The following is a 115,343-nucleotide window of genomic DNA, read 5'->3' on the forward strand; positions in this document are numbered from 1 at the left end:
ATCGCCTACTTTCTACTTCGATTGCTAAATTATTTCGTGAAGAAATAGAAGTGCGCGAGCTAATTAAACTACAGCGTATTTATGAGTTGCTGGAAGAGGCTACTGATAAATGCGAGGACGTAGCTAATTTGGTTGAAGGTATCGTACTTGAGAACTCTTAATTGTTGTATTTTTAAGGTAGATTAATTTGCTAGCGCTTGAAGTTGCATTTTGGGTTGTAGTGCTACTGGTGTTATTAGCGCTCCTATTTGATTTCATGAATGGTTTTCATGATGCAGCCAATTCAATTGCAACGGTTGTTTCTACTGGAGTTTTAAAACCACATCAAGCAGTTATCTTTGCCGCTTTTTTTAATTTTCTTGCGATTGCCATTTTTCATCTCAGTGTTGCCGCTACCGTTGGCAAGGGCATTGTCGACCCGAATACGATTGATTTGCATGTCATCTTTGGCGCTTTGGTAGGGGCTATTACTTGGAATGTAATTACTTGGTATTACGGAATACCTTCGAGTTCTTCGCATGCCTTGATTGGTGGTTTGGTGGGCGCCACTATACCAAAAGCAGGGTTTGCTGGACTTGTCTGGAGTGGTATTTTGAAAACGGTCGCTTTTATCGTTATCTCACCATTGCTTGGATTCTTATTTGGCTCCCTAATGATGTTAGTGGTATTTTGGCTTTGCCGGGGCCAAACGCCTTCGCGAACTGATCGTTGGTTTAGACGCTTACAACTTATTTCTGCTGGCGCTTATAGTTTGGGGCACGGCGGCAATGACTCGCAAAAAACCATTGGAATTATTTGGCTCATGTTGATTATTACAGGGTATATCGACGCTGCTGCCACTGCGCCCCCATATTGGGTTATCTTGACGTGTTATTTTGCAATTGCTTTCGGCACCATGTTTGGTGGATGGCGAATAGTGCGCACGATGGGTCAAAAGCTAACTAAATTAAAGCCAGTAGGAGGGTTTTGCGCTGAAACAGGGGGTGCAATCACCTTATTTTTAGCTAGCAGCTTTGGCATACCAGTCTCTACTACCCATACTATTGCTGGGGCTATTGTAGGGGTAGGGTCTACCCAAAGGGCTAGTGCAGTACGCTGGGGGATCGCTAGCAATATTATATGGGCTTGGATATTTACAATTCCTGCTACTGCTATCATGGCAGCCCTCGTGTATTACCTTAGCTTGTTATTGTTTTAATTGATTATCTGGAGAATCCTTTGGCTGTTACCGTAGAAGTAGTTCAAGAGGCATTAAAGCAAGTTATTGACCCTAATACAAAAATTGATTTGCTTGCCGGAAAATGCATTCGTAATTTGCAGGTTGCTGCAGGCGATGTGAGTTTTGACATTGTCTTGGCTTATCCAGCTAAAAGCCAGTTTGATTTGATTCGTGGCTTGGCGATGAGTGCTGTAAGTGCAATACCTGGTGTGACTAAAGTCAACATCACCATTGCCAGTAATATTGTCGCCCATGCTGTACAGCGAGGGGTCAAATTATTGCCTGGTGTCAAAAATATTATTGCAATTGCCAGTGGTAAAGGTGGTGTTGGAAAATCGACTACCGCAGTCAATCTTGCTTTAGCATTAGCAGCCGAGGGTGCTCAAGTGGGGATTTTAGATGCTGATATATATGGCCCAAGTCAGCCCATGTTGTTAGGTATTCAAGGACGCCCTGAATCACTTGAGGCTAACACTATTGAGCCCATGATGGGGCACGGAATTCAGGCTAGTTCAATCGGTTTTTTAATTGATGCAGATAATCCCATGGTCTGGCGTGGCCCGATGGTCACTTCTGCGCTTGAGCAATTGTTAAATCAAACGCGTTGGCGTGATCTCGATTATTTAATCGTCGATATGCCACCCGGTACTGGCGACATTCAGCTCACACTAGCGCAGAAAGTTCCGGTTACTGGTGCTGTCATTATTACCACCCCACAAGACATCGCCTTATTAGATGCGCGCAAGGGTCTCAAGATGTTTGAAAAAGTCAGCATTCCCATTGTTGGGGTGATTGAAAATATGAGTACCTATATTTGCCCTAAGTGTGGCAATGAGGAACACGTTTTTGGTACTGGCGGCGGGCAGAAAATGTGCAGTGACTATAAGGTCGATTTTCTCGGCGCCTTACCTTTGAATCTATCTATTCGTGAAGACGCCGATGCTGGCATGCCAACCGTGATCGCTAATCCAGATGGGCCAATTAGCGCAATTTATAAAAATATGGCTCGTCAAATTGCCATTCGGGTGGGAACATTGGCGAAAGATATGAGCAGTAAGTTCCCCAATATTGTGGTGCAAAATACTTGAAGCGCTCAAGCTAAATCAATCAGCCGCCACTAAATTGTAAAAAACGTTTAGCGGCGGTAGTTTGGGGGTTATTGAAGAATTCCTTCGGAGTGCCACACTCAACAATACTGCCAGCATCCATAAAAATAATGTAATTAGCTAAACGTTTCACTTGGGCTAGCTGATGAGAAGAAAAAATCACCCCGGTGTTTTCTTGTGCGAGAGTCCGAATTAATGCTTCAACTTGTTCGGTGGCGTTAGGATCTAAATTTGCTGTGGGCTCATCAAGTAAAACTAATTGTGGTTTGAGTAAGCGCGCTCGCCCAATACACAGTTTTTGCCGCTCACCAGCCGATAACTTCTTGGCTGGGGCTAGTGCTAAATGAGCCAAGCCAATTTCCCGCAACATAACATCTACAGCACCTGGAGCAGGAGGGTAAGGCGAATCGCTCACTAAATTTAAATTAGCCCGTACGGACGCCTTAATCATTGGCGTATGGTGCAATACCAGCGCGCTTCGTAATGCGCCACTGGGATGTTGTAATGGCATGGTGATATTTCCTTGTTGGGGCTGCACAATGCCATGCAAAGCTTTTAATAAAGAGGTTTTACCAGCGCCATTTGCGCCAATACAAGCGACTACTCCTGTTGCGGGAACATCAGCACTGAGAATATCTAAAATAATTCTATTATCTAAAACCAGTTGCAGCTTACGGATTGCAATCATCTGCTTATCCATAGCGTTGTTCCGCATTATGGCGAATCAGATAGGTAATCAGATTGGCGCCAATTACTAAAGACATGAGTATTAATCCCAAGGCTAGGGCTAGCGGTAAATCACCTTTACTCGTCTCGAGGGCAATCGCAGTTGTCATGGTACGGGTATGGTGATCGATGTTACCGCCAACGATCATGACTGCGCCAATTTCAGAAATGGCGCGTGCTAAACCGGCTAATAAAACAATTGATAAGGAAAAACGGCAATCCCAGATAAGCCATTTAAGGCGCGGTAACCAAGCTAGTTGCAAGGATAAAAACGACTCTCGATGGTAGTTCCAGGCATCTTCAATAAGCTGACGACTTAAGGCGGCAATTAAAGGTGTCGTTAAGCAAAATTGTGCAAGAATCATGCCTTTGACAGTAAACAACCAACCCCAATTACCAATCGGCCCAGTGCGCGATAAGAGCAAATAAACTACCACTCCAACAACAACAGTGGGCACGCCCATCAAGCTATTTAAGACGACGATCAAAAAACGCCGCCCTGTAAATGATTCCGTTGCAAGCAGGGCGCCTATAGGTAGGCCCACTATGCAACCAAGGAAGAGTGCACTGAGGCTCACCTGCAAAGAGACCAGCACAATACCCAGAATGCCGCTATTGGGCTGGCCGAGAAGAAGTAGGGCATCGTTAATGGCTGAAAGCATGAAGTGGAATAAGGGCTAAAGGATCCAAATGGTAAGTTACGCAAGAAACGCTCAGGTATTGATTCTAGCAAGTTAGCTTTCATCTTATTTATAGACGCCTCCCTTGGCCATCGCAATTAATAGAAGCAGTGGCAAAATGGGGCATTCAAATATTGGGAATATTAATTTCAACATGGCTGAAGTCATCTGTCTTTGCAATGGGGTATGGGATGAAGATTTACGCGAATACCTCGATGCGCATCCGATTGCCTCGATTGAGGAGCTGCGCGAGCAGGCCTCGATTTGTAATAAATGCTTGCAATGCGAAGATTTAGTTGCCAGTGAAATTTATGCGGCACGCATCCGTCGCCAAAATGCAGTGGGGCCGACTTGAAGGGTCAGCGCCTGCGGGTGATTACCATGAATATGCATAAGGGGCTCTCGGCCTTGCATCTGCACCCAACGATTTATGGCTTGCGCCAAAAAATGCGTCACCAACATGCTGACCTCATTTTTCTCCAAGAATTACAACAAGAGCATCGTGGTAGAGCAAAACGGTATGGATGGTGGCCACATAATGAATTAACCCATTATTTATCAGCTGGGTTTTGGCGCCATTGGCATTATGGGAAAAATGTTGAATATCAGCACGGGCACCATGGCAATGCTATTTTCTCGCAACATGCTTTACAAAAAGGCCTTAATTACGATATCTCTGCATATCGTTTCGAGCGGCGGGGCTTACTACATAGCCAAATTCAACTTACTGAAAATGGCCCAGTAATTCATTGTTTTTGCGTTCACTTAGCTTTATTTCAAAGTGGACGCGAGCGTCAATTAGTTGAAATTATTGCGCATATTAAGCAATTAACTGCCGGCGGGCCAACTATCGTGGCTGGTGATTTCAACGATTGGCGTAACCGTCTAAGTGAGCCAATGCGCGCCGCGGGCTTTAGCGAAGTATTTGAGGAGTTAACTGGAGTTCCAGCAAAAACCTTTCCAAGCATAAAACCCATTTTACCGATGGATCGAATTTATGTTCGTGGGCTGAAAATTCATTCGGCGGCCTTGTTGCACGATTGGGAAAAATTATCGGACCATTTAGGGATTACGACTGAATTGGAATTGACATGATTTATTTTTATAAACTGCTACAGAATATATATGGTGATACCTTTCTTTTAGGCGATTACTTTCTTTTTTTTACCACCTTACATTTTATTGCAGTTGCCTGTATTGGGCTGCATTTAATTTGGGTGCGACGCACTGTTAGCGTCGCTTTAGCTTGGCTTGGCGTGGTGCTTATTTTTCCTTTCTTGGGTTTAATTGCCTATTTCCTGATCGGTGGTAAATCGATTGGGCGCGCCTTAATGGACAAGGCCGAGAACCTTAAAGATGCACTCCAGCAGCAATTAAATGCCGCATTTAGTTTTTATCAGGCTGACCAAGATCAATTACCTTTTGAGGAAAAAGCTATCAGTCGTTTGGCCGCATCCCACTTTGGCTCCCCTGTCGTTGCAGGTAACCGAATTGATTTATTGACTGATTCGCTAACTATTTTGTCTCACTTTATTGCTGATATTGAAGCGGCAAAAAAATCTTTGCACTTAGAGTTTTATATATGGGCCATTGGCGGTGATGCCGATAAGGTAGCTGAAGCACTGATTAGGGCTGCAAAACGGGGGATCGATTGTAAGGTGCTACTGGATTCATTAGGGAGCAAAGATTGGCTTAATTCAGCTTGGCCTGAGCGCTTAAGGGATGCGGGAGTCGAATTAATTGCCGCTTTACCAATTCATTTTGGCAACTTTCAATTTCGACGAGTTGACTTACGTTTGCATCGTAAAATTTTTGTGATCGATGAAGTCATTGTTTGGACGGGAAGTATGAATCTAGTTGATCCACGCACTTTTAAACAAGATGCGAACGTAGGGGAATGGGTTGATGCGATGTTACGGGTACAGGGCCCCGTTGTTTCTGAATTTGAAACTACTTTCCAAATAGATTGGAGTGTTTGTAACCCTCGAGTGACGCAATTTTATCCCCGGTCATTTCAACAGCAGATTTTGCCAGGCACTATTTTGGCGCAAAAATTATCGACGGGACCGATTGCGCGCGATGATATTTTGTATCAATTCATCCTCTCGGCCTTAATTGATGCGCGCGAAAGTTTAATCATTACCACTCCTTATTTTGGTGCGGATGATGGCTTAATGCAGGCTTTAATGGCTTCAGCCCATCGTGGCGTTGATGTCACTTTAATTGTGCCTAGGAAGAATGATTCCAAATTAGTGGCACTTAGTAGTCGTAGTTATTATGAAGAGTTAATGGCGGCGGGAGTGCGCATTGCTGAATTTAATGGCGGCTTGTTACATACCAAGAGTTTACTCATCGATCGGCGCATAGCCATGTTTGGCTCGGTTAATTTTGATATGCGTAGTCTGCATCTTAATTTTGAAATTAGTTTACTGGTATATAACACTGAATTTTGTCAGCGCCTTAATGCCCTCTTGCAAACGTATATTCAAAAATCGAGTTTTGTTGATCCAGTGGCTTGGGCTAAACGCAGTCGCCTACAAAGGCTGAAAGAAAATGCAGCATATTTAATTTCACCGCTACTCTAAGCAGAGTGAGGTTTAAAAATTAAATTGTGCCTGCTTGGCGTAGTGTACTAATTTCATTCTCCGACAAGCCTAATTCTTCTAAGATAGCGGTGGTATGTTCTCCTACACTGGGTATGGGACCCATGCGGTATTCATAGGCATCATTAATACCGGGGGGAATGAGCGCTGGCATCGTACCGCTCGCACTTTCTACTTCGGCCCAGCGTTGCCGAGCGGCTAGTTGTTGGTGTTGCCACAAGCCAGCCATATCATTCAATTGCGCATTGGCTATTTGAGCCTGATCAAGCCTAGCAATGACTTGTTGGCTATTAAGCGGGCGAAAGGTATCTAAAATAATTTGCTTAAGGGCGGCACGATTCTCATTACGCAGGGCATTACTATTAAAGCGAGGATCAATAGCTAGTGCTTCATTCAGAAGAACCTGACGGCAAAATTGCAACCATTCCCGCTCATTTTGTAGGCCTAGCATCACCGTCTTACCATCCCCCGCCAGAAAAGGTCCATACGGATATATAGTGGCATGCGAGGCACCATTGCGTGAAGGAGGATCCGTATTATCCATCGCGTAATACAGCGGGAAACTCATCCATTCACTTAAACATTCCAGCATCGAAATATCAATACAAGAGCCAAGACCCGTTTTCTCACGAAGTAGCAGCGCAGCCAATATATTTGAGTAGGCATACATACCTGCAGCAATATCACCTATCGAGTTTCCCGCCTTACTGGGTTCATCTGGTGTACCGGTAACCGATAAAAACCCAGCTTCGCTTTGAATTAATAGGTCGTAGGCTTTCTTATCGCGATAGGGGCCGTCATTGCCATAACCAGAAACATCGCAATAAATTAAGCGTGGATTGACTTTTTGCAAATGATCGGCACTCAGGCCCATACGGCTAGCGGCCCCAGGCGCTAAGTTTTGTACGAAGATGTCAGCCGTTTGTAGTAGCTTATGCAAAATTTCTAAGGCAGCCGCTTGTTTTAAATCAAGCGTTAAGCTTTCTTTGGAACGATTAACCCAAACAAAATGGGATGACATGCCTTTAGCGCGGGTGTCGTATGCACGTGCAAAGTCGCCTAAACCAGGGCGCTCAATCTTAATGACGCGGGCCCCTAAGTCGGCCAACTGGCGAGTACAAAAGGGCGCTGCAATCACATGCTCTAAGGCTATCACCGTGATGCCATCAAGGGGTCGTTGGGCCACCTGGGTTTGCTGGGGCTTGGCTTGAGTGGAAGACATTAGAAGGAGCGGGGTAAACCGAGAACATGCTCAGCAATGTAAGCGTAAATTAAGTTGGTTGAAATGGGGGCTACTTGATACAGACGGGTTTCACGAAATTTACGTTCAATATCGTATTCACTGGCGAAGCCAAAGCCACCAAAGGTTTGTATACACATATTGGCTGCTTCCCATGAGGCTTTTGCAGCTAAATATTTCGCCATATTCGCTTCGGCACCACATGCAGCGCTAGCGTCAAATAGGTTACAGGCTTTGAAGCGCATTAAATTGGCGGCTTCAGTTTCAATATAACTTTCAGCGAGAGGAAATTGAATGCCCTGATTTTTACCAATGGGGCGATCAAAGACGATACGTTCATTGGCATAGCGACGTGCGCGGTCAATAAACCAGTACGCATCGCCGATGCACTCAGCGGCAATTAAGGCGCGCTCTGCATTTAGCCCATCGAGAATATATTTAAAGCCTTGCCCTTCAGTGCCAATTAAATTTTCCGCAGGAATTGCGAGGTTGTCAAAAAATACTTCATTAGTTTCATGATTGACCATGTTATTAATTGGGCGCACTTCCATGCCCTGACCGATTGCATTGGCCAAGTTCACAATAAAAATGGACATGCCCTCCGATTTCTTTTTTACTTCTGCTAAGGGGGTGGTACGCGCTAATAAAATCATTAAGTCGGAATGTTGAATGCGCGAAATCCAGACCTTTTGACCATGAATAAAATACTGATCCCCTTTTTTCACTGCCATGGTTTTTAGTTTTGTCGTATCGGTGCCAGTACTCGGTTCAGTAACTGCCATACTTTGCAAGCGCCATTCGCCGGCGGCAATTTTGGGTAAGTAAAGCTGTTTTTGTGCTTCTGAGCCATGCCTCAGTAAGGTTCCCATGTTGTACATTTGTCCATGGCAGGATCCAGCATTGCCCCCAGAAAAATTAATCTCTTCCATAATGACCGATGCTTCTGCCAAGCCTAGACCAGAGCCACCATATTCCTCAGGAATGAGGGCGGATAGCCAGCCTGCTTCAGTCAGGGTTTTGACGAAGGCCTCTGGATAGGCGCGCTGATGATCAATCGCCTGCCAATAAGCCGAATCAAATTGCCCACAAATTGCCCTGAGGGCTTCACGTATAGCTTGATATTGGTCGGGCTGGGGAATAGTGGGGTTCATGGTTTAAGACGTTTAGTTTGAGACGCAATTAAAATAGACGGATTAATCTTTTGATGCCTCTAGCATAATCGAATTGCTTATGGAGTAGTCATCAATCAGGGGGTAGGCAATGCGGCAAATTCTTGCAGGGATTAAGGTGTTGGAGTTAGGGCAATTAATTGCTGGCCCTTTTGCTGCCAAAACTTTAGCTGATTTTGGCGCTGAGATCATCAAAGTTGAGGCTCCCGGCGAGGGCGATCCTTTGCGTAAATGGCGCATGTTGCATGAAGGAACTTCTGTTTGGTGGCAAGCGCAGTCGCGCAATAAAGAATCGGTCTGTCTTGATTTACGCGTTCCTGAGGGGCAAGCAATTGCCCGCAGTTTAGCTGTAGAGGCTGATATCTTAGTTGAAAATTTTCGCCCCGGTACCCTGGAAAAATGGGGCTTAGGTTGGGACGATTTACATCGCCTTAATCCGCGCTTAATTATGTTGCGCATTTCTGGCTTTGGTCAAGATGGACCTCGGCGCGATGAACCTGGCTTTGCAGCAATTGGCGAGGCCATGGCTGGACTGCGTTATATCACTGGTGAGCCTGAGGGTGTACCTGTACGCGCTGGCATTTCTTTGGGCGATACGATTGCAGGCCTGCATGGAGCATTAGGTGTTTTATTGGCCCTGTATGAGCGCGATGCGCGTGGTGGTGAAGGGCAAATGATTGATGTTGCCCTGTACGAAGCGGTTTTCAACTTAACTGAAAGTTTGTTACCTGAATATTCGGTATTTGGCACTATTCGGCAACCGGCAGGGGGTGCCCTACCTGGCATTGCGCCCTCGAACGCCTATCCTTGCGCCGATGGCCAATATATTTTGATAGCAGGCAATGGTGATTCGATTTTTAAGCGTTTAATGAATTTAATTGGCCGCGCTGATTTGGCTGAAGACCCAGCCTTGGCTCGCAACGATGGGCGCGCTAAAAGAGCAGTTGAGATTGATACCGCGATTGGCGAGTGGACCTGCCAATTTCAGTTAGAGGACTTGTTAGAGCGCTTATTACATGCCGCAGTGCCCGCAGGGCGGATTTATACCGCGCAGGATATTGCTACCGACCCGCATTATGCTGCCCGTGGGGCAATTGCTACAGTAAAGTCTGCCGACGGTTTGTCGGTAGCGATGCCAGCCATCTTCCCGAAGCTATCTCATAACCCTGGTGCAATTCGTCAACGTGCACCAACCCTTGGCGAGCACACCGATGCGGTGTTATTAGCAGCAGGTTTAACTGCGGCACAAATTATCTCCTTACGTGCAGCTGGGGTCATTGCTTAATGGCAGAAATACTGCAGCAATTATTGCAATGGGCGCAGTTACCTAGCGTGGGCTTAAGCACTTTATTTATTACCGCCTTTGCTTCGGCAACTCTGATTCCGCTGGGCTCTGAGCCCATTTTATTTGGATACATTAGTTTGCGACCCGATATGTATTGGGCTGCGATTGGGGTCGCGACATTGGGCAATACCTTAGGTGGTATGTTCGACTGGTGGATGGGTTTAATTGCCCGCAATGCTTATGAATCATTAAAGGGCCCAACCCATTACCGCATTGGCAAGTGGTTTGAACGCAGTGGGCCAAAATTATTATTATTGGCGTGGGTACCCATCATTGGCGACCCCCTCTGTGTGGTTGCAGGCTGGATGCGCTTAGCTTGGCTACCTTGCCTAATTTATATGGCAATTGGAAAACTATTACGTTTTATAATGATGACTTGGTTATTAACTGAAATCCCAATGCAGTATTGGCATCAATTGGCCGAATGGTTGCATTTACCAGTTTTGCATTAAGCTTAGAGCCACCTAAACAGCGCAATATTTTTGCTGAATGTCATCATTATCAAGTAAACGTTGCGCAGTATCTTCAAATACAATTTCGCCTTGATCAATAATATAGGCTCGATCAGAAATAGACAGGGCTTGTTGTACATTTTGCTCAACCAATAAAATAGTGATACCTTGACTGCGCATGCGAGCAAATAATTCAAACATTTCATCGACTAAAACTGGCATGATGCCTTCAGACGGCTCATCAAGCAAAATCATTTTTGGCTTACCAATCATGGCTCGGGCGATAGCGAGCATTTGTTGTTCACCCCCAGAGAGTGAGCTACCATCTTGATGCAGGCGCTCCTTTAAACGTGGGAAGGTTTCTGCTATTTCATCAACTAAGGCATGCAAATCGCCGCGCGATTTTTTGGCAATAACACCTAACTCAAGATTTTCTTTTACTGTTAAGCCCGGCACAATACGTCGATCTTCAGGAACGTAAGCTAAGCCAAGGTGGTAACGCAGGTGGGCGGGTTGCTCGAGAAACGATTTTCCATCAAATAGGGCAGTGCCACTGCGCTTTTCAACTAAACCCATTAAGGTACGCAGAGTAGTCGTTTTTCCAGCGCCATTGCGTCCCATAAGGGTCACAATTTCGCCGCGATGAATTTCTAAATTCAGGCCCTGAATGACGTGGCTTTGGTCATACCAGGCGTTGAGCTTTTCAACTTTTAACATCATCAACCCTGACCTAAATAAACACGTCGAACTTCAGCATTACTCTGAATTTCATCAGGACTGCCTTCAGCCAAAAATTCACCATGGTGTAAAACAATAATACGTTGGCAAAGACCCATAATTAACTTCATTTTGTGCTCAACTAAAATGACGGTACGCTCAGTAGCGAGGGTACGAATTAAATCCATCATTACTAGTGTTTCTTCAGGTGACATGCCTGCAGTAGGCTCATCTAATAATAATAAGCTGGGGTTACAGGCTAGGGCCATGGCTATTTCCAGGGCACGTTGTTGGCCATGGGCTAAATCACCAGCTTTCCGATCGCGTAATTTTTCTAAATTCACGCGTTGCAGTAATTCATTCGCGATGATGATGGGGTCGGGATAGCTCTGTGCATTTTTCAAGAAATTAAAACGAGACACCTCCATTTGGGCGGCAACCCGCACATTTTCGTGCACGCTAAGTTTTTTAAAAACATTAGTAATTTGAAAGCTTTTCGAAATTCCTTGGCGCGGAAACTCATATTGCGGTTGCCCAGTGAGATTAACGCCATTAAAGATGATCTCGCCGCTAGACGGAGGAAATGCGCCGCTGAGAAGATTAAAAAAAGTACTTTTACCAGCGCCATTAGGGCCAATAATCGCCGTTAATGAGCCCGCTGCAAAACTCGCTGAAACATCATTAAGTGCCCGAAACTTACCAAAGTACATGGTGAGGTTGCGCGCCTCAAGAATAGGGGGAGTTGGCGAGAGACTCATTTTGAATTTTTTGAAAGCGGTAATTTATGCAAAATGCTGCCCCAAATTCCTTGCGGAAAAAAGAGTACAAAAAACATAAAGATAAGACCAACAACTAACATCCAATGCGTGGTGAAATTAGTGATAACGTCCTCAAGGTAGAGCATGACTGCTGCGCCAATAAAGGGCCCAAAGAAGGTACCCATCCCCCCTAAAATACTCATCATCACCGCTTGGCCCGATTGCAAATAATGTAAGGAGTCGATTGGTACAATCGACAGATGCAAGGCTCGCAATGACCCGGCTAAACCACAAATTCCCGCAGATAAAATAAAGACTAGTAGCTTGGTACGCGCAACATTAAAGCCGCAAGCAGCAGCCCGTTTTTCATTTTCGCGAATCGCCTCCATGACTGCGCCTAGTGGTGAATTTAAAATACGCGATACAAACCAAATAGCCGCCAGTGCAAAAATAAAAATAAAATAGTATTTAGTGATTGGATTAAGCAGATCTACAGTGAAACCGAAGAAAGAAAATGAATCTACTTTTACACCCCGTAAACCATTTTCGCCGCCCGTCAGGCTTTCAGCCTTATAAAAAATATAATAAATAATTTGACCCAAGGCAAGCGTGACCATTGAAAAATAAATGCCGCGCGTGCGGATCGCTAAAAAGCCCATCACCAAGCCACCAAGCGCAGCCCCAAGCACTCCAATAACAATTGCCAAACCCCATGGTAATGAGAAATGAACCATGCTAATACCCGTAAGGTAACCGCCCATACCTAAAAATGCACCATGGCCAAAAGACAGTAGGCCCATATAGCCAAACAATAAATTAAAGCCCATAGCAAATAAACCAAATACCAAAATATTGATTGCCAGTGCTTCATAGGGCATAACGAAGGGTAGAATCAATAAGGCAATAGCGACTGAAATTACGCGATGACGAGCAATAGCTTGAGTTATTTTCGCGAGATTAGTTTGGGTTGATGGCATGGTGAATTTGATTTAACCCATTAATCCGGCTTTACCGAACAGACCTTGTGGGCGAATAATTAGCACTACTGCCATCAAGACAAAAATGGAAAGTTCGGCCAAATCGGGCGCAAATAGTGAAGTCATACTGTACACAATGCCCACTAGTAAGCCGGCAACCACGGCGCCAACGGGTGAACCCATACCACCTACAACTGTCACCACAAAAGACTCGGCCAAAATAGGAATACCCATTTCAGGATTAACCGAACGAGTAGGCGAGGCTAAGATCCCCGAGAGGCCTGCAATAGCTGTACCAACTGCAAATACTAACAACCAAACCGTGGCAATATCAACACCCAATACCTTAAGGATTTCTTGATCACGTGAACCTGCTTTAATAATTAAGCCATAGCGGGTTTTTTGAATAAATAACCAGATGCATAAAATAATGACTGCGGTAGCCAAGATTAAAAAAAGTCGGTATTTGGGAAAGTAACCAAAGCCCACATTTACTGAGCCGCTAAGACCCTCGGGGGTAATTGACGGCATACCCTCAATACCAAAAATAATCCGAGTCAATTCAATTAAGACATACGAGAGACCAAAGGTGAGTAGCAGAGGGTAATCAATGCCACGACCATACATGGGGCGCACCAAAAAGCGCTCGGTGATTAAGCCCATTACACCAGTAATAAGTGGGACTACCAGCAAACTAAACCAAAAGCTGCCTGTAAGGCCCAAAAAATAAACCCCTAAAAATGCACCGACCATAAAAAAAGCACCGTGAGCAAAATTCACGACGGTTAGCATGCCAAAAATTAAGCACAGACCAAGCGCAAGCAAAGCATAAATACTACCCAAGGCAATCCCCGTCAACAATTGCATGCAGAGTAGGTCGAGGGTTAATCCAGTCATGACGTTTGACATTAAAAAACCGATACCCAATTCAAGCTTTGAGGGTATCGGCCTTTCATTGGCTGCAGTTTTGTACTTAGGCTTTAAATCCTAACTCAGCACAGCTACGCATATTTTCTTCCGAGACTGGATCAATCTGCAAAATATTAAAGACGTCGTACTTATCTTTCATATTTTTTGATTTTGAGTCGATTAGAATAACCGACTGTACTGCCTGATGATCGCACTTGCGGTAATACTCTGGTCCTTTGTACCAATCATATTTTAATTGTTCAAGCGCTGTAATCACTTTTGCGGTATCGGTAGACTTCGCATTTTTAATGGCTTGTAAGATACTACGAATTCCTGAATATCCTAGAGCGCCATAGTCGGAAGGAACTGCTCCACCATAGGCTTTACGAAAACGATCGTTAAATATCTTGGCGCTGGGAATACGATCTTCCAGACCCCAGTAATAAGAAGTGCCGCCCATGATGCCTTCAAAGGCCTCTGGGCCTCCTGCTTGCCGCGCCGTGTAGAGCAGCACTGGGGTAACAATTTTCATGCTGTTCTTTAGACCAAAGTCGGTGCATTGCTTAGCGGAGTTAACTAGATCACGACCAAAGTTACATAACACCAAAATATCAGGATTTAAGGCTTTAATCCGTGGTAAGAAAGCGGAGTAATCTGCTGCGCCAAGGGGGTGCCGAATATCAGCCAAGGTAGTTGCCCCCATCTTTTTACCCGCCCGTTCAAAAGCACGCACCATTTCGTGACCATAGGCATAGTCAGCAGTGAGAAAAACAATTTTTTTACCAAAGCGAGGAATCGCATAGCGGGCTACAGCGCCTGCAGTCATGGTGGGATTTAATGCTTCATGAAAGGTATAGATGCTCCAATCTTTTACTTCATTAATTGCATCAGACTGACTAATCGAGTTAAAAATGACTTTACGCTCTTTACAAACTGCATTAATTGAGAGCTGAGTAGCGGCAGATAAGGAGCCCACCACATAATCGACTTTATCTTTTTCAATTAACTCAAGAGTGCGAGTAGCAGCTTCACCAGGATTTAATTTGTCATCGCGAACCAATAATTCCGCTTTGCGACCATTAAAGCCGCCAGCCTCATTAAATTCTTTAATCGCTAACTCGGCAGCTCGAGCTTGATCTTGCGCTTCTGCAGAAAAGGGTCCGGTTAAGGGGGTTGGAAAACCAATCTTAATTGGTGCTGCCTGTGCTTTGGCAATATTGAACCAAAATGGTGTCGAGGCAACAGCTGCGCCACCGATTAGCAGTTTGCGACGCTGGGGATTTGTGCTTGGTTTGCGGCTCATGGTGTCTCCTTCATAAAAACGTTTTATATTGAAATGAATAACTATTTTTTAAATCTTAACTGAATGCTGGAATTCTTGTGGTACAGCCTTACCTGCTGCTAATAATTGACTAATATCAACTGCGGTTTCAGACATCACTGTAATAGCATTGCGTTTTACGGCAGTAGCCGATAGTTCTGCTGAATTTCCTTGCTTGCCTTGAGACTGCATATACCGCCCAAGGTACTGCGCCCGCTTTACTACTTGTTGGCCCAGTGTAAGGCGGGAATTTTCATAGGCCAGCAAGGCTTGCGGGGTAGCCCCAAAGCTGGCAATACAACTGGTGATGACACGCGCTTCATCCCCGGCTTTGGTAACCCCCATACCGACATGTGGGCGACCAACAAAGGCCGCATCACCCATCAAGGCAACGCGATTAAAAGCAATTTGCTGCGAATAGACGTCATAAATAGCTTGCAAAAAAGGTTGCGGGGTTTTTTCGGTTACTTCGGCAAATTGTGGTGCCAAAATCGCCCGCGCGGTTTCCCGCATATGCGCTATGTGGCGCCAGGCAACTTTAGCCGGAGGAATGCCCAAGGGATAGGTTATGCCATCAGTATCGGTGAGTAATTCAGTAAGCTCACTAGTCGAGTCAGCGGGTCGATACCAGACAAAGTTATAACGGCGCTTACCAGCACGCGTGTCGTTACCTGATCCTGCTACTGGATAGCCGAGCATTTGCTCGCCACTCGGTAAGCAAAATCCGAAGTAATTGAAAAGACTTGTACGGGTGTAATTTGATAACACGCTTTCATCGCAAACCCCGCGCCAAGCAATGTAACCAGCATATTCGGGCTGCACCATGGGCGCAAGTTGGGCCCGCACTCCCGAGCGAATTCCATCAGAAGCAATTAAGAGTTCAGCCTGGTATTCACTTTTATCTTCACAAGTAATTTTTACAGCACTAGCGGTTTGACTCAGGCAAATTATTGTTTTGCCTTGTAAATATCGCTCAGGTGGAAATTGATTTTTCAGTAGGTGGTAAAGCCTACTCCACGAAGTTAAGACTTGCGGTAATAGCATCTCGTCGAGACAGTGCCCATCTTCGGCTAAAGTCACCCTTTTATTAACCTGAACGCCGAGTGATTCATTCACTGGCACGCCTGCAATGATGAGTGCTTCTGCCAGCGCATCATGGGTAACAATCCCCGCGCCACGTCCATCTAGCGAGCCTAAGGCCTTTTCTAAAATAACTACATCATGACCTTGGCGAAGTAGCATATTGGCGACAAACAGACCGCCTAGAGAGCCGCCTGCGACGATTATTTTTGCCATTGACGGGTTAGCCTTGCGCATCTAAAGCGGCTTTTTCAGCAGCTGGATAATTCAGTTCAATGACAATACCATTAGGGTCATCAAGAAAAATTTGGTGCAACTTTAAGACAGGCACAGTTCGTTCGCGATAGGGTACTGCCAGGGTTTTTAATTTTTTCAGCATAGCGCCTAAGCCAGCAGCTAAAAAAGCAATATGATCAATGGCCCCTGAGCCTTGTAAAGAGGTAAAGTCACGCTCACCTAAATATTTTTTTAAGCCCTCTGGATCATTTTTATCGATCGCGATAAGGTGCAGAACTGCATTGTTGTAATCATTATCTGCACCGCTATATAGCCACACACCGGGAAAAGGAAAATCAGGGCGCGGGCCTTTTTTTAAATCTAAAACTTGGGAATAAAAAGCCACCGTTTTTTCAATTTCTAAACTACGAATAGAGAAATGATTCAAAATTAATTGCGCCATCATGACCTCGCTGAAGATGTAAATAGATTTTGGGCAGACAAAAGATAGGAATAAATTCGATCTTTAATAATTGCCTCATCGGTCTGTGGCGACGTGGGGCTGTAAATCGCCTGGCCATAGATCCACCGCCGAATACCAATGTAAAAAATACCGCCGTGCAAGCCCATTAGCAACTCGAGTTCACGGTTACTTGGTTTAGCGCGGGTATTACGGTGGCAATATTTTCGTGTTTCACGAATAAGGCGAGGAATTAAGCGCGAGCGTAAGGATTCAAAAAAGCGATCACTAATGGCGTGGTCGCTTAAGCCCGAATAAATGAGAATGCGCACAAAGTCGTAAGTGAGCACACTAGCGGTGTAATCGAGATAGAAGGCATTTAACTTGGCCTCGGGTAGTTGTGTTTTATCATCTAGTAGATCTTCCCACTCGGTTTTCCAACGCCGCTCAAAAACCTCTTGATAGACTTTTTTAATCAGTGCATCTTTGGTGGGAAAGTAATGATATAGAAGGGTGTGGGTAATACCCAGTTCATCTGTAAGGTTACGTAATTGCCCATCCATCCCATAGCGAGCAAAAAATTGGATTGCCCCATCAATAATTTGTTTATGACGATCAACCGTGCTCATCCGTCGCCGCAGGGCAGGTGGCTTATCTAAAACTCCGCTAGTGATGAATTCCATGCCTTTAAGGGTTTATCCTCATTTAGTCTTATTGACCAAAGGTTCAATAATGGTTCATTGTTGACCACTTGGTTGATAAGACTCTATTCGTATAAACCCGAGGAGATTGAATGGAACTCAATGGCGAGCAGTTTATTGCTGCTTCTGTGCCCGTTGTTTGGCGGGGCTTAAATGACATTGCAGTGCTGGGAAAGGCAATTCCGGGTTGTGAATCCATTGAGCGAATTTCGCCTGAAGAAGTTCACGCTAAGGTGATGTTTAAGATTGGCCCCGTGCGTGCTCGGTTCGCTGGCAAGCTGTTGCTTTCTGAAGTAGTTGAAGAAAAATCGTGTGCACTGGCTTTTGAAGGCTCGGGTGGAGCCGCTGGCTTTGCCAAAGGACGCTCGCGCGTTGAATTAAGTAATGCTGAAGGAGGTACCTTAGTGAGCTTTACTACCGAGGCCTCAATTGGCGGTAAGTTAGGGCAAATTGGCGGGCGCTTAATTAGTGCTTCAGCAAAAAAAATTGCAGATGATTTTTTTCAAGCTTTTGCTAAAGAATTAAATCCCCTTGCTAATGAAATTACCGATGGGGGCGTAGCGTGAAAGCAGCAGCGTTTGATTATATTAAGGCGCAATCTGTTCCCGAGGTATTGGCCTTAATGAGCGAGCATGGTGATGATGCCCGTTTAATGGCTGGTGGCCAAACATTATTGGCTACCTTGAATATGCGCTTATCAGAGCCCCAGTTATTGATTGACATTACAGAACTGACTGAACTAAAAGGCATTGAAATAATTGGCGAGCATTTGTGGGTTGGCGCTTTAGTTACGCATACTGAAATTGAAAACGCCGCCCTAGTAAAAAAATATGCGCCGATTTTATGCGCAGCAGCTCCGCATATTGCCCATCGGGCTATTCGTAATTTAGGTACTTGGGGCGGCTCATTAGTGTATGGTGATCCAGCAGCCGAGTGGCCTGCTTGCAGTATTGCCGTGAATGCAACCATGGTAGTGCGAGGCCTGCAGGGCGAGCGCCGCATTCTAGCAAGCGATTTTTTTGTCGATTTATATACCACCGCCTTGGCGCCTGATGAAATCTTAATGGGCACTGAAATTCCGCTGGCAAATGCGAAACAGGTTTTCTCTTTTCAAGAATTAGCGCGACGGCATGGCGATTATGCTGTGGCAGGCTTAGCTGCGGTAGCAAAAAAAACAGGCCAAGTTTTTAGCGACTGCCATTTTGTTTTTTTCTCCGTAGCGACAACGCCGGTAGCTGCGGTGCAAGCGCAAAGCCTAGTTAATGGCCAAGCGGTGAACGCCGAATTAATTGCAGCAGCAGTTGCAGCAGCGCGTGCGGAGATTGAAACCATGGAAGATATTACCAATAGCGCCGCAGCCAAAAGTCATTTAGTCGGTGTGCTACTTGAGCGGGCTTTAAAAAAAATGTTAGCTGAGTAAAGATGCGCAGCTTGCACTTGAGCTAATTAAGGAAAAGAAGAATGAATCCAAAAATTCCGATTGAAATGATAGTGAATGGAAATAGGGTCCAGGCTGAAATTGAACCACGCCGTCATTTGGTTGATTTCTTAAGGGAAGATTTAGGCTTAAAGGGCCCCCATTTGGGTTGCGAGCAAGGTGCCTGTGGCGCATGTACGGTTCGGGTCAACGGCCAAATTGTGCGTGGTTGCTTGTATTTAGCAGTGCAAGCCAATGGCAAAGTGGTGGATACCGTAGAGGGCTTAACTGCACAAGGCGCATTAACTGAGTTACAAGACGCTTTTATGCGGCGCAATGCCATGCAATGCGGGTTTTGCTCGTCTGGCATGTTGCTGGCGGCAGCGGAATTGATTGAACAGCAACCACAAGCAACCCGCGCCGAAGTGCGCGAATGGATTTCTGGTAATTACTGTCGTTGTACTGGCTACCATTCGATTGTGGATGCCATTATGGATGTACTGGAGGCGCAGCGTGAACAAACCGAATGATCTGGCGGGATTAGTACTCGATCCTGTTACTGCCGACCAACGCTACATTGGCGAGAGTGAACCACGCCATAGTGCCAAACGCTTATTAGAAGGCCAAGGCACCTATGTTGATGATCTACAGTTTCCGCGCATGGGTCATGTGGTGTATTGGCGTTCACCAGTAGCACATATGCGCATTATTCAAATCCATTCTGCCGCAGCACGCAATCTGCCTGGCGTTTTAGCCGTCGTTGATGGCGTGCAAATGGCGACCATTTGCAAACCTTGGGTAGCCACTTTAAGTCATTTAGCAGGGATGAAGTCGGCCCCACAACATGCTTTAGCGATTGAGCGCGCATGCTGGCAAGGCGAGCCCGTAGTAGCAGTGGTCGCAGAGTCTCGTGCGCAAGCCGAAGATGCTTTACAACTGATTGAGGTGGAGTGGGAGGAGTTACCCGCTGTGGTCTCGATGTTGACAGCTTTAGATCCTGAAACACCCTTGATTCATCCTGAGCTAGGCGATAACTTGTGTTTTACCCGCAGTTTAAATGTGGGTGAGGTCGACGCACAATTTGCCGCTGCAGATGTCATTGCTGAAGCTACCTTTGGTTTTGGTCGCCACACTGGTGTAACCCTTGAGCCTCGTTGTCAAATTGCCGATTACAACCCAGGCGATCACCGCTTAACGGTTTATCACTCGCAACAAGCGCCGCATATGATGCAAGATTTATATTGTCGTCAATTTGGTTTGGCTGAATCCGATGTACATGTCATTTGTAAAGATGTTGGTGGTTCATTTGGGATTAAAGTCCACGCTTATCCCGATGATTTCGCAACAGTTGGCTTAGCTATTTTATTAGGGCGCCCGATTAAGTTTGTGGCTGATCGCTTAGAATCGTTTACCAGTGATATTCATGCCCGTGAACATCAAGTTAAAGGTCGCATTGCTGCTACTAAGCAGGGCGATATTTTGGCTTTCGAAATTGACGACTTAACGGCCATTGGCCCCTATTCAATGTTTCCTAGAACCAGTGCAATTGAGGGCAATCAAGTAGTGAATTTAGTGGGCGGCCCCTATAAGCATCAACACTATCGGGCGCAACTGAATGTCGTATTTCAAAACAAAACCCCCACGTGTCAATACCGTGGCGTTGGTCATCCCATCGCTTGCGCTGTCACTGAAGCTTTGGTTGATTTAGCGGCTGAAAAATTACAGATGGATCCGTTGGTTTTTCGCCAGCGTAATGTGATTCCCGATGATGCCTATCCATGCTCGGGGGCCTCGGGAATTAAATTCGAAATTCTCTCGCATGAACAGTGTTTGCGCACCATTGAAAAAATGATGAATTACACAGAATTACGCCAAGAGCAGGCCACACTCCGAAAAAAAGGAATTTATCGCGGCATTGGTTTTGCCGCCTTAATTGAATTAACGAACCCGAGCGCCGCATTTTATGGGGTTGGTGGTGCCCGCATTGCGTCGCAAGATGGTGCCACAGCTAGACTCGACCCATCGGGTGTGGTGAGCATCATGGTAGGTGTTGGTGAACAGGGGCAGGGCACCGAAGGTATTTATGCCCAAATTGCCGCTGATGCCGTGGGAGTGCCGATTGCTGATGTGCGGATTATTACTGGTGACACCGCCGTCACACCCTATGGGGGTGGCACTTGGGCATCTCGCGGTGCGGGTATTGGTGGTGAAGCAGTATTGTTAGCAGCTCAGGCTTTGCAAGAAAATATTTTACGATTAGCCGGTGCTATTTTGCAGCGCGATACCGCCGAATTGCTGGTGCGGCGTAGTCAAATAATTGATAAAGCCACTGGCCAAGCAGTGCTGCCGTTTTCAGAAATAGGGCGTATTGGTTACTTCCGAACCGATACCTTACCAAATGATTTTAAAGTGGACCTCATGGTGACTCGTCATTATGCGCAACGTGATTATCCCTTTATTTTTACGAATGGTGTACAAGCTTCTTACGTTGAAGTAGATCTCGATACTGGATTTGTTACTTTACTAAAGCATTGGGCAGTTGAAGATTGTGGTCGAGTATTAAATCCAATGTTAGTTGATGAGCAAGTGCGCGGGGCTATTGTGCAAGGAATTGGCGGCGCACTCTATGAGGAGTGTCTTTATGATGACAGCGGCTTGTTGCGTAATGGCAATATGGCTGATTATTTAGTCCCGATGGCCAATGAAATGCCCGATATTGAAGTGGCACATGTCCAAACCCCGACTGCCTCTTCTCAATTAGGCGCTAAAGGTGCGGGTGAAGCGGGCACTGCTGGCGCGCCCGCGGCAGTGATGAATGCCATTAATGATGCCTTAATGCCATTTAAAGTTAAGGTATTTGAGCAGCCCATTACCTCGGAAAAAATTCTGCATGCATTAGGAAAAATATAAGTTTTTTAAGTCCTGTACCATTGCTTATCTTTATATTTAATTGCGAGAATAATGATGTCTTTTTTAAGCGGAAAAATTGCTTTAGTAACTGGCTCAACTAGTGGCATTGGATTAGCTATTGCGAAAGCCTTGGCACAGCAAGGCGTTCACGTCATGATGAATGGTTTTGGTGAAAAAGAAGCTGCGCTTGCCGAGGTTAAGGCTCATGGGGTAGATGTAGATTATCACGGTGCTGATATGAGTAAGCCTAAAGAAATCGAAGACTTGATTCTGACAGTTGAGAAACGTTTTGGTGCGCTTGATATCTTAGTCAATAATGCTGGCATCCAGCATGTCGATAAAATTGAAGATTTTCCGGTGGAAAAGTGGGAAGCGGTGATTGCGATCAACCTTAGTTCAGCGTTTTATGCGAGCCACTATGCTTTACCGGCAATGAAAAAACGCAACTGGGGTCGGATTATTAATATTGCTTCAGTCCACGGCTTAGTAGGCTCAGCAGAAAAGTCAGCTTATGTTGCTGCTAAGCATGGAATCATTGGCCTAACAAAAGTAACTGCCTTAGAAAATGCGCGCACTGGCATTACTTGTAATGCAATTTGCCCGGGCTGGGTGCTCACACCCTTGGTACAAAAGCAGGTTGATGCGCGCGCTGAACGTGAACATATTTCAAATGAAGCCGCCAAAATTGCCTTGGTTTCGGAGAAGCAGCCTTCAGGAGAGTTTGTCAAGCCAGAGCAGCTGGGTGCGCTAGCTGTCTTTCTCTGTGGGCCAGATGCTTCTGAAGTGAGGGGTGCCGCTTGGAATATGGATGGCGGATGGGTAGCGCAATAAAACTATGGTTGCTGAGGCGCCGAATGAAGTCGATCTACTTTCCCTGCCATCAGTAACTGGCTAGGCAGTTTTCGTCCAATCAAGGTTTGCAAATCATTCGAGCATTCCAACAGAAGATCTAAATTCATATTGGTATCGTAGCCCATTAAATCAAACATATGCACTAATTCTTCGGTGCAAATATTGCCAGTTGCACCTGGTGCGTAAGGACAACCGCCCAAGCCACCGAGGGAGGAATCAAAGCGCACAATGCCGGCCTCTACTGCTGCCAAGGCATTAGCCAGCCCCATGCCGCGGGTATTGTGAAAGTGTAAGGTCCACTGGATATGCGGATATTTATCTTGGACCGCGTAGCAAACGGCTTTGACTTGCGCCGGATTCGCCATCCCAGTGGTATCGCATATCGTTAGGCCGCGTACCCCTAAGTTAGCGAAGTAATCTACCCAATGCATCAGGTCTTTAAGGCTAATTGCGCCAGCAATAGGGCAACCAAAGCTAGTGGATAAAGAAACGTTACTCGCAATACCTGCTTGATTAGCAAATGCAATGACCGCATGTAGGGCTGCAGCCGAATCGCTACGGCTCATGCGCAAATTGGCTTGGTTATGCGCTTCGCTTGCGGACATTACTAAATTAAACTCATCAACATGAACGGCCCCAGCTCTTTGGGCGCCTTTTAAATTTGGAATGAGGGCGGTGTACTCAATTCCTGGATTACGTTTGATGCCTTGCATCACTTGTTCGGCATCTGCCAACATCGGAATCGCTTTGGGGCTAGTAAATGAGGTCACTTCAATTTTCGCGTAACCGGCATTACTGAGGCGATTAATAAGCTGGATTTTTTCAGCCGTTGGCACAAACTGAGACTCAGCTTGAAAGCCATCACGCGTCACAACTTCCTGGATAAACAGGCGTTTAGGAGTCATTTTCAAGAGGAACAATGAAGGTTAGAAAGGTCTAAGTATCTATTTTAATTAAGAATAGCGGATTTCTGTAGTTTTCGTGCCGCGGAAGATATTCTCTGAATCGTTTATAGTTACTGCGAATCAAACCGATTGTTTATAAACAGGAGAATTTTAGATGGCTTCAATTCTGACTTCATTAGGGCGTACGGTATTAGCCGGCTTCATCCTTTTGCTGATTATCATTTTTGCATTAGGCGGCTTTGCTGGTAATAGCTGGACCTTGTTTACTTTTCGATGGTTGCATGTCACTTCAGGGGTCATGTGGATTGGCTTGCTGTGGTACTTTAATTTTGTCCAAATTCCGTCAATGCCTAAAATTCCGGATGAGCAAAAGCCCGCAATTAGCAAAGTCATTGCCCCAGTCGCTTTATTTTGGTTTCGCTGGGCTGCTTTAGCAACGGTGGTAACAGGCTTATTAGTCGCGTTGATTAGTGGTTACGCTCATCAAGCATTTACCTTGCAACCTGCTTTCCGTGCAATTGGTTTAGGTATGTGGATTGCCTTAATTATGGCCTTTAATGTTTGGTTCATCATTTGGCCCAATCAAAAACGGGCACTGGGCATTGTGACCGTTGAACCTGATGTCAAGGCAAAATCGGCACGCGTTGCGATGTTAACTTCACGTATTAATACCGTACTATCAATTCCAATGTTATTTTTGATGAGTGCGCAGTCACATAACCAAGGTTGGTTTATCGCCATCATTTCCTAAGTTTTAAGTCTTTAAAGATTTAATTGCTAAAAAACCCACCGCAGCAATCTGTCGGTGGGTTTTTTATTGCTTGGCTCACTAAATTAAAACAGGTGGGAGTAATTTAGCTAAGGCGGCACGCTCGGTAGTTGCTGTACCAACTAAGGCAAAGCCCAGTAGCTTACCAGTGCCACTTTTAAAGCACGCCTTCATACCACCTTCTTGAGCAGTTGATTCCCACATACCCACCGCATCTTTAGCAGGTGGAGAGACCACGATTGGCATAGCCGGTGTTTTTACCATCACTGGCATTGCGGGGTATAGCACGGTTACCTCTTCGCCGAGTAAGTTTGGGGCTAAGGCCCGTGCAGCTTGCATGAGAGGCATGACATACGGCAGTACTAAACCATCAACTTCGGCGCAATCACCCAGCGCATAAACTTGAGGTGCAGAGGTTTCGAGCCGACGATTAACCTGAATGCCCTGGTTAGTGTTGAGGCCAGCTAACTTTGCCAAAGTCGTACGGGGCCGCAAACCAACCGCCGATAGCACTACATCACTCACTAGTTGAACCCCATTTTTTAGTTGAATCAGCAGGGCATCTTGATGATGGGTAATGGTTTCAATCGTTGTTTCAAAATGCCAGCTTACGCCAGCATTGGCTAGCTCTCTTTTTAGCTCAGCAGCAGCACTGGGCGGTAGCAGGCGCCCCAGTGGTTGGTTAGCTAAATCAATTATATCTACGGTGTATCCTCCAGCAATTAAATCATTAGCAAATTCAGTACCAATTAAACCCGCGCCTAAAATTGCAATGCGTTTTTTATTGGTAATGCGCTCACGGAAAGAGCGGTATTCTTCTAAGTCATTCACTGAGATAACTTGATCTGCAGCATCACCCTGCAAGGGCAAACGAATTTGATCGGCACCTAAAGCTAAAACTAATTTTGTGTAGCTAATATTGCCCTGAGCACTGGTAATAATTTGGTTTTTGATGTCGATTGCGGTGACTTCAGTTTGCGCCAAAATAGTGATGCCTAATTGCGCTGCCATGTCCTCGCGTGAGCCAGTAATTAATTGCATGGGCTCTTTTCTCCCGGCAATAGCAGTCGAGAGCATCGGCTTCGAATAAAAGTAAGCCGGCTCACGGGTAATTAGGGTGACGGGTATTTCTTGATTTAATTTGCGAATTTCCCGAATGACGGTGTAACCCGCTAAACCACTTCCAATGATGACTATCGGTGCCTCAAGCTTAACCAATTTGGACCATTTCAAAATCGGATTTTGCCACGCCACAATCGGGGCATGCCCAGCTATCGGGCACATCAGCCCAAACAGTACCAGGGGGAAGCCCATCTTCGGGCAAGCCTAAGGCTTCATCATAAATAAAGCCACAAACGATACATTGCCACATTTTCATAGTAAAACCTTTCAAGATTTAATGGTTAAACGCAGCAGCTTTAAGCCGCTTGAGGAGAATATAAATGCGCTGCTAAACCATTGGGGGTGGGCTCACCAATTTTATGCAAGGTATTAACATCGGTATGGTGAAATGGTTCAGTTTGACCTTTAATTATGAGAATGGTATCGAGTTGATATGACCAGGTGCCATCAGCATTAAAACTAACTTCAATATGGTACTCAGTGGTTCTAAAGGCATATTCAAGAAACGGATTAGACGAAATACCTGAAGTAGGATCATTTTGATAGGCGCTTAATTTAAATTGATCTACCTGAGGGTCTACGGTATTCGAGGCCATGGCAATTTGACCGCGCGGGATTGTCAAGGTTTGCATCACTAACTGGGTTTTGGGATCCCACAACCAGTACCCAACTTGATCGTGATACATCTTGATATTGTCGGGCTTGGTAATAAAGGTGTGATAACGCAAACCATATAGCAGTTGGGGGCCATTGGTTTGAGGGTCGATAGGCTGTAGTTCGATATGCTCTACATAGGCTTGTTGCTTAGGGCCTGCTGCTTTGGGTTTTACATCCAGCCCCTTAGTGCCCTCCCATATTCCAGCAAGGCGGGTAAGCGGGCCGAGGTTTTTCAGCGTATCTACACTAACGTCGCTAGGCTCGGTATAAATATCGGAGGGAAACTGTGCCATGACGATTCTTTCAAAGAGTATGATGATTCTACGAATTGTATTTGATGAGGAGATTTAAATGGTTCAACGTATATCCCAAGTAGTGCTTTCAGGCTTTATCGCTGCTGCAGTAGCTATGCCTTCAGCAACTGTCTTTGCTCAGGCCGCTGCACCAGCAGCGCCGGTTGCTCCTGCTGCAGCGCCCGCGCCAAGCGCCGCGCCAATGGCTAGCCCGAACACGCCTTCTGCTGCTGCGCCAGAAAAAAGTGCCAAGCAAGCGAAGAAAGATAAAAAAGCCAAGAAAAAGGCTGACAAGAAAGCTAAGAAAAAAACCCCAAAGGCTAGCCAGTCGAATTCTGCTACGTAATCTACGCGATAGTTGTTCACAAGGCTTTTAGTAATTAGCAACTGACTTCATCGTGCAAGGATTACTCGGCTACGCGAGCGCCTTCAATCTGATGGCGCTTCATAGCCTCAGCAACAAAGCCCGATGATTTCAGATTAGTAATGATGGCGCTTAAATAGCTCGTAATTTCTGCGCTATTGGCGCGTTCTTTTGGGGTGCCAATGGCCTGATTGATGACCATGAAGCGACCTGGCAATAAACGGACATTGGTATAGCGCTTCGCGTCAACCTCGAGTTGTTGCTTCACGCCGGCAGCAACATTCCCTTTACCACTCATAAATTCTGCGACCACTGCAGGTGAGCTTGCTACTCGTATGAGGCTCGCTTGTTTTATTTCACGCGTAAGAAAGAGATCGTAGGCGCTGCCTTTGCCAACCACAATTTCATTTCCAGGACGGTCGACCTCATCGTTTTTTTGGAATGGGGAATTGCTCTTCACTAAATAAGCCCCTTCGATTTGAATATAGGGAGGGGTATAGCTAATATCAGCACCGCGCACTGGATCAATCGCGACAAAAATGAGATCAAGGCTACCATTTTTCATCGCTTCAACGGTAGCGCCAGCACTTTTAAATAGCTGAAAATCAATTGCTACGCCCGCTTGTTTGCCAATAGCATTCGCAATATCAACCGATACGCCTTTTGGCGCCCCTGTGCCAAGCTCTTGGGAGGCTAAAACAGGGTTGCCTAAATTGATGCCAACCCGTAATTTACCCGTGGGTGCAAAGGTTTGAATGAGGGTAGGAGAAAGTGGCATATTGGTAGGAGGGTTAGTTTGACTAATGGCGGCAGTATAAAAAAAGCCGATTACGCAAAAACAGCACAATCGCAGCACTTGCTGCAGCAATGCTGAGTGCCAAGCCAGAGGCCTAAGAAATTTCATTTTATCCAATCGTGTCTGCATCGGTCAAAATTCATGATAGTGGATATCATATGGACTTGATAATTGGTATTTCACCTGAGGAACTAGTAGACGGATGCGGCAACTGAATTTATTAGTGGCAGAAGCTCAAGCTTTAGGCGCAAATGCTGCCGAAATAGCAATCGATCCAGCAGTGGGCGAGGTTGCACGTATTCTACAAATTTGTAATGCTTGCCGTTATTGTGAGGGGTTTTGTGCGGTCTTCCCAGCGATGACGCGGCGCCTCACATTTAGCCCGAGTGATATTCATTATTTAGCCAACTTATGCCATAACTGTGGCGCCTGTTTACATGCTTGCCAATATGCACCACCCCATGAGTTTGGCGTCAATGTGCCGCAGTCTATGGCCGTAGTGAGAAAGGAAACTTATATTGAATATGCTTGGCCACGAGCACTTGGAGCCCTATATCGTAAAAACGGTATTACTTTAGTCCTGGCAAGCTCGCTTGCGCTCATTTTTTTCTTGATATTAACGCTAGCATTAAATGGTAGTTTAATGAGCCCCAGTGTAAATGGAAACTTTTACGCTGTCTTTTCGCACAACACGCTAGCTTATCTATTTAGCGCTACCTTCTTATTCGCCGTGCTTGCTTTAGGTATTGGGGTAAGGAATTTCTGGCAGAATATTTCTCCTGGTGGCATGGGTTCGACCAGCTTAGTGGCAAGCGCAGAAGCGGCGCATGATGCCCTTACCTTAAAGTACCTTGGCGGTGGCCATGGCGAAGGCTGCAATAATGCGGACGATGGTTTTTCCTTATGGCGTAAACGTTTTCATCATTACACCTTTTATGGTTTTGGTTTATGCTTTGCTGCCACTAGTGTGGCCACGCTATACCACTATGTATTTGGCTGGCAGGCACCCTATGCAATTTTGAGTCTGCCAGTTATCTTAGGAACGGTAGGCGGAGTAGGTTTAGTCATCGGCCCGCTAGGTTTGTTGTATTTAAATTTCACCCGCGCAGAGCAACATGGCGATGCATCACAAAAGCCAATGGATCGCGGCTTTATTTTGCTATTGTTGCTCATTAGTATTTCTGGATTACTATTGTTAGCGTATCGCGAGACTGCGGCCATGGCAATTTTATTAGCAGTACATCTCGGCTTTGTCATGGCATTTTTTCTCACCATGCCCTATAGCAAATTTGCCCATGGAGTTTATCGGGTAGCTGCCTTGTTGAAAAATTCTATTGAAAAACGTCAAGCTAATAATTTGATGTTAGGTTCCGAATGAGTAATCTCATTTCTTATGTCCGCGCGGTCCGCGTTTTGACTTTGCCGAGGTTGCTGAGATTTTATAAGTGAGCACACCAGCAATCTGGGACGCAATTATTATTGGCGGTGGCGCTGCAGGACTATTTTGTGCTGGCCTAGCAGGTCAACGTGGTAAAAAAATTCTGGTGTTGGATCATGCTGAAGTATTGGGTGAAAAAATCCGTATTAGTGGTGGTGGACGCTGTAATTTTACGAATACCGATTCCAGTCCACAACAATTTTTATCTCTTAATCCGCATTTTATGAAAAGTGCCCTAGCGCGTTATCCCGCTAGGGCATTTATTGATTTAGTAAGAGCTTATGGGATTAGTTTTCACGAAAAACATGCAGGACAATTATTTTGTAATAACTCGGCCAAAGAAATAATAGACTTACTTTTTCAGGAATGCGCTAAAGGCCAAGTACAAATTCGGCATCCAGTAAGCGTTAGTGCGATTGAGTCGACATCATCACACTGGGCAGTAATGACTGCACAGGGCATCCACAACACCCATGCAGTAGTTCTTGCTACCGGTGGCTTACCCGTTCCCGCAATAGGTGCCAGCAGTTTTGCTTTAGATCTTGCTAGGCAATTTAATATTGACGTGATTACACCACGTGCGGCATTAGTGCCACTGTCGTTTACAGCAAAGGCATTTGCTCAACTCGATTCTTTAGCAGGCATCAGCTTGCCAGTAGCTATTCGCTCAGGGATAAAAGGACAGCAGTATGGAGCCAGCGTATTTCACGAGGATTTATTATTAACCCATAAGGGTCTTTCGGGCCCTGGTGTATTGCAGGCAAGTAGTTATTGGGAAGAGGGCGAGCCAATTGAAATTGATTGGCTGAGTAATAAAGCGGGTATGCCTGGCGCAACATTATTTGATGAAATTTTTTCTGCCAACGTAAACCGTCTTAAAACTACTGAACATATTTTGGCGAGTGTGATGCCCCTGCGATTAGCAAAAATGTTTGCTGAGCAAGCGGGTTTATTGAGCAAGAAATGGGCTGAAGTTGGCAAGATTGAGCAGCAGGCATTAAAAGCCAGTCTCACCCAATGGCGGGTTAAGCCGGCTGGTACCTTAGGCTGGAATAAGGCTGAAGTGATGCGTGGCGGGGTAAATACCGACGCTTTAAATGGCCAGACCATGATGGCGCGGAATCATCCTGGCCTCTACTTTATTGGTGAATGCGTTGATGTGACAGGGCATTTAGGGGGCCATAATTTCCAATGGGCCTGGTCCAGCGCCTATGTTTGTGCTTATTCCCTTTAGGGCGCATGCGCTAGATTATTAGAGAATTTATTGCATTGCAATAAATTAAGCTTAAATAGCCATAGAAACAGGTTAGAATGCTGACAGATTAATGGCGTATTCCCAGCTGGCTAGTTGCCCGCTTTACGTTTTGCGGCATTAACTTTCTTTTATTTCTTTTAGGGGTTATCTTGAAAAAATCATTACTATTTGCAGCAATGCTTGCAACCGTTACTGCAACTGCAATTGCTCAACCAGCTAAACCAGCTAAACCAGCCATGATGCCAATCGAAGCTGGTGTAGTTGTTATTACTGCCACGGTTGATTCAGTGGATATGAAAGCACGCACCGTCATGTTTAAAGACGATAAAGGCAATATGGTAGGAATGCGCGTTTCTAAAGACGTTAATAACTTAGGCAAAGTTAAAAAGGGCGATATTTTTGTAGTTGAGCATGCTGAAGCTGTTGCCGTAGGCTTAACAGCAGCAGGTAAAGATGCAAAACCTGGCGTTTCAGGCGTTCGCTCTGTACAAATTGCCGGTAAAGGTGGTGCTAAGCCATTTACCGATATTACCGACACCGTTTTTGCAACTGTCAAAATTACTGCAATTGATGCCGCTTCACGCGTTGTCACCTTCACCCTGCCAAGCGGTGAGAAGCAAAAAGTAAAAGTGGACAAAGCTGTACTTGGTCTTGAGAAATTTAAAGTTGGTGATGATGTGATGGTTGAGTATGCTGATGAAACAGTCATTACTTTTGTTACACCTCCAGCAGCTCCAGCAGCAGCACCTGCAAAGAAGTAAACTAGCTTGCGGTTATGCCGCTTTAGCCTGATAAACCCATCAGAGTGATCTGGTGGGTTTTTTTAATTGATTAATAAAGATGTTAAAAAGAATAAAGCCTTTTTTCTTGCGCGTAACGCAGCTAGTGAGCAGAAGCTGGTTTGGCGGTATGCTAACTCGTTTCATGCAGCGCTGCTTCGTGGGTCGCTGGCGCTGGCTTAGTATCGGCTTGATCACCTGCATGGTGATTACGCTCTTGTGGTTTCTAGTACGTACGGTTTTCGGTTTAAATACGCCCGATTTCCGTACTGCTTTAATTGAGGAGGGCCCTCTGGTTGCTTCAATTAATGCCAGTGGTATTTTAAATCCAGTAAAACAAGTTACGGTAGGATCACAAGTAACTGGTATGGTAAAAGAATTATTAGTCGATTTTAATTCGCCAGTAAAGCAGGGGCAAGTGATTGCTTTAATTGATCCACGCGATTTTCAAGCTAAATATGATCAAGCCTTAGCTAATTACACCTTAGCACAGAAAAATCATCAATTTAACCTTAAGTTAATTAAACAGGGTTTTATTTCCCCACAAGCCCTAGTGCAAACCGAAGCGGCTTATAAAACAACTGAGGCGGCTTTACGATCAGCAAAAAAATCACTTGACGATACAGTTATTCGAGCACCTGTCGATGGCGTAGTTGTGAAGCGGAGCGTGGAAGTTGGGCAAACCGTGGCGGCTAGTTTACAAACTCCTGAGATTTTTATTATTGCTAAAAATTTAGCTGAGATGCAAGTCGATACTGCAATAGATGAAGCCGACGTAGGTCGTTTAAGCGAGGGACTGAATGCCAGTTTTACCGTCGATGCATTTCCTGGCCGTATCTTCAAGTCTAAGATTACACAAATTCGTAAAGCACCAACAACCATTCAAAATGTGGTGACTTATACGGTGATATTGTCAGCCGATAATCCCGATTTCAAGCTCTTGCCGGGGATGACAGCGAACGTAAAAATTGTGATCGATAAACGCGAAAAGGTTTTAAAGGTACCTAACGCGGCTTTGCGTTTTCGTATGCCGGCTGCTGGCGAAGTACAGTTGAGTACATCACCATCCAGTGCGGGGCCACCTGTTAGCGCTTCTCGTAAAGGCGGCGGTGGCGCTGGCGGTGCGGGTAATCGCGGCGTACCGACGATCCGCCGTATTTGGCTCTTAGAATCTGAAGGTCTTCGTTCTAAGGCAGTGCAGCGCATGATTAAGACCGGCTTAAGCGATGGTAATTTCACCGAAATTTTGCCCGATGATGACACAAAATTACCGCCCCTTAAAGTAGGTGAGGAAGTGATTATTGGCATACAGTCGCCGGATAGTAAATCTTCTGGCGCTGCCAGTAGCAGCCCAAGTCGGCCGGCTGGCCCACGCATGTTTTAAAAACACAATTAAATGACGTGTTGATTCATACTAAAAATTTAAGCAAAACATATGGCATGGGCGATCAAATCGTCCACGCCTTAGATCATGTATCACTGGATATTGATGAGCAAGATTTTGTGGCGATAGTGGGCGCATCGGGGTCTGGCAAATCTACTTTTATGAATTTGATTGGCTGCCTTGATCAAGCAACAAGTGGTTCTTATCATTTGGCTGGAGAGAATGTCGAAGTAATGGATACGGATGCTTTAGCAGATATTCGTAGCCGCAGAATTGGTTTTGTATTTCAACAATTTAATTTGTTACCGCGAACCTCGGCCCTCGATAATGTGGCACTGCCCTTACTGTATGCGCGTAATGGCCCACTAGCCCATTTAGATCAGCAAGCGCGCATCGCTCATGCTCGCGTACGTTTAGAGCAAGTGGGGCTGGGCAAGCGTTTGACCCATACACCCGCTGAGTTATCGGGTGGCCAACAACAACGTGTTGCGATCGCGCGAGCCTTAGTAAATGATCCCCTTTTAATCTTGGCCGATGAGCCTACTGGCGCTTTAGATTCTAAAACTTCAGTTGAGGTATTAGAATTATTGACCCGTCTAAATCAGCAAGGTATGACGGTGATAGTGGTAACCCATTCCTTAGAGGTTGCTGCTTATGCCAAAAGACAAATAACTTTTCGTGATGGTCAAATCGTTGATATTCAAGTGAACTAGCGTAATGCAACTAGATCTTAAAACCAATTTATCGATTGCCTTATTAGCGTTACGAATTAATAAATTGCGCTCGATATTAACGATGCTGGGCATCATCATTGGTGTGGCGGCGGTGATTACGATGGTGGCCGTAGGCAGCGGCGCTCAGGCTCGCGTGAAAGAACAAATATCCAGTCTTGGCTCTAATTTAATGATATTAATTCCTGGTACCTTATTGCAATCGGGGGTGCGTCTAGGCGCAGGTAATGCACAAAGCTTAACCGAAGAAGACGCTATTGCGATTGTGCGCGAGGTACCCGAGGTTGCCATTGCCGCTCCAACTTCACGGGGCGCTGGACAAATCGTGACTGGTAATAATAATTGGGGTACCACTATCTATGGCGTCAAAAATGATTACTTTGATGCGCGTGAGTGGACTTTAGCTAAAGGTCGATTTTTTGATGCTGGCGAATTACAAGGTGCAAGTAAAGTGGTGATTTTAGGGCAAACGGTTGCGCGTGAATTATTCGAAGAGGTTGATCCGCTTGATCAAATGGTGCGCATTAAAGGCATTCCATTTTTAGTGATTGGTGTTACAGAGCGCAAAGGGCAAAGTAGCCAAGGTCAAGATCAAGATGATGGCGTATTTGTACCACTATCTACTGGGCGCAGGCGGATTTTTGGTGAGGCCTTAGGGCGAATTTCACGGGTGGGCTCAATTATTGTGAAGGTTGGGGCTGGTGAGAATATGAAACTAGCCGAAGAACATATTACTGAATTATTGCGGCAACGCCACCGTCTTCAGCCTACTGCTGATAATGATTTTACAGTGCGTAATTTGACCGAGATATTACAAGCGCAAGAGGCATCGAGTAAAGTGATGTCGCTTTTATTAGCTGCAGTGGCATCGGTAAGCTTAATGGTAGGTGGCATTGGCATTATGAATATTATGCTGGTCTCAGTAACCGAGCGGACTCGAGAAATTGGTTTACGCATGGCAATTGGCGCGCGCAGTAAAGATATCTTGGCGCAATTTTTAGTTGAGGCGATGACTTTAGCTACTATTGGTGGCGTGATTGGGGTGTTAGTAGGATCTATTGCTTCGTTATTGGTGGGTTCGCTTGCCGGTTGGCCAGTCGAGCTATCGTTTGCATCGATTGCGCTTGCAGTTGGGTTTTCTGCCGCGATTGGTATATTTTTTGGCTACTATCCTGCCAAGAAAGCTGCCACTATGCAACCGATTCAAGCTTTGCGTTATGAATAGTTTCTTTAGAGTTCAAGGTGGGCGCGTAGGCCAAAGAAATTGACCGGGCCCCGTGCAGCGTTATAGGCTGGATTAGCAATGCGCTGATAGTCGGCAGTTAAGTAGACACCTTTATAAACATTCAAACTATAGTAAGTTTCAATAATTTGTTCGGGCTTATATTTCAAGGCACCGTCACCGATAAACATCGTGCTGGCTTTTAGTTGTAAGTAGTTAATTTCAGAAGCAGAAATACCATTGGCTGCAAAAGCTAACCCAAAGGTATCTTCTTTGCGGTTCCAGATTGCACCATTCACAGAAACACCGCCAGATAATGACTTGCTAATGTCGTATGTTTGGGTTTCAGTTTGGCCATTATTCCAACTCCAGCGCGCAAAAATGCCGATGTCCTTGGTCAAAGCTTGCTCTGCATTTAAGCCATACCCCCATGCCGTTTGATTGGCTTGCCGAGCGTTATAGATTGAGGGGACCGAATTGGTTTTAGCGGCTAAGCTAATGGCATTTTGATAGTTGGCCATATAAGCATGGGTTTGAAACCATAAAGCGCGAATTTTTCCTGCTTGGTCCCCTATGGTATGGTCACGGGTAATTTCAATTTGATTGCCGTAATCTTGCGTCATGCTGTAATCAAGCTGCAAGGTATTAGGCTCGGTTGGCATGGCAAAACGTGCTGCACGTGTCACCCAATCACCCTGATACCACTCTGCAACTACGCCATAGGTATAGCCTTTGGTGTCTGCTGCAAAGCTATAAGCACCGCTGGACATAATGGCATAGTTTAAAAATTGGGTACGCGGATCACGGCTATAAGTATTGGCATCAAAAAAGTCTAAAGCAGCAAACTTACCGTAACTGAAGACCAATCGATTTTTATCAACATTACCAGCTAATTGATTGGCTACCCCTTCAATATGTTCCTTACCGCCACCTAGGCCAAAGGTTTGGCGTATAAATGCGCGCGCAGTGTAATACGAAGGGGGTACTGAAGTCCCTTTTTGTAATTCTCCATTGGTAAAACCACCCAGTCCACTAAAATTCGAAAAGGGCAGCCCCTCAAACATTTCTGGGTTGTAATACACCTCCGCACCTTCCCATAAGCGCGCCCCCAAAAATACCGTGGCAGAGAAGGTGTAGCTGCGACCAATATCGCCCTCAGTTTTATTCAGCATACTTTTTTCACCATAGTAGGGTGAATTAAAGTTATTTTTCCATTGCGATATATAAGTTGATTGCGCGTGAATGCTCCATTGCTCGGTATCATTGGCTAATGGCGTTAAGCTATCAACAATCGGCGTATCGGAGACGGCTTCCGCTGCAATGGCAGGAGGTATGGCGATCAAGGATAGGGCAAGGAAAAGGAATAGGGCAGGAAAATTGAGTTGATAGTGTCCCTCCCAGCAATTAATTTGGGTTCGAAGTTTGCCAAGTAGATGGCGATACTGGAACTGAAAATCCGACATGTTTTAACGCCAAAATCAAAAAAACGCTCTAAACCGATAATAGGAATCATTCTCAATAGAATAGCTTATAATGATAATGATTCTTGATAACAATTATCGGCATATGAAATGCTTGCGTGATTCTAGCTTGTTAGTGTGAAACAACCATGAAATCCATCACTGTGAACCAGCTTCCCATTGGCTTAGTAAGACAAGTCGAGCGCGTAAATGCGCCGAGTAATAAGCCTGAATTAGCCCAACAATTAGAAGATATTGGGTTTTTACCTGGCGAGCAGGTAACTGTATTGCGGCGCAGCTTGCTGGGCGACCCTTTAATGGTGCGAATTGGCACTTCAACTTTTGCTTTACGGCGCGCCGAGGCTCAATTGATTGAGGTGGCAATTATTTCTCAATGAAATCGAGCAAGATTCATTTTTTTGATAGCGATCCGCTGTTAGCGTTATTGGGTAATCCTAATTGCGGCAAAACAGCACTCTTTAATTTGCTCACCGGTAGTCGGCAAAAAGTGGCGAATTATGCTGGCGTCACCGTTGAACGTAAAGAAGGGCGCCTCACACTGCCTTCGGGTAAAGCCATCCGCATTCTAGATTTACCGGGCGCATATAGCTTGTATCCCCGTTCGCTTGATGAGCGAGTCACTTGCAATGTGCTGCTCGGTCGTGCCGAAGGCGAAAAGCGCCCCGATTTAGTCTTATGTGTATTAAATGCCACAAATCTACGCAGAAACTTACGGTTAGTGTTAGCAGCAAAACGCTTGGGTTTACCCTGTATTGTTTTGCTCAATATGGCAGATATTGCCCAGCGCAAGGGTTTAAAAATTAAGCTTGCTGATTTATCGGCGGAGTTAGGTTTGCCGGTGATTTCGACCATTGGCATCAAGCCACACGGGGCTGATGACTTGAAGCACTTTTTAGATGAGCTGGACTGGTCGAATTTATCTCGGCTAACTGCAGGAACTGCACAAGTTAATAGCCTGCTCAATCACACTGAAACCGATAATCTGCGGGTTCATCAAATACTAGAAAAGCTCGCACTCAACGAAGTGGTGCCTGATGTATTAGCCGATCGTCTCGATCGTATTTTGCTGCAGCCAATATTCGGCCCCATGATTCTTGTAGCAATACTTTTTTTAATTTTTCAAGCCGTTTTTAGTTGGGCTGCCCTGCCGATGGAAGCAATTAAGTGGGTAATTGATGCTTTGGCGGGAGTAGTCAGTTCCCATATGTCAGATTCTTGGATACGTAGCCTGCTCATCAATGGCATCTTGGCAGGTTTAGGAGGGGTATTAGTATTTCTACCGCAAATTTTAATCCTGTTCTTTTTTATTTTGCTGCTCGAAGAGTCGGGTTATTTACCACGAGCTGCCTTTATATTAGATCGCTTAATGGCGACAGTTGGCTTATCGGGCCGCTCTTTTATTCCCTTGTTGTCAAGTTTCGCTTGTGCTATTCCGGGCATCATGGCTACGCGGAGTATTTCTAATCCACGAGATCGTCTTGTAACCATTTTAATTGCTCCGATGATGACTTGTTCAGCGCGCTTACCTGTATATGCTTTATTAATTTCTGCTTTTATTCCCAATCAAAAGTTATGGGCGGGCCTTGATTTACAGGGTCTCGTATTATTTTTTCTGTATCTTGTGGGCATTGTTGGCGCAATGGCGGTGGCTTGGGTTTTGCAGTACTTTACCAGTAAGCAATTTCAAGTACATGCTTTAATGATGGAGCTGCCGAGTTATCATTTGCCCCGTTTAGGTAATTTACTGATTAGTTTATGGCAGCGATGTGAAATATTTTTGCGACGGGTAGGCGGAGTTATTTTTGTGCTTACAGTATGCCTATGGGCGCTCTCTAGTTTTCCTGCCCCACCACCAAATGCTAGTGGTGCGCCGATTGAATATAGCCTTGCGGGCATGTTAGGTAAAACATTGGCAGTTATTCTTCAACCGATTGGTTTTAATTGGCAAATTAGCATAGCTTTAGTGCCAGGCATGGCTGCACGTGAAGTCGTGGTGAGTTCATTGGCAACTGTTTATGCTTTATCTGTAGTTAATACTGAAGCTAGTCAATCTCTGATTCCGTTAATTTCCCACGCATGGAGTTTAGCCACCGCACTTTCTTTATTGGCCTGGTTTGTCTTTGCGCCGCAGTGCCTCTCGACCATTGCAGCAGTGAAGCGCGAAACAGGTGGTTGGAAAATTCCCCTGATTATGCTTGGCTATTTATTTGGCTTAGCTTATTTAGCCTCTTTTATTACTTATCAAACTGCACTTATTTTTGGATGGGGATGAGATAATGAACCTTCGGCAATCCTTGCTTTAAATATGGTAACTCCTATGCAAGCCTTGAGTAATGTAGGCGCAATTCGTGTTTTGGCCTTTGATGTTTTTGGTACCGTCGTTGACTGGCATGGGTCTATTGCAAAAGAAGTATCTCAATTTGATCTCAATGTTGATCCATTAGCATTTGCCACTGCTTGGCGTAATGGCTATAAGCCCGCTATGGCCCGTGTGCGCTCGGGTGAGTTGCCCTGGACGCGTATCGACGATTTACATCGGATGATTCTGGATCAAGTGCTAATTGAGTTCAAGGTTGATGCACTGAATGAGGCGCAGAAAAAAGATTTAAATTTGGTGTGGCATCGGCTAGCCGCGTGGCCCGATACCGTACTGGGTTTACAGCGGCTCAAAAGCAAATACACTATTGTGACTTTATCGAACGGGAATTTAGGCTTATTGGCCGAGATGGCGAAAAATGCGGGGCTGCCGTGGGATTTAATTTTGTCAGCCGAAGTGTTTCGTCATTACAAGCCTGATCCAGAAACCTATTTAGGGGTAGCGGCAACCTTTGATATTGCTCCCGAGCAGGTCATGCTGGTGGCTACCCATAAAGACGACTTATTAGCGGCCCACAAACTAGGTCTTAAAACTGCGTTTGTTGAGCGCCCCTTTGAGCATGGGCCAAATCATTTGCGTCAAGATATGCAGGTGGAGACTTGGACTGATTTTCATGCTAAAGATTTTCTCGATCTAGCACATCAGCTTGGTATAAGTTAATTTACCCGTGAAAAAACATTTTCAAATAGTTGCAAGTTTATTGTTGAGCTTAGTTTTTTGCCTGCTGAGCACGGTAGCTTTTTCGCAAGCGAATGCGCATAAAAATGCTAGTGCTAGTGCTAGTAGCCAGAAAAGCGACGTGATGCTGTGGCCCAAAAAGCCAATTCATCTGGTCGTGAGCTTTACGCCTGGGGGTGCTCCCGATACATTGGCGCGTATTTTGGCTGAAAGTTGGCAGAAGACTCTGGGAGTAAACGTCTTAGTTGAAAATCGCCCAGGTTTTGGTGGCAATATTGGCGCCGACTATGTAGCTAAAAGCGATGCTGACGGCTATACCTTGTTAATTGGCACCGTTGGCATCCATGCAATTAATGGCGTGCTTTACGAGAAATTGAGCTATGACCCTGTCCGTGATTTTGCACCCATTAGTTTTTTAGCTAGCACCCCGAATGTATTGGTAGTGAATAAAAAATTAGGGGTCAGTAATTTAAGTGAACTCATTACCCTAGCCAAAACCGAGCCTAATCAGCTGACTTTTGGTTCATCGGGCTCGGGTACTTCTTTGCACATGTCGGGCGAACTGATAAAGGAAATGACCGGAATACAAATTCGGCATATTCCTTACAAGGGGCGGGCACAATTTTTACCTGACCTCGTTAGCGGGCGCATCAGTATGGCTTTTGATAATCTGGTTTCAGCATTACCATTAATTCAGGCGGGTGAAATACGCGCAATTGGTATTACTTCGCTAAGGCGTTCGGCGGCTGCACCCGATATTCCGACTATTGCAGAGCAAGGCTTACCAGGTTTTGAAGCGGTTTCTTGGTTTTCCTTGGTAGGGCCTGCGGGTCTGCCTATTGCAATACAAACTCGCTTAAGCCGACTGACTAAAGAAGTCTTGATGCAGCCTGTTGTACAGAGCAAATTAAGGGCAAGTGGGCTCGAGCCTGCACCGAATAGTCCCACAGAATTAGCACGCTTTATTGACCAAGAACGAGAAAAATGGACTGGAATTGTGAAAAAGTCGGGGGCTAAGGCCGATTAGGCCTATTTTTGAGGGATTAAATGAAGTGCTTTGTCAGCTTGAATTATTTTTTTTGCAAAAACTTAAAACTAAAATTATTGTAGCTTATTAAAATAAAAATAAGTATAAAAATACTTGGCATCCATAGCACTATTGTGCTCATAACCCTGGGGGGATATGAGTTGATCAATAAAAATTCTGTCAAAACCAGAAAATTAAAAGCTGTAGTTGCCACGGCGCTAGAAAATTTATTTTTTAATATTAAAAGTAGCCCAATTGCTATCGGGGTAATAATAAAATTAATAAGAACTAGCGATAAAAGCCAATTAGGTAATTTTATAGTGCCAGCTTCTACTACGAGGTTTATCCAAGAGCCATTAAGAATTAATACTGTCCACCAAATGAGCTGAATATATTTGGTATTTAGGCTGCGCCACGGGATTAATATTAAAGAACCTTTACTAATACGAGCGATTATCGTTTCCGTTTTTTTCTGGGGCGTTGCATTAACATTTCTTTCATAATTACGAACTGTAGGTATGGGCGTGCTTAAATCTAAAAAAGACTTATCTGGAGCTGCGTTCAAGATTAATCTATTTAATTGAGAAAGTGCTTGATTTAAGGCATTCTTAGCTTCATCCTCGTTTAGGTTTCTTAATTTTTTCGACAATTCACGATAAATTTGGTTATGTTCATCAGTCGAATTTGAAAGCCAGGAAACTTCCTCAAGTAAATTGCCGATCCCATGGCATAGAATTGCTAACTGACTGCTTAAATTCTGTACTGAAATCGAGTCAGACCAATATTCAATAAATTCCTCATTAGAGAGGGTTAAGGTATGGTCTAAGACGGGCTGGCTTTGATTTAATGAGAAAAAATAATTACTCCAATCCTTCTTTAAAGCCTGATACAGCATGGGATGATGTAGGCCATCGGTTGGCAGAAGTGGCAGGGGCTTTTGTAATCGATTGGTGGTAGATAGGCAATGAACAAAATCTAATATATAGATACGATTACTGGCGCCTTGAGGGGTAGCAATATTTCTAAGGGCAATATCTAGATGTAGGATGCCTAAGTTAAAAATCTCTATTAAAGCTTCAATCGAATTAGTAATTAATATCGCAACTTGTGTAGTATTAAATTGATTTTTATTTTCCTTGAACTGAACCGAAAGCGATTGCCCAACATTTTCCATGGCAATCGATTTTTGTGTTAAGTTTTTAATGCTGACTTTAGGTACGTTCGCATTTCTTTGGTGCAAATAAGTCAAGATCAACTCTTCTCTTGATAGCCAGTAAGCGGCGTCAGGCAATATCGAGGTAGATCCCTCAACTGTAAAGTGTTTGATAAAGTCTTCTGACATTATTTAATTAAAATTTATCCACATACCGATTGCAGATACATCATCCTTGGATTGGTTTTTAATAGCTAATTCTCCTAGCTCTGAGCAAATAAATTGCATATCCTCATTACTGGGCTGCCCTTTTTTTATTTTTGAAATGATACTTAATCGTTCTTTTGAAGTGGTATAGGCGTGTAGGCCATCTGACATCATAAGAACAATACAAGATCCTTTTGCAGGAAGCTGAAAAATATTGGCGGAATGAAAGGCTGGACTACCTATTAGCTGACTAGGTGAGTGACCATCCTCCAGTAAATCCAGTTGGCTTGCTTGTGAATTGACCCAACCCTTTAAAGGCTGAAGTTTGTAAGCCTCAATAAGGCTATCTCCGCAACTAGCACAGTAAATTCCGCCGTAACTTAATAGTACATTTAATGCCGTAGTAGCCCCGTTATTTATTTTTTCTAAAACGAGATCATTAGCCCGAGAAAACGATTCTAAAAGAGTCTCTTCAGGATTAGTTTGCGGGATAACTAATTTAGAAGTAAGGGCTGAAGCGGTTAGTTCCGCAGCATGGCCACCCCATGGTGTGCTATTCGCGCCGTCACAAAGGGCAAAATTAGTAAGTTCTTGATTAAATCGAATACAGTCAAATTTGGGTTTTTCTGTTGCGCCCAAATTCTCAATATAGCCAAATGAAAATGAAATCATTTTCTAACGCCGGGGATAGGCGTTTGATCGCTGGCCGATTTATTTTGATTTTTTGCAAGTTTTATATGAATAGTGGGATAAAGGTTCGGCGAGCTTGGGTCGGCAACAGTATGGGCAATATCAAAAGGCTGTCCAAATGTAATTTGTAGCCCTTCGTCATTAATTTCATACAGGCGCATGTTTTTTAGAATTCCTCTGCGCCCCGATACCCCGCTAAGCTTGGCGTCTTTCGGAATAAACGCGTAGATGATGTTATTAAGCTCGAAAATATTCAGTTGATTACGGGAGATATACATCGCAGAAACATTAACCTTCTCCATATTCTGTATTTCTGCACTGGGGGCGTCTCTGCCAACGATCAAAGGGGTAGAGCAGATAACTTGTCTTTCTCCGTTAGCATCTGAAATTTGAATCGCTAATTGAGTCTGGTTGCCTGAAGTGGGCTGAAATGAAGAAGTTGATGCAGCCTGTATAGCCGGTTCATTTTTAATTGGGCTACTGGTGCCTGCACCAGGGGCTTCATTTGGCTTTAGGGTGCCTAATTTGACGGTAGCACTAAACTTTTTTCTATTGCCTCGTAAGGATATTTGGTAAGCCTCTTCACTAGTAGGATCATCAAGTGAATTCATTCCAGGCTGAATTGATATAGAGCAATCTTTTGTTAATTTTGCTTTGGCACCATGGTTAGTTTGATAATCTTTTAAAAGGATGCCACTAAAAAAAGAATCTTCAAAACCGGTATTGATTTCAGTGTGAATACGGAAGAACTCTTCAGTTTCTAGTGCGGTGGCTTTATCTAAGGGGTGAAAAGTAATTAAATCAATTGGGAAATACGAGGAATTAAGAATGGAGCTTAAATATTTTCCTTCAGTCGCATGTAACTGATTTAAAATTTCTTCGATCGCAACCCTTTTAAAATCGAGCGCTAAGCTATCGGCAAATAAATCCGTACTTTTTTCCTTGGGGATTTCCGTTTCTTTCTTTTTTGAAAATATAAATTTCATATTTAGCAATAACCTTTCAAGTAGCTTCTAATTCAATATTGGGAATATCTTTAATTTCAATTTTTATATCAGAGTCGGTTAAGCCTAAATCAATTAGGGGATCACTAAAAAATGTATTAAAGTCATTTTTTGAGACACTTCTATAGATATTAGCGGGAATTTGCACTTTAATTTGCCGAAATTTTCTTAGCTCCTCACGGATAAAAAGGGCGCACAAAAACAGATTGTTTGAGCCAGATAAGTGATCATCTGGAATTAGCGTAAAAATCTTATTAGAGACCATTTGTTTTAATTACCTCTCTAATTAAGAGCATCCCAAATTTACTAGCAATATGCCCAGAACCTGGAACATTTGGATTGGCAAGAACACCAATTGCTAAGGCGCTATTGGCACTCGCTGTAACGGGCGCCCCGATATAACCTTGAAGTTGGTTAACCTGAACAATTGCCCCAAATAAGGTGTTGCCCCCGTAGGTTTTATCCTGCTTACTGACTGTACCAGTTTTAGCATAGATCGGACAATCCTCTAAGCAGGGCTTACCAAAGGCTAGCGTAAAGACTTTGCTGGCTGTACCGTCTCCCGCCCAATTTTTTTCGGTTGGTCTGGGTACTTTTTGCATACCCCTGAGGATAATTTGGGCATTGGCCTGCCCATTCATTTTTTTAATGATGGGGTTTTGAGATTCAAATAGACTTGGTTGAGTTAAGGTTGAGAAACTAGCAATTTGATATAAGGATGAGACAAGAGTAGCTAGGCCATAAGACGTGATGCGATTATTGGCGGCGCCAATGACTGACTGAATAGCTAGGCTAGTGTTTTCGAGTACTTTAAAGTTGGTCGCGCGCTTTTTCCCTTCCCTGATCTCGTCATACTGAGTCCAAGGTATGAAAGGGCCCTTAATTAATCGACCATCTAAATACGGACCATCCTTATTGGCGCTTACTAATATCCGGCCATTGGTTGGGCTAAATGTTTCTAGTCCCATAGGCTCTAAGAGCCTGCTAGTACCGCAGCGTCGATCTGGGGTTTCTGAGCAGCCATTATTTAAGCCAATCTCTTTGGCAAACTCAGTTACATAAGTCGGCACTGAGCAATTGGCCAAGGCGGTGCCGTTATTGCAAATAGCATTTTTTTCCCACCATTCATTTCGCTTAGTGACTTTGCCATCGACCTCACCCGATGTTTTAATTTGAAACTGTAGCTCGGTTGGCGAGACCGAGCGATTTTTTAAAAATGCATAAGAAAAAAGAAGTTTTTCAGTCGAGGCTGGCGGGCCCTCAATATTTGCCCCAGCCAATAAGCCCAACTGATAATTTGCTGTAAGGCCACATGACTTTCCATAGCAGCCAACAGCGAGTAGGGCACCGGTATTTGCATTTAAGATGGTAAAGGCCAGATCGGATGTTAGCTTTAGCTGGTTAAAAAGATCGGCATTACAGCTAGGGTTTTTGTCATTGCATTTACCAATATTGCTTGCTAAAAGTTGTAACTCAGGATTTAGCGATAGAGTCAGACTTTTTATACCATCACTGCCGCCACTTTGTTTTCTAAATTGGGCTAACTGCAAAAGCGGCGCAAAACCATCTTTTAGATTGGCTCGTGCTGGGGTGAGCGCATTAGATTTGATATCAGCACTTCCACAATTGCCAGGTCTTCCAGAGACAATAAATTTTCCATTGGCGTCTTTACCAAAAACGCATAAGACTTGCGTATTCCAATTTAAACTCTGAGAAAAAAGTTGATTAGCTAAGGTCTCTTTAGATAATTTCGGGTTAGCAACCGATAGCTGCGTAAGAATATAGGCCGCATCTAAGATTTCGGGAAAATTTTTGCACGATACATTACTTGATTTGGCGTTATAGTCGCTCCAAATTTGTATTAGGCGAGCATCGGCTTGATCAAAATCGATTTTCTCAATACTGGCAATTTTTTCTCTGAGTGTTACTCGGTTTCTTTCGCCGCAGGTAAAGTTAAGCGTTGCCGAGTTTTGGGGGGTAGTAATTAATGCATAAACAATTTGGGTTTGATTGACAAGATTAGTGGGAATAAATGGCTTATCTAATTCTTTTTGAGACAAGGTAAACGATAAATGAATCAGTATCGAAATAAAAATAATGATGCCTACAGCAAATAGGCCAATAAAAAATCGGGATCGAATGCGGTTACTAGATGTTTTTAATTTATTTACGGGCATAGCAAAGACCAAGTATTAACCCAAAGCCAATGGAGGCTGATATGGAAGACGAAATCCCAATGCTAATAAGCGGGGTGCCAAGCCCGGTCAGAGGAATAATCCGTAAGTTACCCAGGGTAGTCACAAATAATTGAAAAAGCGCTGCCAAGCAAAGCAAGGACCCAAACAATTTAGCGAACTTAAATGGTTCTTTATAGAGCCATGATGCAATAAAACCTTGGTAGGCAAGGACGATCCATACGTAAGCTAGACCACCAAGTAATAAAAGCCCCCAGATCTTGCCAAAGGCGCCATTGATGAGGGTGGGCATGTAATCGCTAAGTGTTTGTAGTGGTAAGCAAACCCCATCCGTTGAGCACCACTTAATATTGCCTATACCAAACCCAAAGGGCTGTCCCGCATTTTCAAACTGAATTAAGCGCTCAAAATCACTGATGTTGGCATTTTTAGGGTTGAGCATTAATTCAAAGCGGTTTTGTACCTTTTCCGAGACAATAAAAATACTGACTCCCAAAATACTTACCAAGCCGATTAATAAAGAGGCAAATTTTTTCCCTAGTAACACAAACAGACAAAAGGAAAAAACTAAGCCCGCAATAAGGGAGCCCCCTAAATCATGAAAGATGGCTGAGACAAGCAATAACAAAAATATCACCAAAAGAATCTGAATTAAAATTTTCCAAAATAAAAAATAAACATAATATTTTTGCAACAAGATTTCTTTCTTTTTGGCCATGGAAATATAGGAAAAAGAGCCTAGATAGCTTAGGCTTTTGCCAACTAAATTACTTAATCCAAATTGCTCTTGGGCGAGTTCAAGGGTGCGGCCATAGCGAAACAAAAGAAAGGCCGCGATAAAGCAACTAGATACCTTAAATAGTTCTGAGCCAATGGCAGGACCTAATAGTAAATACGAACCAGCTATAGCTAGGGTGCACAAAAGAGTCCCCAAGGTGATCGACAAGCGGTTCAATATGAAGGTAAAAGCATTCGCAATACGATGAGAAAATCGAATACAGAGGACAAGAATCAAAGCCGATAGCAAAGTTACTAGCAGTTGACGTTGATACAGTTGCCTAAATGGACTTAAGTCAAAGGAGGCTGCTTCAAAGCCAAAATGTAATGAAGCATCACGAATCAGGTTTAAGCCAAAAAAGATTGTAAAAAAATAAATCGAGAGAAAAAACAGGCCAAGACTCGATAATTTTTTTCGAATGATCAGTAGGCAAACTAATAGTAAGGCAAGGTAAAAAACAGCTAGATACTGGGATGCCTTTTCTAGTGCAATAAATTGCCGTTGTATGTTATTTTGGCCCAGAATATATTGTGCAATATTTTGAGGCAATAGCTTAAATTTATTATTGGCGGTGTTGTAGCTTGTTCCCTGGGCAATTAATAGACCCTTAAAAAGGGCGGGATAGCTTTTAGGACCGCTGACATTTAATATCGCACTTAATTGCGCAAGCTTTCTTTGCACAATCGCCTGTAGTTCCAACAGTTGCCCGCTCGTTTGCGTGTCATTATTTAAGGCCGCCAGTAAAGACTCATAGCTTGTGATGGCGCGGCTTAACTCATTAATCGCATCATTGATGCTTTGCGTATCAGTAGAGCTGAAGAAGCGGGAGTCAATCGTGGTGCACGGTACTATAGAAAATTGCTCTTTTAAGTTAAGGCGGCAAAATTCTTCGGCACTTAAACGGATTTGGTATGTTGTAATCGCTGGCAACGACTCTAAAATTTTATCGCGACTGTGTAAAAAAGCATGATGCGGTAGGGTAATGATCAGGGTGGCTAAGAAAATAGCAAACGCAAAAAGCTTTAATACCCAGGGATAGTTGCTAAACTTCATTTTTTTGCCTATTAATGATCTGCTCAGCAAGATCTGTGCCAAATTTTAATTCATTATGTATTTTAATTGCATATAATTTGCCCATTAAATTCTTTGCAATTAGTTGTTATTGGATTTTCAGTTTTAGTGTAGTTGGCTATGTAGGCTTTATGGGCCGCCATTTTTGCATCTACATTAGTTAGCTGCCCATTTTTATATTCCTCATTAATTTTGTTTAATTCAGAATAAAAGTTTTTAGTTTGTAAACCTGCTGGGTTAGAACCATTTTTATTGTAAGTTTCTTGAATGCATGTTGTAAAATAGGTGAAATTTTTATAAAAATTACTATCATTTTTATTTGAGTCACATTGGTTTATTACTTGATTCATTGTTAAAGCAGTAGAGCAACTCAATAAGCTTAGAGAAATGAGTAAAGAAAATAGTTTGATTAATGAAGTCATATAAATAATTAGAACCCTCGGGTTAAATATAAAAAATATGCCGCTAAGACCCTAAAGTCTTTAAAAAAGCATAATTTAATGCTTTAGGAGTATAAATAAGAGTGAGATTCCAAATGTGAATGTTATATGTTTATCCCTCAATTTTAACTGAATGAATAGTCAAAATAAGGGAGTATAGTTATAAAAATTACATTTATTTAATTAAGTGTTAAAGATTCTAGGATCAGGCTTTTAATACTGGTTTTCAACTTTATTCTTTTTTGTTTAAAAATATGAAAAATCGTTTAATTTATGCCCCTTTTCTGATTAGTGCCGCTCTTGCTTTAGGAGGGTGTGATCAAGTCAAGCAAAAAATCGCTGATAGCATTTCTCCACCTCCTCCAGCTGAAATGGCCGTGAGATTAAATCAGCTAGTAGATCAGAGTAAGCCCCAAGAAGCAATTGAGCAGGGCATTAGTTATTTAAAAAAGAATAAAGACCCATCTGGTGAAGTTCAAAAAGTATTAACCAGGGCCTATAAGGAAGCCGAGCAGTTAAGCGCTGAAGCAGAAAAAAAATCGGGAGGCGAGGGCGCTAAAGCTAACGATCCCCAATCTAGTGTACCAGCACAAAATACTCAATATACCGAAAAGAGCAAAGAGTATTCTTCCCCAGCCCCACCTCCTAATAACTCAGGTGTTTCTGTTAATGGTGCTTCGGTAACGAACGGACCTAATGGAACTGTTGTAAGGGCTGGTGATGCAGTTGTAGTCATGCCAAAATAAATAAATCATAAGGCGCACTATGAAGACTTTCAAATTATTTTCCCTAGCAATAACTTTAATTCTAATTTTCTTATCGGGTTGCGCAACTGTTAATAAAAATTCTGAAAAAGAAGCTGCGGATATTAATAGTCAATATAAGGCCGGCAATATTCAGGGCGCACTTCAAACTTTAGATACTACCTTTGATAAAGATAGTTATTTAGTTGCAAAAGATAAGGTACGCAAAGATACGATTTACTTTTTAGAAAAAGGCACCTTTCTTAGCAATTCAGGGCCAACCAAACTTAATGAAAGTACGCAGAATTTTTTAGTAGCACGCAATGTTATTAAAGATTGGGAAAACCGCACAGCACTTAGCTTTGGCATGGACTTAAGCCAATTAAAGGCGGCTGTTTCTGAGCAAGGCGAAATGAGTCAAATTTATGTGCCAAGAGACTATGAAAAAAGTATGGTTGGCTTTGAATTAATAACAAATCATGCATTAGCAAAACGATACGAATTAGCTCTTCCAGAGGCTAAAAATACTACAGAGCTTGATGCATTTTTGAATCGCGCTAGAAAAATTGAGTTTGAGGTGGCAAATGCTAAAGCCAGAGATGAAATGGCTACAAATAAAAATGAAGTAAGAGTAGATACAACTAGAGTAGACCAGATCGCAGGATATCCAGTAGATACCTTTAATACTAAAGAGGTATTGGCATTAAAAAATTCTTATCAAAATGCAGGGACTTATTATTTAGCGGGGTTTATAGGCGAAGCAATGAGTTCAACTGACCCATCCTTTGCTGCAACAAGTTATCAAATGGCCTTTAATATTAATCCTAATAACTTTTTTAAACAGGCCCTCGCGAATGTCGCAAAAAAAGTTAAACCAAGCGCTAAACAATCAGACACTTTAGTTATTGTTGATACTGGGTTTTTGTCAGATATCTATTCCTTTAAAGTAACCATTCCATTTGCCACAAGAAGCGGCGTTAAAGCAGTTACTTGGGTTGTACCAGCCATAAGAAATAATCAAGTTTATTTTGACCCTCAAAGAATTGATGTGAGTAACACATCTCTTACGCTGACTAATGTGGCCAATGTTGAGGCAATGTCAAGACGTGAGCTTAAGGATAGAATGCCCGGGTATATTGCAGCAGCGATTACTTCTTCAATAATTCAAATTATTGCGCAAGAGGTCGCTGCCCAAGCAATCGATAGAGGTACAAAGGATAAAAATGGCAATCAGTCTCTTTTGGGGTCATTACTAAAATTAGGCTCTAGTATTGCGGTCAACACATTAGCAGCTGGTGACGTCGATACAAGAATGTGGAAAGCACTACCGTCAAGCGTCTATATGGCAAGAGGTATGTTGCAGCAAGGAGATAATACCTTAACTATTCAAACTCCCGCTGGCCCAAAGCAGGTAAAAGTAAACTTATCTATGCCTTATGAAGTTGTTAAACTTAGGGTGTTTAATAGTGGTGTAGTAGTGTCTAACTATCCCAAGCCACTTACTGAAAATGAATATGGTGTTTTTGGGCCAGCAACCGTTTTAAAATAAATTACACTAAGACTACCTAGATAAATATGCAAAGAAAATTTTTTATAAGAAGGTTTATCCCAGCTATTACCTTTTTTTCCTTTAGTTTAAATAGCCATTTAGTAGGGGCTCAGCAAACAAAGGAAAGTAAAATAAGGCGTTCTGGCTCCACGAATGCTTTAAAAATTACAGATTTAATAGCTGTCAAGAGAAATAATTTATTAACTGTTCAAGCTTCGTTTATTAATGAGAGCTCTAGTCGTATTCAATATAACTATCGGTTTAAATGGCTTGATGATTCAGGCATTAAAGTAAGCGATGATGAAGTATGGAAACCACAGTCTGCCTTTGGAGGGCAAACTTTTGAATTGACGGGGGTTGCCCCAACGCCAATGGCAACAGATTTTGTTATTGAATTAAATGGTTTTGGTTAATTTTTTTAGGAATAAGGTATGTCTAAATTAAAAATAATTTCTATATTAAGCATTTTAACTTTAAGCGCTTGTGCAACTGGCCCTAGGTATGGTGGAAACGTTCAATATGGTGATGAGAAAGGCGTAGAGCAAGTAACTAACGAATTTGGCTCTACTGACATTGGTATGATTGCTGAAGCAATGTCGAGCAAAATGCTTCAATTTCCTATTATTGCAAATAGCAAAACTGTAGTCAGAATGAAATTGGATCCAGTTAAAAATGCAACGTCAGAATATATTAATACAAAAATAATTACCGACAAAATTCGTAAAGTATTAATTAACAGTGGCAAGGTAGAGTTTGCGGTTGGGGATGACGGTATGCAGAGTCAGACCAATGATTTAAGAACGCAAAATCAAACAGGCCTCTATGATAGTAAGACAACTGCTAAAGTTGGCAAAATGGAGGCTGCTAAGTATCGGGTTGAGGGTAGCATTTCTTCTATCGTGAAGCGGGGAGAGGTTAAGGATGTTTGGTATACCTTCTCACTCAATTTGATAGATGTACAGCGCGGGGTAATAGTCTGGACCGACGACAAAGATATTAGAAAAACTTCTGGCAGATAAAGCCGGAGAATATTGTTGATTTAATTTTAAGTAATTATTTTTTTACTCCTTAAGGGCTGCTAGTGATACTTTTTAGAACTTTACTGGTTTTCTTTTTCTCTCTATTTTCTATTGCTTCTATTGCAGAAACAAAGATTGCAGTTACAGATCTTTCCTATAAAAAAGAAGTGAGGGAATTTTTTTACTTTGAAGCTGCAAATTCTAAGTCAGCTTCGAGCTCTGTAAGTTCTTATGAAGTTGCTGGCTATGACCGCAGCTCTAAAAGCTCTGCAGTTGCAATTGACTCGCGGCGACAAGATAGCTTAGCGGCAGGTGGAGGCGCCCTAGCTGCCAATAGTTCAGGTTCTTTCCAGGGTAGTGCTGCATCTAATCAAAAAAATGATGTGGCAATTGCAGCTAAGGGTAGTGCGGCATCAGCAAGCAGCAAAGAGAGTAATTACGTTAAAACGTATGGGGATAAATTAAAAATTCAATATACAGAATTATTAGGTATGTCTGGGGAAGTGCGGGCCGACCTCATTAAAGCTGGATTTATTCTTACTAAAACTAGGCCCAATGTTGCCAAACCAGGTCAAACCGATTCTTTTTTCGATATCGTTGGTCGCATAAAGCAGGGTGAATTTGGGGATGCAAATTATGTTTTATATGGCGTTATTGCCGCCATGGAAACTAGGGCTAACCGTGAAAAAATCGATGGTACAGATACTTTCATGAACCAATTTGATATGAATATGACCGTTGACTATAGTTTAATTGATACTAAGACCTTACAGGCTAGGGCGGCCTTTACAGTTACCGCCTCAGGCAACGATAACCGATTGGATAATGGGAGGTCTGGACCCTATACCCCCAGCGCCACTAAGATCATGTCTGAGGCGTCTAAAGCGCTTGGAGATGAAGTTGTAATCAAGCTGGCCGAGCAGGGATTTATTGATAAACCACCTAATCTTCAGTTACCCACCAATGCTGTGCAGCCCATGTTTAAGGATGCCCCAGGAACCCTCAAGATTTTTAAATAATCTTAAGTTACAACAGCCGGATGCGTTAATTCAAACCGTTCAGCGGTTCTTCTAAATAAATATAGTAAGAGCATAGCTGCTAAGCCAAGGCTAATGCTATTGGCCAACCAAAAGCCACTTGCGCCTTGCATCGATAAGGGAACAGTGCCAGTCATGTTAAATGCCAAAATATAACCGCCACCTAAACCCACACCCCACAGAGACACAGCGTAAATAATCATTGGTAGAAAGGCGATGCGATAAGCCCGCAAGATAAATGCTGCGGTAACTTGTAAAGAATCGAATATTTGATATAAAGCTATAAATAAAAATAAAGGAATGGCAAATTGTTTTACTGCTGCGGGTGGGTTGTATAGGTCTAGCAAAAGCATACGCAGAAACCACACTGCGATACCGATTGCAATACATAATAAGGTAGTAAAGGTGACGGCAGACCAGCCAATTTCTTCGGCACGATCTTGGCGATTGGCCCCAATCGATTGTGAAACCAAAGTCATAGTGGCAATCGAAAGTGAGAGCGGCACCATATAGATGACAGTGCCAAGGTTAGCCACAATTTGGTGTCCTGCTAGAGCAGTAATTCCAAAACGGGCTATAAACAAAGACATAAACGTAAATGAAGTTACTTCAATTAGATAACTAAAACCAATGGGCGCGCCTAACTTCAAGATGGTCCAAATGCGTTGTAAGTTAGGCCAACTCAATTGCTTAAAGATTGCAAAGGGTCGATAGAATTTACCGTTCCATACAATCATTAAAGTGACCAACAGCCATAACCAAGTAACAATAACAGTAGCAACTGCGCAGCCGGGCCCACCCATCGCCTCGATCCCCAGTCCACCGTAAATAAATAGAGCATTTAGAGGTAGTTTTAAGGCTAGCCCAGCAAGTTGGACGGCAGTAATGACTGCCGGTCGTGAGACGGCATTATGGAGTGCCATTAAAACCCGCATGCCTAAACTGGCCGGCAGGCCAATAGCTAAGATCGATAAATACAGATTTGCTTTGGCATGAATCTCAGCGTTTGCATGGGCAAGGTCTAGGAGATAGTCGGCATTAAGTAAAACCGCGCATCCCAAAATTGCTAAACCAATAGCCAGCCAGGTTGCTTGTCTTACTTCTTCGCCAATTTCATGAGACCGCTTTGCGCCAAAGAGTTGGCCTGCTATAGGTGCTAAAGCAGAGACAATGCCCGTTAAGCCAACATAAATACTAATAAAGATTGCTGAAGCCATCGCTAGGGCCGCTAAATCTTCAGCCGAATAGCGCGCAGTCATGGCGGTATCGAGTACGCCAAAAGCGATAACAGCTAGTTGACCCACCAAAATAGGGGTAGCCAACTTTAAAATAGCCGGGACATCTTCGCGTAAACGCGCTAATTTAAAATGAATCATCTGCAGTACCCGCGCGTTCTACTGCAATTGTTCTTGATAGAGGCGCAACCGCTCATCGCGGTCAGCCGCACGACGGTCTTCCCAAAGTAAAGTTAACTTTTCTCGATTTAAGTGACCCAAACCTTGAACTTCATTGGGGTTATGGGTAAGAAGCCACGGGCAATTGAGATCATCGCGCAATGGCAGGCGGGTGAAATAATCAAATGAAGCTAATTGCGAGTACCCCAAATGCGTGGTATCGATGCAATAGGCCTCTTTGGGTACGGCTTGAGTTAAGCGTTGAGCCACGTATTGATAGGTCTTAGCGTAGTTAATAGTGGGTAACCACAGGGTCATTAATAAAACCCACATGAGGGTAGTGCCTGAAGCCGAAATAATTAAACAACGCCAAATGACCTTAGGCGCGCGCGAGGTGCGCCAGCGGATTACTAAGCCCCATAAAGAAGTAATAATGATGGCAGCGATAAAGGTGGTGAGATTAAATTCTGCTTGAAAGCCCGGAATATAGCGCCCAACATTACTTGCCGTACTTGCTGGAAAGCCGGTTATTTTGGCAAACCAAATGAGCCAAATCATGAAGCCAATCACAGTAAAACTGAGCATGGCAAACCAATCGATAAAGCTAATGAGATTGCGTTTCAAAATGGGCAAACTAAAAACCGCTAATACTGAAAGAGGTGGAATCAAAATAATTAAATCATGATCATTGGCTTCAGTACGAAATAAGTTATATAGGAGACCACCCAAGGCAATACCCAATGGAATGCAAATATGGGGTGCGCGCCATGAGCCGGCTTTTTTTTGCCCAACCCAGTGCACTAAGGCAATGAGTGCAAGCGGCCAAACTGGCCATGCATAAAGCCAAAAGTTGATACTTAAAAAACTGAGTGATTTGTAAGAGGGATAAGCTTGCATGAGGGGCCAATTAAGCCAGCCCTCGAGTGCATTGGCTTGTTGCGCCGCGCTGAGATCAAAATAGAGCCACAGTAATGGCCAGAAGATAAGCCCAATGATTCCTAAGACAATCGATGTAATCGACCAACGAAAGCGCAGACGAGCATTACTTGCGGCAACTGCGCTAGCAGTGCCAATGGCCAATAAAGCCGCCATGATTAAATTACCCGAGAGGATCACAATAGCAAGCCCAAGACCTGTCCAGATGCCCCCTTGCCATGGCTTATCTAAGCCACGAATAGTGCCGTAGAGCATCAGGCTTACACCCATGAGTTGTGCCATCATTGGCGTGGTTTCGTGAGCTTGCTGGGCAATGCCGACACAGGCTAAGAAAATAAGCAGCGCGCCATCGGCTAAGGTCATGCCATATTCCTTGGCATGCGGTTGTCCACCAAGCGCAAAACTCATGGGTTGCACCTCAGGGCGTCGGCCTAGCAAATAACTGGCATACCAAATTGCTAAAGCAGCAGCAAAAAAACAGAGCGCTGAATAGATACGGGTAGCGTTGGCCAAGCCAACGAAGGGACCAAACCAATCCATTAGAAGGGCGCCTAACCAGTAGGGAAGAGGTGCACCCATCGAGGCATCGCGTCCTGCCAAATGAGGCACCAACCAATCTTGGAGACCGCCGTGATGTAAAGTCCACATCACTCCAAAACCAATTGCGTCTTCGTTCTTCCAGGGATCGCGCTCAAAAAGACCAGCTAAGCCATATACCAAAGTCAGCGAAAAAATAATGACTCGCGGAATCGAAGCGGTAGAAGCGGCGGTAAGTTTAACCATCAGTTACACAATTTTAAAAATTTCAAGTTTTCAGTTTTAATAACGAGCACTTTTATAGCGACTACTCTAGGTTTTCCAATAAAAAAGGCAGCACAGGCTGCCTTTTTTCTACCGCGGGGGACGTGTTGCTTACCCCCAGCAAAATTAAGCGGGTTTTTTAGCGGCCACTTTTTTAGCCACTGGTTTTTCAGTTGCTTTTGCTTCTTTAGCGGCAGCTTTCTTTTCTGCGGTTTTAGCAACGCCATCACCAGTTGCTTTAGCAACCGCTTTGCTACCAAATTTCTGGCGGAATTTCTCAACCCGTCCAGCGGTATCCATAATTTTTTGGGTGCCAGTATAGAAGGGGTGTGATTCAGATGAGGTTTCTACTTTAGCCAAGGGATACTCTTGACCGTCTTCCCATTTAATCTTTTCTTTTGTGGCAATGGTAGAGCGGGTTTTAAAGCTAAAGTTATTCGAGACGTCGACAAAGACGACTTCGCGGTAATCGGGGTGAATGCCAGGTTTCATATTAAGTCCTTTAGCGGGTAGCCGTTTCAGCCCTTAATTTCAGCCTAAAAAGACTAAAGAGGGGGAAATACTTATCCAGGTTTTATTGGGAAAGCAAAATTATGCCATGAAATCAATGGGAAAGGCGAACTTTAGCCCTTTTGAGGCCAGGGAATTTAGCCCCCGCGACGCATTAAATCAAAGAATTCCGCATTATTTTTGGTCGATTTAAGCTTATCCACAATAAAGTTCATTGCTTCAATTTCGTCCATATCGGCCAACAGCTTACGTAATACCCAGATTTTTTGCAGGTTTTCAGCTTTGACTAGCAACTCTTCGCGGCGGGTGCCCGATTTATTGAGATTAATTGCGGGGTAGACCCGGCGCTCGGCTAAACGCCGCTCGAGGTGCACTTCCATATTGCCAGTACCCTTAAATTCCTCATAAATTAAGTCATCCATACGACTACCTGTTTCTATTAGGGCGGTAGCGATGATGGTTAAAGAGCCACCTTCTTCAATATTGCGGGCGGCACCGAAAAAGCGCTTGGGGCGTTGCAAGGCATTCGCATCAACACCACCTGAGAGCACCTTACCAGAGGAAGGCACTACGGTGTTATAGGCGCGCGCTAAACGGGTAATCGAATCCAGCAAGATGATGACATCTTTGCCCATTTCGACTAAACGTTTAGCTTTTTCAATTACCATTTCAGCAACTTGTACGTGCCGTACTGCTGGCTCATCAAAGGTGGAGGCAACTACTTCGCCACGTACTGAGCGCTGCATTTCAGTAACCTCTTCAGGGCGCTCATCTACCAACAGCACAATTAAAATAGCATCTGGGAAATTGGTTGAAATGGCATGCGCAATATGTTGCATCATCACCGTCTTACCAGACTTCGGTGACGACACGATAAGACCGCGCTGACCAAAGCCAATTGGCGAAATCATGTCGATGATGCGGCCGGTTAAATTTTCTTCCGCTTTAATATCACGCTCTAAATGAATAGTGCGATTCGGGTGTAGGGGGGTTAGGTTTTCAAACATGATGCGGTTTTTAAGCGCCTCTGGGGGAAGACCATTAATTTTGTCGACCTTCACTAAAGCAAAGTAACGCTCGCCATCTTTCGGCGTCCGTACTTCGCCCTCAATGCCATCGCCAGTGTGTAAATTAAAGCGGCGAATTTGCGCTGGCGATATATAAATATCATCTGGCGAGGCCATGTATGACGATTCGGGTGAGCGTAAGAAACCAAAACCATCAGGTAAAACTTCAAGAACGCCATCACCAAAAACAGATTCGCCCGTTTTGGCGCGTTTTTTAAGAATCGCAAACATTAGCTCTTGTTTGCGCATCCGTTGGGTATTTTCAATTTCAAGGCTAGCTGCCATTTCAAGCAGAGCGGAAACGTGGAGGACTTTAAGTTCAGTAAGTTGCATAGATTTTCGGTGGGTAAATCAGAGTAATTAAGAGGAAATCAGGAAAACGAGATTTAGGGAGGGGGGAGAGCTTAAAAAGAAACTATGGGGGGAGTGGGGAACTAAGGGGGGGTGGCTGTATTGAAAACAGCGCTATTGAGGATGAATACTACACTAAAAAAGGCAAATAATAGAAAAAAAACGGTATTTCATCAGCTCAGCCCTGATTGGATCAATGGGTGAGCTAATGAAAGTCTAGACTTTATATATGACTATCGATAAACGCGGTCATTTGCGATTTTGCCAATGCGCCGACTTTTTGAGCGGCTACAGCCCCGTTTTTAAACAGAATTAAGGTGGGAATGCCACGAATATTAAATTGTGCTGGAACCCCTTGATTTTCATCAACATTCATCTTGGCAATTTGCAATTTATCGCCATATTCTTGGGAAAGTTCTTCTAAAATGGGGCCAATCATTTTGCAGGGCCCGCACCATTCTGCCCAAAAATCGAGCAGTACAGGTTTATCCGATTTCAGCACATCTTGTTCGAAAGATGCGTCACTAACATGTTTAATGCCGGCACTCATGAAAATTCCTTCAATAGATAGATGGGTAGCGTTAAAAGCTTATATTAGCATTTAATGAACCCACCCTTTCCCCACTTAATAATGCCCACGTTTAGCAACGCTGCGACCATTCATGCGTGGCAGGTAGCTCCGAACGGTACTGCTTTAGAGACTTTGGCAAAAGGGATTTGGCAGTGCGCAGTACAAACGGGTCAACGCCCTTTGGTTGTACTCAGTACGGCAGGGCCTGTAATTGGCTTGCGAGCTGGTCTTGAGCGGTATCGCCCTCAAGACTTAAGTGCAAGTGTTCAACCTGGAATTGCCTTCTTGCCTCAAGTAATGAGTAGTAACGATTGGTTAGAGGCTGCACCCAAAATTTGGTCTTTACCGCCAGCGCAAAATGCTTTGACCCGTTGGTTGGCGGTGTATGCAACCCTTAAGAAACACCCACAATTACAAGCTTGGTTTACCGCTGACAGCGAAGCGGGTACTTGGGGTTTAGCCCAAGCCATTATTGAGGCTTGCGACACCTTATCAGCAGCTGCCTTGCCCGAGTTACAAAAAGCCCTCGATTTATCAACGCAAAATTCTGCCACTTGGTTGGCCACCCTAGAACCTATTTTAGAAAAAGCTTTAGCTGCAGCATACCCAGTTTTAGCCCGGCAAGTGGTTGATAAAGAGGCGCAGGTCTTACTGAATTTTTGGCGTTATTTAAGTGGCGTAGGCGATCCCATATTTCGGCGGCATTTTGCCATGGCAGCGCATTTACAAGCAGCAAAAGAGTTGAGAAGCGCAGGGCAAGGAGTCTATGCACGGCCGCTGATTTGGGTGCAAACCGCCGATGCTAAACCCATTGAACAAGATATAGTACAAGCGTTTTTAAATGATTATGCGCAGCATGCAGTAGTTGTGCAAATTGAAATGGCTTGGCAAACCGTAGCCCTGTGGCCCGAGGCGCTTGCTGCGATATCCGCAGAGCGGCTTGAGCAAAACCATGAAGCCCAAACTGCCGAACACATTGCACACAATTTAGCTCATGCGCCAATGAAAAATTGGCGATTAATATCTGCGCGCAGTTTTGAAGAGCTGGCATGGGCTGCAGCCCGCAGTATTGAAGAGCAAGTGATGGCTGGCAAAACCAAGATTGCTTTGGTCGCCCAAGATCGTTTAGCAGCTCGTCGCGCGCGCGCTTTATTGGCGCGCCTTGGGCCCGCGCTGAATATTCTCGATGAAACGGGCTGGAAACTATCTACTACCCGCGCTGCTGCAGCTTTAAATAGTTGGTTGGTTTTATTGCGGGCGCCCGAGCAAGGGCCAAGTGCGTTAGATCTTTTAGAGTTTTTAAAAAATCCATTTTTAAATTTGCCGCATTGCTTAGGGCAATCTCCAGAGAATTGTGCTGGCTTAGTAGCCGAGCTAGAAGACCTTTTCATTGCGCGACAAGCGCAAGCGGGATGGGAAACATTTTATTTGGCAATTGAAGGGGTCTCGGCATATTCGTCAACCACGGCACCAAACCCACTGCTGCTGCAATTAGTGCAATGTATTCGTGGGCGCTTAAATACTTGGCAGAAATTAAAGTTAAGTTGTGCAACTGCGTACGAAGCGCTGATTGCAGATTTAGAAATATTTGGAATGGCTCAAGGTTTAGAGCAAGATTCTGCTGGTCAACAATTATTAAATGTTATACATGGCTTTGATTTGGGCTCAAGTGATTATAAAAATCAAAAAATGCGCTTGGGCGAATGGTTGAGTTTATTAAAAACGGTAATTGAAGAAGCTGCTTATGAAGAGTCTGGAAGGGAAGCAGCTGCGAGCTTGAGCATTTTGCCATTAAGCTCGACGCGTCTACGCCAATTCGATGCCGTAGTGGTAATAGGCTGCGATGAGCAGCAGCTACCTGCTTATGCAGACCCCCCTTTATTTTTTTCAGAGGCACTAAATTATTTTCTGAAGAGCTCAACAATTACTGCGCAATACATTCAACAGGCTAAAGATTTGTCGCAATTATTAATGAGTTGCCCGCAGGTAGATTTACTGTGGCAAAGCAAAACGAATCAAGCAGAACCATTGGGACCTTCACCCTGGATTCAGCGTTTACAGCTGGACTTTCCGCTTTGGCAAGTACAGCCAGCAAGGGTTAATCTTCGTGCTGGTAAAGCCCAGCCTTTACAAATGGCCAGCGCGCGTTTAAGCCCCGACTTGCCGATGCCCTTATCAATGAGTCCCAGCGCTTATCGGGCTTTACGCGATTGCCCTTACCGATATTATGTGCGCAGTTTATTAAACCTCAGAAAGCTACGCGACTTCGAAGAGGGTTTTGATGCTTCTTTAGCAGGACAAACTGTGCATAAGGTATTGCGGCAATTTTATGACGCACTTAAAAGTGCTGAAATGCAAACACATCTGGATCTTGAGAAGAATCTGGTAGTACGACGCCAATGGATGCTACAAAATTTATCGCAAATTTCTGAGCAGGTTTTTAAACGTTTAATTGATGGTGATGCCAGAGTCTTAGGGGTCTTACGCGATTGGCAAAAACAAATCCCCAGTTTTGTTGATTGGCAATTAGCACGTGAGGCAAATGGTTGGCAATTCATGAATGCCGAGACTCCCGTAGGGTTTGATTTAATGTTTCAAGATAGCAATGGGATTGAGCGGGCCATGCGCATTGAAGGACGCGCTGACCGGTTTGATACCAATATCCATAACCAAAGTGCCGAGGTGATTGACTATAAGCATCAGCGTCTGGATAAAATTATTTCGCGTGCTGAAAGCATTTTAGAAGATCCCCAGTTATTAATTTATGCGCGCGGCGCCAATGAAAGTCGGCTTTTTCCAGCGCATCAAGTAAACCTGGCTGCATGGGTTGCCTTAAGACCGACTATTAAAGCTGGACAAGAAGAGGTAGAACGCGCGTTAACACTTGAGCAAATGCCTGAACTCATGAGCGAGTTTAATGAGCAACTCACTGAAGATCTGACTCAGTTATGGTCGGGCGCAACGCTGACAGCTTTTGCCCCTGACGGGGTGTGCTTGTATTGCGAGGCACGCGGCATCTGTCGCAAGGGGGTATGGTGAGTGATTTAAACGCCGCTTCGCCAATCCAATTTGATGTTGCGCTTGCATGCGATCCGCAACGCAGTGTAGTGGTTTCGGCCTGCGCTGGTAGCGGGAAGACGTGGTTATTAGTAGCCCGCATGGTACGTTTACTGCTGGCAGGTACTAAACCACAAGAAATTTTAGCCTTAACTTTTACACGTAAAGCCGCACAAGAAATGCGCGCTCGACTGTATGGTTTGCTCGCACAATTTGCCCAAGCTAGCGATACGCAATTACTTGATGAGCTAACTAAGCGGGGGTTAAGTGCAGCACAGGCTACTGCTGCATTGCCAGAAGCAAGGGCTTTATACGCCAAGGTTTTAGCTAGTCCGCAAGGGATTGTGATTGATACTTTTCATGGCTGGTTTGGGAGGTTATTAGGTGCCGCACCAATTTCTACAGGAATTCAGCCGGGCTTTAGTTTGCGTGAAGATAGCAAGCGTTTGCAGGCAGAGTGTCTCGACGATTGGTGGGGGGATTTACCCGTCACTTTAAAAAATCATTATGACGTACTCTTGGCACATTTAGGTGCACACGAGACTCAGCAATTTTTACTTGGGCACTACAGCCTCTTTAAACAAAGAGGTGCATGGGCTTTCTATGCCGAAGCATGTGCGCAAAAAGGTATTACACCATTGCAGCAGTTAGAACCAGATTTACCGCTGGTAAAAAAACCTAATCCACTTTTAGCCCTGTGGAATGCACCTAATATCAAAGCAGATTTAGATTTACTGCTACAGTGTTTTAGTAATAGCACAGCTACCGATGCTAAATCAATACCTGCGCTCGAACTCGCCATAGCATGCAAAGTGCAAGGCGATGATTTAATGACTGTAATTCATCAATTTCAATTTATTTTTTTGACGCAAAAATATTATATTCGCAGTGACAATAATATAGTTTCAACTCCTTTAAAAGCTTACTTAAAACAACTTGGCATTGCAGCAGAAAAAATACTTAGTATTAAGCAATCTTGGGGTGAAGCCTGCCTTGCTTATATCTCATGGCAAAAAGATCAAGTTGCGTATGCGTTAAATCAAGCCTGGTTTGCAATGAGTGCAGCAATGATGGAACACCTAAAACAAAGTAAAGAAGCATTGCGCGTGCGTGACTTTGATGATTTGGAAATTGACGTTAGTCGGCTCATGAACCACGCAGTTAATGCGGCTTATTTACAAGCCCGTTTAGACGCTAAATACAAACATATTTTAGTCGACGAGTTCCAGGATACGAATCCCTTGCAATGGCAAATCTTGCGCTCGTGGCTTGATGGATATGGCAATGATGAATCGAAGCCTAGCGTTTTTATTGTTGGCGATCCGAAGCAATCGATCTATCGGTTTCGCCGCGCTGATCCTAGATTATTTCAGGAGGCTGAAAATTTTCTGCAGCAAGAATTAAAGGCGGTGACCTTAAAGCAAAATACTACTCGCCGCAATGCCATGAAAGTAAATAAGGCTGTTAATGCTATTTTTATGCGTGATCAGTTGCCCGAGGGCTATCCATTTGTTAGTCAAACTACGACTTGGAATACGCCACCTATTCAATTAGATGATGCCAGTAAGCCAAATGAAGCTATTTTAAAGATGCCATATTCACTACATGGTGAGGCAGTATTGTTGCCCTTAATTCCGCTGGATGTTAATGAGGCTTCCCCGCGGAAGGGTAGCGCTTTTGAAGCGGCAATTGTCGATGTTCGGCAAACTGCTGATGTTCTGCAGCGCTATACCGAAGGGAAGAGAATTGCTGAACTTATTCATCATGTGCTGCAAACCCGAATGGTTTTGGACACAGATAGTGTTGAGCCCATTTGGCGAAAACCGCAACCTAGCGATTTTTTAATCCTCGTAAAACGGCGTAAATATATCCCGCAATTTGAACTTGCGCTGCGTGAAGCGGGCCTTGCTTTTGAAAGCTCTCGCCTTGGGGGTTTGCTGAATACCCTTGAGGTAGATGATTTAATCGCCTTACTGACCATTTTGGTCACGCCTCGGCATGATTTACCCCTAGCCCAAGTATTACGAAGCCCACTTTTTAGCTTTAGTGAAGAGCAAATGCAAATTTTAGCTAGTGCGATGGCCACGCAAACTTATCGCTCCTGGTGGGATGCCTTACAACATTCAGCAGATCATGAGATTCAGCAGGCTGCGCGTTATTTAGAGCATTGGCGAATATTGGGTGAGCGCTTGCCAGTGCATGATTTATTGGATTGTATTTTTCATGAGCGCGATTTGCGGATGCGATACGCGCAGGCATCAAAAACAATTGACCGCCCGCAAGTACTTGCTAATTTAGATGCATTTATGCATGTTGCACTAAATCTAGACGGCGGTCGTTATCCAAGCTTAAGTCACTTTATTGCCGAAATAAATTTGCAACGACGCGGAGATGACGATGAAACTCCCGATGAGGGGGAGGTTGACTTTAACCTTGGAGATACCGATGCGCTAAATGATATGTTGGAAGAGGAGCACCAGCAACGCGTGCGCTTAATGACGATTCACGGCGCCAAAGGTCTAGAGGCCCCGTTCGTAATGGTGCTCGATGCAAACCATACTGCAGGCACCCACGAGCACCGCGGGGTATTGCTTGATTGGCCTTCAAATCAAACTAGTCCAAGTCATTTATCGATGTACACCTTAGATACTTTAACTAGTCCCCGCAGGGAAATTCGTGATAAAGAATTGGTGATTGCTAAAAATGAAAATTGGAACTTACTCTATGTGGCAATGACTCGCGCTAAACAGGGTTTATGGATTAGTGGGGTGGCTCATTCCAAAGGCAATGACATAGGCGTTGATGAAAAATCGTGGTACAGCAGGGCGCTTCAAGGTAATTTACCCTTGCTTGAAGAGACTTTATTAGCGCCAGTAAGGGTAGCTAGAGGTAGAAACGAAAAAAAGATCCCGCAAGATAAAAATCAGGCCGAGGCAGCATTTTCAATCGATGATTTTCAAATCAAGTGGGAGGCGGCAAATGCTCACCATCAGCAGTTAATTGGCAAGATTGAAGACGGCATAGTTTTAGATGCTTTTGCTTCTGCAGCAGAAGAGGCTGAATTCAATCCGGATATTTTGGAGCAAGGTAAGCATTTTCACCGGCTAATGGAGTCCTTTTCCATGCAAACCGGTGTTACACCCGCTAATTTGCCCGATGTGCAAGAGCTTGCTGTTTGGTTCAATATTGATATTGAGCTTGCAGCTCGCGCGCTCGAGCGCGCCCGAACCGTATTAAATGTACCGGCACTTAAGACTTACCTCACGTCTGGTGAGTGGATTGCCGCATGGAATGAACTGGATCTTGTGAGTACTAGCGGTAAAAATTTTCGCCTGGACCGCTTAGTAGAATTTTCCGATCGCTTAGTCATACTGGATTTTAAGCTGACGATTCCTTTAGCCGGTGATGCTAAAACACAGGCCAGAGCAGATCAGTATCGCGCACAGTTGAATAATTATGCGCAAGAGCTCACGCGAATTCGGCCAGACAAAGTCGTTGAAGCTTATTTAATCTCAGCATTAGGGGAAATGGAGCAGATTATTTAATTACTGTTTTGGGTGTTTGAAAAATCGACTTTTGCGAAATTACTGATCCTAGTCCAGCGTAGTTTGGCCCACCTAGGCGTGCGACTGGACGTAGTTGAGCGCTATCAATTTTATAATTCTGAATTAAATCTGGGCGAATATGAAAAACCACGATTTCCCCGACAATAAATTCAGAGCCGGTATCACCATAGGATGTCGCAGAGTGAAAACGGCACTCCATGCTTGCGGGCACGTTTGTCAGACGAGGAACCTTCACTTTTTCTGAGGATATGGTTGTTAGCCCTAGTAATTCAGCTTCACTGCATTCCGGCGGATGCTCTACAGCACTTTCATGAATCATGCTTATCATGGTTTCATCAGCGATATTGACCACAAACTCACCGTGCTCGTATATATTTCGCGCTGTATCCTTCATTTTTCCATCTTTACGGCCAACGTTAATGCCAATCATCGGCGGCTTGTTTGAAACAAAAGTAAAGCAACTATAGGGAGCAAGATTAATAATTCGCTTTTCACCGGAAAGAGGGCCTAAAGTGGTAACCCAAGCAATTGGGCGCGGTACAACAATGCCAGCCAGCAATTTATAGGCCTGTTCGGGGTTTATATCGCATGAGTGAATATGTTGCATCGGAGAAATCATAATCTTGCTGGCCTATAAGCTATTATTTGAGATAAATTTGGAATAAATAAGCCGCGAAATAAGGCTTACTTAGGGAAATTCTATTCTAAACTGATGATGCAGATATAAGAATTGATAAAAAGCATATACTTTTACATTCACTATTAAAATTACATGATGACACCTCTAAAAAAATATATTTTGCAATTTAGCTTACTAATTGCGACGGCCTTATTTCATTCCCTTGCTTTTGCCGTGTGGCCAGATAAGCCGGTAAAAATTATTGTTCCTTATCCACCCGGAGGCAATGTTGATGTTGCCGCCCGCATCATAGCTCCAGAATTAACGACCGTTTTTGGGCAACCTTTTGTCGTGGAGAATAAAGCTGGGGCAGGAGGCATGATTGCTGGGGAATTCGTTGCTCGTTCAGCACCTGATGGCTACACGCTATTTATGGCGGCTAATGGCCCCTTACTCTTTAGTCCAATTATTTTTGGTAAAGATGTATATAAATGGAATAAAGACTTTGCGCCTATCAGTTCAGTTTCCTATACGCCCTTAATTCTGCAAGTTAAGCCATCATTGCCGGTTAAAACGCTAGGCGAATTTATAGCCCTCGCCAAGAAAGAGCCCAATAAATTAAATATGGCCTCACCGGGTGCAGGCACCACTAATCATTTGGCTAGCGAGCTACTACAGTCTCTTACTGGCGCGCAATGGAATACCGTGCACTACAAGGGCAATGCTCCGGCTACGGCCGATCTGTTAGGCGGACAAGTTGATTTTAATTTTGATCAAATTTCAGTTGCATTGCCATTCATCAAGGAAGGCAAAGTTAGGGGTTTAGCGGTGACATCGCCTAAGCGAATTACGTCAATTCCTGATGTGCCTACTTTTGCCGAAGCGGGAGTACCGAGCATGGTAGCGGTAACTTTTACTGGCTTGCTTGCGCCTAAGGGAACGCCAAATGAAGTTTTAGAGCGCTTAAGTGAGGCTTTGCAAAAAATATTGCAACAAGCAGTTATTAAAGAAAAGTTTGAAAAATTAGGCGCAGAGGCGCGTGGCAGTTCACCTAAGGCATTTACTGCCTATTTAACTGAAGAGGACACTAGGTGGACGCCTATTATTAAGAGTGCGCGCATTAAAGCTGATTAATTGCTTTTCACTCGGCAGCCAATTTAAGAAAAAATGAGTATGAAACGTAAAAGTATTTATGCGGAAGGTTTTAGTCATAAAAATCCAATACCTGCAGCGTGCCAAGTTGGCAATATGTTGTATTCAGGAAGCATTCAAGGAACCGATGCGTTGACAGGCGCCTATGGTAAAACTATTGATGATCAATGCCGTTTGATGTTCGCCCATGTCGAGCGGATTATTAAAGCTAGTGGTGCATCAATGGAAAATATTATTAAAATGACGGTTTGGATGAAAGATCGTGCGCAGCGAGCACCCCTAAATCAAGTTTGGCTCGAAATCTTTCCTGATCCAGCCTCACGGCCAGCTAGACACACAATGCAGGCTCCATTAGATGGAGAAAAATTAATTGAGTGCGATTTTATTGCAGTGCTAGACCTGTAACTAGATGAAGAATTATCACCCCTTTAACCCGCAGCCGACTGCGCCATCCAAACCGCCGCCTCCCTTCAGTTGCGATAGTCAGTTTCATGTGTTTGGTCCCCAAGATAGGTATCCAATTCGTGTTGGTGCAGCTTATGAGATGCCAACAGCAACTATCGAAAAGGCTCTCGAGTTACATCGAATTTTGGGTATTGAGAGAGGGGTCATCGTACAGGCTACGACTTATGGTGTAGATCATCAGGTTGTACTGGATGGCTTAGCTTATGCGGGCGCTAACTATCGTGGCTGCGCTAACGCAATTGTTTTACTCGAAGGTAGTGATGCTTATATAGAACAACTTCATTCTGCTGGTGTGAGGGGAGCCCGATTTACAAGACAGGGCTTAGGCATAACGATGAGCAATGCAGATTTTGATCGGGCTATAGGTAGGGTGCGAGAGTTAGGTTGGTATGTCAAATTTCAACCTGAAACTGCCGGCATCTTAGAGCAAGTTGGCTTATTCACTAATTTAGATATGCCAGTTGTTATTGATCATATGGGTCGAAGTGATGTTAGCTTGGGCAGCGTCGACCCATCGTTAAAAAAATTATTAGATTTATTAAAGCAAGGTAATTTTTGGGTAATGTTGTCATTAACAGAAAAACTTTCTAAATCTGGATTGCCCTGGGATGATGTCTTGCCATTGGCTCATCAATTGATTGAATCCGCCCCTAATCGCATGATTTGGGGGAGCGATTGGCCTCATCCATTATCAGTAAGTCCGCCACCAGATGAAGCGCTCTTAATAAATCAACTTTATAAATACGCACAGAATGATGATGCACTTATTCAGCAAATTCTGGTGGATAACCCGGCTACATTATTTGGTTTTAAATAAACAGCTATTTTTAGAAATGGGTATCAGTTGAAGACTGTCATTGGCGCACTATTAAATTTTCAAGGAGTTTGGGATCAGTACGCTCCAATAATGAATCAAGAGCCACATAACAAGCCGCCTCTATACCCAGTCTTATATATCAAGCCTGTTAATACCTGGAGAAAATCGGGTGAGCCAATTATGCTGCCGGCAGGGATTCAGGAAATCGAAATTGGAGCAACGCTGGGCATTGTGATTGGGAAAACAGCAGTGCAAATTGAGGAGGCTGCTGCATTCTCATATATTCAGGGTTACTTAATAGCTAACGACGTAACTATTGCCCACGAGAAAATCTTGCGACCACCTATTAAACAGAAATGTCGCGACAGCTTTTGCCCAATGAGTGAGATGATTATTGCTTCTGATATTAAAAATCCAAATAATTTTAATATTAGCGTTTACATAAATGACGAACTTAAGTTACAAAATTCTACTAAAAATTTAGTCCGCCCAATTGCTAAACTGCTTGCTGATATTACAAAATTTATGACTTTAAATGAGGGGGATGTTGTTTTGGTAGGTACCCCGGAAAATTTACCTCTTGCACGAGCTGGCGATAAAGTTTCCATTGACATTAGTTGTGAAGGTAAGAGCATTGGGCATCTGGTTAATTTTGTTAAGCAGGAGCTTGTCTCATGAAACATGCGCGCGTAGCTTATGGTGGTGCACTTCATCAGGCAATGATGCTAGCCGATGGAATGCTAAAACTGGAAGATGGTAGGGTGCTAGCTGAAGACCAGGTGGTATGGTTGCCGCCACTGCAACCGCAAACTATTTTTGCCTTGGCATTAAATTATGCTGATCATGCCAAAGAGTTAGCTGAAAAATCTTCAAAAGAAACTGGTAGCTTTCTCAAGGCCCCAGTTATTGAGCCAGTGATATTTTTGAAGGGCCCAAATACGCTTATTGGCCATCAAGGCTTTACTAAGCGGCCTGAAGGCGCAGAATTTATGCACTATGAGTGTGAGTTGGGTGTAGTAATTGGTAAAGTAGGCAAACGAATTGCCCGGGCAAACGCGATGGATTATGTAGCTGGATATACTGTTGTGAATGACTATGCAATTCGTAATTTTTTAGAAGGTTACTATCGCCCCAATTTACGGGTTAAAAGTCGTGATACGTGTACTCCAATTGGCCCCTGGCTGGTAGACAGGGATGACATAGCCGACCCCATGAATTTAGTTTTAACTACTCATGTCAACGGGGTATTGACTCAAGAAGGCAATACCAAAGATATGATTCATGATATTAGCGCTTTGATTGAATATATTAGTGATTTCATGTCCTTAAATCCTGGTGATGTGATTATGACCGGCACTCCAAAAGGCTCTGTCGATGTATTTCCGGGAGACCAGATAATCTGCGAAGTTGAGGGTATTGGTAAATTAGTCAATACCATCGTTGCCGATTGGCAAGTTACAACTTAGGGCAAAAATGTTATCACCAGAAATCATTACTGAGCTTGCGCACGAGTTATATACTGCAAGAAAAAAGCGGCAACAAGTTCGCCAGTTTTCTGGCCGTTTTCCGGTAATGACGATTGAAGACGGCTATGCGATACAAAGAGCGTGGGTCAAGCTCGAGCAAGCTGATGGGCGGGTAATTAAAGGCCGCAAAATTGGTTTAACTTCACGGGCTATGCAGCAGGCTAGTCAAATTACTGAGCCTGATTTTGCCCCTTTAATGGACGATATGTTTTTTAAGGCAGGCATTGATATTGCTATCGATCAATTTATTGCCCCCCGTATTGAGGTCGAATTGGCTTTTGAGTTAGGCAAGCCTTTACGTGGCCCCAATGTTACGACTGAGGATGTTTTGGAGGCCACGAAATATGTCATCCCTGCACTTGAAATTATTGATGCACGCATTGAGCAATTTGATCGAGACACCAAAGTGATGCGCAAAGTATTTGATACGATTTCTGACTTTGCTGCTAATGCTGGCATTATTCTCGGAGATCAGCGGGTGAAGCCTGACGCGCTTGACCTTCGTTGGGTAGGCGCTATTTTGTCGAAAAATGGTGTGGTAGAGGAAACCGGCCTTGCTGCTGGTGTGCTGAATCATCCTGCTACTGGCGTAGCTTGGTTGGCCAATAAGATTGCTCCTTACAAGGAACAATTAAATAGCGGCGATATTGTTTTGGCTGGCTCATTTACCCGCCCGATTACTGCTGTAGCTGGCGATGAAATTGCTGCAGACTATGGCCCATTGGGGGCAATTCATTTCCGCTTTATTTGAAGGTTTCATTTCAAATACCAATTGGCGTTGCCCTCACATCACTCTGGGCCCTAGCCAGCTAAATTAGCCCCTTAGACGAGAGCAGGACTATTAAGCTAATACCTAGTAAGGCGAATAACCAAGTGGGGAAATTGTAGAATAGATAATCAAGGATCATGTCAAACCCGTTCAATTACCAATGCTATTCCTTGTCCAACACCAATACACATAGTACAAAGGGCATAACGCAGCTTTTTTTCTTCTAGTTCAACTAGAGCAGTGGTAATTAAGCGCGCGCCACTCATTCCCAAAGGATGACCTAGGGCAATAGCGCCCCCATTCGGATTAACGCGTGCATCATCATCGGCAACGCCCAGTTCCCGAAGTACTGCAAGACCTTGTGCAGCAAAAGCCTCGTTTAGTTCGATCACGTCGATTTGATCAATCGTTAGCCCTAAGCGCTTAAGTAATTTTTTTGTAGCGGGGGCGGGGCCATTACCCATAATGCGTGGCTCGACTCCAGCAGTAGCCATGCCAAGAATTTTGGCTCTAGCTTTGAGGCCATGTTTTTTAAGCGCCTCTTCTCCTGCAAGCAGAAGGGCGCAGGCCCCATCATTAACACCCGATGCATTTCCTGCGGTAACTGTGCCATCAGGGCGAACGATGGGCTTCAGTTTGCCAAGCGCTTCTAATGTTGTAGCGCGGGGATGTTCATCGGCAGAAACAACAATGGGGTCACCTTTTTTCTGTGGAATGACAACCGGAGTAATTTCTTTTGCAAGGCGTCCACTTGCTTGTGACGCCGCTGCTTTATTTTGACTGCGCAGTGCCATCTGATCTTGATCAGCCCGATTAATATTAAAGTCTACCGCTACATTTTCTGCGGTCTCGGGCATTGAATCAACACCATAAGCTTGTTTCATGAGGGGATTAATGAATCTCCAGCCAATCGTCGTATCTTGAATGGAGTTCGTTCTTGAAAAAGCTGACTCTGCTTTGGGCATCACAAAAGGTGCTCTGCTCATACTTTCTACACCGCCAGCAATCATGAGCTCAGCTTCGCCAGCCGCAATGGCTCTTGCCGCAGTACCGACCGCATCCATCCCAGAGCCACAAAGGCGATTAATCGTCGCGCCAGGTATGCTGGTTGATAAGCCAGCAAGTAAAGAGCTCATTCTGGCCACGTTGCGATTATCTTCACCTGCTTGATTGGCGCAACCATAAATCACATCTTCTACCTCATTCCATAATACTGACGGATTGCGCTCCATTAAGGCCTTGATAGGAATTGCCCCCAGATCATCTGGCCGCACGCCTGATAAAGAACCGCCATAACGACCAATCGGCGTTCTGATTGCATCGCAGATATAAACGGGCAGCGTATTTTTTGAGTTCATTAGCTTATATTATTTTTTTCTTTTTAAGATCTTGTACTGCTTTTTCGGAGTACCCCAAAATATTAACTAGCACCGCGTGATTTGAATCGCCTAATTTTGGGGGCGGGCGAAGATATTGTGGAGGAGTACCTTGTAGCCTAAGTGGGCTGGCAATAGTTGCAACTGTTGCCCCATCGGGATAGGCGGTATCAATCTTCATTTTTCGATAAATTACCTGCGGGTCTTGAAATACTTGTTGATAATTATTGATCTGCCCACAGGGCACATCAAATTGTTCTAACACTGAAATCCATGCTGCTGCTTTTTTCTTGAGCATGGTTTTCGCTAGTTCTGGCACAAGTTCAGAGCGTCCAGTAATTCTGCCGGTTACTTTACTCCAGCGTTTATCTTGGGCTAGGTCGGGCCGCTTAATGGCTTCGCAATAGCGCTGCCACTGGGTATCATTACCTACGGCGACCACAATTTCACCGTCTTTGACAGCAAAAACTTGATAGGGAACAAGGCTTGCATGGGCATTGCCATAACGAAAAGGAATTGTCCCATCGGCAAAAAATCCGGTTACTTGATTGCCGCCAAGGGCAATAATGCCATCGAGTAGCGCCATATCGATATATTGACCTTGGCCGGTTTCATTGCGGCTATTGAGGGCTGCCAGAATGGCAATTGAACTGTACATGCCAGTAATCACATCAGCAATAGCAATGCCTAATTTTTGTGGGCCACCACCTGGTAAAGCGTCAGCCTCCCCAGTAATACTCATCATTCCACCAATGGCTTGAAAGACAAAGTCATAACCTGGTTTATGCGCATTGGGTCCATCTTGACCATAGCCGGTAATAGAGCAATAGACTAAACGGGGATTTATTTTCTTCAGGCTCTGATAGTCCAGGCCGTAACGTTTCAGGTCGCCAAGCTTATAGTTTTCTATCAAGACATCACTAACTTTAACTAATTCTTTTATTATTTCCTGACCCTTTGCGGATGATATATCGAGGGTAAGGGATTTTTTACCGCGATTAGCAGCAGCGAAATAACTAGAAATGCGCTGCTCATGAATGGTTTCTGTCGGATTGATCCAAGGCGGCCCCCAGCTACGGGTGTCATCACCGCATCCTGGCCGCTCAACTTTAATGACTTCTGCTCCAAGGTCGGCTAAATTTTGGGTACACCAAGGACCAGCGAGGATGCGCGATAAATCAAGTACGCGGATATGCGCTAAGGCACCAATAGTTGGCTTAGCACGGGCTTTTTTTAACATGGATTACTCAATTTTAATATTGCTATCGGTGATTACCTTGGCCCATTTATTCATTTCATCGTCAACATACTTTGCATACTGAGCTTGGTTCATGCTGCCTGCATCTGCGCCTTGTTCAGCAAATTGATTTTTTACTTGGGCGCTTTGCAGAGCAGCTAAGACATCGCTGGAGATTTTACTTAAAAGATCGGGAGCCATTTTAGGCGGCGCATACATGCCAAACCAAGCCGTTGCTTCAAAGCCTTTCAAACCCGCTTCACTGATGGTAGGTACATCTGGTAACGCAGCAGCGCGGGTGAGGGAGGTAACACCAAGTGCCCGTAACTTGCCCGATTTGATGTGTTGCAATACGCCAGGTACAGAATCAAACATCACTGAAATTTGATTGCCTAAAAGATCGTTTAGGGCAGGTGCAGCGCCCTTATATGGCACATGAACCATATTGATGCCCGCCATCGCGTTAAATAACTCACCAGAGAGATGATTCGCCCCGCCTGTTCCTGCAGAGCCAAACATAACCTTGCCAGGGTTCGCTTTAGCATAGGTAATTAATTCTTTGACTGTTTTTGCTGGAAATGCGGGATTGACAACCAACACATTAGGTACGTTTGCCACCAAGGCAACTGGCGTAAAGTCGGTGCGGGTGTTGTACTTCAGGTTTTTATATAAATTCGGATTAATGACATGATGTGTAGCTGTCACCATGAGGGTGTAGCCATCCGGCGGCATCTTCACCAGTTGCTCGGAAAATACTGTACCGCTTGCACCCGCTCTATTTTCAACTACGACAGATTGCGACCATTTTTTGGTTAATTCATTGGCTAGAATACGAGCGAGGATATCCGTTGTGCCGCCGGGTGGAAATGGGACAACAATTTTAACTGGGCCATTGGGAAAATTTTGCGCTAAAGCGCTAGCTCCGACAATTGCGAAACTGAAACCTAATAAAAGATTGCGTACAAATGTATTTAGTTTGCTCAATTGCCTAACTCCTTATTGTTAACCTAATATGCGTCATTTCGCCACTTCATTACGACGCGAGGGGAAATTCAACTAAGGCTTCGCCAACGGCAATTATTTCATTTCGTTGATTGTTCACCGCGATGTCTAATGATACCCACTGACCTTTTTGTGTGGTTTTGACTGCAGTGATGACGGCACTAGGGGTAATTGTGTCGCCTGGTTTCACTGGTGACTTCCAACGGGTTTCTAAGCGCCGGTGCACTCCGCCTTGGGGATATACCCAGTCGGTGATCATTTTGGAGATGACTCCAAAATTATTCATGCCATGCATGATGATGCCGTCAAATTTGGTTTTACCAAACTGTGTTTGCATGTAATTATCATCAAGATGTAAGGGATTAAAATCGAGCGAAGCTTCACAAAATTCACGTATCGATTCTCTTGTAGGGTAGAACGGCGTGCCCTGAATTTTGTCTCCAATATGACATTTTTCTAATGCATGACTCATTAACTTGATCTCATTATTTTTTATTGTGGACGAATGGTCCAACCACGCCCCGAGCAGATTACTTCATTATTTTGATTAAAAAAGACATTGTCATGAATGACGAACAAACGCTCCTTTTTTATAAATTTATCCAGTGCTCTTGCTTCAAGGCGGATAACATCATTTGGCCGCGCTGGAATGTTATAACTCCACGATTGACCGGCGTTAATGGTTCCCGGGCTTCTCATCCAATCGTCGGCTGGGGTACAAGAAAACATTAAAAGAATATGAATTGCAGGCGGGGCGATGATGCCTTTGTAAGGAGTGGTTTTTGCATAGGCTTCATCAAAGTAGAGTGGGTGAGTATCGCCAATGACTTTGCAATATTTTTGGATTGCTTCAAGCGTAAGGGTGTAAGGAATTGTTTTTCTAGCTTCGCCCGGAATAATGTCATCCCAGCTCTTGCGAATTTTTTCATCCTTCCAGAAATCTGTTTCAAAATTACTATTTGACATTGCTCTTTTCAATTGTATTTAAATAGAATATGACGACTGCTAAGCAGACTATAGCAATCGAATCATGGTTATGCTAGGGTGTTTAAATTAGCCTGTCAAGGGATCAACATTTAGTGAACTATTTTCTATGGGATGCGCTGAAAAAAATCTTTCCCTATTATTCTCAATGGTTTAGGTATATTCTGCCGAATTCCTAAAAACCTAGTACTTACCCGCTTTTTTCTGGGAATTACCTATGATATGGTTAAACAAAATAGACATAGGAGACTGTATGACAAGTAGATTATTAAATAGCTGCTCTTGGTGCCGTACAACTATATTGTTGGTTTTAGCTTGCGGCATAAGCGGTATGGTAGCGATGAATTCCGCATTTGCTCAGCCATATCCTAATCGGCAAGTTACTTTAATTGCGCCTTATGCTGCTGGTGGCGATAGTGATTTTTCTGGACGCAATTTAGCTGCCGTTGCGACCAAATTAATGGGTCAACCTTTAATCGTACAAAACGTGGTGGGGGCTTCTGGCACCATTGGCTCAATGCGCGTTCGAAACGCTGCGCCTGATGGCTACACCTTACTTATTTCGCGTGGCGGTTCACAGGCCATTACGCCTGCCTTAGATAGTAAAACGCCTTATAAGTGGAATGAATTTACGATGATTTCTTTATTGGATTTTAATCCGGTTGTGTGTGTTGTCAGGCCCGATTCACCCTATAAAAATCTGAAAGAATTATTAGAGGCTATTCGCACGCAGCCGGGCAAATTAAATTACGCTACTGCTGGGCCCGGTACGACCCAGCATTTAGCGGTTGAGGTCATGCTGCGCTCAGTCAATATTCCTTCAAGCTCTGCAGTTATGATTGGTTATAAGGGGGGTGGCGAGGCAACTGCAGCCTTGCTGGGCGACCAAGTGCAATTTTTATGTAATAACCTAACTACCTTAGTAGGGCAAATTAAAGGGGGTGCAATGCGCGCCTTAGTATCTTCTTCTGCCGAACGGCTAAAAGAATTCCCTGAAATTCCTTCCGCGCGTGAAATGGGTGTGGCCCCATTAGAGCAAGTAATGGGTTGGAGCGGCTTATATGGTCCCCCCGGCTTACCTCCAGAGGTGGTCAATAAATGGGTTGAAGTGCTGAAAAAAGTGGCGCAAGATCCTGATTGGAGTAAAGGCAATAACACTGTGGCTGCAATTCCGGCTATTCGCTCGCCAGCCGATACCGAAAAATTTGCTCGCGAGCAAGTTGAGTTATATGAAAAGTTAGGTACCGCGCTAAATTTACGTAAGTAATCAACAGCAAGCCACTGTTAATTCTGCCTAATTTAATTAATAGTGGTGCGGCACTTGAAATTCTTTTAATGTGGCCAGGTCTGGAGTAATACCCAGTCCTGGAAGCGCATTTAAGGTGATGCAACCCTGATCAAGTTTAGGTAGTTGGGGCGCTAAAAGTTCGCGTAGCGGGTTAGGATTAGCGTCGACCTCAACAAAGCCAAAGGTATTTGCACTTGCTTTGAGATGCATCGAGGCTATTAAGCCAATGCCGCCGCCTAACCAATGGGGGCAAAACATATTTTTACTTTTCACAATCGCTTGGCCAAGTGCTACGCCAGCGCTAAAGCCGCCCCATTTACCCATATCGGGCTGCAGGATCGCAAAGGCCTTGCTCTCTATTGCATTGGTAAATTCGAGCATGCCCCGCATATTTTCCCCAGCAGCTAATGGGATGGGCGAATGTTTAGCCAATTCTTGCCAGACGCTTAAAGCACTATCTGCTGCAATGGGCTCTTCTATCCAAAAAGGTTTGTAAGCGGCCAATTGCTGAATGCATTCACTCGCCTCTGCTGGTGTCCAAGCTTGATTGGCGTCGAGCATCAGCGGTGTATCGGCGCCTAGTAAGGCCCTTAAATTAGCTAAGTTAGCAAGGTCACTTTGCGGGTCAAAACCAATTTTTAATTTAAAAGCCCGATACCCCTCCGCCCATTTTTGGGCCGTAATTTTTTCAGGGTTACGTGGATTAATTCCTGAGGCATAGACCTGTACGGTAGGAGAGCCATTAAAAATTTGCCATAGGGGTTGCTGTAATTTTTTGCCGATTAAATCCCACAGGGCCATATCGATGCCAGCAATGACTTGGGCAATAGGGCCAGGCTCACCGCTTTGCAAGCTTAAGATATGCAAATCTGTAGTCAGCGAAGAAAAAACTTGCTCTGGCGACGCCCACGTTTTACTGAGTAAGAGCGGGGCAGCTGCGGCTTCAAAAAGCCGTGCGCGATGCTCAGCCCCAACGGTGGGGAAATTACACCAAATTTCACCCCAGCCTAAATTACCATCGCGATCCTCGAGCATAAGCACCAATGCGGGGCGATTATGCATGAGGCCAAAGGAAGTTTGCACGGGCTCGGCAATGGGCGCACGGTAAACGATTGCATGCGCTTTAACTAAATCAATTGGGGGCAGATTCTGCAGCAAAGATCTCCCTTTACTGTAAGAGCAGTTAAGCTAAGCTATCAGCCCAGATATTTTTTGCCCAACCCCAAGCATAAATTCCTTCAAGCGTCGTTGGTTCGGGCGATAGACCGCCAGATCCAGGCACCGTTTTAAAGGTTTTTTCTGCTGCATTATATTGATGCACACTGGCTACGTGAACGACTTGAGTAGCATCGACAAAGCTATAACAAGTATTAGTCAATACTGGTGCAGAATTTACTTCTAAGTTACCCAGTTCGGCAACGATAGCTGCCGCAGCTACTTTGGCATGGGAGTTGGCCATGTGACCTGATTTAGGCATGAGCGGCGCCACTTGAATTGAATCACCCAAGACATGAATATCTTTGGCTGCGGTAGCTTCAAAATTCAGATAGTTCACTTGCACCCAGCGACCGTTGGCATTCGCAATACCACTTTTGACAGCAATATCGCCTGCGCGCATGAGGGGCAGAATATTTAAGACATCTGCCTTAACATCATCCTGCACTTCAAACTTGATCGTTTTAGTTTTTGCATCGACGCCCACAACATTATATTTTGGATGATATTCAATCATGCCTGGATATAAAGTAGCCCAAGCCTTTCTAAATAGACCTGCCTTAGAAACAATATCAGCATTAGCATCAAAAATTAAGACTTTGGATTTAGGTTTATTCTTTTTAAAGTAGCTTGCCACTTGACAGGCACGTTCGTATGGCCCAGGGGGGCAACGGAAGGGGGCTTCAGGAATGCTAATGGCATATACACCACCATCGCGCATGGCCGCAAGTTGCCGATGAAGCGCTATTGTTTCTGGGCCAGCCTTCCAAGCTTGAATGGTAACGCCGGCTTGATTCGCTTCGGCCAGACCTTTGATTTGATCCATCATCAGGTGTATACCTGGCGATACAACCAACTTGTCATACTTGATAGTCGAACCTGATGCGAGTTTGACGGTTTTTTGTTTTTGATCGATTGACTCAACCATATCTTTAATTAATTTCACCCCATGACGTTTTGATAAGTTATCGTAAGGTGACGTAATTTCTGCCATAGTGCGCGAGCCACCAATAACCAGATTTGACATCGGACAAGAAATAAAATCGGCATTGGGTTCAATTAAAGTAACTTGAGCCGTATTGTTGGAGAACATGCGAATATATTTTGCTGCTGTTGCTCCGCCATAACCCCCTCCAATAACAACAACTTGTGCTTTACTAATATTAATGGGGGCAGAAGAAGCGCATCCCGCCAGAAAGCCAGCAGAGGCAAGACTTTGACCTATAAAGTGACGTCGATTCATCTTGGCTCCTGAATTATTTTTTGCCTAGAACGCTGGCAATGGTAGTGAGTTGTTCAGCGGTATAGCCTTTGGCTAATTGCGGCATGATAGTGCCTTGCTGCGCACCACTTTTATAAGCCATGAGTTTAGTTAGCATCTCGTCTTTAGTAAGCTGACCAATATTTGGCATACCACTATTGGGAACGATGACGGCATTAGTGCCATGGCAGTTAGCGCAGGTGGCCGCGAGTGAACGATTGTTAAGATTACTAGCCGATGTTTGTGCAATGCTCGGCAGGCTGAGTAGCGCCAACCCGAGAAGGCCTAAGCTAAAAACCCCACTTTTGATAAGCGGCTGAAAATGGATTAAAGGCATTGGCTCCCCCACCGATAAATTTTATATTTTATAAGACGGTTTATAACAATAATTTACTGCAACTTATTGCCCTTGCCACTTAGGGTTTTCACCCGTTAAAAAAGCCGTTACCCCCACTTTAAAGTCAGCACTGCCATAGCATTCCCGAATTAAATCATCGCAATTCGGTAAATTACTTTGTGAGAGCCGTAATAAACTGAGTTTTGTTACCTTTTGCGTAATCGGCGCTAGCGATTCAAGACGCTGAGCTAAGGCAAATGCGGCAGCACTTAACTCGGCTTGTGGGTAGGTGTGCAAAATAAATCCATGGCTAAGCAACTCTGGAGCACTAATTAATTCTGCTAAAAGCAACATACGCCTAACAATGCTGGTGCCAAGTTGCGCAGTAAGCCAGGCTAGATTGCCAATCGACAGGCAATTACCGAGTGTTTTCGCAATGGGCACGCCAAACTTAGCTTCGGGCGTGGCAATACGAAAGTCGCAGCTGCTGGCAATGGCTAGGCCACCGCCAATCGCAAAGCCCTCAATCACTGCAATGGTTGGAATGCTGAGCTCTTGCAGGGGTTGCAAATAGGCTGCAATTGAAGCTTCATAACGCATCCCATCCTCACCATCTTGGTAAGTGGCGAATTGCGCAATATCACTTCCAGAGACAAATGATTTTTCGCCAACACCACGTAAAATGGCGACCCGAATCGCGGGGGTATTTTGAATTTCTTGGCAAATTGTTCGCAAACTTTCATACATTTCTTGGGTCATGGCATTGCGAGCAGCAGGGTGTTCAAAATGAATATGCGCAATTGACCCCTCAACCGCTAAGAATACGCGGGCGATATTTTTCTGCTCTGCGTTCATTACGCGACTCATTACTGCGCTTTAATACCAAGCGTTTTAACCAATTGGCGATATTTTGCAATTTCGGCAATTAAGAAAGCATTGAAAGCTGCTGGAGTTTTAGGCCCCTCGGTTTGTAAGCCCTGCGACTCACTCATTTTTGGTGCTAAGGCTCGAGCAACGATATCCGTACCGCCACCTGGCGCAAAGCCCACAATTAAGCGAATGGGCTTAGTGGGATAGCCTTGTGCGTTTGCAGGCAAAGTACCCAAACCAAGCAGAGCAATGGCTAAAAGAGCAGTCATGCGCAAGCTATTCATCTTCTTCCTTGTAAATGATTTATATTAATCAGCTTATTCTATTCCCTCAAAGTAAAGCACTGCATGATTAATTCAGGTGCCACCAATCCTCTTCCTTTAGCCGGGGTCCGTGTATTAGATGTAAGCCAAGTGATGGCTGGGCCATACAGCTGCATGTTATTGGCTGACTTAGGCGCCGATGTGATCAAAATTGAACCACCCGGTACTGGCGATCAAACGCGGGGCGCGATGGGCTTCAAAATGAAAGGCGCCGATAGCATGGGTTTTTTAAACATGAATCGGAATAAGCGCAGCGTTGCGCTGAATTTAAAAAGTTCAGCAGGGCGGGCAGTATTTTTACGTTTGGTAAAAACAGCAGATATCTTGGTTGAAAATTATCGGCCTGGTGTCATGAAAAGATTAGGTATTGATTACGCGGTTTTGCATGAAGTGAATCCCGCATTAATTTACGCCAGTATTTCTGGGTTTGGTCAAACAGGTCCTTGGGCCGATCGCCCTGGATTTGATTTAATGGCTCAAGCCATGTCGGGCGTGATGAGTGTCACGGGGTATCCCGATGGACCACCAGTTAAAGCAGGGGTGCCGGTGGCTGATATTGGTTGCGCTTTGTTTGCGACGTATGCAATTTTGGCTGCTTATATTGGCCGCACAAAAAGTGGCGAAGGTCAATTTATTGATGCCTCGTTGTTTGATGCAGCACTGGCTTTTTCGATTTGGGATACTGCGCAATACTGGGGCACAGGAGTTGAGCCTTATAAACTAGGCACGGCAAATCATATGAGCGCACCTTATCAAGCGCTGAAATCGGCTGATGGTTATTTTGTGATGGGTGCAACGAACCAAAAATTATGGAGTTTGTTATGCGCCAAAATTGGCCGTCCTGAATTATGTGACGATGCCCGTTTTATGACGAACCCTTTGCGTTTAGCTAATCGCCTAGAGCTCGTAGCTGAATTAGAAAAAACATTTATTACCCGTGCGAGTACTGAGTGGGTTGAGCTATTACTTGCCGAAGGGATTCCTGCGGGACCCATTAATACCTACCCCGAAGCGTTTGATAGCGCTCATGGTAAACACCGGCAAATGCGCATTGAAATCGACCATCCCATAGAAGGCAAGGTACCGAATATTGGCTTTGCAGTGAAGTTATCGGCTACCCCACAACAAGTGAGAATGCCTCCGCCATTATTGGGCGAGCACACCGCGAGCATTTTGGCCGAGTTAGGCGTGAACGAAGTTGAACTTGCAAGCTTAACTGCCGATGGTGCTTTTCAGCCTTAAGTTTAAGGTGATTTTAAGAACAGTTCTTGCAAATCATTCAAGTACTGCAAACCCAGGGCAGTAGGTTTGATGGTGGTGGGGTGGCTATCAAGCAAACCCTTAGCAGTGGCTCGCTCTATTTCCTTGCCAATCGTTTGGAGCGATAAGCCGGTGCGTTCAGCAAAACTAGTGGTGGCGACACCAGCGGTTAAACGGAGTGCATTCAACATAAATTCAAATGGGATTTCACTTGGAGTAAGTTCGCGGGTTTCAATCAGTGCATGGCCTTGGGTTTCCATAGCGTGCATATACGTTTCTGGATGTCGTTCGCGTACTTGACGCGTAATTGAATGGGGCAGCGAAATTTTGCCATGGGCACCAGCACCAATGCCAATATAGTCGCCAAATTGCCAATAATTGAGATTATGTTTACAGGCCTGCTGAGGTTTACTGTAGGCTGAGACCTCATACCGTGCATAACCTGCATCGGTAAGCAGAGCAAGATTATTTTCAAAAATAGCGTCACTGTCATCTTCATTGGGTAGCACGGGAGGTTGGCTGGCGAATAAAGTATTCGGCTCTAAGGTAAGGTGGTAGAGCGAAAGATGAGTGGGGTTAAAGGCCAGTGCCGTGCGTAAATCTACAGTAGCATCGGCGCAGGTTTGTTGCGGCAAGGCATACATTAAGTCAAGATTAACGGCTTGAAAATGAGTCTGGGCAATTTCAATCGCGCGCCTAGCTTGGTTGCCATTGTGAATACGGCCCAAAGCCTGAAGCTGAGCGTCATGAAAGCTCTGAATGCCCAGTGAGATGCGATTGATGCCAGTACCAGCAAAGGCCGCAAACTTAGCTGCTTCAACTGAGCCAGGGTTAGCTTCGAGGGTAATTTCAGCCGCAGGATCGAGCGGCACTAAGGCCCGAATGCTCGAGAGCAACCAGTCTATGCCAGCGGGAGAAATTAAACTAGGGGTGCCACCGCCAATAAAAATGGTTTGAACTTTACGACCCCAAATTCGGGGTAATTCGGTTTGTAGGTCTTGAATGAGCGCGCGGAGGTAGCGCGCTTCATCAAAACCTGTATCTTTAATCTGATGTGAATTGAAATCACAATAAGGACATTTTTTTTCACACCAGGGAAAATGAATATAGAGCGATAAGGGTGGAAGGGCGGCGAGTTTTATGGTCATGCCAAGTTGGCGAGTAATTGCTGTAAGGCTTGTCCGCGATGACTAAGGCGATTTTTTTCGGCTGGCAATAGTTCCGCAGCTGTTTTCCCTAAGTTTGGTAAATAAAAATAGGGATCGTAACCAAAGCCATTGGTACCACGTGGTTGATCAATGATTTCGCCATCCCAGCGGCACTCGACAATGAGCGGCTTAGGGTCGGTGGCTGTGCGAACTAAAACTAGTGCACAGACATAATGAGCAGCGCGATTAACTTGATTTTTTAATTCAGCCAAGAGCTTGGCATTGTTGCGCTCGTCATTGGCGGGCTCATATTTATTAGAAGCGTAACGCGCTGAGTGAACTCCAGGGCGGTTATTAAGGGCGCTGACACAAATTCCCGAGTCGTCTGCGAGCGTTGGCAAGCCACTGAGCTGGCTTGCATGCCGTGCTTTAGCAAGGGCATTTTCAGTAAAAGTAAAAAAAGGTTCTGCAGCAGCGGGTATTCCTAAGTCGGCTTGGGATTGCACGGTAATGTTCAGTGGCGCTAATAATTGGCGAAACTCGCGAACTTTACCAGTATTGTGAGACGCGATTAATAGTTGCGTAAGCTGCATCAACAATTTGTTTAGTGGAATGAATAAAATGGTTTATTGATCTTGTTACTCAGTTTTAATCCATAATTAATGCGGATTAAGCGGGTGGCTCAGGGCAATTTTTTGCTGCTCAATTAATAGTTGAATACCGTGTTGGGCTAAATCGAGCAAAGCATTTAACTCTTCTCGCGAAAATGCTGGGCCTTCTGCGGTGCCCTGGACTTCGATCATGCCCCCTTGCCCATTCATCACTACATTCATATCGGTATCGCAAGATGAGTCTTCGGCATAATCCAAATCTAATACTGCTACACCTTGATAAATACCCACCGAAATAGCGGCGATACTATCCTGAATTGGATCTAGCTGAGGCTCAGGGCTAATTTTCCCACTTTGAATTAATTGGTTGACGGCATCGCGGGCGGCAACATAGGCACCCGTAATAGCAGCAGTGCGGGTGCCCCCATCGGCTTGTAAGACATCACAATCTAAATGAATCGTGCGTTCGCCCAGTAGCTTTAAGTTAAATACACTACGCAATGCACGTCCAATTAGGCGCTGAATTTCTTGGGTACGACCACTTTGTTTGCCGCGCGCTGCCTCACGATCGCCGCGGGTATGGGTAGCCCGTGGCAGCATGCCATATTCTGCTGTAACCCAGCCTTCGCCAGAACCTTTTTTATGCGGGGGAACGCGTTCCAAAATACTGGCAGTACAGAGTACCTTGGTGTCACCAAATGCAACTAACACCGACCCTTCAGCGTGTTTAGTAAAGCCACGGGTAATTGTCACTTGGCGCAGTTGATTCGGTTGCCGGTGGCTTGGACGCTGGCTAATTTGGCTTGGTTGGCTAGTGCTAGAGCTCATAGCTTTAATTCCTTAGTTGGAGAAGATAATTTAGTAATTACAATGCCTACATGATATCGAGCATGACAGGTTATGGTAGCGCTTCACGGCAAGTATCCCTTGGCGCAGGGATAGTAGCCGATTTGCAGCTAGAGGTGCGGGCGGTGAATAGCCGCTTTTTAGACCTCAGCTTTCGTTTGCCCGATGAGTGTCGCGCCGCCGAGCCTGCTTTGCGCGAGCTGGCAGTTCAGCAATTGACTCGCGGCAAAGTAGAGTTTAGGGCAGTTTGGCGTATTAATTCCAGCGGTAAGTCAACTACTGCAACTGCGGAAGTCAGCCAAAGCCTTAGTCAAGAACGCTGCAATGCCTTGCAAGTCCTTGCCGCTCAAGTACAGACCCAGTTTACGAATGCAGCCCCTTTGAGCGTTGCCGATGTATTACGTTGGCCTGGTATGGTTAGCGAGCCGCGAGGCGATGAAGAAGTATGGGTAGCAGCTACGTTAGCTGCAGGCACCGCAGCGTTGCAAGCTTTAGTGGAAACGCGAGCTGCCGAAGGCCAGGCACTAGCGGCAGTGTTACAGCAGATTACGACCCAAATGCGTTTGATTGTTGAACAAATCGAACCGCAAATTCCTGAGTTTGTGCAGCAATATCAACTGAAGCTAACCGCGCGCTTAACCGAAGCTCTAGCTAGCCAAGCAAGTTCAGGTCAACATGCGCCAGCTATTGCGGCCGAAGTATTGGAGCGTATTCGCCAAGAAGTAGTGCTCTACGCCGTGCGCATCGATGTAGCCGAGGAATTTGCGCGCTTAAAAACCCATTTTCAAGCAGTAGAGACCGCCTTAAAGGCCAAAGGGCCGGTTGGCAAACGCCTGGATTTTTTAATGCAAGAATTGAATCGCGAAGCCAATACCCTTAGTTCTAAATCTGCGGCAGTCGCCTGCACTTCAGCTGCTTTAGAATTAAAGCTCCTCATTGAGCAAATGCGTGAACAAGTACAAAATTTAGAATAATCATGAATGCGAATACTTACCAAGGCAGCATGCTAATGATTGTGGCTCCATCGGGCGCAGGAAAATCGTCGTTGGTACAGGCCTTATTACAAAGCGATGCCAGCGTCAAATTATCTTTGTCGACTACAACCCGAGCGCCGCGGGTAGGCGAAATAAATGGCCAGGATTATCACTTTGTTACTGAAACAGAATTTATGCAGCAGCGGGCAAATGAAGATTTTTTAGAATGGGCTGAAGTGCATGATCATTTTTACGGCACTTCCCGTTCCTGGCTTGCGGCGCAAATGCAGGCGGGTAGTGATGTGATTTTAGAAATTGACTGGCAGGGCGCTCAACAGATTCGGCAATTGATTCCCGCGGCGCAGTGGATTTTTATTTTCCCACCCTCATTTGAGGCCCTTGAAGCGCGTCTGCGAAAACGCGGCAAAGATGATGAGCAGACTATTGAACGACGTTTAGCTGCGGCGCATCTCGAACTGCAACATGCAGCCGAGGCTGATTTCATTGTGATTAACGACTCTTTTGAGCAGGCTCTAGCTGATTTAAGGAGTATTTTGGCGGCTACTCGCCTGCGCACCACTGCGGTGATGGCGCGCAACCCAACCCTTTTGAGGCGCCTCGGGGTGTAATCAGGTATCCTATAGGCATTAACCCTAAATAAGTGAGTTCAGCATGGCCCGAATTACCGTAGAAGATTGCATGAAAACCATTCCCAATCGTTTTGAACTCGTGTTGGCAGCAACCTATCGTGCGCGCCAATTAGTTCAAGGTCACTCTCCCCGAGTTGAGTCTAAAGATAAAGCCACCGTTGTAGCTTTGCGTGAAGTAGCTGCAGGCGTGACCGACCGGGATATGTTGACCAAAGTACCGCTGTAATTTGAAAGCCCCGCTGTGGCGCCTGCGCTAACCACAACGGGAGATCAGGGTAAGCGCTCGTCTAGCGAGATCGGCGACGTCTTACTTAGTAGCACGAGTGCCTCGCCTGAGGTAGTTGCTGAAACCAGTTCTAAAAAATCGATTATTGCTTCGCTGCTAACGCAGTCGAGTCGCTATCTGTTTGGCCCCACTTCACAACCCCAGTTGCCACCCAAGCAACAAGTGGTATCCATTGCGGCTCTCACCGACAAACTGAGTTATTTAAAACCGAATGAACGTGAGCTCATTAAAAAAGCCTTTCATTTTGCTGATGCAGCCCATTTAGGACAATATCGTCAAAGTGGCGAACCTTACATTACCCATCCACTTGCTGTAGCTGAGTTATGTGCTATTTGGCGCTTGGATGCTTTATCGATCATGGCAGCTTTATTGCATGACGTGATTGAAGATACCGGTAGCACTCAAGCTGATTTAATTACAACCTTTGGATCTAAGGTAGCTGAACTAGTTGAAGGTCTGACCAAATTAGATAAATTAGAATTTCAAAGTCATGCTGAAGCGCAGGCTGAAAGTTTCCGCAAAATGTTTATGGCAATGGCGCGCGACGTACGTGTAATCTTGGTGAAGCTGGCCGATCGTACGCACAACATGCGTACCTTAGACGCGATGCCTTTAGAAAAACGCCATCGCGCTGCTTTAGAAACGATGGAAATTTATGCCCCCATTGCCCATCGTCTAGGCCTCAATTTAATTTATCGCGATTTACAAGACTTAGGTTTTCAATATTCGATGCCGCTACGTTTTCGAGTAATTGAAAAGGCAGTGAAGAAGGCGCGCGGTAATCGCAAGGAAATGGTTGAGAAGATTTTGGATACTACGCGCAGAACATTTGCTAAAGCAAAAATTGAAGTTGACTTACATGGGCGCGAAAAAACCCTCTTTAGTATTTACAGCAAAATGAAATCAAAGCACTTGAATTTTTCCCAAGTGCTTGATGTTTATGCATTTCGGGTGACTGTGCAATCGATTGATGACTGTTATCGGGCTTTAGGGGTTTTGCATGCTTTATATAAGCCCATGCCTGGTAAATTTAAAGACTACATTGCTATTCCAAAGCTCAATGGCTATCAATCGATTCATACTACTTTAGTAGGGCCGTCGGGCGTTCCGGTGGAGTTTCAAATTCGCACGATAGATATGCATGCCATTGCTGAGGCAGGAGTAGCGGCACATTGGGCTTATAAAGATGGCTCGCCTGAACTGAGTGAGGTACAAAATCGAGCACACCAATGGTTGCAATCACTAATCGATATTCAAGACAGTACTGGTGATTCGCAAGAATTTTTAGAACACGTTAAGATTGATTTATTTCCTGATGCAGTTTATGTTTTTACGCCAAAAGGTCAAATTCGTGCGCTGCCACGGGGCGCCACCGCACTCGATTTTGCTTATTCAATTCACAGTGAATTAGGTAACACCTGTGTTGCAGTAAAAATTAATAGTATGCAATTACCCTTGCGTAGTGAGTTACGTAATGGCGATATTGTTGAGGTTATTACCTCACCGCAGTCACAACCTAATCCAGGTTGGTTAAGTTTTGTGCGCACCGGTAAAGCGCGCGCAGCCTTACGTCATGCCCTTAAAACCAAGCATTACGCTGAGTCTTTGCAATTGGGTGAGCGCCTATTAGCCAATGCACTTAGACAACAAGAGGTGGATGTGGGTCTTCTTACTGAAGCGATATGGACCCGCTTATTGCACTGGACTGGCGATAGAAATCGTAATGAGGTGTGTGTCAATATTGCTTTGGGTCGACGCTCGCCACAAGAATTAGCGATGCGTTTGAAAATTTTATTGGCTGAAGACTCGGGCGCTGAGCAAATGGTTTTAGGGGTTAGTAATTTTGTTTTGCCGCAACCAGAAATTCGTCATCATGCAATTTTGGTGGATGGGCGCGAGGGGATGTCGACTAGTTTTCAATCGTGTTGTCACCCCATCCCTGGCGATAACATTATTGGCTATCTTGGTAAGGGTGAGGGTTTGCAAATTCATATTAGCGATTGTCAACATGCTTTACGTATGCTGTCTAAAGATCCTGATAAGTGGGTTGAAGTGGAGTGGAGTAAAGATGTGCATCGTGAGTTTGAAGTGGATTTAGTGCTAGATACACGCCAAGGAAAGGGTGTTCTAGCTCGGGTTGCTAGTAGTATTACCGCAGCTGACGCTAACATTATGAATGTATCGATGGAAGATCCGTACAAAGAAGATGCTGTATCGATGCGCTTCACCATTCAAGTATCTGATCGCTTGCACTTATCGCGGGTGATGCGCAGCTTACACAATAATGCAGATGTCATGCGCGTTATACGCAGTCGGCAAACCTAAGTAGATCAAGATTCGATGGTGGACTAATAGTTCACTTCAATAATTTCAATGGTTCTTGGCCCCGTTGGCGTTTGGATGACTACTTCATCGCCCACCCTCGCTTTAATTAAGGCCTTGGCAATAGGGGAAACCCAACTCACATGACCTTGTTCTAAATTTACTTCATCCACCCCGACAATTTTAATGGTGGTTTCGTCGATTCCTTGTTTTGGGTCACTTTCTAGATAAGTAACGGTAGCACCGAAAAATACCTGAGCATCATTAGTTTCACCCAATTTTCGTGCGGCATTATCAATGACTAAGGCACATTCAAGGCGCTGATTAAGAAAGCGAATACGTCGATCAATTTCCCGTAAGCGTTTTTTGCCATAAATATAGTCTCCATTTTCGGAGCGATCGCCATTCGAAGCTGCCCAATGCACAATTTGCACAATTTCTGGCCGCGCCTGATTTAATAGGTGTAAGAGCTCAGTTTTGAGGCGCTCATGACCGTCTGGCGTAATGTAGTTCTTTTCTTCCATGGCATAATTGTGCCTGTTGCGGCTGTAGCTCAGTTGGATAGAGTACTTGGCTACGAACCAAGGGGTCGTGGGTTCAATTCCTGCCAGCCGCACCATTCTGATTCGTAGCACCATGGGGTAGGGGGCGTGATCCCTTATAGTTGCACTATGAGCAAGATTGCCATCGATGCAGGCCAGCCACCGCTAGCCTCCCCAGCGGTTTTAACCATTGTGAATGACTCACGCGCCAGCTTGGTTTTGAGTGGCACCTTGAATATTTACGCCTTAGGGGCAGTTTGGTCGCCTATTCGCGCTGCTCAAAACGCCTGGTTGACCACCGGCGCTAGCCAGCAAAAAACACTGGAAGTGGATGCTAGTCAAATTGAGTCACTCGACGGGGCAGGAATTGCTTTTTTAATAGACGTGCAAGAGGCGCAAATGAATGCCAAGGCGGTCTTTACGATGCCGAACTTAGCAGCACGCTATCTACCTTTATTAAAACAGTTTGATCCTATTGGCAAACTATTTCCAGCGCCACAAGTTGTTCCAGCACAAAGCCCAATTGAAGCAACCGGTAAGGCTGCTTATTCGCTTTGGCAAGATACGGTGGCTTTAATTACTTTTGCTGGACACGTTGTAGCCGATTTAGTTTGGTCATTACGCTACCCACGTCAAGTACGTTGGGGCGATTTTATTAATGCCGCTGTGCAAGCGGGCTTAGCGGCATTGCCGATTGTAGGATTGGTAGCTTTTTTAATTGGGGTGATTTTGTCTTTTCAATCGGCTATTGGCATGCAAAAGTTCGGTGCAGTGACTTTTGTCGGCCCCCTAGTGGCTTTAGGCGTTTTTCGTGAATTAGGCCCCCTCATTACTGCCATCTTATTAGCGGGACGGTCATCGGCAGCATTTGCCGCTGAAATTGGTACGATGACGGTCAATAGCGAGGTAGATGCATTGGTCAGCGGCGGTCTTAGTCCAGTGCGATTTTTGGTTATACCGCGGGTGCTAGCGGGTATTTTAGTGGCGCCGATTCTGACCCTCTATGCTGATATTGTGGCGATCTTGGCATCGGCCATAACCATGACTGCCTATGGCGTGCCCTTTATTAATTTTTACAACGGTACACTGACTATGGTCGGCACTGAAGATATCTTATCGGGCCTACTGAAGTCCCTGTTATTTGGGACTGTAGTTTCGAGTGTGGGCTGCTTACGTGGTATGCAAACTGGCAACGGTGCCGCAGCGGTAGGAATTTCTGCCACATCAGCTGTAGTTAGCAGTATTGTTTTAATTGTGTTAGTTGATGGGGTTTTTGCCTACATCTCCTATCGGACGGGATTCTAATGTTAGCCCTCGAAGCAAAAAATCTCACCATTGGCTATGGCACAAGAGTGCTTTTGCAAAATCTCAACTTCAGCGTTAATTTCGGTGAAATTTTTATTATTTTGGGTGGTTCGGGGTGCGGTAAGTCAAGCTTACTTAAAAATCTATTTGGTTTATATCGCCCGATGGGGGGTGATGTCTTAATTGAGGGGCAGGACATTACGCATGCTTATGGTGCAGAGTTGCAGCGCATCATGACGAGTTTTGGGGTGATGTATCAGCAAGGCGCCTTATTTGGCTCCATGAATTTATTGGATAACGTCAAACTCTTTATGGAGGAGTACACCAGCCTAGATGATAGACAAATGGATTTATTGGCCCGCTGCAAACTCGATTTAGTGGGTTTACTACCGTTTGCAAACTATATGCCCAGTGAAATTAGTGGCGGCATGCAAAAAAGAGCGGCGATTGCTCGCGCGATGGCATTAGACCCTAAAATACTCTTTTTAGATGAACCTTCGGCTGGTTTGGATCCTATTACCTCTGCTGACTTAGATCGGACGATTTTAGATTTATCGAAAAATCTCGGCATCACCTTTGTGATTGTGTCGCATGAGCTAGCTAGTATTTATGCGATTGCTGATCGGGTCATTATGTTAGATGGAGCCACTAAAAGTATCATTGCGGAAGGCGACCCCAAGCTATTACGGGATCAAAGTTCCGATCCCCGTGTGCATCAATTCTTTAATCGAATCATGAGCAAGGAAGCGGTATGAGTAATTCCAACCCCAATTATTTTCGTTTAGGCCTATTTGTTTTTGGCGGTTTAGCGGCTCTTGTGGCAGTTATTCTAATTTTTGGCTCGGGTCAGTTCTTTAAAAAATCTTTTATTGTAGAAACCTATGTCGAGAAATCGGTAACGGGTTTAGATGTGGGCGCCGATGTGCGTTTTCGCGGCGTGAAACTAGGGCAAGTAACGGCAATTTTATTATCTGGCAGAGTTTATGAAAATGAAATTAAATTAGATGATCGCAAAGAATATGTGATCGTGCGGATGCGCATTTTGGGAGACCCTAACGAATTACTGAATAACGTCAATAGCTTGGTAGCCATTGATTTGCGCGCGCGGATAAAAAGCATGGGCATTACTGGCGTAAATTATGTTGAGTTTGATTATTATCCAGACTATAAAAATTATCCAACACTGCCCTATACCTGGACACCAGAATATGCTGTTATTCCATCCTTACCAAGTCAAACGGAGCAATTATTAGCAGGCTTGCAAGGGTTAATGCTGAAGCTCGATCAGACTGACTTTGCTTCAACCCAGCGTAAGTTTGATGCTTTACTAACGAACTTAAACTCCATTTTGACGGGCGATGGTAAAGCGAATGCCGGTATTGTGCAATCGGTTCAAGATTTAAATATCTTGCTTACTAAAGTTAATCAAGTGACTAACAGCGAAGAGCTGCAAGTCTTAATGCGGGAAATTATTGCTTCAGCAATTACCCTACGGCAAATGCTCGGCTCGGTTCAAGGCGATACAGCATTGTCAGTCGAAAATATTAAACAAGCTAGCACGCAATTGAACGACCTCACTCGAATTATTAGTCAAAGCCCCAGTTCTTTAATTTGGTCTGAGCCGCCCGCAAAAATTATTTTGCCGACAAATGGCACGCAAGGTGGTACGCCAGGCGCAATCACGGCAGGAGGTCAGAAATGATTTTTACACCACTGCAACAATTTCCTTGGCAAGGTCGACGATCACTGCGAAGTGCTGGCTTAGTACTCATTGCCAGTGCCTGTGTAGTTTTGTTTAATGCGTGCGCTCCAACTAAGCCGGCTGAGCAAACCTCCGATTGGCTCGTATCAGTTAAGCGAAGTGGCGAGCCTCGTAAACCCATCTCACCAGTTTGGTTGAAGGTGGGAACGATTAGTGTGACAGCACCCTTTGACGGTAAGTCACTAGTTTACCGACTGAGTGAGGGGCGCTACGATAAAGATTTTTATAATGCCTATATTGCCTTGCCCAATGAAATGTTTGCTAACGCTACACGTACTTGGTTAAACGATGCGGGTGTATTTCGTTTAACCGTTGATCAAAGTAATAGTTTTTTCCCGTATTACACATTACAAGCTCACGTTGAAGAATTTTATGGTGATTACCGAACAAAGCCTGAAGCAGTTGTGACCATTCAATATTTTTTAAGCGCTGCAAGTACTTCAAAAGCAGCTAATCCAGTTATTTTTACGCCACGCTACAGCCAACGCATTGCCTTGGCTGATAATAGTCGGGCGGCGTTAATACAGGGTTACCAACAAGCGCTGACGGCAATTTTGCAGCAACTAGAAGCCGATTTTTATCAAAAAAATCTGCAGCTACCCACCCCTTTAGGAAAGTAAATATGAATTTTAGTTACCGCTTTTTTTTGGCGTTTGCCTTAGCCGTAATTTTGAGTGCACCAAGTTTTGCTGATACTTATCCTAGTCGCCCGATTCGTTTAATTGTGCCATTTGCGCCTGGAGGTACAACCGACATTATTGCGCGCAGTATTGCTGATCCCCTTGGACGACAATTGGGTCAACCTGTGATTGTGGAAAATCGGGCAGGCGGCGGCGGTAGTATTGGTGCGCTTGAGGTTGCTCGGGCGCCAAAAGAAGGCTACATCATTGGAGTGGCAACGGTGTCTACTACTGCGGCTAACCCGGCCATTAACCCCAAAATTGGCTATGATCCTACTAAAGATTTTTCACCTATTACGAATATTGCGGCTACCCCAAACATCATTGCGGTAAACCCCAATTTTCCAGCAAAAGATTTCAAAACTTTTTTAGAAGTGTTGAAGAAAAATCCAGGTAAATATTCTTATGCTAGTTCGGGTACTGGTGGTATTGGTCATTTACAAACGGAATTATTCAAAAGTTTGACTGGTGTTTATATTGTGCATATTCCTTACCGTGGCGCAGGTCCAGCATTAACGGACACCGTTGCAGGGCAAGTGCCGATCATTTTTGATAACTTACCTTCGGCCTTGCCGTTTATTCGGGATGGTAAGTTAGTACCGATTGTGGTTGCCGCCCCGAAGCGTTTAGCGCAGCTACCTAATGTACCAACTTTTGCTGAAGTGGGTTTAGCTCCCGTGAATCGGATGGCCTACTATGGGCTTTATGGTCCAGTTGGACTTCCCCGTGATATTGTTGAGAAAATTTACGTAGCGACACAAAAAGCAGTCACTGAGCCTGCAGTTCGCAAGCGTATTGAAGATACTGGATCAATCATTAATGTGAATGGACCCGAGGAGTTTGCCAAAGAAATTAAAGCCGAGTACACCGTATATAAAGAAGTAGTAGCAAAACAAAAACTGCAAATTGACTAATGCAGATCAATGAATAACAGCAAAGGAAAGATATGGATTACGGAATTCAAGGTAAGGTAGCCTTAGTCTTGGCCTCTAGTCGGGGCTTGGGTCAGGCGATGGCAGTATCTTTAGCGCGTGAAGGTGTCAAAGTCGCCGTTACGGGGCGTAATCCCGAGGGTTTAAATACTACCGTTGAGATGATTAAAGCATTCGGTGGCACAGCGTTGCCAATCCCTTGGGATTTATCTGAGTTAGGCGCAATTGATCCTAATGTGAGTCTGGTCGAGCAGCAATTGGGGTCGATAGATATTTTGATTAATAACACTGGTGGCCCACCGCCGACGCCTGCAGCTGGCCAAGACCCAAAATTATGGGAAAAAAGTTTTCATGATATGGTCCTATCCTTAATTAGTATTACTGATCGTGTTTTGCCTGGTATGCGCGAACGCCGTTGGGGTCGCATTATTACTAGCACGACGTCGGGAGCAATTGCACCGATTCGTAATTTAGCGATTTCAAATACGCTGCGGGCAGGCTTATCGGCTTGGTCCAAAACCTTAGCGAATGAAGTTGCAGGCGAAGGTATTACTGCTAACATTATCATGCCAGGGCGGGTTGCGACAGATCGATTAAGGCAGCTTGATGAGGCGCGCTCGAAGCGCGAAAATATGACTTATGAAGCTGTTGTTGAGGCAAGCCTTAAGCTGATTCCCGCCGGACGTTATGGCGACCCTAAAGAATACGGTGATACAGCTGCATTTTTAGCTAGTATGAGCGCTGCATACATTACTGGCTCAGTTATTCGGGTTGATGGTGGACAAGTTCAGGGCATTTGATTTATTACGCTAAAGGTCTGGTCTTTTTGTTTAATTCAGTTGTGCTCAGCCACCTTCGGCGTGATCTACGTTCTACTGAGCTGCTCTATTTATTAGTAGCGCTCATTATTTCGGTTACGGCATTATCCAGCGTGGGGTTTTTAGCCGATCGCTTACAACGGGCATTTCAATTTGATGCACGGCAATTAATCGCTGGCGATTTATTAATTGTTTCTGATCGACCCATTACCGAGACTTTTCTTGCTGAAGCCAAGCGACGAGATATTCGTGTTGCCACTACAGTTGTATTTCCTAGTATGGCTAATTCAGCCAAGCAAGCCAAGTTAGTATCTTTAAAGGCGGTGAGTGATACCTATCCTTTACGTGGTAATTTACAACTAGCTGAAAGTACTACTGAGCTAATCGGCGGCCCAAAAGTAGGTACAGTGTGGATCGATGCAGCCGCTGCTATTGCCCTCAATACCCAAGTAGGTGAGCAGCTTAAGCTAGGTGAGCGGCAATTTTTAATTAGCGGGGTGTTGGTTCGAGAATTAGATCGGGGTGCAGGTTTTATGAATTTTGCGCCACGGGTCATGATGCCTTTAATCGATTTAAATTCAACGGGCTTAATTGGCTTAGGCAGCAGGGTTACGTATCGAGCCCTATTTGCTGGTAGCGATGCAGCAATTCAAGCCTATGAAGCTTGGGTGCGACAACAAATAGCGTCCAACGGCCTGCGGGGTATTCAAGTCGAAAATTTGGAAACAGCGCAACCGACGATGCGTAAAACTTTAGAGCGGGCCGAGCAATTTCTCACTCTCATGGCTTTATTAACTGCATTGATTGCAGCAGTAGCAATAGCCTTAGCAGCTCGCCGTTATGTATTAAAGCAGGCTGATGCTTATGCCATTTTGAAATGTTTTGGTGCGACTCAGCGTGATTTAATCTGGCGTCAATTACATCTTCTACTGTATTTAGTTGGTGGCGCTTGTTTTATTGGTGCGGGCTTAGCGTGGTTAGTGCAAGAAGGTTTGGTGTGGTTTTTAGGTGGTCTACTATTAGCCAGCCTGCCTGCACCATCAATTTGGCCAGTGGTGTGGAGTATTTTGTGGGCTGTATTACTGCTCTTTGGTTTTGCCGCTTATCCATTACTTACGCTGACAGCGGTCTCGCCAATTCGGTTAATTCGCCGTGAATTAGGTGCGCTACCGATTGCCGCACGTTGGTCGACCATCATCAGTATCGCAACTTGTTTAGCAATGATTTTTTGGGCAGCGCGTGATTGGAAGCTGGCAGGGTGGGTGAGCCTCAGTTTTGCTGGTGCCATTCTCATTTTTGTAGTGCTTATTTGGCTAATATTGCGCGGTTTAAAAAAATGGAGTGATTCCAAGCAATTTTCGCTGCGTGGTAGCTCGGCCTTTGCATTACGCTTTGCTTTAGCTGCCTTAACTCGGCGGAGTAGTTTTACGATTATGCAAATTTGCGCCTTAGCGATTGCGTTAATGGCAATGCTCTTAATTATTGTTTTACGGCAAGATTTGTTGCCTGCATGGCAGGGATCGGTGCCAGCCAATTCGCCCAACCGCTTTGTGATTAACATTCAAAATGATCAACGCCTTGCGGTTGCTGAAGATTTATCGTTGGCTGGTATTCGTGCTGCGCCGCTATATCCAATGGTGCGTGGTCGCTTAATTGATATCAATGGGAAGTCGGTAATCCCAAGTGATTACAAAGATGAAAATGCAAAGCGTTTAGTTGATCGTGAATTTAATCTTTCTTATACTGATACCTTGCCCCTTGGCAATCGCTTAATCGCAGGCGAATGGTTTAGTTCGGATGCAGCCCAAATCTCCCTCGAGAGTGGCATTGCTAAAACCCTAGGCCTAAAGTTAGGTGACGTACTTAGCTTTGAAATTGCCGGTCAAATTGTTTCGGCCAAAATTACTTCATTACGTAAACTAGACTGGAGCTCAATGCGGGTGAATTTCTTTGTCCTTATGCCGCCTCGGACTTTACAAAATTTACCCCAGTCGTGGATTACCTCATTTTATCAGCCTCCGACACAAGCAAACCTCGATTTGCAGTTAAGTCAAAAATATCCAAACCTGACTGTCGTTGATGTAGGCTTGTCACTTAAACAAATTCAAGATGTCATCGAGCGTTTAACTTCAGCCCTAAGCATTCTCTTTTTGTTTGCTATCGTTGCGGCTATTTTGGTCTTGTTTGCTGCCATTGCAGCGACACAAGAAGAGCGTTTTCGCGATGCCGCTCTGTTAAAAGCATTAGGTACTTCGCGGGGCTTGCTAGCGCAAATTGCTGCGCTAGAGTTAGTCGTGATTGGCGGCTTGGCAGGATTATTAGGTGGTTTGGCGGCTTCTGCTGCAGCTTGGGCCTTAGGGCGCTATGTGATGGAGCTTGAGTTTTATGCTTTTTTTCAACCCCTCATCTTTGGTTTGCTGATGGGTTTAGTAGCTTGTGCTTTGGCGGGCTATCGTTTTTATCGCAAAATTCAAGTAACCACTGCAGTCAATTGCCTGAGAGAGGCAATGTAAGATAAAGGTAGTGAAACTCGATAATGTTTAGCGCTTTTGGCGTGGCAATTGCACCAGCTTAGTTTGAGCAAAGCGATCTGGCCAGCTTTGGCGACTTGTGTCTGAACGGCGATCGAGAAAAATACTCAGCGGTGAAAATAGTAGCGCCACCACAAATAATAATTCAATAATTTGCCATTGTTGAAAGTGAAAGATGCCCTGTAAGACTATGCAGGGAAGCAACCACAGAGAGCCATAAATATAGCGCGAGATTGCCCGCCGCCGAGAAAGGATTTGGTCTGAATTAGAAAGCAATTGAATTTGCCAAGTTTGCATGGCTAGCGTTTGACCAGTTCGGGTCCAGTACCAAACAAAATACAGACCTAATACACCATATAAATAAAAAAAAGTAAGCCAACTGGGTAGTGTAATTTGAAAGAGCATGCCTAAAGCTAAATTGGGCAGTAAAAATGTTAGTGCAACGACCCCGAGCAAGACTAATTGCTCGTAGAGATTGCAGGCTACACGGCGCCAAAAACCGGGCGCGGGTAAGCGGTTAATTGCTGCTTGACTCATCGCAGAACTTATTTATTAGCTGGATAAGTTTGCAAGCTGGGGGAGGTAGCCGTGCTAGGTTTTTTTTGGCTATTTTCGCGTGCTGCGAGTTTTTGTTTTTCTTCATCAGGTAATTGTTGATACGCTTGCCAGGCCTCATTTTTTTTATCGTTAGGAAACTTGAGACTACTTAAATAATTTTCACGGGCTAAGCGACGATCTTTTTGAGATAACTTGGCCCACTCGAGCATTCGGGCTTGTAATCGCTCTTGTTCTGCAGCACCTATTTTAGGATATAGGTTGGCTAACTTAGCCCATTTTTGCCGACTTTCGTTGGTCATTGAGGGCCAGTCACCCTCTAAGGGCGCAAGAATTTGTTGTTGCGCAGGATTTAAGCTCGCCCAATTACTAATGGGTTTTTTATCACCAGTATTCGCGCTGGTTTTGCCATGGGGTGCAATTGGCGTAACTAGCGGAGGTGTTAAGGCATTCGTTACTGGTTGGTTAGTGGTTTCAGTCGGCACCTCATTGCTCACGGCAGATTGTGCCCATACTTGCGGGGCGAGTAGACCAAGAACTAGATTGGCGTTCATGAGTAAGCCAATACTAAAGATCAAGCTGAGGCGCTGCGGATTCAACATCGCTATGGGTGGATTGAAGTATCGATTCAGGAGGGAGAGGCAGCGTTTGCTGCGGCGGGCTCAAGACTATCGGGACTCAGTTCGTGACTCAGGTCACGATGCGCTTTTAAAAACGCTAAAAAACCGCTATCGGCATAAGCGTTGGGGGGCACATCATCGGTGAGAATTGCTGCATCTAGAACAGCAAGGTCTTGCAAGCGCGATTCTTGTTGCCAATCGGTAATCGCCATCAAACCAAAAATAACCGCTGCGCTAGCGGCAAGCCACATCAGCATGTTAAATATGGGGCCGTGCTTAGCATCGCCACTGAGTTGGCTTCCCGTTTGACCGCCAAAAGCAGGTGCAAAGCTACGCTGCCAGAAAAACGGCGTAGGGGTTTTTTGCGCGCGTAGCGCGTGCAGTCTTGCCTCGTCTAGACGATGACGAATTTTTGGCACAAGTTGTTGCGCACCTTGCTGCAAAAGAGCCATTGCGCTCTGGGCAAATTGTGCCTCTTCGGTCGGTGTAAGGCCCGCGGTTTGGCTTTGCCCGCCTGATTGAGTGGGTCGAGAAGATTGGGTTGGTGCGGTAGGGCGGTTCACAGCGAGATTCCTTTGGCTTTTAATGCCTTAGCTAATGCTTGGGTAGCGCGGGAGCAGTGAGTTTTTACACTACCCTCACTGCATCCCATTGCTAAGGCGGTATCGGTAATACTGAACTCCTCCCAATAACGCATTAGGAAGGCTTCTTGTTGACGACTTGGTAATTTTGATATTTCTGCTTCAAGAATAGCAATTAACTGAATTTTCTCGAGTTGCTGTGCACCATCTTGATGAATACTGCTTTCATCGGGCGCAATTAAGTGCTCTAGCGGGTCGTAATCCTCGTTTTCAAGCTGTTTTTTACCTAAAGCCGAAAACAAGGTAACCCAGGTATTGCGAACCTTTTGGCGTCGAAACCAATCATGAATGCGGTTCTGTAGAATCCGCGTAAAGATGAGGGGTAGCTCATTAGCGGGGCGGTCGCCATATTTTTCAGCCAGCTTAATCATGGCATCTTGGACAATATCTAGGGCTGCATCATCGTCTCGCACGGCATATACCGCCTGCTTAAAGGCGCGTTTATCGATACCACTGAGAAAGTCGGCTAACTGTTGGGGGCTTGCCATAATGGCTAGATATAAAAGGACGAATTCACGGTTAAATAAGGGTTTTCACCCCCATTCTAGGGTATTGCTTTACAATCTAAGGCTCAGTATTTAAAAACCATTCAAGAAGTGGCTTTTATTTTTGCTTTAATTTTAAGCAGCAGCGCCGCCCGAACCAGGTCCAAAAGTCTAGGAAAGGGCTGACTAAACAATTTTTTGCCGAAAATTGCAAAGGAAATGAAATGAATACCAGCAGCGCAGAATTCTTGGCCTCAAAGGCTAATACCCCCACCGTTTCTCAAAATACTGGCCCCGAAATGATTGGCGCCGAAATGCTCGTTCATGCTTTGCATGCTGAGGGCGTTGAGTATGTTTGGGGTTATCCCGGTGGTGCGGTCCTCTTTATTTATGATGAAATCTTTAAACAAGATAAGTTTGAACACATTTTGGTGCGCCATGAGCAAGCAGCAGTGCATGCTGCCGATGGCTATGCGCGTGCGACTGGTAAGGTTGGTGTTGCCTTAGTTACTTCGGGCCCTGGCGTAACTAATGCTGTTACCGGTATTGCTACAGCGTATACCGATTCAATTCCCATGGTGATTATTTCTGGCAACGTACCTACTTATGCGATTGGTGAAGATGCGTTTCAAGAGGCGGATACCGTTGGTATTACGCGGCCAATCGTTAAGCATAATTTTTTAGTTAAGGACGTTAAGGATTTAGCTTTAACCTTGAAAAAAGCCTTTCATATCGCTCAAACTGGGCGTCCTGGTCCTGTTTTGGTTGATATACCCAAAGACGTTTCGGCAGCGAAGGCCCCGTTTTACTATCCTGCTGAGTTAACAATGCGGTCTTATAACCCAGTGGTAAAGGGTCATAGCGGGCAAATTCGTAAGGCTGTAGCCTTGCTGCAGCAAGCTGAACGTCCTTATATTTATACTGGCGGCGGCATCATTTTAGGCAATGCAGCGCCGGAATTAAAAGCCTTTGCTGATTTATTAGGTTACCCCGTCACTAATACATTGATGGGTTTGGGCGGCTTTCCTGGTACGAGCCCCCAATTTTTGGGCATGCTCGGTATGCATGGAACGTATGAAGCGAATATGGCCATGCAACATAGCGATGTCTTAATTGCGATTGGTGCACGCTTTGACGACCGCGTTATTGGTAATCCCGAACATTTTGCCAGTCATCCGCGCAAAATTATTCATATTGATATTGATCCATCCGTCATTTCGAAGCGGGTTAAGGTAGATGTACCCATTGTTGGCGATCTCAAAGAGGTATTGGTCGAGATGACCGCGCAATTGCAGGCCGCTGGCCCATTAAAAAATGATACTAAGCTCGCCGCATGGTGGCAACAAATTAATGAGTGGCGTAAGAAAGATTGTCTTAAATATGATCGCGACTCACAAATTGTTAAGCCACAGTATGTCGTTGAGAAGTTATTTGAATTGACTGGAGGCGATGCCTTTATTTGCTCCGACGTTGGCCAGCATCAAATGTGGGCAGCACAGTTTTATAAATTTGATCAACCCCGACGCTGGATCAATTCAGGAGGCCTAGGCACGATGGGGGTTGGTTTGCCTTATGCCATGGGGATTAAAAAAGCCTTTCCTGATAAAGATGTCTTCACTATTACGGGTGAGGGCTCGATTCAAATGTGTATTCAAGAATTGTCGACTTGCAAGCAATACAACACACCAGTCAAAATTGTTTCATTAAACAATCGCTACTTGGGTATGGTACGGCAGTGGCAAGAACTCACCTATAACCGCCGCTATTCCAGTTCTTACATGGATTCCTTGCCAGACTTTGTGAAGTTAGCGGAAGCCTTTGGTCACGTCGGCATGTTAATTGAAAAGAAAGCCGATGTTGAGCCTGCTTTAAAAGAAGCTATTCGCCTTAAAGATCGCACAGTTTTTATGGATTTTCAAACCGATCCAGAAGAAAACGTCTGGCCGATGGTGCAGTCGGGCAAAGGCATTACTGAAATGCTGTTAGGTAGCGAGGAGTTGTAATGCGTCACATTATTTCAGTTTTACTTGAAAATGAACCTGGCGCCTTGTCCCGCGTGGTGGGTTTATTTTCGGCGCGTGGTTACAACATTGAAACGCTAAGCGTTGCGCCAACTGAAGATCCCTCACTATCACGTATGACTATCGTCACGATTGGCTCGGATGATGTTATTGAGCAAATTACTAAGCACTTGAATCGCTTGGTTGAAGTTGTCAAGGTATTTGATTTGACTGAAGGCCCACATATTGAGCGTGAATTAATGATGATTAAAGTACGGGCAGTTGGCAAGGAACGCGAAGAATTAAAGCGTACCGCCGATATTTTTCGTGGGCGCATTATCGATGTGACTGATAAATGCTACACCATCGAATTAACTGGCGATAGCACGAAGTTAGATGCGTTTATCGATTCGATTGATCGAGTTTCTATTTTAGAAACCGTCCGTTCTGGCGCAACAGGCATTGGTCGGGGTGAGCGTATTCTTAAAGTGTAATTGGTAGTTTATTTTGTAATAGCGATAACTTATATCAACAAGAAGGAAATAGTATGAGAGTGTTTTACGATAAAGATGCAGATCTATCCTTAATTAAAGGAAAAAATGTGACCATCATTGGTTATGGTTCACAGGGTCATGCACATGCCTTAAATCTGAAAGATTCTGGTGTCAATGTTACGGTGGGCTTGCGTAAACATGGCGCTTCATGGAAAAAAGCTGAACAAGCCGGTTTAGCAGTGAAAGAAGTGGCCGATGCCGTTAAGGACGCCGATGTGGTGATGATGTTATTGCCCGATGAAGATATTGGTGCGGTTTATAAAGCGGAAGTACATAACAATATTAAGCAGGGCGCAGCCTTAGCATTTGCCCATGGTTTTAATGTGCATTATGGTCAAGTAGTGCCACGCGCCGACTTAGATGTGATCATGATTGCCCCTAAAGCGCCTGGTCATACCGTGCGAAATACGTATACCCAAGGTGGTGGCGTGCCTCATCTCATTGCGGTATATCAAGATAAATCAGGTCATGCTCGTGATGTCGCACTCTCTTATGCCACTGCCAATGGCGGTGGACGCGCCGGCATTATTGAAACGAATTTCCGCGAAGAAACTGAGACCGATTTATTTGGTGAGCAAGCAGTGTTGTGCGGCGGCACGGTTGAGTTAATTAAAGCGGGTTTTGAAACTTTGGTTGAAGCTGGCTATGCGCCTGAAATGGCTTACTTTGAATGTTTACATGAATTAAAGCTCATTGTTGATTTAATTTATGAAGGCGGTATTGCCAACATGAATTACTCGATTTCGAATAATGCCGAGTATGGTGAATATGTTTCTGGGCCACGCATTGTGACTGAAGAAACTAAAAATGTCATGCGTCAGTGTTTGAAAGATATTCAAACTGGTGAGTATGCAAAGAGCTTTATTTTGGAGAATAGAGCGGGTGCGCCCACTTTAATTTCCCGTCGTCGTTTAACTGAAGAACATCAGATTGAAGAGGTTGGTGCTAAGTTACGCGCGATGATGCCGTGGATTGCGAAAAATAAATTAGTCGATAAAGCGAAAAACTAAGTGGATATAGGCCAGTTTCGATGATGTATCCCCATCCCCTTATTGCTAAAGAAGGCTGGCCTTATTTAATTGGTTTGGCGATCGTTATTTTGATCGTGCAGCATTTTGGCGGTTTATTGTGGTCGTGGCCGCTGTGGCTCATTTTCTTTTTTGTCTTGCAGTTTTTTCGTGACCCACAGCGTATTGCTCCATTAGGTCGCGATTTAGTAGTGTCGCCTGCTGACGGCCGAATTGTTGCGGTTGAGGTGTGTAATGACCCCTATGCTGATCGCGAGGCATTAAAAATGAGTGTCTTTATGAATGTTTTTAATGTGCACTCGAACCGAATTGCAGTGACGGGGCATATACGTAGCATTCAATATTTTCCGGGCTCGTTTGTGAATGCCGATTTGGACAAAGCCTCTACGCAGAATGAACGCAATGCTGTAGTAATTGAGGCTAACAGCCAAATCATTACTTTAGTGCAGGTAGCAGGGCTCATTGCACGGCGCATTTTATGTTATGTGCATGTTGGCGACCGCGTAAAAAGGGGTGAGCGCTATGGTTTCATTCGCTTTGGTTCGCGGGTTGATGTGTACTTACCTCTAACCGCTGAGCCATTAGTGAGTGTGGGCGATATTGTTTTTGCGACTAAAACTGCGCTAGCGCGTTTACCGGGTTTAGATACGTAATGCCATTTCGTCGCCGTTTACGATTCGATCGTAGCCGTTTAAAGCGCCAGCGTACTTTAGGTCGCGAAGGCGATGCTTGGAATGGAGATACGCATAGCGCGGCCGACGATCATCCTGATTTTGAGGTTGAGCAAGAAATTGAATTGAAGCCTCGCCTGCGTAGCAAGGGAATTTATTTGTTACCTAATGCGTTTACAACCGCTGCTTTATTTTGTGGTTTCTTTGCGATCGTGAATGGCATGAACCACCAATTTGAAACTGCGGCAATTGCAATTTTCGCAGCCTTAGTTTTAGATGGCATGGACGGTCGGGTAGCAAGGATGACCAATACCCAAAGCGCTTTTGGTGAGCAATATGATTCTTTATCTGACATGGTTTCATTTGGCGTTGCGCCGGCTTTGGTGGCGTACGAGTGGGTTTTAAAAGATTTAGGTAAATGGGGCTGGTTAGCTGCCTTTACTTATTGTGCTGGTGCAGCCTTACGACTAGCACGTTTCAATATTAATACCGGCGTCGTTGATAAGAAATTTTTTCAAGGCCTGCCAAGCCCAGCCGCCGCCGCTTTATTAGCAGGCTTTATTTGGTTGGCTGATGACAATAAGTTGCCCGTTAAAGATTACGCCATTCCTTGGGTGACTTTCTTTATAACGGTTTATGCTGGTTTAACGATGGTTTCTAATGGCTACTTTTATAGCGGCAAAGCCTTAGATGTGCGCTACCGCGTGCCATTTTGGGTTATGGTCTTGCTAATTCTGGGTTTTGTGCTGATTTCATCAAACCCCCCGGTGACCTTATTTGCTGTTTTTGTTGCCTATTCAGTCTCAGGATATGTCATTTGGGCTTGGCGTCGCTTTGCCGCTAAAGGCTAAGTAAACTAATTTGATGTATAGTTTATCTATGTTGATGAATTTAACCCCTAATTTAGCCCTGCTTCTATTAGCACTAAGCCTAGCGCTTGGGGCGGGTAAGCCTTGAGTTAATGAAACCAGATTGATTCATTAATCCAAACATACCGGCCCCAGCAAATTGCTGGGGTTTTTGTTTTGTAGTTTGCGTAATGCAGTGCAGATCGATGAGTAGCGATTTATTGGAGAGTAACCATGACAGACAAATTAATTATTTTTGATACCACCTTGCGCGATGGCGAGCAGTCGCCTGGCGCCTCGATGACTAAAGACGAAAAAGTCCGCATTGCGCGACAACTTGAGCGCCTTAAGGTGGATGTGATCGAAGCAGGCTTTGCGGCTAGCTCAGAAGGTGATTTTGACGCGATTTCGGCAGTTGCTGCAGTCGTGAAAGATTCCACTGTTTGTTCTTTAGCGCGTGCCAATGATCGTGATATTACGCGGGCTGCCGATGCATTAAAGGCCGCTAATTCAAAGCGGATTCATACTTTTATTGCCACTAGCCCATTGCACATGGAAGTGAAATTGCGGATGACACCCGACCAAGTCTTAGATCAAGCGATACGCTCAGTTCGCTTCGCACGTAACTTAGCTAATGATGTGGAATTTTCAGCTGAAGACGGGTATCGCTCAGAAATGGATTTTTTGTGTCGCGTATTTGAAGCCGTTATCGATGCTGGAGCAACAACCATTAATGTTCCCGATACCGTTGGCTATGCCATTCCTGAGTTATATGGCGAGTTTATTAAAACTTTGCGTACCCGCGTGCCTAATTCGGATAAAGCGGTTTGGTCGGTACATTGTCATAACGATTTAGGTATGGCGGTGGCTAATTCTTTGGCTGGGGTGAAGATTGGCGGGGCTCGACAAGTTGAGTGCACGATTAATGGTTTAGGTGAGCGCGCTGGTAATACTTCATTGGAAGAAATTGTGATGGCTTTGCGCACCCGTAAAGACTACTTCAATTTAGTTTCAACAATTGATGCCACTCAAATTGTGCCGGCTTCAAAATTGGTTTCCCACATTACGGGCTTTGTCGTGCAGCCCAATAAAGCCGTGGTTGGAGCTAATGCGTTTTCACATGCCTCTGGTATTCATCAAGATGGTATTTTGAAAGCCCGCGAAACCTATGAAATTATGCGGGCTGAAGATGTAGGTTGGTCAGCAAATAAAATAGTCTTGGGTAAGTTATCTGGTCGAAATGCATTTAAACAACGCTTAGATGATTTGGGCTTAACTTTAGAGTCGGAGGCCGACTTTAATGAAGCATTTGTGCGCTTTAAAACCTTGGCAGATCAAAAAGCGGAAATCTTCGACGAAGACATTATTTCGATTATGTCGGAGGCTGCTCATGCTGAAGAACACGATTTTTATCATTTTATTGGCATTAGCCAGCACTCTAAAACCGGTGAAAGACCAATGGCTCGAGTGAGTTTTCGCATGGGTGATACCGACGTCAGTGCAGAGGCTGAAGGCAATGGGCCGGTTGATGCGAGCTTAAACGCAATTGAGACTTTAGCTAAAAGTGGTGCTGAACAGCTTTTGTACTCGGTTAATGCGATTACTTCTGGCACCCAATCGCAGGGTGAAGTGACTGTGCGCTTGGCAAAAGGAGGACGTATTGTGAATGGGGTGGGTACCGATCCTGACATCATTGCAGCTTCAGCTAAAGCCTATTTATCTGCCTTAAACAAGCTTTACGATCCACGGCATGTGAAGTTAAACGCCCAAATGACCCCATAAGCTGCCTTATATCAAGCAGATTGCCCTCTATTTTGAATTCTGCTACAATTCGATGGCTTTGATTTATAAAGCTTTTTTTAATCGCACGACACTAAAAGGGTGAAAGCTCGGGTGTTCGCAAGTAAGGAGTAATACGATGTCAGTAGTTCATAGTCAAACGGCGGAAATCGTCAAAGAAAACGCGCGTAGCGCAAATGATACGGGTAGCCCTGAAGTTCAAGTGGCCTTATTAACCGCTCGTATCAACGACCTTACACCCCATTTCAAGGCAAACGCCAAAGATCATCACAGCCGTCGTGGTTTGTTGAAGATGGTTTCGCGTCGTCGTCGTCTCTTGGATTATCTCAAGGGTAAAGATCTGGATCGTTATCGCGCGTTGATTGAGAAGTTAGGCCTCCGTAAGTAATTGGCTGGCATTTAGTAGCAGTTTGAGTGCTTCTAGATTACCTGTTTAGGGGATCGTGTCATTCCAATGCGTCTCTCAGCCCCCATTGCCCTGCGCTGAGTGCCTCACTGGAATGGCATCCCTTGTAATCTCGAATTGCTCCAGCGTAGTCGAGGCGCTGCATTTCCTCGGCGAGCGTTAAGTAGCTTGTTTTAGCATCCATTTGGAATGCACAAGCACAATTTGGAGAATGAAAAAATGACCATGTTTAATAAAGTAGTAAAGACCTTTCAATGGGGCCAACAGCAAGTAACAATGGAAACGGGTGAAATCGCGCGTCAATCTGGCGGTGCGGTTATGGTAGATATAGGCGATACGGTGGTATTAGCCACTGTTGTAGCTTCAAAATCAGCAAAACCCGGGCAAGATTTTTTCCCTCTTACGGTTGATTATTTAGAAAAAACCTATGCCGCAGGCAAAATTCCTGGTGGCTTTTTCCGCCGTGAAGGACGTCCATCAGAAGGCGAAACCTTAATTTCGCGTTTAATCGATCGCCCAATTCGCCCGCTATTTCCTGAAGGTTTTTATAATGAAGTGCAAGTGGTCATTCATGTTTTATCGATTAACCCCGACATTCCTTCAGACATTCCTGCCTTAATTGCTGCATCAGCGGCTTTATCGATTTCAGGAATTCCGTTTAATGGCCCCATTGGTGCGGCCCGCGTGGGTTATCGTGATGGTCAGTATTTACTTAATCCAACCCGTGCTGAGCAAGCAACCAGCAATCTCGATTTAATTGTGGCTGGTACGCAGGCCGCAGTGTTAATGGTTGAGTCTGAAGCACAACAATTACCAGAAGATGTGATGTTGGGTGCAGTCGTTTATGGCCACGATCAAATGCAAATTGCGATTAACGCCATTCAAGAAATGGTCCGCGAAGCTGGTAAACCCGAATGGGATTGGCAAGCCGCACCGAAGGATGAGCCATTAATTGCCAAGGTGACAGCCCTTGCTGAGGCGCCTTTACGTGAGGCCTATCAAATGCGCCAGAAACAAGCGCGCTCAACCAAGCTCAAAGAAATTAATAAAGAAGTGTTGGCTAAGTTAGCGCTTGACGGTGATATAGATGAAGTTGCTGTGGGTAATATTTTGTTTGAGATTGAAGGCAAAATTGTGCGTAGTCAGATTTTGAATGGTGAACCCCGGATTGACGGGCGCGATACTCGCACTGTTCGCCCAATTGAAATTCGTAGTGGTGTTTTGCCTCGTACCCATGGTTCAGCGCTCTTTACCCGTGGTGAAACCCAGGCTTTGGTAGTTGCTACCTTGGGCACCGCACGCGACGAACAAATTATCGATGCACTTGAAGGCGAGCACCGTGATCGTTTCATGTTCCACTACAACATGCCTCCATTCGCTACTGGTGAAACCGGTCGGGTTGGTAGCCCGAAGCGTCGCGAAATTGGCCATGGTCGTTTAGCGAAGCGCGCACTCATTCCTGTGTTACCAAACCCAGAAGATTTTGCTTATAGCATTCGAGTTGTTTCTGAAATTACTGAATCAAATGGTTCTTCATCGATGGCTTCAGTCTGCGGTGGTTGTTTAGCCTTAATGGATGCAGGTGTCCCTGTTAAAGCACACGTTGCTGGCGTAGCAATGGGCCTCATTTTAGATGGCAACCGATTTGCTGTCTTAACTGATATTTTGGGTGATGAAGATCATTTAGGCGATATGGACTTCAAGGTAGCCGGCACAGCAAATGGCATTACCGCTTTGCAAATGGATATCAAAGTACAAGGCATTACCAAGGAAATTATGCAAGTGGCTTTAGCGCAAGCTAAAGAAGGTCGTCTACATATTCTGAGCAAAATGCAAGAAGCGATGGGCTCGGTTCGTACCGAGTTATCAGAGCATGCTCCCAGAATGGTGTCCTTCAAAATTCATCCCGATAAAATTCGTGAAGTAATCGGTAAGGGTGGCGCTACCATTCAAGCCTTAACTAAAGAAACGGGTTGCAGCATCAATATTGAAGATGATGGTACGGTTACCATTGCCTCTACCAGCGCTGATGGCTTAGCTGAAGCAAAGAGCCGAATTGAGGGCATTACCGCTGAAGCTGAGGTAGGCAAGATTTATGAAGGCCCTGTAGTGAAGTTGCTTGAATTTGGCGCCTTAATTAATATTCTGCCCGGCAAAGATGGTCTTTTGCATATTTCCGAAATTGCTAATGAGCGCGTGAAAGAAGTCAAAGATTATTTGCAGGAAGGTCAAATTGTGCGAGTGAAGCTATTGGCTGCCGATGAACGTGGTCGTTTACGCCTGTCATTAAAAGCAGCAATGGCTGAAGAGGGTGGCACAATTGCACCCTTAGCGGCTGGTGCTAGTAGCTCGCCTACTGCTGAATCTGCTGAAAGTTCACCTGCGAATGGTGAAACGGTCTAAGTAAAAGAGTTTTTACTTAGACAAATGATCTGATTGTGAACGGAGATGACCGATGCGCGTGATTGAAATTCGTGAACACGGTGCGCCTGAAGTCTTAGTTTCAAGCACTCGTCCTGATCCTGCTGTACCAGCGGCGGGTTCTGGCGAAGTGTTAATTCGGGTTTTAGCTGCTGGTATTAATCGCCCCGATGTATTGCAACGCAAGGGTCATTACCCCGTTCCTGCTGGCGCCTCTGATATCCCCGGCCTTGAAGTCGCTGGCGAGATTATCGGTGGCGATTTAGCGCATGCCGACAATACTTTTGGCCTTAAGTTAGGCGATAAAGTCTGTGCCTTGGTGCAGGGCGGTGGTTACGCTGATTTATGTTTGGCTCCCATTGCGCAATGTTTGCCTTATCCAATTGGTTTTAGCGACCTAGAAGCGGCAGCCTTACCCGAAACCTTTTTTACCGTATGGAGCAATGTCTTCATGCGCGGTGCGCTGGCTAAGGGCGAAACTTTATTAGTGCAGGGCGGGTCTAGCGGTATCGGGGTTACTGCGATATTAATTGCCAAGGCTCTAGGTCATCGTGTTTTAGTTACTGCAGGTAGCGATGAAAAATGCGCTGCTTGTATAAAGTTAGGCGCCGATGTTGCCATTAATTATAAAACCCAAGATTTTGTTGTAGAAGTTAAAAAGGCGACTAATGACAAAGGCGTGAATGTAATTTTAGATATGGTTACAGGTGCCTACGTACAGCGCGAAATTGATTGCTTGGCCGATGATGGCCGCATTGTGATTATTGCAATTCAAGGTGGCTCGAAGGCAGAAGTCAATACGGGTCAAATTTTACGGCGGCGCCTAACGATTACCGGCTCTACTTTACGACCGAGACCAGTTGCTTTTAAAAAGCAAATTGCGCAAGCTTTGTATTCACAAATTTGGCCTTTACTAAATGCTGGTCAATTAAAGCCTGTAATTTATAAAACCTTCAGCATGAATGACGCTGCCGCTGCGCATCGCTTAATGGAATCGAGCGAGCATGTGGGCAAAATTATTCTCTCGGCTTAATTCAGCATATGCGCCCACTCATTATTATTGCTAATTGGAAAATGCACGGCAGCTTTAGCCGTAATCAAACTTGGTTTCAAGAGGTATGTCGCACAATGGAGCAGGGCATGCCTTCGGGTCGACGGTATGCGGTATGTGCACCATTTCCTTATTTAGCTCAATGTGCAGAGTTAATTCGCGCCGGCGGAATTGCCACCCTCAGCTTAGGCGCACAAGACGTATCAGCTCATCTTGATGGCCCCTATACCGGTGAAGTATCTGCTCCCATGTTAGCTGAGCTTGCCTGTTCTTATGTCATTGTTGGCCATTCCGAGCGGCGTGAGTTACACCACGAAACTGATGAACATATTGCCGAGAAAGCATTACTTGCTTTAGACCATGGCTTAACTCCCATAATTTGTGTGGGTGAAACTGCCGATCAGCGTAATTCAGGTCGAGCAGAAGAAGTGGTGCGCTCACAAATTGCACGTCAAGTTGCAGTTTTGCAAGATCGCTTGGTCGACTCTTTAATTGCTTACGAGCCTGTATGGGCTATAGGCACCGGTAAAGTAGCTACAGCCCAAGTAGCTCAAGATATGCACCGCGCTATTCGCTACCAATTGGCTGAATTTAATGAAGAAGTCGCTTCACATATAGCTATTTTATATGGTGGTAGTGTTAAACCTGAGAATGCTGCGGAATTATTTGTCATGCCTGATATTGATGGCGCTTTAGTGGGCGGCGCTTCGTTAATAGCACACGATTTTCTTGCGATTTGCAGAGCGTAAATATTTTATTGGAGATTGAGTATGGAATGGTTTTTAACCCTATTAACTGTATTGCAGATAGTTTCTGCCTTAAGCGTAATTGGCTTAGTTTTATTGCAGCAAGGTAAGGGTGCTGATATGGGTGCTGCATTTGGCTCTGGCGCTTCCGGTAGTGTCTTTGGTGCCAGTGGCTCGGCTAATTTTCTTTCACATGCCACTGCTATTTTTGCCACCGTATTTTTCTTAAGTACTTTGGGGCTTACTTGGGTGGGCAATAAAAAAACTACCGTGCCTGGCGTACTCTCAGGGTCTACGCTACCTGCGACTGGTGATGTGCCAGTGCCAGTAGCGCCTGTTGCGCCAAATGCACCTCCAGCTAGCCCAGCAAAAAATGCTGCCGCACCAGCTTCAGCAACAGAGCCTGCCGCAGCTAAAGATGTCGGTAAGCCAGTAGTACCAAAGTAATTCCTATTTTGACAGGAAGTTGTAAAATTTTAGATGTTCAGTCATTTTGTAATATGCCGACGTGGTGAAATTGGTAGACACGCTATCTTGAGGGGGTAGTGGCTTAGGCTGTGCGAGTTCGAGTCTCGCCGTCGGCACCAAATGATTTTTAAATGCTATTTGGCAGGATTCAGTATTATTGTTATCGAGCTCCCCCGATAAGTAGACTTGACCTTCATATTTTGCATCATCTACTGTAAAATATTTGTTACTATTATTAGGCGTGTAATAAATTAACATATTTATGCGGAGTAGCGAATGAATACAAAACTTTCTTTGTTCCTAGTTTCTTTAAGTACAGTATTTATCGTGTCCGCTTGTGGTGGTGAAGGCAGCATATCAAGTACTACACCTGCAAATAATGCAGCCTCAGCCATTCCTATGGCCGCCGCAGTAGATACTATAGGAAATAATAATTCAGGGTATCCAGCGGGACCTAACCTAGGTGGGTACTATTCTAGCGCCGCACCAACTTGCGGTTCTTCGCCTACTGTAGAGTGTCTCGAGCGAGTTTATGAATCAAATTTTTGCCAGCTTGATCAAGGAGGCAGTCTTGCATCGGCCCAGTGCCAAGCAAATATTGCATATATTGCCAGTCAACCTGAAACTGGAAATTTTGATTTAAACAAAAAACCAATTCTGAATAATAGCGTAGGAGTAACAGGAGTTAATTTTTCTTCTATAAATTACGCCACTACTGTACCTCTACCGAATGGCAACCAAACATTTACAGTTTCTGGTGGGTTGGCTATGCCAACGGGAATTGAAAAGTCGAAAATCAAGGGGGTTATCACCTATTTTCATGGGACTCAACTAGATAATCAAGATGTTGGATCAAATATTTCAAGTCCTAACACTTTACTGGCTTTATCTGTGTTCACCTCGCAAGGTTATATTGTGGTGCTACCCGACTATATTGGTCAGGGAGCTAATTATGGGGATGTACACCCATATGTTATCTATCCACAAGCAACTGCTAAAACAGCAATTGATATGCTAAGCGCAGTCAAGCAAAGCATTCAAAGTCAATACGGTTATGTTGCCACCGATAAGTTAAAATTATTTTCAATCGGTTATTCTGAAGGTGGGGCATATTCTCTGTGGTTCAATGCTTATATAAACGATAACCCAAAAGTGTTAGACGCCTTCTATACCTTAACCCATTCGGTTGGCGCCGAGGGTGCATACAGCACATCCGATGTAACAAAAAGTTTTTTATTTGCAGATGTGAGTAAGTCTCCAAACTTATTTAATATTCAAAATCAATGGCTAACTAATGGAGTTAAACCCGCATTATTTGCTGATGCGATGTTGTCTTTTGCTACCTATTCACTGAATGCTGATTTCAGCTTATTTAATCCTGCCTTTTATGCTCTGACTTGTGGTAATTCATTACTAGCTGATCAAGCTAAATGCAAATTTGGTGCGACAAAATATAATTTGGCCCAATCTTTTAGATTGAGTGCTACCTCTCCTGCATCTCAAGTGCTTAATAGTGCCTTTGGCAAAACTATGGGTAACTATACCTTTATAGAAAATGAATTAATGCTTTTTATATCGTCGCATAATAGCGCCTTCTCTTTACTGAGTTCGGAGGATCTTGCTAATGGCAGCACTGCAATTGGCGCTAAACTCAATGCTGCGCTAGTAGCAGCAGATGTAAATTTAAGTAACATACCGAATCGGAGTGTATCTATCATTACGCTCGACCAAGACTCCGTAGTAAGTCCTAATAATTATGATGTTTTATTGGGAAAATATGCGGCAAAAATTAAAACGGCTATTAAAATTCCGGCTGAAATGATTCAAGTTGTTTCTCCCCTCTCAACCAATAAATCAGCTTTAAAATACATGCCAACGGATCATATTGAGGGGAACGCATATACATTTTTATATGCCCTCAATATTTTTAATCAGTTTTAAAATACACTATACCTCTCTGTATCAAGGGCTTCCATTATTTACCCAACACGCTCATATAGCCCGTCAGATAAGAGATGGAAAAGAAGAGGGTATTAGTAATACCTTTTTTAGAGCTGACATTAATTTCAAAGCCGGTTTTCTTTTTTTGAACCAAAAAGTCTTCGCTAAGCTCGATTGAAATTTCCTCACCAAATTCGCAACCCATAGAACCGCATGGGCCGGCCATTCGATTAAGCGATTTAAATGGCACAGTTGCACCATTCACGATTTGAGCCGATTGATATTCACGCATTCCATTCAAGTAAATGAGTTTTCCCACTGCGCGATAGGTCACATGCCCATGTGAATTTTTAGTAGCTACTAAACCAAACTGCTCACTAGTATTATCTGCGCCGATAGTAAAAATTTCTGGCCCAATATAAGTCACACTTTGATCAGTAGTCGAAGTTTTAATTTGAGTCGCTTTTGCTACCGAGGCAACTTCATCCGAGCTAATAACAATTTCATGGCTTGCGCAGGCAGTGAGCAAAATCCCAACCGTGAAGAGGGATAGAATTTTAAATAGCTTGGCGGGCATGGGCAGCTTTAATGAGAAGGGATGCGTGATTCTAGCCTGAATTTTTGATAGGCTAATCGACTGACGCACCAGAGGCTTTCACCACCTTTTCCCATTTTTGAGTTTCAGCTGCAATAATTTTGCCAAAATCTTCTGGCGTACCAGGAATGGGTACTCCACCTAGCTCTGCAAGTTTTTCTCGCATTTTTGGTTCTGCCAAAATGCGATTTACTTCGGCGTTTACTCGATCAATTGCAGCGCGTGGTGAACCCTTTGGCATACCAATGCCAAACCAAGCAGTAGCTTCATAGCCAGGAACAGTTTCTGCGATCGTGGGTACATTGGGCAAAGAAGGGTCACGCGCCGCAGAGGTAACCGCTAAGGCACGCAGACTGCCAGACTTAATATGGCCTGCAGATGAAGGCAAGTTATCAAATAAGACTTGTACTTGACCAGCCATCAGGTCTACTAAAGCTGGGCCTGCGCCTTTATAGGGAACATGCAACATATTACAACCCGTCATCGATTTAAATAGTTCGCCTGATAAATGCACTGAAGTGCCACTACCCGAGGATGCCATATTGACTTTGCCGGGATTAGCTTTGCAGTAAGCAATAAATTCAGCCACTGTTTTAATGGGCAATGAGGGTGGAATGACCATTACATTCGGGGTACGCACAATGCCAGCTACGGGAGCGATATCACGTATAAAGTTGTAATTCAGATTTTTGTAAAGCGAGGCATTAATACCATTAGCTGGATTGACGAGCAACATCGTGTAACCATCGGGCGCCGACTTAATGACAAATTCAGTGCCAATATTATTACCGCCACCAGGCTTATTTTCAACAATAACACTTTGCCCTAATAGTTGTGTTAATGGTTGAGCCATAATGCGAGCAAGGACATCTGTAGTGCCAGCAGGGGGATAAGGTACGACCCATTTAATTGGTCGCTCGGGATAGTCGGCTGCCGCAACTGGATTGATTAAAATAATAAAGGTGCAAATGCCCGTTAAAACAATTTTGCTAAGGGATGTCATATGGTCTCCTGATTATTTTTTCTATATTACAAGCAAATTGGAGGTCGTGTTAGACCAAATTGGGTGCTTTGTTCAAAAGCATACGCTAATTGCAAAACGTCAAAGTCGGCGCGGTGGCGCCCGACAATTTGGACGCCTACTGGCAGCCCAGTAGCAGTAAACCCGCCCGGCACTGAAATAGCCGGATTGCCTAAAGCGCTAATTAAATAGAGTGATTTCTGCCAGTCGATATAGGTCTGCATCGGCACCCCATTGATATCGCGTGGATAGTCGAGATCAAGCGAAAAGGGCAGAACTTGATTAACGGGCAAGATTAAAAACTCATATTGAGCCATAAATTCGCGCATGCGGTGGTAGAGCTCGGTGCGTTTAGCTTCAGCACGAGCCAACTGGGGCCCAGTGATGGGTATGCCTTGTTCGGCATTCCAAATGACCGTATCTTTGAATTTTTTACCATGTTCTGCCATCAAAGGGGTGATGCGCAGCTCAGTACGCCATGCGCGCCACAACATAAAGATCTCATCTGCTTCGGCAATATCGGGTTCGGCGTTGACTACTTCACAGCCCAATGCCTCAAAGACCGAGCGTGAAGCTTCTAAAACGGTAGCGACTGCAGGCTCGACGGGTAGTCCACCCAAGTTTGCGCTAAAGGCGATTTTGACGCCACGGAAATCTCGGCTTAGTGGCTGGTTAAAAATAGTGCCAGGGGCCTCAAGTGCAATCGGTGAGCGATCATCAGGCCCCGCCATGGCTGACATCGCTAAGGCTAAATCAGGCACATTGCGGGCCATGGGTCCCGCTACACTCATGGTGTACCAGCCTAACTGATCGGGCCAATTGGGCACGCGACCAACTGAGGGGCGTAAACCCACCACATTGCAAAAATTGGCTGGATTGCGCAGCGAGCCACCTAAATCGGTGCCATCGGCTAAAGCAATCATGCCAGTAGCTAAAGCAACGGCACCCCCACCAGAAGAGCCACCACAGGTTTTACTCAAATCGTAAGGGTTTGGGGTAGCGCCAAATACAGCATTAAAAGTTTGACTACCAGCCCCAAACTCAGGCGTATTAGTTTTGCCTAAACTAATAGCGCCAGCTTTTTTAAGCCGTTCAACTGGCAATGAATCTACTTCTGGTACGTAGTCTTTGAAGGCTAGCGAGCCAAAGGTGGTTCTCACCCCTTTAGTGAGAAATAAATCTTTGTGGGCCACTGGTAAGCCATGTAAGACCCCAATAGGTGCGCCAGTTGCGATTTGTAAGTCGGCCCTGTGAGCCTCTTGCATGGCTGAATCTGCAGTGAGGGTAACGATAGCATTTAGGGTAGGAT

Annotated in this window: 115 protein-coding genes and 2 tRNA genes (2 of these 117 running past the window's edge); 65 read left to right on the forward strand and 52 right to left on the reverse strand. The window is 44.7% G+C overall.

Translation table 11 applies throughout. From position 1 onward, the window contains the following. From LZT21_RS04700 to apbC, 3 genes are all read left to right on the forward strand, one after another. Positions 1 to 161 carry the 3' portion of a DUF47 domain-containing protein gene (locus tag LZT21_RS04700; RefSeq protein WP_233923889.1) on the forward strand. 487 nt of this gene lie to the left of the window's left edge, so the window shows 161 of its 648 coding nt (coding positions 488-648); its start codon lies beyond the left edge, outside the window; the stop codon is at positions 159 to 161. Between the two features lie 95 nt (positions 162 to 256). Then, on the forward strand, positions 257 to 1,198 hold the full coding sequence (locus LZT21_RS04705) for an anion permease (RefSeq protein WP_370634790.1): 942 nt from the start codon (positions 257 to 259) through the stop codon (positions 1,196 to 1,198). Positions 1,199 to 1,218: 20 nt separating this feature from the next. Then, a complete protein-coding gene (gene apbC / locus LZT21_RS04710) occupies positions 1,219 to 2,307 on the forward strand; it encodes an iron-sulfur cluster carrier protein ApbC (RefSeq protein ID WP_233923891.1) in 1,089 nt (362 codons plus the stop codon). Between the two features lie 19 nt (positions 2,308 to 2,326). Here the strand turns inward: apbC and LZT21_RS04715 are convergent, their stop codons facing one another. Next, positions 2,327 to 3,013, reverse strand: coding sequence for an ATP-binding cassette domain-containing protein (locus tag LZT21_RS04715; RefSeq protein ID WP_233923892.1), 687 nt, complete (start codon positions 3,011 to 3,013; stop codon positions 2,327 to 2,329). 4 nt (positions 3,014 to 3,017) lie between these two features. Continuing rightward, complete coding sequence (locus tag LZT21_RS04720; RefSeq protein WP_233923893.1) at positions 3,018 to 3,713, reverse strand: ABC transporter permease; 696 nt, start codon at positions 3,711 to 3,713, stop codon at positions 3,018 to 3,020. A 136-nt stretch (positions 3,714 to 3,849) separates the two neighbouring features. Here LZT21_RS04720 and LZT21_RS04725 point away from each other — a divergent pair, with 136 nt between their 5' ends. From LZT21_RS04725 to cls, 3 genes are read left to right on the forward strand one after another with little or no spacing between them, the layout of a single operon-like run. Then, positions 3,850 to 4,086, forward strand: coding sequence for a (2Fe-2S)-binding protein (locus LZT21_RS04725; RefSeq protein WP_233923894.1), 237 nt, complete (start codon positions 3,850 to 3,852; stop codon positions 4,084 to 4,086). 26 nt (positions 4,087 to 4,112) lie between these two features. Further along, a complete protein-coding gene (locus tag LZT21_RS04730) occupies positions 4,113 to 4,826 on the forward strand; it encodes an endonuclease/exonuclease/phosphatase family protein (RefSeq protein ID WP_233923895.1) in 714 nt (237 codons plus the stop codon). Then, positions 4,823 to 6,316, forward strand: coding sequence for a cardiolipin synthase (cls, locus tag LZT21_RS04735; RefSeq protein ID WP_233989545.1), 1,494 nt, complete (start codon positions 4,823 to 4,825; stop codon positions 6,314 to 6,316). Before LZT21_RS04730 ends, cls begins: the two co-directional genes overlap by 4 nt. A gap of 19 nt (positions 6,317 to 6,335) precedes the next feature. On the opposite strand, the gene LZT21_RS04740 is transcribed toward cls, so the two are convergent. Beyond that, positions 6,336 to 7,556, reverse strand: coding sequence for a CaiB/BaiF CoA-transferase family protein (locus tag LZT21_RS04740; protein ID WP_233989551.1), 1,221 nt, complete (start codon positions 7,554 to 7,556; stop codon positions 6,336 to 6,338). Then, positions 7,556 to 8,725: an acyl-CoA dehydrogenase family protein gene (locus LZT21_RS04745; RefSeq protein WP_233923898.1), complete on the reverse strand. Its 1,170-nt coding sequence runs from the start codon at positions 8,723 to 8,725 to the stop codon at positions 7,556 to 7,558. Before LZT21_RS04745 ends, LZT21_RS04740 begins: the two co-directional genes overlap by 1 nt. Positions 8,726 to 8,834: 109 nt before the next feature. Between LZT21_RS04745 and LZT21_RS04750 the strand changes: the two genes are divergently transcribed. Both LZT21_RS04750 and LZT21_RS04755 read left to right on the forward strand, forming a co-directional pair. Beyond that, complete coding sequence (locus tag LZT21_RS04750; RefSeq protein WP_233923899.1) at positions 8,835 to 10,028, forward strand: CaiB/BaiF CoA-transferase family protein; 1,194 nt, start codon at positions 8,835 to 8,837, stop codon at positions 10,026 to 10,028. Beyond that, on the forward strand, positions 10,028 to 10,540 hold the full coding sequence (locus tag LZT21_RS04755; RefSeq protein WP_233923900.1) for a YqaA family protein: 513 nt from the start codon (positions 10,028 to 10,030) through the stop codon (positions 10,538 to 10,540). The genes LZT21_RS04750 and LZT21_RS04755 overlap by 1 nt, the downstream gene beginning before the upstream one ends. A 12-nt stretch (positions 10,541 to 10,552) precedes the next feature. On the opposite strand, the gene LZT21_RS04760 is transcribed toward LZT21_RS04755, so the two are convergent. The 8 genes from LZT21_RS04760 to LZT21_RS04795 form a co-directional block, all read right to left on the reverse strand. After that, complete coding sequence (locus LZT21_RS04760) at positions 10,553 to 11,257, reverse strand: ABC transporter ATP-binding protein (RefSeq protein WP_233923901.1); 705 nt, start codon at positions 11,255 to 11,257, stop codon at positions 10,553 to 10,555. A gap of 2 nt (positions 11,258 to 11,259) precedes the next feature. Next, on the reverse strand, positions 11,260 to 12,015 hold the full coding sequence (locus LZT21_RS04765; RefSeq protein ID WP_233923902.1) for an ABC transporter ATP-binding protein: 756 nt from the start codon (positions 12,013 to 12,015) through the stop codon (positions 11,260 to 11,262). Continuing rightward, entirely contained in the window at positions 12,012 to 12,992 is a 981-nt protein-coding gene (locus LZT21_RS04770) for a branched-chain amino acid ABC transporter permease (RefSeq protein WP_233989553.1), read from the reverse strand. Before LZT21_RS04770 ends, LZT21_RS04765 begins: the two co-directional genes overlap by 4 nt. A 12-nt stretch (positions 12,993 to 13,004) precedes the next feature. Continuing rightward, the gene (locus LZT21_RS04775; protein WP_233923904.1) at positions 13,005 to 13,901 is read right to left on the reverse strand and encodes a branched-chain amino acid ABC transporter permease; all 897 of its coding nucleotides are present in this window, start codon (positions 13,899 to 13,901) and stop codon (positions 13,005 to 13,007) included. Between the two features lie 64 nt (positions 13,902 to 13,965). Further along, positions 13,966 to 15,204 (reverse strand): ABC transporter substrate-binding protein, encoded by a 1,239-nt coding sequence (locus LZT21_RS04780; RefSeq protein ID WP_233923905.1) that lies wholly within the window; start codon positions 15,202 to 15,204, stop codon positions 13,966 to 13,968. A gap of 48 nt (positions 15,205 to 15,252) precedes the next feature. After that, positions 15,253 to 16,518 carry an FAD-dependent oxidoreductase gene (locus tag LZT21_RS04785; RefSeq protein WP_233923906.1) on the reverse strand — a complete coding sequence of 422 codons (1,266 nt, stop codon included), beginning with the start codon at positions 16,516 to 16,518 and terminating at the stop codon, positions 15,253 to 15,255. A gap of 7 nt (positions 16,519 to 16,525) precedes the next feature. Then, the gene (locus tag LZT21_RS04790; RefSeq protein ID WP_370634775.1) at positions 16,526 to 16,984 is read right to left on the reverse strand and encodes a VOC family protein; all 459 of its coding nucleotides are present in this window, start codon (positions 16,982 to 16,984) and stop codon (positions 16,526 to 16,528) included. Further along, positions 16,981 to 17,661, reverse strand: coding sequence for a TetR/AcrR family transcriptional regulator (locus LZT21_RS04795; RefSeq protein ID WP_233923908.1), 681 nt, complete (start codon positions 17,659 to 17,661; stop codon positions 16,981 to 16,983). Before LZT21_RS04795 ends, LZT21_RS04790 begins: the two co-directional genes overlap by 4 nt. A gap of 110 nt (positions 17,662 to 17,771) precedes the next feature. Between LZT21_RS04795 and LZT21_RS04800 the strand changes: the two genes are divergently transcribed. The 5 genes from LZT21_RS04800 to LZT21_RS04820 are packed head-to-tail and all read left to right on the forward strand — an operon-like array spanning position 17,772 to position 22,837. Beyond that, a complete protein-coding gene (locus LZT21_RS04800; protein WP_233923909.1) occupies positions 17,772 to 18,245 on the forward strand; it encodes a CoxG family protein in 474 nt (157 codons plus the stop codon). Then, the gene (locus LZT21_RS11910; RefSeq protein ID WP_233989560.1) at positions 18,242 to 19,099 is read left to right on the forward strand and encodes an FAD binding domain-containing protein; all 858 of its coding nucleotides are present in this window, start codon (positions 18,242 to 18,244) and stop codon (positions 19,097 to 19,099) included. The genes LZT21_RS04800 and LZT21_RS11910 overlap by 4 nt, the downstream gene beginning before the upstream one ends. 41 nt (positions 19,100 to 19,140) lie before the next feature. Then, positions 19,141 to 19,626 carry a (2Fe-2S)-binding protein gene (locus LZT21_RS04810; RefSeq protein ID WP_233923911.1) on the forward strand — a complete coding sequence of 162 codons (486 nt, stop codon included), beginning with the start codon at positions 19,141 to 19,143 and terminating at the stop codon, positions 19,624 to 19,626. Further along, positions 19,610 to 22,006 (forward strand): xanthine dehydrogenase family protein molybdopterin-binding subunit, encoded by a 2,397-nt coding sequence (locus LZT21_RS04815; RefSeq protein ID WP_233989562.1) that lies wholly within the window; start codon positions 19,610 to 19,612, stop codon positions 22,004 to 22,006. Before LZT21_RS04810 ends, LZT21_RS04815 begins: the two co-directional genes overlap by 17 nt. Before the next feature lie 54 nt (positions 22,007 to 22,060). Beyond that, positions 22,061 to 22,837: a 3-hydroxybutyrate dehydrogenase gene (locus tag LZT21_RS04820; RefSeq protein WP_233989564.1), complete on the forward strand. Its 777-nt coding sequence runs from the start codon at positions 22,061 to 22,063 to the stop codon at positions 22,835 to 22,837. A 2-nt stretch (positions 22,838 to 22,839) separates the two neighbouring features. Here LZT21_RS04820 and LZT21_RS04825 read toward each other — a convergent pair whose 3' ends face one another. Further along, a complete protein-coding gene (locus LZT21_RS04825) occupies positions 22,840 to 23,763 on the reverse strand; it encodes a hydroxymethylglutaryl-CoA lyase (RefSeq protein WP_233924083.1) in 924 nt (307 codons plus the stop codon). A 154-nt stretch (positions 23,764 to 23,917) separates the two neighbouring features. Between LZT21_RS04825 and LZT21_RS04830 the strand changes: the two genes are divergently transcribed. After that, a complete protein-coding gene (locus tag LZT21_RS04830; RefSeq protein ID WP_233923914.1) occupies positions 23,918 to 24,514 on the forward strand; it encodes a urate hydroxylase PuuD in 597 nt (198 codons plus the stop codon). 78 nt (positions 24,515 to 24,592) lie between these two features. Here LZT21_RS04830 and LZT21_RS04835 read toward each other — a convergent pair whose 3' ends face one another. The 3 genes from LZT21_RS04835 to LZT21_RS04845 are packed head-to-tail and all read right to left on the reverse strand — an operon-like array spanning position 24,593 to position 26,604. Further along, complete coding sequence (locus tag LZT21_RS04835) at positions 24,593 to 25,765, reverse strand: NAD(P)/FAD-dependent oxidoreductase (RefSeq protein WP_233989573.1); 1,173 nt, start codon at positions 25,763 to 25,765, stop codon at positions 24,593 to 24,595. Beyond that, positions 25,743 to 25,910 (reverse strand): rubredoxin, encoded by a 168-nt coding sequence (locus LZT21_RS04840; RefSeq protein WP_233923916.1) that lies wholly within the window; start codon positions 25,908 to 25,910, stop codon positions 25,743 to 25,745. The genes LZT21_RS04835 and LZT21_RS04840 overlap by 23 nt, the downstream gene beginning before the upstream one ends. Positions 25,911 to 25,950: 40 nt before the next feature. Next, the gene (locus LZT21_RS04845; protein WP_233923917.1) at positions 25,951 to 26,604 is read right to left on the reverse strand and encodes an FABP family protein; all 654 of its coding nucleotides are present in this window, start codon (positions 26,602 to 26,604) and stop codon (positions 25,951 to 25,953) included. 58 nt (positions 26,605 to 26,662) lie between these two features. Between LZT21_RS04845 and LZT21_RS04850 the strand changes: the two genes are divergently transcribed. Next, complete coding sequence (locus tag LZT21_RS04850; protein ID WP_233923918.1) at positions 26,663 to 26,950, forward strand: hypothetical protein; 288 nt, start codon at positions 26,663 to 26,665, stop codon at positions 26,948 to 26,950. Between the two features lie 61 nt (positions 26,951 to 27,011). Here LZT21_RS04850 and LZT21_RS04855 read toward each other — a convergent pair whose 3' ends face one another. Beyond that, positions 27,012 to 27,746 (reverse strand): ABC transporter substrate-binding protein, encoded by a 735-nt coding sequence (locus LZT21_RS04855; protein ID WP_233989575.1) that lies wholly within the window; start codon positions 27,744 to 27,746, stop codon positions 27,012 to 27,014. 220 nt (positions 27,747 to 27,966) lie between these two features. On the opposite strand from LZT21_RS04855, the gene tcuB reads away from it, so the two are divergent. The 6 genes from tcuB to LZT21_RS04885 all read left to right on the forward strand — a co-directional run bounded on the left by tcuB (position 27,967) and on the right by LZT21_RS04885 (position 34,576). Next, the gene (gene tcuB, locus LZT21_RS04860) at positions 27,967 to 29,142 is read left to right on the forward strand and encodes a tricarballylate utilization 4Fe-4S protein TcuB (RefSeq protein WP_233989579.1); all 1,176 of its coding nucleotides are present in this window, start codon (positions 27,967 to 27,969) and stop codon (positions 29,140 to 29,142) included. Between the two features lie 67 nt (positions 29,143 to 29,209). Beyond that, the gene (locus LZT21_RS04865; protein ID WP_233989586.1) at positions 29,210 to 30,436 is read left to right on the forward strand and encodes an aminoacetone oxidase family FAD-binding enzyme; all 1,227 of its coding nucleotides are present in this window, start codon (positions 29,210 to 29,212) and stop codon (positions 30,434 to 30,436) included. Between the two features lie 170 nt (positions 30,437 to 30,606). Continuing rightward, positions 30,607 to 31,218 carry a hypothetical protein gene (locus LZT21_RS04870; RefSeq protein WP_233923922.1) on the forward strand — a complete coding sequence of 204 codons (612 nt, stop codon included), beginning with the start codon at positions 30,607 to 30,609 and terminating at the stop codon, positions 31,216 to 31,218. Between the two features lie 148 nt (positions 31,219 to 31,366). Further along, a complete protein-coding gene (locus tag LZT21_RS04875) occupies positions 31,367 to 32,620 on the forward strand; it encodes an efflux RND transporter periplasmic adaptor subunit (RefSeq protein ID WP_233989588.1) in 1,254 nt (417 codons plus the stop codon). Between the two features lie 20 nt (positions 32,621 to 32,640). Next, positions 32,641 to 33,333: an ABC transporter ATP-binding protein gene (locus LZT21_RS04880; protein WP_233923924.1), complete on the forward strand. Its 693-nt coding sequence runs from the start codon at positions 32,641 to 32,643 to the stop codon at positions 33,331 to 33,333. Positions 33,334 to 33,337: 4 nt separating this feature from the next. Next, positions 33,338 to 34,576, forward strand: coding sequence for an ABC transporter permease (locus tag LZT21_RS04885; RefSeq protein ID WP_233923925.1), 1,239 nt, complete (start codon positions 33,338 to 33,340; stop codon positions 34,574 to 34,576). Between the two features lie 5 nt (positions 34,577 to 34,581). Here LZT21_RS04885 and LZT21_RS04890 read toward each other — a convergent pair whose 3' ends face one another. Continuing rightward, entirely contained in the window at positions 34,582 to 36,036 is a 1,455-nt protein-coding gene (locus LZT21_RS04890; RefSeq protein ID WP_233989590.1) for a carbohydrate porin, read from the reverse strand. Positions 36,037 to 36,182: 146 nt separating this feature from the next. On the opposite strand from LZT21_RS04890, the gene LZT21_RS04895 reads away from it, so the two are divergent. The 4 genes from LZT21_RS04895 to LZT21_RS04910 are packed head-to-tail and all read left to right on the forward strand — an operon-like array spanning position 36,183 to position 40,136. After that, positions 36,183 to 36,431, forward strand: coding sequence for a FeoA family protein (locus LZT21_RS04895; protein WP_233923927.1), 249 nt, complete (start codon positions 36,183 to 36,185; stop codon positions 36,429 to 36,431). Next, positions 36,428 to 38,326 carry a ferrous iron transporter B gene (locus LZT21_RS04900; RefSeq protein WP_233989592.1) on the forward strand — a complete coding sequence of 633 codons (1,899 nt, stop codon included), beginning with the start codon at positions 36,428 to 36,430 and terminating at the stop codon, positions 38,324 to 38,326. The genes LZT21_RS04895 and LZT21_RS04900 overlap by 4 nt, the downstream gene beginning before the upstream one ends. A gap of 45 nt (positions 38,327 to 38,371) precedes the next feature. Further along, the gene (locus LZT21_RS04905) at positions 38,372 to 39,091 is read left to right on the forward strand and encodes a haloacid dehalogenase type II (RefSeq protein ID WP_233989599.1); all 720 of its coding nucleotides are present in this window, start codon (positions 38,372 to 38,374) and stop codon (positions 39,089 to 39,091) included. 7 nt (positions 39,092 to 39,098) lie between these two features. Continuing rightward, positions 39,099 to 40,136 (forward strand): tripartite tricarboxylate transporter substrate binding protein, encoded by a 1,038-nt coding sequence (locus LZT21_RS04910; protein ID WP_233989601.1) that lies wholly within the window; start codon positions 39,099 to 39,101, stop codon positions 40,134 to 40,136. 43 nt (positions 40,137 to 40,179) lie between these two features. Here the strand turns inward: LZT21_RS04910 and LZT21_RS04915 are convergent, their stop codons facing one another. The 7 genes from LZT21_RS04915 to LZT21_RS04945 all read right to left on the reverse strand — a co-directional run bounded on the left by LZT21_RS04915 (position 40,180) and on the right by LZT21_RS04945 (position 47,656). Further along, entirely contained in the window at positions 40,180 to 41,478 is a 1,299-nt protein-coding gene (locus LZT21_RS04915) for a hypothetical protein (RefSeq protein WP_233989608.1), read from the reverse strand. A 3-nt stretch (positions 41,479 to 41,481) separates the two neighbouring features. Continuing rightward, the gene (locus LZT21_RS04920) at positions 41,482 to 42,168 is read right to left on the reverse strand and encodes a PP2C family serine/threonine-protein phosphatase (protein WP_233989610.1); all 687 of its coding nucleotides are present in this window, start codon (positions 42,166 to 42,168) and stop codon (positions 41,482 to 41,484) included. Continuing rightward, the gene (locus LZT21_RS04925; protein ID WP_233989612.1) at positions 42,165 to 43,172 is read right to left on the reverse strand and encodes a hypothetical protein; all 1,008 of its coding nucleotides are present in this window, start codon (positions 43,170 to 43,172) and stop codon (positions 42,165 to 42,167) included. The genes LZT21_RS04920 and LZT21_RS04925 overlap by 4 nt, the downstream gene beginning before the upstream one ends. Before the next feature lie 16 nt (positions 43,173 to 43,188). Next, the gene (locus LZT21_RS04930; RefSeq protein ID WP_233989614.1) at positions 43,189 to 43,455 is read right to left on the reverse strand and encodes a hypothetical protein; all 267 of its coding nucleotides are present in this window, start codon (positions 43,453 to 43,455) and stop codon (positions 43,189 to 43,191) included. Further along, a complete protein-coding gene (locus LZT21_RS04935; RefSeq protein ID WP_233989616.1) occupies positions 43,445 to 45,367 on the reverse strand; it encodes a hypothetical protein in 1,923 nt (640 codons plus the stop codon). The genes LZT21_RS04930 and LZT21_RS04935 overlap by 11 nt, the downstream gene beginning before the upstream one ends. Next, positions 45,354 to 47,216 carry an FtsW/RodA/SpoVE family cell cycle protein gene (locus LZT21_RS04940; RefSeq protein WP_233989619.1) on the reverse strand — a complete coding sequence of 621 codons (1,863 nt, stop codon included), beginning with the start codon at positions 47,214 to 47,216 and terminating at the stop codon, positions 45,354 to 45,356. Before LZT21_RS04940 ends, LZT21_RS04935 begins: the two co-directional genes overlap by 14 nt. A 62-nt stretch (positions 47,217 to 47,278) precedes the next feature. Continuing rightward, positions 47,279 to 47,656, reverse strand: a complete 378-nt coding sequence (locus LZT21_RS04945; protein ID WP_233989621.1) for a hypothetical protein — start codon at positions 47,654 to 47,656, stop codon at positions 47,279 to 47,281. 272 nt (positions 47,657 to 47,928) lie between these two features. Between LZT21_RS04945 and LZT21_RS04950 the strand changes: the two genes are divergently transcribed. The 5 genes from LZT21_RS04950 (at position 47,929) to LZT21_RS04970 (ending at position 52,004) form a co-directional block, all read left to right on the forward strand. After that, positions 47,929 to 48,420 (forward strand): hypothetical protein, encoded by a 492-nt coding sequence (locus tag LZT21_RS04950; protein ID WP_233989623.1) that lies wholly within the window; start codon positions 47,929 to 47,931, stop codon positions 48,418 to 48,420. Positions 48,421 to 48,439: 19 nt separating this feature from the next. Next, positions 48,440 to 49,966 (forward strand): hypothetical protein, encoded by a 1,527-nt coding sequence (locus LZT21_RS04955; protein ID WP_233989624.1) that lies wholly within the window; start codon positions 48,440 to 48,442, stop codon positions 49,964 to 49,966. A gap of 26 nt (positions 49,967 to 49,992) precedes the next feature. After that, the gene (locus LZT21_RS04960; RefSeq protein ID WP_233989626.1) at positions 49,993 to 50,379 is read left to right on the forward strand and encodes a YcfL family protein; all 387 of its coding nucleotides are present in this window, start codon (positions 49,993 to 49,995) and stop codon (positions 50,377 to 50,379) included. Positions 50,380 to 50,397: 18 nt separating this feature from the next. Continuing rightward, positions 50,398 to 50,985, forward strand: coding sequence for a penicillin-binding protein activator LpoB (gene lpoB / locus LZT21_RS04965; protein WP_233989633.1), 588 nt, complete (start codon positions 50,398 to 50,400; stop codon positions 50,983 to 50,985). Between the two features lie 62 nt (positions 50,986 to 51,047). Next, complete coding sequence (locus LZT21_RS04970) at positions 51,048 to 52,004, forward strand: hypothetical protein (RefSeq protein WP_233989635.1); 957 nt, start codon at positions 51,048 to 51,050, stop codon at positions 52,002 to 52,004. A gap of 2 nt (positions 52,005 to 52,006) precedes the next feature. On the opposite strand, the gene LZT21_RS04975 is transcribed toward LZT21_RS04970, so the two are convergent. The 5 genes from LZT21_RS04975 to trxA form a co-directional block, all read right to left on the reverse strand. Beyond that, a complete protein-coding gene (locus tag LZT21_RS04975) occupies positions 52,007 to 53,398 on the reverse strand; it encodes an MATE family efflux transporter (RefSeq protein WP_233923932.1) in 1,392 nt (463 codons plus the stop codon). Positions 53,399 to 53,416: 18 nt separating this feature from the next. Then, a complete protein-coding gene (locus LZT21_RS04980) occupies positions 53,417 to 55,135 on the reverse strand; it encodes a glycosyltransferase family 39 protein (RefSeq protein ID WP_233936129.1) in 1,719 nt (572 codons plus the stop codon). A 144-nt stretch (positions 55,136 to 55,279) separates the two neighbouring features. Next, positions 55,280 to 55,645, reverse strand: a complete 366-nt coding sequence (locus LZT21_RS04985) for a type B 50S ribosomal protein L31 (RefSeq protein ID WP_233936132.1) — start codon at positions 55,643 to 55,645, stop codon at positions 55,280 to 55,282. Between the two features lie 155 nt (positions 55,646 to 55,800). Continuing rightward, positions 55,801 to 57,063 (reverse strand): transcription termination factor Rho, encoded by a 1,263-nt coding sequence (gene rho / locus LZT21_RS04990; RefSeq protein ID WP_233923935.1) that lies wholly within the window; start codon positions 57,061 to 57,063, stop codon positions 55,801 to 55,803. 241 nt (positions 57,064 to 57,304) lie between these two features. Continuing rightward, a complete protein-coding gene (gene trxA / locus LZT21_RS04995) occupies positions 57,305 to 57,631 on the reverse strand; it encodes a thioredoxin TrxA (RefSeq protein ID WP_233923936.1) in 327 nt (108 codons plus the stop codon). Positions 57,632 to 57,712: 81 nt separating this feature from the next. Here trxA and LZT21_RS05000 point away from each other — a divergent pair, with 81 nt between their 5' ends. Then, on the forward strand, positions 57,713 to 60,691 hold the full coding sequence (locus LZT21_RS05000; protein ID WP_233989640.1) for a PD-(D/E)XK nuclease family protein: 2,979 nt from the start codon (positions 57,713 to 57,715) through the stop codon (positions 60,689 to 60,691). Beyond that, a complete protein-coding gene (locus LZT21_RS05005) occupies positions 60,688 to 64,254 on the forward strand; it encodes a UvrD-helicase domain-containing protein (RefSeq protein WP_233989646.1) in 3,567 nt (1,188 codons plus the stop codon). Before LZT21_RS05000 ends, LZT21_RS05005 begins: the two co-directional genes overlap by 4 nt. Here the strand turns inward: LZT21_RS05005 and LZT21_RS05010 are convergent. Then, complete coding sequence (locus LZT21_RS05010) at positions 64,247 to 64,882, reverse strand: flavin reductase family protein (protein WP_233923939.1); 636 nt, start codon at positions 64,880 to 64,882, stop codon at positions 64,247 to 64,249. The two genes, LZT21_RS05005 and LZT21_RS05010, sit on opposite strands and share 8 nt — an antisense overlap. Positions 64,883 to 65,050: 168 nt before the next feature. Here LZT21_RS05010 and LZT21_RS05015 point away from each other — a divergent pair, with 168 nt between their 5' ends. Genes LZT21_RS05015 through hpaH form a run of 6 tightly spaced genes read left to right on the forward strand, consistent with a single transcriptional unit; the run spans position 65,051 to position 69,605 of the window. Further along, the gene (locus LZT21_RS05015; RefSeq protein WP_233924084.1) at positions 65,051 to 66,028 is read left to right on the forward strand and encodes a tripartite tricarboxylate transporter substrate binding protein; all 978 of its coding nucleotides are present in this window, start codon (positions 65,051 to 65,053) and stop codon (positions 66,026 to 66,028) included. A gap of 39 nt (positions 66,029 to 66,067) precedes the next feature. Continuing rightward, on the forward strand, positions 66,068 to 66,451 hold the full coding sequence (locus tag LZT21_RS05020; RefSeq protein ID WP_233923940.1) for a RidA family protein: 384 nt from the start codon (positions 66,068 to 66,070) through the stop codon (positions 66,449 to 66,451). A gap of 4 nt (positions 66,452 to 66,455) precedes the next feature. Beyond that, entirely contained in the window at positions 66,456 to 67,328 is an 873-nt protein-coding gene (locus LZT21_RS05025; protein ID WP_233989653.1) for an amidohydrolase family protein, read from the forward strand. A gap of 27 nt (positions 67,329 to 67,355) precedes the next feature. Then, entirely contained in the window at positions 67,356 to 68,006 is a 651-nt protein-coding gene (locus LZT21_RS05030) for a fumarylacetoacetate hydrolase family protein (protein ID WP_233989661.1), read from the forward strand. After that, positions 68,003 to 68,794, forward strand: a complete 792-nt coding sequence (locus LZT21_RS05035; RefSeq protein WP_233989668.1) for a fumarylacetoacetate hydrolase family protein — start codon at positions 68,003 to 68,005, stop codon at positions 68,792 to 68,794. The genes LZT21_RS05030 and LZT21_RS05035 overlap by 4 nt, the downstream gene beginning before the upstream one ends. A gap of 7 nt (positions 68,795 to 68,801) precedes the next feature. Continuing rightward, complete coding sequence (gene hpaH, locus LZT21_RS05040) at positions 68,802 to 69,605, forward strand: 2-oxo-hept-4-ene-1,7-dioate hydratase (protein ID WP_233936153.1); 804 nt, start codon at positions 68,802 to 68,804, stop codon at positions 69,603 to 69,605. 158 nt (positions 69,606 to 69,763) lie between these two features. Here the strand turns inward: hpaH and pcaF are convergent, their stop codons facing one another. From pcaF to LZT21_RS05065, 5 genes are read right to left on the reverse strand one after another with little or no spacing between them, the layout of a single operon-like run. After that, positions 69,764 to 70,981: a 3-oxoadipyl-CoA thiolase gene (gene pcaF, locus LZT21_RS05045; protein ID WP_233989670.1), complete on the reverse strand. Its 1,218-nt coding sequence runs from the start codon at positions 70,979 to 70,981 to the stop codon at positions 69,764 to 69,766. Positions 70,982 to 70,985: 4 nt separating this feature from the next. Beyond that, positions 70,986 to 72,239 carry a CaiB/BaiF CoA-transferase family protein gene (locus LZT21_RS05050; protein WP_233923946.1) on the reverse strand — a complete coding sequence of 418 codons (1,254 nt, stop codon included), beginning with the start codon at positions 72,237 to 72,239 and terminating at the stop codon, positions 70,986 to 70,988. A 3-nt stretch (positions 72,240 to 72,242) separates the two neighbouring features. Then, complete coding sequence (locus LZT21_RS05055; RefSeq protein WP_233989673.1) at positions 72,243 to 73,220, reverse strand: tripartite tricarboxylate transporter substrate binding protein; 978 nt, start codon at positions 73,218 to 73,220, stop codon at positions 72,243 to 72,245. Between the two features lie 49 nt (positions 73,221 to 73,269). Beyond that, the gene (locus LZT21_RS05060; RefSeq protein ID WP_233923948.1) at positions 73,270 to 73,710 is read right to left on the reverse strand and encodes a MaoC family dehydratase; all 441 of its coding nucleotides are present in this window, start codon (positions 73,708 to 73,710) and stop codon (positions 73,270 to 73,272) included. Positions 73,711 to 73,730: 20 nt separating this feature from the next. Further along, entirely contained in the window at positions 73,731 to 74,204 is a 474-nt protein-coding gene (locus tag LZT21_RS05065) for a MaoC family dehydratase (protein WP_233923949.1), read from the reverse strand. A gap of 271 nt (positions 74,205 to 74,475) precedes the next feature. On the opposite strand from LZT21_RS05065, the gene LZT21_RS05070 reads away from it, so the two are divergent. Next, positions 74,476 to 75,489: a tripartite tricarboxylate transporter substrate binding protein gene (locus LZT21_RS05070; protein WP_233989675.1), complete on the forward strand. Its 1,014-nt coding sequence runs from the start codon at positions 74,476 to 74,478 to the stop codon at positions 75,487 to 75,489. Between the two features lie 36 nt (positions 75,490 to 75,525). On the opposite strand, the gene LZT21_RS05075 is transcribed toward LZT21_RS05070, so the two are convergent. The 5 genes from LZT21_RS05075 to LZT21_RS11915 all read right to left on the reverse strand — a co-directional run bounded on the left by LZT21_RS05075 (position 75,526) and on the right by LZT21_RS11915 (position 79,477). Further along, positions 75,526 to 76,668, reverse strand: coding sequence for a mandelate racemase/muconate lactonizing enzyme family protein (locus tag LZT21_RS05075; RefSeq protein WP_233936159.1), 1,143 nt, complete (start codon positions 76,666 to 76,668; stop codon positions 75,526 to 75,528). Positions 76,669 to 76,693: 25 nt separating this feature from the next. Beyond that, positions 76,694 to 77,968, reverse strand: coding sequence for an NAD(P)/FAD-dependent oxidoreductase (locus LZT21_RS05080; protein ID WP_233923952.1), 1,275 nt, complete (start codon positions 77,966 to 77,968; stop codon positions 76,694 to 76,696). Positions 77,969 to 77,981: 13 nt separating this feature from the next. Beyond that, positions 77,982 to 78,323, reverse strand: a complete 342-nt coding sequence (locus tag LZT21_RS05085) for a hypothetical protein (protein WP_233989677.1) — start codon at positions 78,321 to 78,323, stop codon at positions 77,982 to 77,984. Positions 78,324 to 78,386: 63 nt separating this feature from the next. Next, on the reverse strand, positions 78,387 to 79,190 hold the full coding sequence (locus LZT21_RS05090; RefSeq protein WP_233936161.1) for an enoyl-CoA hydratase/isomerase family protein: 804 nt from the start codon (positions 79,188 to 79,190) through the stop codon (positions 78,387 to 78,389). Further along, positions 79,190 to 79,477, reverse strand: a complete 288-nt coding sequence (locus tag LZT21_RS11915; RefSeq protein ID WP_370634782.1) for a hypothetical protein — start codon at positions 79,475 to 79,477, stop codon at positions 79,190 to 79,192. Before LZT21_RS11915 ends, LZT21_RS05090 begins: the two co-directional genes overlap by 1 nt. A 63-nt stretch (positions 79,478 to 79,540) precedes the next feature. Between LZT21_RS11915 and LZT21_RS05100 the strand changes: the two genes are divergently transcribed. Continuing rightward, complete coding sequence (locus LZT21_RS05100; RefSeq protein ID WP_233989679.1) at positions 79,541 to 80,758, forward strand: CaiB/BaiF CoA-transferase family protein; 1,218 nt, start codon at positions 79,541 to 79,543, stop codon at positions 80,756 to 80,758. A gap of 2 nt (positions 80,759 to 80,760) precedes the next feature. Here LZT21_RS05100 and hemW read toward each other — a convergent pair whose 3' ends face one another. From hemW to rph, 3 genes are all read right to left on the reverse strand, one after another. Beyond that, complete coding sequence (gene hemW, locus LZT21_RS05105; RefSeq protein WP_233989686.1) at positions 80,761 to 81,924, reverse strand: radical SAM family heme chaperone HemW; 1,164 nt, start codon at positions 81,922 to 81,924, stop codon at positions 80,761 to 80,763. Continuing rightward, a complete protein-coding gene (gene rdgB / locus LZT21_RS05110) occupies positions 81,921 to 82,517 on the reverse strand; it encodes an RdgB/HAM1 family non-canonical purine NTP pyrophosphatase (RefSeq protein ID WP_233923957.1) in 597 nt (198 codons plus the stop codon). The genes hemW and rdgB overlap by 4 nt, the downstream gene beginning before the upstream one ends. Before the next feature lie 66 nt (positions 82,518 to 82,583). Beyond that, complete coding sequence (gene rph, locus LZT21_RS05115) at positions 82,584 to 83,363, reverse strand: ribonuclease PH (RefSeq protein ID WP_233989688.1); 780 nt, start codon at positions 83,361 to 83,363, stop codon at positions 82,584 to 82,586. A 50-nt stretch (positions 83,364 to 83,413) separates the two neighbouring features. On the opposite strand from rph, the gene LZT21_RS05120 reads away from it, so the two are divergent. The 4 genes from LZT21_RS05120 (at position 83,414) to LZT21_RS05135 (ending at position 87,616) form a co-directional block, all read left to right on the forward strand. Beyond that, on the forward strand, positions 83,414 to 84,355 hold the full coding sequence (locus LZT21_RS05120; RefSeq protein ID WP_233936168.1) for a YicC/YloC family endoribonuclease: 942 nt from the start codon (positions 83,414 to 83,416) through the stop codon (positions 84,353 to 84,355). 2 nt (positions 84,356 to 84,357) lie between these two features. Beyond that, positions 84,358 to 84,984, forward strand: coding sequence for a guanylate kinase (gmk, locus tag LZT21_RS05125; protein WP_233923960.1), 627 nt, complete (start codon positions 84,358 to 84,360; stop codon positions 84,982 to 84,984). Between the two features lie 43 nt (positions 84,985 to 85,027). Next, positions 85,028 to 85,231, forward strand: coding sequence for a DNA-directed RNA polymerase subunit omega (gene rpoZ / locus LZT21_RS05130; RefSeq protein WP_233923961.1), 204 nt, complete (start codon positions 85,028 to 85,030; stop codon positions 85,229 to 85,231). 69 nt (positions 85,232 to 85,300) lie between these two features. Then, entirely contained in the window at positions 85,301 to 87,616 is a 2,316-nt protein-coding gene (locus tag LZT21_RS05135) for a bifunctional (p)ppGpp synthetase/guanosine-3',5'-bis(diphosphate) 3'-pyrophosphohydrolase (protein WP_370634791.1), read from the forward strand. Between the two features lie 23 nt (positions 87,617 to 87,639). Here the strand turns inward: LZT21_RS05135 and greB are convergent, their stop codons facing one another. Then, positions 87,640 to 88,137: a transcription elongation factor GreB gene (gene greB / locus LZT21_RS05140; protein ID WP_233989700.1), complete on the reverse strand. Its 498-nt coding sequence runs from the start codon at positions 88,135 to 88,137 to the stop codon at positions 87,640 to 87,642. An 18-nt stretch (positions 88,138 to 88,155) separates the two neighbouring features. Between greB and LZT21_RS05145 the strand changes: the two genes are divergently transcribed. From LZT21_RS05145 to LZT21_RS05180, 8 genes are all read left to right on the forward strand, one after another. Beyond that, positions 88,156 to 88,232, forward strand: a tRNA-Arg gene (locus tag LZT21_RS05145). 52 nt (positions 88,233 to 88,284) lie between these two features. Next, positions 88,285 to 89,460 (forward strand): ABC transporter permease, encoded by a 1,176-nt coding sequence (locus LZT21_RS05150; protein WP_233923964.1) that lies wholly within the window; start codon positions 88,285 to 88,287, stop codon positions 89,458 to 89,460. Continuing rightward, positions 89,460 to 90,215 carry an ABC transporter ATP-binding protein gene (locus tag LZT21_RS05155; protein ID WP_233923965.1) on the forward strand — a complete coding sequence of 252 codons (756 nt, stop codon included), beginning with the start codon at positions 89,460 to 89,462 and terminating at the stop codon, positions 90,213 to 90,215. The genes LZT21_RS05150 and LZT21_RS05155 overlap by 1 nt, the downstream gene beginning before the upstream one ends. Further along, a complete protein-coding gene (locus LZT21_RS05160; protein WP_233923966.1) occupies positions 90,212 to 91,162 on the forward strand; it encodes an MlaD family protein in 951 nt (316 codons plus the stop codon). Before LZT21_RS05155 ends, LZT21_RS05160 begins: the two co-directional genes overlap by 4 nt. Continuing rightward, complete coding sequence (locus tag LZT21_RS05165; protein WP_233989702.1) at positions 91,159 to 91,842, forward strand: ABC-type transport auxiliary lipoprotein family protein; 684 nt, start codon at positions 91,159 to 91,161, stop codon at positions 91,840 to 91,842. Before LZT21_RS05160 ends, LZT21_RS05165 begins: the two co-directional genes overlap by 4 nt. Before the next feature lie 2 nt (positions 91,843 to 91,844). Next, positions 91,845 to 92,816, forward strand: a complete 972-nt coding sequence (locus tag LZT21_RS05170) for a tripartite tricarboxylate transporter substrate binding protein BugE (protein ID WP_233989703.1) — start codon at positions 91,845 to 91,847, stop codon at positions 92,814 to 92,816. A gap of 32 nt (positions 92,817 to 92,848) precedes the next feature. Beyond that, a complete protein-coding gene (locus tag LZT21_RS05175; RefSeq protein ID WP_233989705.1) occupies positions 92,849 to 93,634 on the forward strand; it encodes an SDR family oxidoreductase in 786 nt (261 codons plus the stop codon). A gap of 41 nt (positions 93,635 to 93,675) precedes the next feature. Further along, positions 93,676 to 96,165 (forward strand): FtsX-like permease family protein, encoded by a 2,490-nt coding sequence (locus LZT21_RS05180; protein ID WP_233989706.1) that lies wholly within the window; start codon positions 93,676 to 93,678, stop codon positions 96,163 to 96,165. Between the two features lie 27 nt (positions 96,166 to 96,192). On the opposite strand, the gene LZT21_RS05185 is transcribed toward LZT21_RS05180, so the two are convergent. From LZT21_RS05185 to LZT21_RS05200, 4 genes are all read right to left on the reverse strand, one after another. Continuing rightward, positions 96,193 to 96,720, reverse strand: a complete 528-nt coding sequence (locus LZT21_RS05185) for an RDD family protein (protein WP_233923971.1) — start codon at positions 96,718 to 96,720, stop codon at positions 96,193 to 96,195. A gap of 8 nt (positions 96,721 to 96,728) precedes the next feature. Then, positions 96,729 to 97,292: a DUF3106 domain-containing protein gene (locus LZT21_RS05190; RefSeq protein WP_233989707.1), complete on the reverse strand. Its 564-nt coding sequence runs from the start codon at positions 97,290 to 97,292 to the stop codon at positions 96,729 to 96,731. Positions 97,293 to 97,366: 74 nt separating this feature from the next. Continuing rightward, on the reverse strand, positions 97,367 to 97,921 hold the full coding sequence (locus LZT21_RS05195; protein WP_233989708.1) for a DUF3619 family protein: 555 nt from the start codon (positions 97,919 to 97,921) through the stop codon (positions 97,367 to 97,369). Continuing rightward, entirely contained in the window at positions 97,918 to 98,487 is a 570-nt protein-coding gene (locus tag LZT21_RS05200) for an RNA polymerase sigma factor (RefSeq protein WP_233923974.1), read from the reverse strand. Before LZT21_RS05200 ends, LZT21_RS05195 begins: the two co-directional genes overlap by 4 nt. A 221-nt stretch (positions 98,488 to 98,708) precedes the next feature. Between LZT21_RS05200 and LZT21_RS05205 the strand changes: the two genes are divergently transcribed. The 13 genes from LZT21_RS05205 (at position 98,709) to LZT21_RS05265 (ending at position 112,418) form a co-directional block, all read left to right on the forward strand. Beyond that, positions 98,709 to 100,487 (forward strand): acetolactate synthase 3 catalytic subunit, encoded by a 1,779-nt coding sequence (locus LZT21_RS05205; protein ID WP_233936203.1) that lies wholly within the window; start codon positions 98,709 to 98,711, stop codon positions 100,485 to 100,487. Further along, entirely contained in the window at positions 100,487 to 100,978 is a 492-nt protein-coding gene (gene ilvN, locus LZT21_RS05210; protein ID WP_233923976.1) for an acetolactate synthase small subunit, read from the forward strand. The genes LZT21_RS05205 and ilvN overlap by 1 nt, the downstream gene beginning before the upstream one ends. 53 nt (positions 100,979 to 101,031) lie before the next feature. After that, a complete protein-coding gene (gene ilvC / locus LZT21_RS05215) occupies positions 101,032 to 102,048 on the forward strand; it encodes a ketol-acid reductoisomerase (protein WP_233923977.1) in 1,017 nt (338 codons plus the stop codon). Positions 102,049 to 102,068: 20 nt separating this feature from the next. Further along, complete coding sequence (locus LZT21_RS05220) at positions 102,069 to 102,719, forward strand: phosphatidylserine decarboxylase (protein ID WP_233923978.1); 651 nt, start codon at positions 102,069 to 102,071, stop codon at positions 102,717 to 102,719. Further along, positions 102,719 to 103,588, forward strand: a complete 870-nt coding sequence (pssA, locus tag LZT21_RS05225) for a CDP-diacylglycerol--serine O-phosphatidyltransferase (RefSeq protein WP_233936205.1) — start codon at positions 102,719 to 102,721, stop codon at positions 103,586 to 103,588. The genes LZT21_RS05220 and pssA overlap by 1 nt, the downstream gene beginning before the upstream one ends. Positions 103,589 to 103,819: 231 nt before the next feature. Then, entirely contained in the window at positions 103,820 to 105,367 is a 1,548-nt protein-coding gene (locus LZT21_RS05230; protein ID WP_233989709.1) for a 2-isopropylmalate synthase, read from the forward strand. Between the two features lie 136 nt (positions 105,368 to 105,503). After that, complete coding sequence (gene rpsO, locus LZT21_RS05235) at positions 105,504 to 105,773, forward strand: 30S ribosomal protein S15 (RefSeq protein WP_233923981.1); 270 nt, start codon at positions 105,504 to 105,506, stop codon at positions 105,771 to 105,773. Positions 105,774 to 106,010: 237 nt separating this feature from the next. Continuing rightward, positions 106,011 to 108,194: a polyribonucleotide nucleotidyltransferase gene (pnp, locus tag LZT21_RS05240; protein ID WP_233989710.1), complete on the forward strand. Its 2,184-nt coding sequence runs from the start codon at positions 106,011 to 106,013 to the stop codon at positions 108,192 to 108,194. A 52-nt stretch (positions 108,195 to 108,246) separates the two neighbouring features. Continuing rightward, on the forward strand, positions 108,247 to 109,245 hold the full coding sequence (locus LZT21_RS05245; protein ID WP_233936214.1) for an NAD(P)H-quinone oxidoreductase: 999 nt from the start codon (positions 108,247 to 108,249) through the stop codon (positions 109,243 to 109,245). Positions 109,246 to 109,253: 8 nt separating this feature from the next. After that, entirely contained in the window at positions 109,254 to 110,012 is a 759-nt protein-coding gene (tpiA, locus tag LZT21_RS05250; RefSeq protein WP_233936221.1) for a triose-phosphate isomerase, read from the forward strand. 21 nt (positions 110,013 to 110,033) lie between these two features. Beyond that, entirely contained in the window at positions 110,034 to 110,456 is a 423-nt protein-coding gene (gene secG, locus LZT21_RS05255) for a preprotein translocase subunit SecG (RefSeq protein WP_233989711.1), read from the forward strand. A 55-nt stretch (positions 110,457 to 110,511) separates the two neighbouring features. Next, positions 110,512 to 110,596, forward strand: a tRNA-Leu gene (locus LZT21_RS05260). A 157-nt stretch (positions 110,597 to 110,753) separates the two neighbouring features. Then, positions 110,754 to 112,418, forward strand: a complete 1,665-nt coding sequence (locus tag LZT21_RS05265) for a prolyl oligopeptidase family serine peptidase (protein ID WP_233989712.1) — start codon at positions 110,754 to 110,756, stop codon at positions 112,416 to 112,418. A gap of 34 nt (positions 112,419 to 112,452) precedes the next feature. Here LZT21_RS05265 and LZT21_RS05270 read toward each other — a convergent pair whose 3' ends face one another. The 3 genes in view from LZT21_RS05270 to LZT21_RS05280 are tightly spaced (at most 52 nt apart) and all read right to left on the reverse strand, a layout consistent with a single transcriptional unit that may run on beyond the window. After that, positions 112,453 to 112,995 (reverse strand): hypothetical protein, encoded by a 543-nt coding sequence (locus LZT21_RS05270; RefSeq protein WP_233936234.1) that lies wholly within the window; start codon positions 112,993 to 112,995, stop codon positions 112,453 to 112,455. Positions 112,996 to 113,047: 52 nt separating this feature from the next. Beyond that, entirely contained in the window at positions 113,048 to 114,016 is a 969-nt protein-coding gene (locus LZT21_RS05275; protein ID WP_233989713.1) for a tripartite tricarboxylate transporter substrate binding protein, read from the reverse strand. Positions 114,017 to 114,042: 26 nt separating this feature from the next. Further along, positions 114,043 to 115,343: the 3' portion of an amidase gene (locus LZT21_RS05280; RefSeq protein WP_233989714.1), read on the reverse strand. 121 nt of this gene lie beyond the right edge of the window; the window shows 1,301 of its 1,422 coding nt (coding positions 122-1,422); its start codon lies beyond the right edge, outside the window; its stop codon occupies positions 114,043 to 114,045.

Origin of the sequence: Polynucleobacter sp. IMCC 30228 (assembly GCF_021395205.1) — a bacterium.
Lineage (GTDB): Bacteria > Pseudomonadota > Gammaproteobacteria > Burkholderiales > Burkholderiaceae > Polynucleobacter.

Coding starts and splice junctions, on each gene's coding strand:
- LZT21_RS04705 (WP_370634790.1), top strand. CDS start 257: ATGAATGGTTTTCATGATGCAGCCAATTCAATTGCAACGGTTGTTTCT.
- LZT21_RS04715 (WP_233923892.1), bottom strand. CDS start 3,013: ATGATTGCAATCCGTAAGCTGCAACTGGTTTTAGATAATAGAATTATT.
- LZT21_RS04720 (WP_233923893.1), bottom strand. CDS start 3,713: ATGCTTTCAGCCATTAACGATGCCCTACTTCTTCTCGGCCAGCCCAAT.
- LZT21_RS04725 (WP_233923894.1), top strand. CDS start 3,850: ATGGGGCATTCAAATATTGGGAATATTAATTTCAACATGGCTGAAGTC.
- LZT21_RS04730 (WP_233923895.1), top strand. CDS start 4,113: ATGAATATGCATAAGGGGCTCTCGGCCTTGCATCTGCACCCAACGATT.
- cls (WP_233989545.1), top strand. CDS start 4,823: ATGATTTATTTTTATAAACTGCTACAGAATATATATGGTGATACCTTT.
- LZT21_RS04740 (WP_233989551.1), bottom strand. CDS start 7,556: ATGTCTTCCACTCAAGCCAAGCCCCAGCAAACCCAGGTGGCCCAACGA.
- LZT21_RS04745 (WP_233923898.1), bottom strand. CDS start 8,725: ATGAACCCCACTATTCCCCAGCCCGACCAATATCAAGCTATACGTGAA.
- LZT21_RS04750 (WP_233923899.1), top strand. CDS start 8,835: ATGCGGCAAATTCTTGCAGGGATTAAGGTGTTGGAGTTAGGGCAATTA.
- LZT21_RS04755 (WP_233923900.1), top strand. CDS start 10,028: ATGGCAGAAATACTGCAGCAATTATTGCAATGGGCGCAGTTACCTAGC.
- LZT21_RS04760 (WP_233923901.1), bottom strand. CDS start 11,257: ATGTTAAAAGTTGAAAAGCTCAACGCCTGGTATGACCAAAGCCACGTC.
- LZT21_RS04765 (WP_233923902.1), bottom strand. CDS start 12,015: ATGAGTCTCTCGCCAACTCCCCCTATTCTTGAGGCGCGCAACCTCACC.
- LZT21_RS04770 (WP_233989553.1), bottom strand. CDS start 12,992: ATGCCATCAACCCAAACTAATCTCGCGAAAATAACTCAAGCTATTGCT.
- LZT21_RS04775 (WP_233923904.1), bottom strand. CDS start 13,901: ATGTCAAACGTCATGACTGGATTAACCCTCGACCTACTCTGCATGCAA.
- LZT21_RS04780 (WP_233923905.1), bottom strand. CDS start 15,204: ATGAGCCGCAAACCAAGCACAAATCCCCAGCGTCGCAAACTGCTAATC.
- LZT21_RS04785 (WP_233923906.1), bottom strand. CDS start 16,518: ATGGCAAAAATAATCGTCGCAGGCGGCTCTCTAGGCGGTCTGTTTGTC.
- LZT21_RS04790 (WP_370634775.1), bottom strand. CDS start 16,984: ATGATGGCGCAATTAATTTTGAATCATTTCTCTATTCGTAGTTTAGAA.
- LZT21_RS04795 (WP_233923908.1), bottom strand. CDS start 17,661: ATGGAATTCATCACTAGCGGAGTTTTAGATAAGCCACCTGCCCTGCGG.
- LZT21_RS04800 (WP_233923909.1), top strand. CDS start 17,772: ATGGAACTCAATGGCGAGCAGTTTATTGCTGCTTCTGTGCCCGTTGTT.
- LZT21_RS04810 (WP_233923911.1), top strand. CDS start 19,141: ATGAATCCAAAAATTCCGATTGAAATGATAGTGAATGGAAATAGGGTC.
- LZT21_RS04820 (WP_233989564.1), top strand. CDS start 22,061: ATGTCTTTTTTAAGCGGAAAAATTGCTTTAGTAACTGGCTCAACTAGT.
- LZT21_RS04825 (WP_233924083.1), bottom strand. CDS start 23,763: ATGACTCCTAAACGCCTGTTTATCCAGGAAGTTGTGACGCGTGATGGC.
- LZT21_RS04830 (WP_233923914.1), top strand. CDS start 23,918: ATGGCTTCAATTCTGACTTCATTAGGGCGTACGGTATTAGCCGGCTTC.
- LZT21_RS04840 (WP_233923916.1), bottom strand. CDS start 25,910: ATGAAAATGTGGCAATGTATCGTTTGTGGCTTTATTTATGATGAAGCC.
- LZT21_RS04845 (WP_233923917.1), bottom strand. CDS start 26,604: ATGGCACAGTTTCCCTCCGATATTTATACCGAGCCTAGCGACGTTAGT.
- LZT21_RS04850 (WP_233923918.1), top strand. CDS start 26,663: ATGGTTCAACGTATATCCCAAGTAGTGCTTTCAGGCTTTATCGCTGCT.
- LZT21_RS04855 (WP_233989575.1), bottom strand. CDS start 27,746: ATGCCACTTTCTCCTACCCTCATTCAAACCTTTGCACCCACGGGTAAA.
- tcuB (WP_233989579.1), top strand. CDS start 27,967: ATGCGGCAACTGAATTTATTAGTGGCAGAAGCTCAAGCTTTAGGCGCA.
- LZT21_RS04875 (WP_233989588.1), top strand. CDS start 31,367: ATGCTAACTCGTTTCATGCAGCGCTGCTTCGTGGGTCGCTGGCGCTGG.
- LZT21_RS04885 (WP_233923925.1), top strand. CDS start 33,338: ATGCAACTAGATCTTAAAACCAATTTATCGATTGCCTTATTAGCGTTA.
- LZT21_RS04890 (WP_233989590.1), bottom strand. CDS start 36,036: ATGTCGGATTTTCAGTTCCAGTATCGCCATCTACTTGGCAAACTTCGA.
- LZT21_RS04895 (WP_233923927.1), top strand. CDS start 36,183: ATGAAATCCATCACTGTGAACCAGCTTCCCATTGGCTTAGTAAGACAA.
- LZT21_RS04900 (WP_233989592.1), top strand. CDS start 36,428: ATGAAATCGAGCAAGATTCATTTTTTTGATAGCGATCCGCTGTTAGCG.
- LZT21_RS04905 (WP_233989599.1), top strand. CDS start 38,372: ATGCAAGCCTTGAGTAATGTAGGCGCAATTCGTGTTTTGGCCTTTGAT.
- LZT21_RS04915 (WP_233989608.1), bottom strand. CDS start 41,478: ATGTCAGAAGACTTTATCAAACACTTTACAGTTGAGGGATCTACCTCG.
- LZT21_RS04920 (WP_233989610.1), bottom strand. CDS start 42,168: ATGATTTCATTTTCATTTGGCTATATTGAGAATTTGGGCGCAACAGAA.
- LZT21_RS04925 (WP_233989612.1), bottom strand. CDS start 43,172: ATGAAATTTATATTTTCAAAAAAGAAAGAAACGGAAATCCCCAAGGAA.
- LZT21_RS04930 (WP_233989614.1), bottom strand. CDS start 43,455: ATGGTCTCTAATAAGATTTTTACGCTAATTCCAGATGATCACTTATCT.
- LZT21_RS04935 (WP_233989616.1), bottom strand. CDS start 45,367: ATGCCCGTAAATAAATTAAAAACATCTAGTAACCGCATTCGATCCCGA.
- LZT21_RS04940 (WP_233989619.1), bottom strand. CDS start 47,216: ATGAAGTTTAGCAACTATCCCTGGGTATTAAAGCTTTTTGCGTTTGCT.
- LZT21_RS04945 (WP_233989621.1), bottom strand. CDS start 47,656: ATGACTTCATTAATCAAACTATTTTCTTTACTCATTTCTCTAAGCTTA.
- LZT21_RS04950 (WP_233989623.1), top strand. CDS start 47,929: ATGAAAAATCGTTTAATTTATGCCCCTTTTCTGATTAGTGCCGCTCTT.
- LZT21_RS04955 (WP_233989624.1), top strand. CDS start 48,440: ATGAAGACTTTCAAATTATTTTCCCTAGCAATAACTTTAATTCTAATT.
- LZT21_RS04960 (WP_233989626.1), top strand. CDS start 49,993: ATGCAAAGAAAATTTTTTATAAGAAGGTTTATCCCAGCTATTACCTTT.
- lpoB (WP_233989633.1), top strand. CDS start 50,398: ATGTCTAAATTAAAAATAATTTCTATATTAAGCATTTTAACTTTAAGC.
- LZT21_RS04975 (WP_233923932.1), bottom strand. CDS start 53,398: ATGATTCATTTTAAATTAGCGCGTTTACGCGAAGATGTCCCGGCTATT.
- LZT21_RS04980 (WP_233936129.1), bottom strand. CDS start 55,135: ATGGTTAAACTTACCGCCGCTTCTACCGCTTCGATTCCGCGAGTCATT.
- LZT21_RS04985 (WP_233936132.1), bottom strand. CDS start 55,645: ATGAAACCTGGCATTCACCCCGATTACCGCGAAGTCGTCTTTGTCGAC.
- rho (WP_233923935.1), bottom strand. CDS start 57,063: ATGCAACTTACTGAACTTAAAGTCCTCCACGTTTCCGCTCTGCTTGAA.
- trxA (WP_233923936.1), bottom strand. CDS start 57,631: ATGAGTGCCGGCATTAAACATGTTAGTGACGCATCTTTCGAACAAGAT.
- LZT21_RS05000 (WP_233989640.1), top strand. CDS start 57,713: ATGCCCACGTTTAGCAACGCTGCGACCATTCATGCGTGGCAGGTAGCT.
- LZT21_RS05010 (WP_233923939.1), bottom strand. CDS start 64,882: ATGCAACATATTCACTCATGCGATATAAACCCCGAACAGGCCTATAAA.
- LZT21_RS05015 (WP_233924084.1), top strand. CDS start 65,051: ATGACACCTCTAAAAAAATATATTTTGCAATTTAGCTTACTAATTGCG.
- LZT21_RS05020 (WP_233923940.1), top strand. CDS start 66,068: ATGAAACGTAAAAGTATTTATGCGGAAGGTTTTAGTCATAAAAATCCA.
- LZT21_RS05025 (WP_233989653.1), top strand. CDS start 66,456: ATGAAGAATTATCACCCCTTTAACCCGCAGCCGACTGCGCCATCCAAA.
- LZT21_RS05035 (WP_233989668.1), top strand. CDS start 68,003: ATGAAACATGCGCGCGTAGCTTATGGTGGTGCACTTCATCAGGCAATG.
- hpaH (WP_233936153.1), top strand. CDS start 68,802: ATGTTATCACCAGAAATCATTACTGAGCTTGCGCACGAGTTATATACT.
- pcaF (WP_233989670.1), bottom strand. CDS start 70,981: ATGAACTCAAAAAATACGCTGCCCGTTTATATCTGCGATGCAATCAGA.
- LZT21_RS05050 (WP_233923946.1), bottom strand. CDS start 72,239: ATGTTAAAAAAAGCCCGTGCTAAGCCAACTATTGGTGCCTTAGCGCAT.
- LZT21_RS05060 (WP_233923948.1), bottom strand. CDS start 73,710: ATGAGTCATGCATTAGAAAAATGTCATATTGGAGACAAAATTCAGGGC.
- LZT21_RS05065 (WP_233923949.1), bottom strand. CDS start 74,204: ATGTCAAATAGTAATTTTGAAACAGATTTCTGGAAGGATGAAAAAATT.
- LZT21_RS05070 (WP_233989675.1), top strand. CDS start 74,476: ATGACAAGTAGATTATTAAATAGCTGCTCTTGGTGCCGTACAACTATA.
- LZT21_RS05080 (WP_233923952.1), bottom strand. CDS start 77,968: ATGAATCGACGTCACTTTATAGGTCAAAGTCTTGCCTCTGCTGGCTTT.
- LZT21_RS05085 (WP_233989677.1), bottom strand. CDS start 78,323: ATGCCTTTAATCCATTTTCAGCCGCTTATCAAAAGTGGGGTTTTTAGC.
- LZT21_RS05090 (WP_233936161.1), bottom strand. CDS start 79,190: ATGAGTCGCGTAATGAACGCAGAGCAGAAAAATATCGCCCGCGTATTC.
- LZT21_RS11915 (WP_370634782.1), bottom strand. CDS start 79,477: ATGAATAGCTTGCGCATGACTGCTCTTTTAGCCATTGCTCTGCTTGGT.
- LZT21_RS05100 (WP_233989679.1), top strand. CDS start 79,541: ATGATTAATTCAGGTGCCACCAATCCTCTTCCTTTAGCCGGGGTCCGT.
- hemW (WP_233989686.1), bottom strand. CDS start 81,924: ATGACCATAAAACTCGCCGCCCTTCCACCCTTATCGCTCTATATTCAT.
- rdgB (WP_233923957.1), bottom strand. CDS start 82,517: ATGCAGCTTACGCAACTATTAATCGCGTCTCACAATACTGGTAAAGTT.
- rph (WP_233989688.1), bottom strand. CDS start 83,363: ATGAGCTCTAGCACTAGCCAACCAAGCCAAATTAGCCAGCGTCCAAGC.
- LZT21_RS05120 (WP_233936168.1), top strand. CDS start 83,414: ATGATATCGAGCATGACAGGTTATGGTAGCGCTTCACGGCAAGTATCC.
- gmk (WP_233923960.1), top strand. CDS start 84,358: ATGAATGCGAATACTTACCAAGGCAGCATGCTAATGATTGTGGCTCCA.
- rpoZ (WP_233923961.1), top strand. CDS start 85,028: ATGGCCCGAATTACCGTAGAAGATTGCATGAAAACCATTCCCAATCGT.
- greB (WP_233989700.1), bottom strand. CDS start 88,137: ATGGAAGAAAAGAACTACATTACGCCAGACGGTCATGAGCGCCTCAAA.
- LZT21_RS05150 (WP_233923964.1), top strand. CDS start 88,285: ATGAGCAAGATTGCCATCGATGCAGGCCAGCCACCGCTAGCCTCCCCA.
- LZT21_RS05155 (WP_233923965.1), top strand. CDS start 89,460: ATGTTAGCCCTCGAAGCAAAAAATCTCACCATTGGCTATGGCACAAGA.
- LZT21_RS05160 (WP_233923966.1), top strand. CDS start 90,212: ATGAGTAATTCCAACCCCAATTATTTTCGTTTAGGCCTATTTGTTTTT.
- LZT21_RS05165 (WP_233989702.1), top strand. CDS start 91,159: ATGATTTTTACACCACTGCAACAATTTCCTTGGCAAGGTCGACGATCA.
- LZT21_RS05170 (WP_233989703.1), top strand. CDS start 91,845: ATGAATTTTAGTTACCGCTTTTTTTTGGCGTTTGCCTTAGCCGTAATT.
- LZT21_RS05175 (WP_233989705.1), top strand. CDS start 92,849: ATGGATTACGGAATTCAAGGTAAGGTAGCCTTAGTCTTGGCCTCTAGT.
- LZT21_RS05185 (WP_233923971.1), bottom strand. CDS start 96,720: ATGAGTCAAGCAGCAATTAACCGCTTACCCGCGCCCGGTTTTTGGCGC.
- LZT21_RS05190 (WP_233989707.1), bottom strand. CDS start 97,292: ATGAACGCCAATCTAGTTCTTGGTCTACTCGCCCCGCAAGTATGGGCA.
- LZT21_RS05200 (WP_233923974.1), bottom strand. CDS start 98,487: ATGGCAAGCCCCCAACAGTTAGCCGACTTTCTCAGTGGTATCGATAAA.
- LZT21_RS05205 (WP_233936203.1), top strand. CDS start 98,709: ATGAATACCAGCAGCGCAGAATTCTTGGCCTCAAAGGCTAATACCCCC.
- ilvN (WP_233923976.1), top strand. CDS start 100,487: ATGCGTCACATTATTTCAGTTTTACTTGAAAATGAACCTGGCGCCTTG.
- ilvC (WP_233923977.1), top strand. CDS start 101,032: ATGAGAGTGTTTTACGATAAAGATGCAGATCTATCCTTAATTAAAGGA.
- LZT21_RS05220 (WP_233923978.1), top strand. CDS start 102,069: ATGATGTATCCCCATCCCCTTATTGCTAAAGAAGGCTGGCCTTATTTA.
- pssA (WP_233936205.1), top strand. CDS start 102,719: ATGCCATTTCGTCGCCGTTTACGATTCGATCGTAGCCGTTTAAAGCGC.
- LZT21_RS05230 (WP_233989709.1), top strand. CDS start 103,820: ATGACAGACAAATTAATTATTTTTGATACCACCTTGCGCGATGGCGAG.
- rpsO (WP_233923981.1), top strand. CDS start 105,504: ATGTCAGTAGTTCATAGTCAAACGGCGGAAATCGTCAAAGAAAACGCG.
- pnp (WP_233989710.1), top strand. CDS start 106,011: ATGACCATGTTTAATAAAGTAGTAAAGACCTTTCAATGGGGCCAACAG.
- LZT21_RS05245 (WP_233936214.1), top strand. CDS start 108,247: ATGCGCGTGATTGAAATTCGTGAACACGGTGCGCCTGAAGTCTTAGTT.
- tpiA (WP_233936221.1), top strand. CDS start 109,254: ATGCGCCCACTCATTATTATTGCTAATTGGAAAATGCACGGCAGCTTT.
- secG (WP_233989711.1), top strand. CDS start 110,034: ATGGAATGGTTTTTAACCCTATTAACTGTATTGCAGATAGTTTCTGCC.
- LZT21_RS05265 (WP_233989712.1), top strand. CDS start 110,754: ATGAATACAAAACTTTCTTTGTTCCTAGTTTCTTTAAGTACAGTATTT.
- LZT21_RS05270 (WP_233936234.1), bottom strand. CDS start 112,995: ATGCCCGCCAAGCTATTTAAAATTCTATCCCTCTTCACGGTTGGGATT.
- LZT21_RS05275 (WP_233989713.1), bottom strand. CDS start 114,016: ATGACATCCCTTAGCAAAATTGTTTTAACGGGCATTTGCACCTTTATT.